This is a genomic window from Kitasatospora sp. NPDC023385, assembly GCF_055664045.1.
This window is the reverse complement of sequence record NZ_JBVOOL010000012.1, coordinates 171270-258646: the sequence shown is the minus strand read 5'-3', so window position 1 is coordinate 258646 and position 87377 is coordinate 171270. Positions and strand designations below refer to the sequence as shown.

Genomic DNA, 87377 nt, shown 5'->3' with positions numbered 1-87377 from the left:
CCGGGGCGGGGGGGCGGGCCCCCCCCCCCCCCCCCCCCCCCCCCCCCCCCCCCCCCCCCCCCCCCCCCCCCCCCCCGGCCCCCCCCCCCCCCCGGGGGGGCCCCCCCCGCCTCTTACGACGGCCGTGTCCATTCGGCAGGTGACTTCGCGGGGCAACAACTGCGAGCAGATTCCGGCAAGTGATCGGCCCCCTCATGCGCGCCGCCATCCGATTCCGCCACGACGCCGTCGGCCTCGACACCGCCGTTCACCCCGACACCCTCGACGACCCGTCGTTCCTGTGGAGCGCCCAGATCGCCATGCCCGGCACGACCCGGCTGCGCCTGACGGCCGACCACACCACCGGCCGATGGCTCCTCCACCCCGACGGCTCGTGGGCGGTGCTGGAGAGCCGGACCGACGGAACCAACCGTGCCTTCCAGGGCGGCCCGCGCGCCCTCTGGTCCGAGGTGGAGGCAGCAGCCATGGCGTGGCTGTCCAACGGCCGTCCTGCGTTGGAGCGTTACGGTCTCACGGTGCCCCCCGAGACGAACACGGTCTGGCTGGACGACCCCGGCAACCCCCTCGGTGTTCTCGGGTAGTGACCAGCGAGGTGGAAGGCAGCGAGAGTTCGTGGCGGGGATCCGAACGGGCGAGTTCCCGGCCCCGAGCTAACCCAGTACCGTGGGCTGCCCCGCGCCGCGCGGGGCAGCCCGGCTCGCCTTCACCGGGCCGGTTCCCGGCGCCGGCGCCGGCGCTGAGCCAGGGACGACAGCTGCGACGCGAGTGGAGCAGAGGCATGAACGCGGTACCGACATTCGTACGCAGCTACCACCGGACCCTGGGACGTGCCTCCTTGGCCATGCTCGGGTGCGGGCTGCTGCTGTTCGTCCTGGCCGTGGCGTACTTCATTCCGCATGACACCCACGTGGAGTCGGTGCTCAACGGTCGCGGCGTCCACGTCCAGGGCGTCGTCACGGAGTGCGTCTCGGTGGGCAGCAACAGTGACGGCTCCACTTCCCCCAACTCCCGCTGCCGGGTGCGCTTCACGGCATCCGACGGACGCACCGTCGAAGCGCAGCTGGCCTACGTGTCGGCCGACCTCGGGACGGACCGGCCCGTCACCGTCGTGTACGACCCGCAGGACACCGCGCTGGTCGCCCTTCCGTCGAGCATCGGCTTCTGGAACACCCTCGGTCGGAACGTGCTGGACTGGTTCGCCCTGGCGGCCTCGGTGGTCATGATGCTCGCCGGGATCGCGGCTCTCACCTGGTACCTGCGGATACGAGGCCAGATGGCGGCGAGTCCACAATCGGCATGATCGGGCAGCTCCGCCCGATCACGCAGATCAGCCCGGCCTGGTTCGCCGACCGGCTCCGGCCTGCACGTGAACGCCCGGATTTCTTGATCGAAACATTATTTCGACCCCCCGCGGCGGCCCCCTCGCCGCCCCGCTCAGAGGCCCCTTCCCGGCTCGGGGGCGGGGTGGCGCCGCGCCCACGGACGGGCCCGGGACACCCGCTTCCACCAGCGCTATCAGATCCCCAACGCCCCACCCTGCAAGGGCTTTTGCCCTCCTCGCACCGGCTCACCGGACCGCCTACGCTCGGCTTCATGAACCGTACGATCCGCACCACCGAAGACGTCCTCGTCCTGCTCGACGGGCTCTTCCCGTCGGCCGAAGCCTTCTGGGACCGGTTCTACGCGGACCGGCCCACCGACCGGCCGTTCTTCGCGCCCAAGCCGGACGAGAACCTGGTCTCCTACCTCGACCGGGGCCTGCTCTCCCCCGCCCCGGCCGGTGTCCCCGGCCGCGCCCTGGACCTCGGCTGCGGCCCCGGCCGGAACGCGATCCACCTGGCGTCGCTCGGCTTCGACGTCGACGCCGTCGACGTCTCCTCCGCCGCCATCGACTGGGCCGGGGAGCGCGCCCGCGAGGCCGGCGCGGGCACCAACCTGCGCTTCCACCGGGCGAGCATCTTCGACGCCGAACTCCCGTACGCGCAGTACGACCTGGTCTACGACTCCGGCTGCCTGCACCACCTCCCGCCGCACCGCCGTGTCAGCTACCTGGACCTCCTGGACCGGACTCTCGCGCCGGGCGGGCACTTCGCCGTCACCGCGTTCGCCGCCGGGACGGTGGGGTCGGAGCGGCCCGACGAGGAGTTGTACCGGCTCGGCACCCTGGAAGGCGGACTGGCCTACTCGCCGGACGAACTCCGCTCCCTCTTCCGGGACTTCGAGCCGCTGGAGATCCGCCCGATGGCCGCCCAGTCGCCCGATTCCGCGCTCTTCGGCGTCCCCTTCCTCCTCACCGCCCTCTTCCAGCGGACGGCCGGCCTCTAGGGCGTGTATCGAAAGCACGGACAGGCCGGACGGGGTGATGTCCCGGTCCGGCCCGTCCGCTCTCTGCTAAAGGTCGAGCTGATACTGGTGTGTCGTGTGCGTGGGTGTGTAGCCGAGACCGTCGTGGACCCGTCGCATGTGCGCGTTGCTGTCGGCGGTGTCGGTCAGGAGGTCACCGAGGTCCGGATAGTCCCTGTGGGCCTGTCGGATCGACTCGGCCTTCATCCATCGGCCGGGGCCGTGACCTCGGTGCTCGGGCAGCACCCCCGTGCCGTAGTGCTGGCCGTCACCTGTGCCGTTGCCGGGGATGACGAGTTCGGTGAAGGCGGCGATCGAGCCGCAGAGTTGAGCTCGGCCGCCTCTTGACTGACCCCTGACCTGACGGCGAAACGCCGCGGCTTGCCGGGGCGTTTCCTCAGTTCAGCGCAAGCCGTCTGTGTCGTCGTGCTCTTCGCCGACTGGGAGTGGCCGACGGTCCTCCACCGGGTCATCGCTGTAGATGACCGCGGAGACCGCGCTGTCGTAGGCATCGTCGAGGCCGTTACCGCTTGCGCCGAGTATGTTCTCCCAGTCAATTCCCATACCTACGAGCCTACCCGTAGTGTTCGAGGAACCGAGCGATGTGGGCGTTGAGCTCGTCCGCCTGGGCAAAGATCGCAGCTTCCTCTCCTGGAAGGTGGGCGGCGCGGCCAGCCTCGTCATCGGGCTAGGTGTTCTGCCTCGGGAGGTTGTGGACGGCTGGGGGGCAGTTGAGTCCTATGGGTCGGTACAGTCGCGTGCATGCTAAAGCCAGTGCTGCGTGTAGTTGAAGCGGGCGGTCGTACCGTGGACGATCCAACCGAGGAGGTTCTGCACGACCTGCTGTTACCAGGTCGAGTACCGCGAAGGCAGTGCAGACAAGCACTACCAGGCCCACGTTCCAAGGCTCCATGAAGTGTTCGGCCCAGAAGAGTCGACCGCCAAGGTGATGATGGACTGGGCTCACGATCGACAGGGCTGGCGGGAGGCGTTGCCGTGGACCCCGATGCCTTTTCAGTGGAGGATTACAGCCACTCGTTGATCGCCGCGACCAGGACTGTCGCTTCGTAGCGGACAGCGAGCTTGTCGTACCGCGTGGCGACAGCGCGGTTCCTCTTGAGGCGGTTGATCCCACACTCGACCGCGTGGCGCTCGCGGTAGTCGGCCGGGTCGAAGCGCGGCGGCCGGCCGCCGCGGGAACCGAGCCTTCGGCGGTTGCGGGCCTGGTCGGCCTTGTCCGGGATGGTGCAGCGAATCCCGCGGCGGCGCAGGTAGCCGCGGTTCCTGCGGGAGGCGTACGCCTTGTCGGCCCGCACGCGGTTGGGGCGGACGCGTGGCCGTCCCGGACCGATGCGGGGCACGCGGACCTTGTCCAACACGGGTTCGAACTGCGGCGAGTCGCCGCGCTGCCCGGCCGTGATCACGATCGACATGGGTTTCTGACCCTGCTCGACGGCCAGGTGCAACTTGGTGGTGAACCCGCCGCGTGAGCGACCCAGTCCGTGATCCTCGGGTTCAGTGAACACACCGCCTGGCGGTTCCTTCTGCAGGTCACCCTGCCTGCGGGCCCCCGCCGCATGCTGATGAGCACGACAGACCGTGGAGTCGACGCTCAGGTCCCACGTGATCCTCCCCTTCGCGTCGGCCAAGGACTGCAGCCGGGTGAAGACCTGATGCCAGGTGCCGTTCCGCTGCCACCGGCGGAACAAGTCGTAGACCCGGCCCCACGGCCCGTACTCGACGGGCACGTCCCGCCACGGAACCCCTACGGACACGGAACCGTATGCCGTCGATCAGCTGCCGCCGAGGCCAGACAGGTGGCCGGCCCGCCTTCGCGCCCTTCGGCAACAACAGCTCCAGCACCGCCCACTGCTCGCCCGTGAGATCTCCCCGACCCATGAACCGTGCTCATCCACAGCACCAGATCCACTTTCGACACACAGCCTAGAGCGCGCCCTTGGGCCAGCTCATCGCGCCGCGGAGGTGGGGGCCGGCGAGGTGGCTGACGGGGTTCTTCTCGTGACGCGTGGCGATGCCCCGCCAGGCCTTCACCTTGGTGATCAGCCGCTCGACCGTGGGGCGGCGGTGCCGTCGGATGCGGGTGGGATCGCGTCTTTGTATCCGTCGGGTATCAGGGAGCGCGCGGCCGGACGTCGATGCGGGCGAGGACGTCGATGCGTCCGGTATCTGCCGTATCGTTCGCTTGTCCGCCGCTGTCCGCCGCTGTCCGTCGTTGACCTTCGCCGCTGTCCGCCGCCGTTCGAGCAGGAGTCGTCCGCCCGTGCCCTCGCCCGCGCCGTCCCCGCACCCCGTCCGTGTGCTGCTGGTCGAGGACGACGAGCTGATGCGCCGCTCCTTCACCATCGCGTTGGAACGCTACGGCTACCGGATGAGCACCGCGGCGGACGGCCTCACGGCACTGGAACTGTTCCGGGACGAGCAGTTCGACCTGCTGATCCTGGACGTGATGCTGCCCGGCCTGGACGGGATCGGCCTGTGCCGCAAGGTCCGGGAGACCAGCCTGGTGCCCGTCCTGATGATGTCCGCGCGCGGCGACGGCCTCGACGTCGTCGCCGGCCTGGAAGCCGGGGCGGACGACTACGTGGTCAAGCCCGTGGACACCTACGTGCTGGTGGCACGCATCCGCTCGCTGCTGCGGCGGGCGACGTACGCGCCACCCGTCCCGGCGCCCTCCCCCGGAGCCGCCGGCGGGGACGTCCTGGTGTTCGGGGACCTGACCGTCGACACCGCCGGCATGGAGGTGTCCGTCGGCGGGGCGCCGGTGGCGCTGACCCCGACCGAACTGAAGCTGGTGCTGGAGTTCGCCGCCCACCCCGGTGTCGTGCTGGAGCGGCACACCTTGCTGCGCAACGTCTGGGAGTACGGCTGGGACGGCGACAGCCGGGTCGTGGACCTGTGCGTGCAGCGGGTGCGCCGCAAGCTCGGCCGGGAGCGGATCGAGACGGTCCGCGGCTTCGGCTACAAGCTCAGGCGCTGAGCGCGGTGCGCACGCCTCCCCGGGCCGCCCGCGCCCCCCTGCGCTGGAAGATCGCCGCGCTGGCCGCCGCCACCGCCTGCCTCGTCGCGGTGGCGGTCGGCGTGCTGGTGCACCTGTGGACCGCGCACGACATCCGCAGCCGGGCCGAGGCGCAGGCCTTCAACACCGTCTACTCGGCCATGGACGTCTACCGGCGCACCGGATCGCTGGCCGACGGCGCCGAACTCGACCCCGCCGACCTGCCCACCGCCCTGCGCCACCCGGCCGACGGCGAACGACACACGGCCTACGACGGGCACGCCGAAGGGAATTCGGGCCCGAGCTACTGGGCCGCCCAGCGCACCGGCGGGCCCGGCAGCCCGGTCCTCGCCATGCGGGTCAACCTGGCGCCGCAGCTCTCCGACCTGACCCGGCTGGACGCGGCGATGGCGGTGGCCTCGGCGGTCGCGCTCGCGGCGGCCACACCGGTCGCGGTCTACGGCGCCGGGTTGCTCGCCCGCCGGCTGCGGCGGGTCGCGGAGACGGCGGGCCGGATCTCCGCCGGGGACCTCGACGCCCGGACCGGGCCCACCAGGGGCGGCGACGAGGTGGCCGACATCGCGGCGACGGTGGACCTGATGGCCGACAGCCTCGGCCGACGACTGCGCACCGAACGGCAGTTCACCGCGGACGTGGCACACGAGCTGCGCACTCCGGTCGGTGGCCTGCTGGCCGCCGTCGACCTGCTGCCGGCGGGCGGGACGGAGGACCTGATCCGGACACGCGTGCGGGACCTGCGCGGGTTGGTCGAGGACCTCCTGGAGATCTCCCGCCTGGACGCCGGGGCGGAACAGCCTGCGCGGGCCCGGGTGCCGCTCGTCGCGGTCGTCCGGGAGGCCGTGGTGCGCACCGGATTCGAGGCCGAGGTCGTCGCGGGGGACGGGCAGACCGCGGAGGACGGGCAGATCGTGGAGACCGATCCGCGGCGGCTCGAGCGGATCGTCGGCAACCTCGTCGTCAACGCGCACCGGCACGGGGCCGCCCCGGTCCTGGTCACCGTCCACGGCCGTACGGTCGTCGTGCGCGACCACGGCCCCGGCTTCCCGCCGGACCTGCTGCGCCACGGCCCGCGCCGCTTCCACACCGGTGCCGCCGAGCGCGGCACGGGCCACGGACTGGGGCTGACCATCGCGCTGGGGCAGGCCCGGCTGCTCGGTGCGGAGCTGCGCTTCGACAACGCGGCGGACGGCGGCGCGAGGGCCACGCTGCGGCTGCCGGACTGACTGGACCGACCGGTCCGCCTGCCGGGCTGACCGCTGGTCCGCCCGGACATACGGCTGCTACAGAACCGCTGCGAAGCGGAGCGGGCGCTGATACACGGCGGCGCAGCGGCCTGATACGTGCCCCGGACACCCTTCGAAGTGCACCGACTCGCACCTCGACAGGAGCCCGCTCATGATCGCCAACCCCCTTGCCCTGCACGCGCCGCCCGGGGTCGCGGCCGCCGTCGCCGACCTGACGAAGACCTACGGCAGCGGCGACACCCGGGTCACGGCCCTGGACCGGGTGAGCGTGGCCTTCCGGGCGGGCGAGTTCACCGCGATCATGGGCCCGTCCGGCTGCGGCAAGTCCACCCTGATGCACTGCGCGGCCGGCCTGGACACGCCCACGTCGGGCTCCGTGCGGATCGGCACGACGGAACTGGGCGGTCTGGGCGACCGGCAGCTCACCCGGCTGCGGCGGGACCGGATCGGCTTCATCTTCCAGGCGTTCAACCTGCTGCCCACCCTGACCGCGCTGGAGAACATCACGCTCCCGCTGTCGCTGGCCGGGCGGACGCCGGACCGGCAGTGGCTGGACCGCGTGGTGTCGATGGTCGGGCTCGCCCAGCGCCTCGGCCACCGGCCGTCCGAGCTGTCCGGCGGGCAGCAGCAGCGCGTCGCAGTCGCCCGGGCGCTGGTCGCGCGGCCCTCGATCGTGTTCGGCGACGAGCCGACCGGCAACCTCGACTCCCGGGCCGGGGCCGAGGTGCTCGGCTTCCTGCGCGACTCCGTCAGGGAGTTGGGGCAGACGGTGGTGCTGGTGACCCACGACCCGGTGGCCGCCGGGTACGCGGACCGGGTGGTGTTCCTGGCCGACGGGCGGCTGGTCGACGAGATGGCGCATCCGACCCCGGATCGGGTGCTGGACGTCATGAAGTCCTTCGCAGGCTGACCCGCACCCCGACTCTCGAAAGCTGATCATGCTGACCACAGCCCTGCGCAACGTCCTGGCGCACAAGGCCCGGCTGCTCATGACCGTCCTCGCGGTCTGCCTCGGTGTCGCCTTCGTCTCCGGCACCCTCGTCTTCGCGGACTCGACCGCCGCCGCCTACCGGGCGGCCGCGTCCCGCACCTTCGCCGACATCGCGGTCAGTGTCACCGCGAAGGAGTCCCCTGCCGCCACCGACCAGCCGAGTGCGCCGACCGTGCTGACGGACGAGCTGGCGCGCCGGCTCGCGGACGTGCCCGGTGTCGCGGCGGTACGGCCGTCGGTCGACGGGAGCGCCACGCTGAACGCGGCCGACGGCAGCCCGCTGCGGGTCAAGCGGGGGACGAACCTCGCGGCCGCCTACGTCCCGGGGAGCGACGGCAAGGACGCCCGCTACCCCGTGGTCGAGGGCGGGGCCCCGGCCGGCGCCGACGAGATCGCGGTCGACCGGGGCACCGCGGCGGCGGGCCGGTACCGGCTGGGCGACACGATCACGTTCGCCTCGGACGGCCCGGCCCTCACCGCGCGCCTGGTCGGCATCGTCACCACCGGGGACACCCGGGTCACGGCTGGCGGCACGCTCACCCTGTTCGACCGGGCCGGCGCGCAGCGGCTGTTCGCAACACCCGGGCACTACACCAGCCTTGAGGTCTCCGCCGTGCCGGGAGCCAACCAGTACGAGCTGGCGGATCGGATCGCCGCCGTCCTGCCGCCCGGCACGGCCGAGGTCACCACCGGACAGGCGCTGGCTGACCAACAGGCCCGCTACGTCGGCACGTTGACCCGGGGCTACCAGAAGCTGCCGATGGTCTTCGCCGGGGTGTCGCTGTTCATCGGCTCGTTCCTCGTGGTCAACACCTTCACCATGCTCGCCGCCCGGCGCACCCGGGAGATCGCCCTGCTGCGGGCGGTGGGCGCGACGCAGCGCCAGGTGGTGCGCGCGCTGCTGGCCGAAGCGGTGCTGGTCGGGGTCGCCGCGTCGGTGGTGGGGTTCGCCCTCGGGCTCGGCATCGCGGCCGTGCTGCCCGGCCTGCTGAGCGGCGACGGGAACCAGCTGCCGACGGGCCCGCTGGTCATCGGGCCCCGGCCGGTGGCGGCGGCCCTGTTCGTCGGGGTCGGCGTGACGGTGACGGCCGCCTGGCTGCCGTCCCGCAGGGCGGCGCGGATCGCGCCGATCGAGGCGCTGCGGGCGGCGGCCGCGCAGCCGGGCGGGCGCTCGCGGCTGCGGACGGCCGCCGGGGTGGGGCTGCTCGTCCTCGGCGTCGGCTGGCTGGTCACGCTCGCGGGTGCGGCGAAGGACGCCTCGGAGCAGAACCTGCGCAGTGCGATGGCGGGTTGCGGGCTCCTGGTCGTCGCCCTGGTCGTGCTGGCGCCGACGCTCGCCGCCCCGGTGATCCGGCTGACCGGGCGCCTCACCCGGCGGTTCGGCGTCATCGGCCTGCTGGCCCGGCAGAACGCGCTGCGCGACCCCCGGCGCACGGCGGCGACCGCTGCCACGCTGCTGATCAGCACGGCACTGGTCAGCGGGCTCGCCACCATCGGCACCTCCACCGGGCAGGCCCTCGACCGGCAGACGGCGGACGGGCTCGCGGCCGACTACGTGATCAGCACCGGCGACACCATGACGGGCATCGACCCGGCGGCCGTACAGCGGGTGGCCGGTGTCGCGGGGGTGCGCGGCGCGAGCGCGGTCGCCGACTCCACGGTGGTCATCGGCGGCAAGGTCCGCGAGATCTCCGGCATCGACCCGGCCGGCGTCGGCCAGGTACTGAAGCTCGACTTCGTGAGCGGCTCCGCGCAGGACCTCGGGCCCGGCCGGGTCGCCGTCTCCAGCAGCGTCGCCCGGGAGGCCGGGGTCAGCGCGGGAGGCCAGGTCACCGCGCGCATGGGCCGGAGCGAGGAGTCCACGAGGTACACCGTGGTGGGCGTCTACCAGGACAACCCCACCGCCCACGACGCGGTCGGCGCCCGCGACGACGTGCAGAAGCACAGCTTCAAGCCAGGCTCCGTCCAGCGGATCCTCGTCCGCGGCGACGGCGCGTCCGGGCGCGACCTGCGGACCGCCGTCGGCAACAACCCACTGCTGAAGGTGCAGGACCGGGCGGAACTGGTTCGCGAGGCGGCGGGCACGACGGGCGGCCTCCTGACGCTGACCTACGGGCTCCTCGGCATCGGCGTCGTGATCGCCGCGCTCGGCATCGTGAACACCCTGGCCATGTCCGTCACCGAGCGGACGCGCGAGATCGGCGCCCTGCGGGCCATCGGCATGGACCGCGGGGACATCCGCCGGATGATCCGCCTGGAGGCCGTGACGGTCGCCGCATTCGGCACCCTCCTCGGCCTGGCGGGCGGCCTCCTCGGCGCCTGGTCCGTCGGCGCGCTGGCGGGCGGAGCGATGAAGCAGTACACGCTGGTCGTGCCCTGGGGCACGCTCGCCCTCGTCTGCCTGGCGCCCCTCGCAATCGGCGCCCTCGCAGCCGCCGCCCCCGCCCGCCGGGCAGCCGCCCTCAGCCCCCTGGACGCCGTCGCGGAGGCATGACCGTCCGCTCGTCCTCGTGCCCCCGCCCGGCGAAAGCACCGGGCGGGGACCGTCAGCGCCCTGGCCCGTCTGGCTGCGCCGTCCTGATCATCTGGCGGCTCCCCGTCCCATGGCTTCCCCCTTGCGCGGGGCCGCTCACCCCGGCGCCCGGCAGGCCATCCGTGAGCGCTGAGCTGGATCAAAGGCCTCAACGGGACCGCCCGTTGGTCGCGGCCGAGTACGCACTCTAATCGGCTTCTCATCCTGCACCCCTAGCCTCCGGCCGTATGAACGTCTCCCTGCTCGACGGCTGGTTCCCGTGGGCGGTCCAGGCCGCGGCCCTCGCGCTGTTCCTGGGCATGCTGGCCCGGCGGGACCGGGCGTGGCGGACGAAGTGGGGGCCGATCGCGCTGGGGACGGCGCTGGTGGTCACCGCGGGCGCCGCCGTGGCCGTCCTCGCCCTGGCCGGGATCACCGACCCGATCCCGTTCGGGGTGTGGCTGTGGGGCGGGGTGGCGGTCGCGGCGGTCTGCGTGCTGGGGTTCGGCTGGCGCGGCGCCCGCTGGTGGCGGCGGCTGCTCGCCGTGCCGACCGCCGTGCTGGCCCTGTTCTGCGCGGCGAACAGCGTGAACATCGCCACCGGCTACTACCCGACCCTGGACGACGCGGTCGGCGAGCTCAGCGGACAGCCGCTGCCGGACCAGATCACGCTCGCCGAACTCGCCTCCATCCACGGCAAGACCAGGACCGGCCGCATCGTCCAGGTCGACATCCCGGACACCGCCAGCGGCTTCGCCCACCGCCAGGAGCTGGTCTACCTGCCGCCCGCGTGGTTCCGCAGCCAGACCCGGCCGAAGCTGCCGGTGCTGGAGATGATCGGCGGCGAGTTCGCGGCGCCCGACAACTGGATCCGCTCCGGCAACGCCGTGAAGACCGCCGACGAGTTCGCCGCCAAGCACAACGGCTTCGCCCCGATCCTGGTCTTCGTGGACGCCACCGGCGGCTTCCGGGTGGACACCGAGTGCGTGGACGGCCCGCACGGCCACGCCGAGTCCCACCTCGTCAAGGACGTCCCCCCGTTCGTCCGGAAGGCCTTCAACGCCGCCACCGACCCGCACAAGTGGGGCGTGGCCGGCTGGTCGATGGGCGGCACCTGCGCCGTCGACCTCACCGTCGAACACCCCGACGTCTTCGCGCACTTCGGCGACTTCTCCGGCGACAAGGGCCCGTACATCGGCGACAAGGACCACACCGTCCAGGAGCTGTACGGCGGCGACGCGGCGGCCTGGGCGGCCCACGACCCGCTGACCGTGCTCGCCCACCACCCCAAGTACCAAGGCGTGTCGGGCTACTTCGGGCAGGGCGACGAGGAACATGGCCAGATCGAGTCCGCCAAGGCCCTGGACGCGGCCGCCAGGAAGGACGGCATCCGCACCGTCACCGCCGTCGGTTCGGGCCGGCACACCTGGCAGACCGGCGCGGCGACCTTCGCCCAGGCGCTGCCCTGGCTCGCCCAACAGCTCGGCGTCCCGGGCACCCACGCGTAGCGGGACAGCCACGCGCAGCGGGACGCCCAGCGCAGCGGAACACCCGGCCGCAGCCGCCCCGGATCGGCCATGGGGAAAGCCTTGGGGTCGGCAGCCGCCCGCGCCTCCTCCGCCCGCACCACCGGGGTGCCGTACGGGCCCGTAGCACCAGCCCGGCAGCGGAGATCCACCGCTTCGGTCGGCGCACCGCCGCGCCCGTGCGCTCCAGGGATCCCCCGCACGCTGCCCATAGCTCCCGACGCGCCCGCACACACGTTCCCCATGAGTGCCCCGCAGCCGCTCCTGTCACTTGACCACCCGTCGGAATCCCGCTTTGCTCCCGGCCGCCCGGTGGCATAGGTTTCGACCGCCGTCGACGCAGCACCGGCGCTGACCGCCCCTCAGAGCAGAGGAGCGCGGCGCGCCCAGGAGCCGGACGGCCGTACGACAACGGGGGAGGAACAGCCATGCCGAGTGCCCGCGACCACGGGTCGACCGGGCGGCGCGGACGGACGGACGGTGCCGCGCAGCCGCGGCCCGCCGCCGGAGTGCTCCCGAACCCGTTCCACGCCACCGGACACCCGAGGAATCGTCAGTTGCGCAGCATCCGACTGGTCACCGCCACCGCCGCAGCCCTCGTCTGCCTGGGCACGCTGAGCGCCTGCGGGCCGGACGACAACGGGGGCAACGGAGGCCAGGACGCCGGCAAGACCGCCGCCCCCGCCCCGGCCAACGCCACCCCGCCCAGCGCCGCCCCGGCTGGCACCGCCAACGGCACCGCCAACGGCATCCCGGCGAAGGCCTGGATGGACACCAAGAGCATCCCGATGGACGAGACCTACCACTACGCGCCGCTGGCGGCCAACGCCAAGCCGCTCGCCGGCGCGGTCCTGTTCAAGGGCATGGAGCTGTGCCACGCCCCGATCGCCAAGGACGACGAGTACATGTTCACCGGCGCCGCCTCCGCGAGGGCGTCGGTCGGCTTCGGCGGCGACCGCTGGACGGCCCAGCAGACGCTGCTCTTCGAGGGCGACCCGACCCACAGCAGCGGCACCAAGCAGATGACCAACCTGACGGACGGCCACCTGACGGACGCGCTCAAGGGCTGCGCCAAGACCGTGCCCGGCGCCACCGTGAAGATCACCAGCGCCGAGGGGGCGCCGTTCTTCGCTGCCGTGCTGACCGTCCCGCAGGCCGACGGCACCACCGTCACCCTGCACGAGTACGTGGTCACCGACGGCGGGGCGGTGAACGAGCTGTCCGTCTGGGCGACCGCCAAGGGCGGCGCCCAGCCCAAGGACACCTGGAAGGCCCCCGAGGACAAGTACGTCGGCTCCGGCATGTCGGCGCCGATGTGCGAGGCCCTTCCGGGCTGCAGCGGGCGCTGAGCCGTACCGGCACCCCGCACAGGCACCCGCACTCCCCCGGGCACCCGCACCACAGGTGCCCACACCCCCACAGACGGCCGTCCGGCCCGTCCGGCACAGGGGACCGGACGGACCGGGCGGCTCCTTCACGCCCGCTCCCGGGGAGCCGGCGTCACAGCCTCAGGGCGCTGAGCGGCGCCGTCACAGCCCCAGGGAGCTGAGTGCCGTGGTCCAGTCGGCAGCGATCGCGCTGCGGGCGTCGTCGAGGCTCACCCGGCCGCCGCACACCGCGTTCTTGAGCTTGGTCTCGACGGAGTCCTTGCTCTGCGCCGGCTGGCTGCCGTAGCGCGGTTCGGGCCACAGGTTGGCCGGGTCGCGCGGGGCGCCGCCGAGCTCCAGCGGGACGAGGTGGTCCTCCTCGTAGTCGGCCGTGCTGGTGTCCTGGTAGCCGTACTGCGCGATCTGCTTCACCTTCAGCGGGTTGGTGTAGCTGGTCGGGGGGCGGACGGTGGCCGTCCAGCCGGAGACGCAGATGGTCCGCCCGATGGTGGCCTGGGTGACGTCCGGGTTGTACGCGCCGGGCGTGCAGGACGGGTCGGGCAGCGGCAGGTACGCCAGCGAACAACTCGCGGCGAGCGTGCGGGACTTCGTGGGGGCGGCGGGCGCCTTGGCGGCGGCCTGCGCGGTGCCGGCGGCGAGCCCGGCGACGGTGAGGGCGGCCGCCGTGGCAACGACGGTGAGGCGCTGACGGAGCATCATGGGGAAGTCTCCTGGGCCGGCCCGGCCTCTCGCCGGGCAACTGTGCTCATGACAGCACCGCGGGAGCGACGACCGTCAGACCCAGGACGTGAACGCCTGGTGACCCCGCCTTCACAACCGCCGCCGCCCACCCCACGCCTGCCCCCTGCCTGCCCCGCCCAATCAGCCCCGGGGCAGCGCCAGTTCGATCTCCCGGCCCGTCCGGTCGCCGGGCATGGGCACCGCCACGCCGGAGCGCTCGAAGCCGACCTTGACGTACATCGCCTCGGCCCGGGCGTTGTCCTCGTGGACGAACAGCCGCATCCGCTGGATCCGGGGCTCCTCGAGCGACCACGACCAGTCCTGGGCGGCCCGGAAGAGGCTCTGTGCCAGCCCGGTGCCCCGTGCTTCGGGCCGGACGTAGACCGCGACGACGTGCGTCTGGTCGACCTCGATGACGTCGCCCTCCAGGGCCGGCGCCGCGCCCGACCGCTCGACCAGCACGCTGACCGTGCCGAGCCAGCGCCCGTCCGCGGCCTCCGCGACGAACTGCGCCACGGCGGAGCCCGTCGCGGCGCCCGTCGTCCGGCCCTGCCAGAACTCGTCGGGCCTGGCCGCGGCCTGCTCGTAGGTGTCCAGGAAGGCGATGGGCGCGGCCGAGTCGCGCAGCGCCTCCAGTCGGATGTCCCGGGCCCGCTCCCAGTCCTCATCGCGTACACGTCTGATAACGGTGCTGGTGCTCATTGCATGATCATTTCATCGGTGCCGGTAGCCTCGGCAACCCAAAATCCTGGCCCGCGAACACCCCGCCCGACACCCGGCACCCGGCACCCGCCGATCAGGCCGGATCAGGCCAGATCAGGCCAGATCAGGCCGAATCATTACCCCCGCCCCGTCCGGCGATCGCGCCAGCAACCGCGCCAGCAGCGCCGCCGGCCCCTCCGGCAGGCTCCCGTGGACGAGTTCGGTGCGGTGCACCAGCCGGGGCGCGGTGATCGGCGCGGCCGCGACGCCGGGCACGGCGGCGAGCACCGGCTCGGGCAGCAGCGTGAGGCCGTGCCCGGCCGCGACCAGCGCCAGCAACCCGCGCACATCGGTGCCCTGGTAGCGGGTGGCGGGCCGGAAGCCGTCGACGCCCGCGGCCGCGCGCAGCCGGGCGACCGGCGGGGTGAGGTCGGGGGCGTCCAGCCAGCGGGCGGCGGAGAGGTCGGCGAGCGCGAGCCCGCTCCGGCCCGCCAGCGGGTGGCCGGTCGGCAGCGCGACGGCGACGGGCTGCTCGTCCACGGCGACGGTGCGCATCGGGCCGGCGTCGGGCAGCGGCAGCGGATCGCTGGGCGCGGCCAGGCCGTCGATCAGGGCGAGGTCGACCTCCCCGGTGGCGACCTGCGCGGGCAGGACGCCTTGGGCGAGCACCCGGACCACCGGCTCCGTCTTCGGGTAGGCCCGGCGCACTTCGCCGAGTGCGCGCCCCAGTGCCGCCCCGACCGCCAGCGGGGTGGCTCCGAGCACCAGCCGGGCGCTCGCAGCACCGGCCAGGCGTGCGACGTCGGCGCGCGCCGCCTCCAGCCGGACCAGCAGTGGCGCGGCGTGCTCCAGCAGCCGTCGCCCGGCCTCGGTCGGGCCGACCGGTCGGCGGACCAGCAGGGCGGCTCCGAGGTCCGCCTCCAGCGCGGCGATCTGCTGCGAGACGGCGGACTGGGTGTAGCCGAGTTCCCGCGCCGCCTCGGAGAACGAGGCGAGGCGGGCGACGGTGACGAAGGTGCGCAACTGCTGGGGATCCACGGCGGCCATCAACCGATCTGATCGATACTGCCACCTGACCCGACCTCACATCGGCAGCGACCGCAGCCGCACCGGCCCCTCCGGCCACCCGGCCCCCGCCGACAGCGGCGTCCACATGGTGCGCAGCGGCATCACCGCGAGCCGCCCCTCCGGCTGCTCCACCGTCACCTCCGCCACCACCTCCCGGAAGCCGAGCCCCCGGTAGAACGCCGCCAGCGGCGGGCGGCAGAACAGCAGCGCGTGCCGGTGGCCGAGCGTACGGGCGTGGTCGAGGGCGGCCCCGACCACGCGCTGCGCGAGGCCGCCGCCGCGCCGGTCGGGGGCGACGCAGACCCCGCCGACGCCCATCACCGTCAGGTCGGCGCCGCCCGCGGTGAGCGGCAGCGGCAGCAGCCCGGCGTGGGCGACGAGCCGGCCGTCGGCGGACCGGATGCCGAAGTGGATCTCCTTGGGCAGGAAGGTCAGCCCGGTGTACGCGACCCCGTACGGGTCGTTCCCGGGGCCGAGGATCTCCTCCTGCTCGGCGCGGGCGTACCGCGCCAGCCGCTCGACGGCCGGCTGTAGGACGGCCGGCGGCCCGGCGGTGTGCGACTCGGCGGGAAAACGATCATTCATCCCGCCATGCTCTCCCCGCCGGAGGCCGTCCGAAAGCCCTTTCCCGGCCACCCCGATCCGGAGGCCCCCCACGCGGCAGCCCGCCCCTCAGCCGGCCGCCGCGCGCTCCGCCAGCTCCGCCCAGACCTCGTCCACCCGAGCCGCGAGCGCGGCCAGTTCCCCACCGTTGTCGATCACCAGGTCGGCGATCGCCAACCGGTCCGCCCGCGAGGCCTGCGCGGCCATCCGGGCCCGGGCCTCCTCCTCGGCCATCCCGCGCAGCCGCACGAGCCGGTCCAGCCGCACCTCGTCCGCCGCGTCCACCACCACGACCAGGTCGAACAGCGGCGCCAGCCCGTTCTCGGCCAGCAGCGGCACGTCGTGCACCACGACCGCGTCCGGCGCGGCCGCGGCCTCCAGTTCGGCGGAGCGGGCCCGCACCAGCGGGTGGACGATGGCGTTCAGTGCCTTCAGCCGCTCCGGGTCGGCGAACACGACCGCCCCGAGGGACGGACGGTCGAGGGTGCCGTCCTCCCGCAGCACCTGCGGGCCGAACTCGGCGACCACGGCGGCCAGTCCGTCCGTCCCGGGGGCGACCACCTCGCGGGCGATCACGTCGGAGTCCACGATCACCGCGCCGTGCGCGGCGAACAGCCGGGACACCTCGCTCTTGCCGGCGCCGATGCCGCCCGTCAGTCCGATCTTCAGCATGGCGTCAGGCTACCGGCGCGGCACCGGGGGCGTCAGCCCAGCTCCAGGCTCTCGCCGTCCCCGAGGACGGCCAGCTCCGCTCCCGTGCCCGGCCCGTCCGGCCCGACCATCCGGCTGTGCACGGCGAATCCGGCCGGGCTGAGCACCGCCTCGTGGACGGGTACCGCCCGGCTCGGCCCGGCTTCCCGCACGTAGTCGACCACCTCGGACACCTTGCTCCACGGCGCCGCGAGCGGCAGCAGCAGGGTGTCGACGGTGTGCGGCGGCACGGTGAACGCGTCGCCGGGGTGGAAGAGGCGGCCGTCGAAGAGGAAGCCGATGTTGCGGACCCGCGGGATGTCCGGGTGGATCACGGCGTGCCACTCGCCGTGCACCGAGACGCCGAGCCCGCCGATCTCGAAGGCGTCGCCCTCGCCGACCGTGGTGACGCGCTGTGCCACGCCGTCGAGTTGGGCGGCGACGTCCCCGTTGGTCCACACCCGCAGCGCCGGGTCGGCCTCCAGCGCGGCGCGCAGCCGGGACTCCTCGAAGTGGTCCATGTGCTCGTGGGTGATCAGGACGGCGTCCGCCCCGGCCAGTGCGGCGGGGTCGGTGAACACCCCGGGGTCGATGACGACGGTGGTGTCGTTGTGCTCGACGCGTACGCAGGCGTGTCCGAACTTGGTGATTCGCATGGGCCAAACCATACAGCAATGCTGTACAGCAAAGCTGCACAATCTCCGGATAGACTTCTCCCATGCCCAGCGAAGCCCCGCACCCGCACACCCTGGAACTCGCCGCCGACCTGCGCGCCGCCCTCGGCAGCCTGGTCCGCTCCCTGCGCGACAGCGACGAGCTGCCGCAGAACCAGGCCGCCGTCCTCGGCCTGCTGGTGCGCGACGAGCGCTCCTGCACCGTCGCCGAACTCGCCGACCTCCAGCGCGTCCGCCACCAGTCGATGGCCCGTACCGTCGCCCTGATGACCGCGGCCGGCCTGGTCGCCCAGCAGCCCCACCCCACCGACGGCCGCAAGCAGCTGATCACCGCCACCGGGGCGGGCCGCACCGCCCTGCTGGAACAGCGCACCCGCCGCGAACGCCACCTCGCCGACGCCATCGAGGCCATCCTCACCCCCGCCGAGCAGGACCGGCTCCGGGCCGCGGTCAGCCTCCTGAGCCGGCTGTCGTCACACCGGGACGACAGCGGGGCAGGTCGGGAGCCGTGATCGGCCACCGCGCCGCCGCGCCGCCCCGCGCATCCACCGACGCGTCCTAGGCCTTCACCAGGCCCGTGCCCACCGACTCCCCTGCCGCCGACTCCTCGACCGCCACTCGGGGCGCCGGGATCCCCGCCGGCCCAGTCCCCGCCGGCCCACTCTCCGGCAACGCGACATCCGGCAACGCAGCCTCCGACAACTCGATCTGCGGCAGCTCGACGTGCTCGCTCAGCCCGAAGCGCCGGTGCAGCCGCTTGAGCGGCGCGGGCGCCCACCAGTTGAACTCGCCGAACAGGCTCATCGCGGCGGGCACCAGCAGGCACCGCACCAGCGTGGCGTCCACCGCGACGGCGACGGCCAGCGCGATGCCCATCTGCTTGACCATGAGCATGTCCCCGAGCGCGAACCCGGCGAAGACGATCACCATCAGCAGCGCCGCCGAGGTGATGATCCGACCGCTGCGCTGGACGCCCAGCTCCACCGCCCGGGTACAGCTGTGCCCGCGTTGGTGCAGTTCCTTGATCCGGGCGAGCAGGAACACCTCGTAGTCCATCGACAGCCCGAACGCGAAGGCGAAGACCAGCACCGGGATGAAGGTCTCCAGGCCGCCGGTCGGCGTGAAGCCGAGCAGTCCGCTGAAATAGCCGTCCTGGAACACCAGGGTGAGCGCGCCGAGCGAGGCGCCCAGTGAGAGCAGGTTCATCAGCAGCGCCTTGACCGGCATGACCACCGAGCCGGTCATCAGGAACAGCAGCACCAGCGTCCCGGCCGCGACCAGTCCGAGCGCCCACGGGCCGCGCGACAGCAGCTCGTCCTTGAAGTCCACGACCGAGGCCGCGCCGCCGGTGACGTAGGTCTTCAGCCCGCCCCGGTCGGCCCGCAGCTCGTCGACGACGTGCTTGGCCTGCCCGCCCTGCGGGTCGCCGTGCACCAGTACGTCGATCGTCGCCACCGCGTCGCCCACCGGCGTCACCGCCCGCACCCCGCTCACGCCGGGCAGCTTGGCCACCACCTCGTCGGCGTACGCCTGCGCCACCGGGGCCCCGCCCTCGACCACCACCGTGATCGGCGCGGCCGCGGCCTGCGGGAAGCGCTGGTCGACGGTCTCGGCGACCTGCCGTCCGGCCGAGGAGACGGGCAGCACGGCGGCGCCGGAGCTGCGCATCTCGGCGTGGAGGAAGGGCGCCCCGGCCGCCATCAGCAGCGCCACGCAGGCGAGGGCGACCAGTACCGCCCGTTTGCGGACGCGGCGGACGGTCCGGCTGAAGAAGCCCTCGTCCGGTACGGGCGCGGCGGGCGCCTTGATCCGCGGGCCGGCGAAGCCGAGCAGGGCGGGGATCAGGGTCAGGGCGGCGGCGACGGCGATCACCACCACGCTGACCCCGGCGGCGGCCACCGCCCCCAGCACCGGGCTGGTGAAGACGAACAGGCCCGACAGTGCGACGGCCACGGTCAGTCCGGAGAAGGCCACGGTGCGCCCGGCGGTCGCCGCGGTCCGCTCGACGGCGGCGGCGATGCCCGCGCCGTGGCCGCGTTCCTCGCGGAAACGGTTCACCATGAGCAGCGCGTAGTCGATCGAGAGTCCGAGCCCCAGGACGGTGGCGATCGGCAGCACGCTGGTGTCGATGTCCATGATCCGACTGAATCCGAACATGGCCAGCAGTGCCCCGCCCACCGAGGCGACGGCTCCGATCACCGGCAGCGAGGCCGCCGCGAGGCCGCCGAACACCAGCACCATGACGACCAGCGTGAGCGGCAGGGTCACCATCTCGCCGAAGCGGGTGTCCTGCTCGGTCTGCTTCTTGACCTCCTGCTGCAGCACCAGGTCCCCGCCGACGGTGACGTGGGCGCCGCCCGAGCCGTTCAGCGAAGCGAGCCGCTGGGTGACGGCGTCGGTCTGGGCGGAGGTGGCGGTGTCAGCCATCCGTACGGTGACCAGGCTCGCGGTGCCGTCGGCGGAGCGCAGGGCGGCCGGGGCGGGGCCGGGGCCGTACGCGTCGAGGGCGGAGGAGACCCCGGGCAGGCCGGCGATGTCGGCGGTGGCCTTCTCGACGACGGCCTTGACGGCCGGGTCGTCCACACGTTTGCCGTCCACGACGGCGGTGACGGTGCCCTTGGCGGGCTCGGCGGCGGCGACCACCGCGCTGCCGCGGTCGGCTTCGCCGGTGGCGGAGGAGGCGCCGGCCACGGAGCCCTCGAAGACCCGGCCGCCGATCAGGACGCCGACGACGAGGACGGCGGCCCAGAAGCCGAGCACCCACCGGCGGTGGTGGAAGCAGAACCGGCCGAGGGCGGCGAGCCGGCCGCCGACCACGGTGGTGGCGGCGGAGGAGGGGTTGCGCATGAGGAGCCTTTCGGGCAGCTCCACTCAATGTAGGGGCAACCCGAACTTCGGCCTATAGAAGGACAATGAGCCCCATGTCACACTTTCCTTCACATAAAAAACACATAAGTCGGCGGTGCATAAGGGCAGTGCATAAGGAATGCCGGACAACAAAACCGGAACGAAGCCGGACAACACGATGGGCCCCACCCGGAAATCCGGGTGGGGCCCATCGGCTAGCTATCGGCTAGCGGGAAGCGAGAGCCTCAGCTCTGGCCACCGGCCAGCTTCTCGCGCAGGGCGGCCAGGGCCTCGTCGGAGGCCAGGGCGCCCGAGCCCTCGTCGCTGCTGGACGAGTACGAGCCACCAGCGGCGGCGGCGACGGCGTCGCCACCCTCCTCGGCAGCCTGGGCATCGGCCTCGCGGCTCTTGATGACCTGCGCCTGGTGCTGCTCGAAGCGGCTCTGCGCCTCGGCGTACTGGCGCTCCCACTCCTCGCGCTGCTTCTCGAAGCCGGGCAGCCAGTCGTTCGCCTCGGGGTCGAAGCCCTCCGGGTAGATGTAGTTGCCCTGGTCGTCGTACGAGGCGGCCATGCCGTACAGGGTCGGGTCGAACTCGACCTCGGCCGGGTTGGCACCCAGGGCCTCGTTGGCCTGCTTCAGCGACAGGCTGATGCGGCGGCGCTCGAGGTCGATGTCGATGACCTTGACGAAGATCTCGTCGCCGACCTGGACGACCTGCTCCGGGATCTCCACGTGGCGCTCGGCCAGCTCGGAGATGTGGACCAGACCCTCGATGCCCTCGTCCACGCGGACGAACGCACCGAACGGAACCAGCTTGGTGACCTTACCCGGAACGACCTGGCCGATCTGGTGGGTACGGGCGAACTGCTGCCACGGGTCCTCCTGGGTCGCCTTCAGCGACAGGGAGACGCGCTCGCGGTCCATGTCCACGTCGAGAACCTCGACGGTGACCTCCTGGCCGACCTCGACAACCTCGGACGGGTGGTCGATGTGCTTCCAGGACAGCTCGGAGACGTGCACCAGGCCGTCGACGCCACCCAGGTCCACGAAGGCACCGAAGTTGACGATCGAGGAGACGACGCCGGAGCGCACCTGGCCCTTCTGCAGGGTGGTGAGGAAGGTCTGGCGGACCTCGCTCTGGGTCTGCTCCAGCCAGGCACGGCGGGACAGGACCACGTTGTTGCGGTTCTTGTCCAGCTCGATGATCTTGGCCTCGAGCTCCTTGCCCACGTAGGGCTGGAGGTCGCGGACGCGGCGCATCTCGACGAGCGAGGCCGGCAGGAAGCCACGGAGGCCGATGTCGAGGATGAGACCACCCTTGACGACCTCGATGACGGTACCGGTGACGATGCCGTCCTCTTCCTTGATCTTCTCGATCGTGCCCCAGGCACGCTCGTACTGAGCGCGCTTCTTGGACAGGATGAGACGACCCTCCTTGTCCTCCTTCTGGAGAACCAGGGCCTCGATGTTGTCGCCGACGGCGACGACCTCGTGCGGGTCGACGTCGTGCTTGATCGAGAGCTCGCGGGACGGGATGACGCCCTCGGTCTTGTAACCGATGTCGAGGAGCACCTCGTCACGGTCGACCTTCACGATGACGCCCTCGACGATGTCGCCATCGTTGAAGTACTTGATGGTCTCGTCGATCGCGGCGAGGAACGCGTCCGCGTCGCCGATGTCGTTGACCGCGACCTGCGGGGTGGTGCTGAGGGAGGAGTCGGTGGGGCTCGTCATTAGGAAAAGGGCTCCGGTGCGGACATGAAAGTCGTAGGTAATGCCACGCGGAGGGCCCGTATCGCTCCCACCGAAAGCCGGACAGCCAAGAACACGGCTCACCGAAATTCCCGCACAAACGAGAATCGGCGTCCGTCTTGCGACCGTGGGGTCTTCGACAGATGCGAGCGCGACCTGCTCCGTCCGAGGCGCGCAGGCCCGCAGCGCAACTTGTAGCATACGGGGACGGCCAGGCACGGTCAATGCCAAGGACGGCAAGACGGTGGAGCCTGGTACGGATCAGGCCATATCCTCCGATTGCGCACCTCTCGGTGGCGCCCGCAGGGGCCATTTCCCCGGATGCCACCGCCAGGACCCGGACCCTTGCGGGACCGGTTCGCGGCAGCGGCGCTTCCGCACTCCATACCCTACGCGATGGGCATTGTCACCGTGGCCACCACCCCCCAGACCGACCCGCATGATCTTGACGCCGACGCGCTCGACCCCGACGTCGAAGGCGACGTCGAAGGCGACGACGACGCCGTCCGGCGCGCGGCCGGCACCGGGGAGAGCAGCCGGGCCAGCCGCCACTGGTGGGACCGCAACGCCGACGAGTACCAGGACGAGCACGGCGACTTCCTCGGCGACGACCGCTTCACCTGGTGCCCCGAAGGCCTGGACGAGGCCGACGCCCGGCTGCTCGGCGAGGTCGCGGACAAGGACGTGCTGGAGATCGGCGCCGGCGCCGCCCAGTGCTCCCGCTGGCTGGCCGGCCGCGGCGCCCGCCCCGTCGCCCTGGACATCTCCTACCGCCAGCTCCAGCACTCCCGCCGGATCGACCTCGGCCGCGGTGCCGTGCCCGTCCCGGTCGTCCAGGCCGACGCCGCCGTCCTGCCCTTCGCCGACCACTCCTTCGACCTCGCCTGCTCCGCCTACGGCGCCGTCCCGTTCAGCGCCGACACCACCGCGCTGATGCGCGAGGTGCACCGGGTGCTGCGACCCGGCGGACGCTGGGTGTTCTCGGTGACCCACCCGATCCGCTGGGCCTTCCCCGACGAGCCCGGCGTCGAAGGCCTCACCGCGGTGTCCTCGTACTTCGACCGCACGCCGTACGTCGAGCAGGACGAGCAGGGCCGCGCCACCTACGTCGAACACCACCGCACCCTCGGCGACCGGGTCCGCGAACTCGTCGCCGCCGGCTTCCGCCTGGTCGACCTGGTCGAGCCCGAGTGGCCGGCCGGCCTGGACCAGGAATGGGGCGGCTGGTCCCCGCTGCGCGGCCGGCTGATCCCCGGCACGGCGATCTTCGTGGCCGAGCGGGGCTGACCCGTTGCCGAACCAGGCCTGGCGCGAACTGCCCGTCCGCACCGCGCTGCCCGCACTGCACCGCGCCCTGGACGGGCCCGGCACCGCCGTCCTCGCCGCCCCGCCCGGCACCGGCAAGACCACCCTGGTGCCGCTCGCCCTGGCCGGACTCCTCGCTGCCGACCGCCCGACCCGCCGGGTACTCGTCGCCGAACCGCGCCGGCTCGCCGTCCGGGCCGCCGCCAAGCGGATGGCCTGGCTGCTCGACGAGACCGTCGGCGGGCGGGTCGGGTACACCGTCCGCGGCGAGCGTCGCGTCGGCCCGGAGACGGTGGTCGAGGTCGTCACCACCGGGGTGCTGCTGCAACGGCTCCAGCGCGACCAGGAGTTGCCCGGCGTCGACGTCGTCGTCCTCGACGAGTGCCACGAACGGCACCTGGACGCCGATACCGCGCTCGCCTTCCTCCTCGACGTCCGGGCGGCGCTGCGCCCCGAACTGCGACTGGTCTGCGCCTCGGCCACCTCCGACACCGACGCCTGGGCCGAACTCCTCGGCGGCGCACCCGTCGTGGCGGCGCACGGGGTCTCCCACCCGGTGGACGTCGTCTGGGCGCCGCCGCCGCGCGCCGTCCGGCCCGCCCACGGCACCCGGGTCGACCCGGCGCTGCTCGACCACGTCGCCGCGACGGTGCGCCGCGCACTCGCCGAACAGGTCGGCGACGTGCTCTGCTTCCTGCCCGGCGTCGGCGAGATCGCCCGCGTGGCCGGCCACCTCGGCGGGGTGGCCGCCGAGGTGCTCCAGTTGCACGGACGCGCCCCGCAGGCCGTCCAGGACGCCGCCCTCACCCCGTCCCCCAGCCGGCGGGTGGTGCTCGCCACCGCCGTCGCCGAATCCTCGCTCACCGTCCCCGGCGTACGCGTCGTGGTCGACGCCGGCCTCGCCCGCGAACCCCGCACCGACCACGCCCGTGGCCTCGCCGCGCTCGTCACCGTCCGCGCCTCCCTCGCCGCCGCCCGCCAGCGCGCCGGACGAGCAGGCCGCGAAGCCCCCGGCACCGTCTACCGCTGCTGGCACGAGGCTGAGGACGCCCGCGCCGCCCGCTACCCCACCCCCGAGATCGCCCTCGCCGACCTCACCTCCTTCACCCTCCAGGCCGCCTGCTGGGGCGACCCCGACGCCACCGGCCTCGCCCTGCCCGACCGGCCCCCGGCGGGCGCCATGGCTGCCGCCCGGCAGACCCTCCAAGCCCTCGGCGCCGTCTCCCCCGACGGGCGGGCCACGGCACGCGGCGTCCGACTCGCCCGCACCGGACTGCACCCCCGGCTCGCCCGCGCACTGGTCGACGGCGCGGCGGCGGTCGGCGCGCGGCGGGCAGCCGAGGTAGTCGCCCTGCTCTCCGAGGAACCACCGCGCGCCCTCGGCGACGACCTCGGCGCGGTCTGGCGGACGGTCCGTTCCTCCAAGGACCCGTACGCCGGGCGCTGGCGCGACGAAGTCCGCCGCCTGCTGCGCGCCACCTCCGACGAGCCCGCCACCAACCTGCCCGACGCCACCGCCGCCGGGCTCGTCGTCGCCCTCGCCTTCCCCGAACGCATCGCCCGCGCCCGCGTCGAGCGGCCCGCCCCCGGCGAACGCAGCCCGTACCTGATGGCCTCCGGGACAGCTGCCGACCTCGCCCCTGGGACTGCTCTGGGCGCCCTCCCCTGGCTCGCCGTCGCCGTCGCCGACCGCCCGGCGGGCTCGCACTCCGCCCGGGTGCTGCACGCTGCGGCGCTCGACGAGGACACCGCCCTCCTCGCCGGCGCGTCCCTCATGACCGCCCGCGAGGAAGTCCACTGGGACACCCGGCGAGGTGAAGTGGTCTCCCGCCAGGTCGAGTCACTGGGCGCGATCGAACTCGCCGAGAAGCCGCTGAGCCGTCCCGACCGGGCACTCGTCCGCGCGGCCCTCCTCGAAGGCCTCGCCCGCGAAGGTGTCAGTACCCTGCTGACCTGGCCCTCTCCGGGCCTGCGCGAACGCCTCGCCTTCCTCCACACCGCCATCGGCGACCCCTGGCCCGACGTCTCCGACGCCGCGCTGCTCGACCGCGCCGACGAATGGCTGGAGCCGGAGCTGTCACGCGCCCGCCGCCGCACCGACCTCGCGCGGATCGATACGACGGCCGCCCTCCAACGCCTGCTGCCGTGGGCCACCGGAGAAGCCGGCCGCCTGGACGAGTTGGCCCCCGAACGCATCACCGTGCCGTCCGGCTCGAAGATACGGGTCGACTACACCACCGAACGCCCAGTGCTGGCCGTCAAGTTGCAAGAGCTCTTCGGCTGGAAAGCTGCTCCCGCCCTGGCTGGCGGCCGAGTCCCCCTCACCATGCAGCTGCTCTCCCCCGCCGGCCGCCCCGCCGCCATCACCGGCGATCTGGAGGGCTTCTGGCGCAACGGCTACCACGCCGTCCGCGCCGACCTCAGGGGCCGCTACCCCCGCCACCCCTGGCCCGAAGACCCGACGACGGCCGAGCCCACCCGCCGCACCAACGCGAGGAAGTGACCGGGGTCCAGCGGGTACGGTCCCGAAGAGGCCACTCCACCGGAGGACGAAGCGCGCCATGGCACTGACCACACCGAGCGTCACCCACTCCCCCACAGCCGAACGCCCCTTCTCGGCCCTGATCCTGGACTTCGTCGGCGTACTCACCGCCAATGCCGGGCCCGCCCACCGCACGTGGTGCCTCGCCCAGGGCCTCGACGCCGACGCATGGCGAAACATGCTCGGCCACGACCCGAAGGCCGGCCGCCTGTACACGGAACTCGAAGCCGGACGACTGGGCCAGGCGGAGTGGAACCGGCAGGTAGCACCGATCCTCGGCCTCGCGGAGCACGAGAACCTGATGGGCCGGGCGTGGGCGGGCGTTCGACCGGCCGACGACATGATCGCGCTCGCCCGCTCGGCGCAGCGAGCCGGCCTGATGGTCGCCCTGCTGTCCAACTCCTTCGGCCTCGACCCGTACGACCCGTACGAGGCCATGGGCCTGTGGGAGTTGTTCGATGTGGCGGTGGTCTCCGAACGGGAGGGCGTCGCCAAGCCCGACCCGGCGATCTACCAGCTCACCCTGGATCGGCTCGGGCTGCCCGGCGAGGCGTGCGTCTTCGTGGACGACCACCCGAGGAACCTGCCCCCGGCCGAAGCGCTCGGCATCACCACCGTCCTCGCGGACGGCGCCCCTGGCACCGCCGCCCGCATCGCAGCCCTGCTCGGTGTCCCCGCAACAAGCTGAGCGGCCCGTCAATCCGGCTGATGGTCAGTCGATTCCGGTTCCGGGAGCAGGATGGCGGGAGTACCGTCCGCCTTGAGGCCGCTCACCTTCGGAGGCACCGATGACGCAATGGTCCGACTACTCCACCGGCCAGCGCATCAAAATGCTGCGGGCCGGCATGACGCAGGAAGAACTCGCCGAGGCCGCCGGGGTGTCCGTGCCGACCGTCCGCAAAGCCGAGAAGGAAGGGGGGAGCATCGGGCTGCCGTCGCTACTCAAGCTGTCCGGTGCGCTGCACGCGGACGTGTCGGTGATCCTCGGGCAGCAGGCACCCCGAAGGGCGTCGCTGATCGGCGACAGGGCGATGTTGCGGGCGCTCTCCCGCGCCGTGCACGACACCGCCGCGGGAGTCGGTGCCGACGTCGAACCGCCGGACGCCGCGCTATTGCGAGCCGATCTGGACCAGGCATGGGCGGACTACCGGGCCGGGGACTACACCCATGCCGGCAGCCTCGTCGTCCCTGCCATCACGGAGGCCGCCGCCCTCCTGAACTCCGCCCCGGACGACGAGCGGTGCGCAGCCCACGGCATCCTTGCCGACGCCTACCGGCTCGCCTCCTACACCGCCCAGTTCCACGGCGCCCGAGACCTCGCGTATGCGGCGATCGGCCACGCCCGCCACCACGTCCAGAAGGCCGCAGACCCGCTACGGGCCGCGATGGTGGAGTGCGGCCGGTCCTGGATCTACATGCGCGATGCCCGCCTCGACCAAGCCACGACCACGGCCGAGGACGCGTTCACGTCGATCGAGCCCCGTTACGCGGAACGGAATCCGGAGACGCTGGCCACCTACGGGTGGCACGTCACCTTCGCCGCTGTGGTCGCCTCCCGCCACGGTGATGCCGACCGGGCCCGCGACCTCCTCTCCCAGGGACACGCGGTCGCCGCTCGCATGGGCCGCGACGTGATGATCAACGGCACCAGCTACGGGCCGACTACGGTAACCGCGCAGGCCATCGGCATCCACACCGTCATGGGTGACCCCGGCAAGGCCCTGGCGCTCGCCCGCAACCTCGGCGACCTGTCCCCGCTGCCTCAGGCCGCCCGCAACCGGCTCGCCCTGGATGTCGCCCTCGCCCAGGCCGACACCCGCCAGTACGACGCCGCTCTGGACACGCTGCTCCAGGTGTGCAGCGCACAACCCGACTGGGCCCGCCACCAGGCTCTTCCGGGGGCGATCATGCAGCGCGCTGGCCACGCCAGCACCACCCGTGTGCGCAAGCTCGGCGGCATCCTCGGTATCAGCCTGTTCACTCACTGAGACGACACCGATACGCGACGTATCACGCGAGGCTGGTACGACTTTCGGAAGTGGCATGCACCGCACGTTCACGATGGCCTGACTCGGCGAAATTCTTGGCGTCATGACGCCACCTCAGCCCGACCGACCGTCCGTCCGTCGCGTCCACCTCGCCACGGTCCTCAGCGACCGGGGCGACTTCCTCGCCACCGCCATCCCAGAGCACGGCGACGGGCCCCCGCCGCGCCGCACCTCGGGAGACCTCGTGCGCCGCCCCCGCCCGTTCGCCGCGCGACTGGACTCGCGGACCGAATCCACGCCCCTGGCCCGCTACCTGTTGCGCGCCTACCTTTCCGGCCTGCCCTCCGGCGACCGCTACCGCGACGTCGCCGAGCTGCTCCTCGGGGAGTTGTTCGCCAATGCCGTCCAGCACTGCGACGCTCCCGACGACCGGCTCATCGAGATCCGCTTCGCACTGGTCAACTCCCGCCTGCGGCTGGAGGTGCACGACGCCAGTTGCGGCCGCCCGTCCCTCCGCACGGCCGCGTCGGACGACGAGCACGGGCGCGGGCTGTTCCTCGTCAACGAGCTGGCCGAGCGCTGGGGTTGCTGCCCCCGCCCCGGCGGCATCGGCAAGTTCGTCTGGGCTCTTGTCGCCCCCGCCTCCACCCCCGCCCTCGTCACCGCCTGAAAGACCGACTCCCATGCACCTCACCGCCCTCGCCAAGCACGCCCTCTCCCGAGGCCGCACCCCCGCCCAGGCCTACGCCTGCCTCGCCCGCCGCACCGGCGACCCCCTGCGCTCCGCCCGCGCCGTCTGCACGGCCCTCGGCATCCCCGCCGCCGAGACCACCCGCCGCCTCGACGACTGCCACGACGCCCTCCTCACCAACCCCCGACCCGACACCGCGCACGACACCGAGAACGACACCGGCGAACTCCTCGAAGCCCTCGGCGTCTTCGACGTCCCCGTCCCCCTCACCGCCCGCGACCACGCCGTCATCGCCCACTTCCTCACCGCGATCGACGCCATGGGCGGCATCCGCCCCGGCCACCAGCACGGCCTCACCCGCTGGTTCACCACCGGCAACCTCACCACCGCCTACCTCTCCCTCACCTCCGCCCACCCCATGCCCCGCACCGGCAACCCCACCCGCTACTGGACCGCCCTCGTCTCCGCCGGCGAACTCCTCGCCACCACCCCGAACCGCGACACCCGCATCACCTACGCCCTCGCCACCTGCCGCACCAACGCCGCCCAAGCCACCCGCCTGTAAGCACCGGAAGTCGGCCCCACCGACTTCCGGTGCACTCCCCACCGCCCCACCGCGCGATAGCCAACGAACTGCCCCCTCCCCACTCGCCACTCAACTACTGCTACGGCGCCCCTGCTCCGGCCACATGAGTTCCCCGAGCCCGGACGGGACTGCCGCCCCAGAGCTCCCGCCCCCAGCTGGGGCGGGTGTGTCAACGACTCCGCTCAACAACCGGGTTGTTGAACTGATCCCGACCATCGCTACCAGGAGGACTCATGCCGAAGACGCCCAAACCGTGGGGCACCGGCAGGATGGGGCCCTACCCGGCCACTGCCACGCTCCCGGCGTTCACGCCGGTGATCGACCCCGAGACGCAGATCGCCGTGATCGTGGACGAGCACGGCCGAACGGTCGAGCTGGGGAGCCACGGCACCAGCACCAGTGGTGTCCACGCCCACCCACACGAGCCCCGGTGACGGGGCCGCGCCGGGCGGGGCCACGGACAGCGACGTGACCGAGTCCTACGACCAGGACCAGAGCCCCGGCTGACGACCGACCGAAGCAGGTCGGTGCTGGTACTGACCAACTCCTCCGACGTGACAGCGGATGCGGCGCTGCGGGTACTCGCCGGGCGCCGGGTTCCGGTGGTTCGTCTCGATCCCGGCACCGACCTGCACGCGGGTGCCTCGCTGACCGCTGCGTACCGCACGGGCAGACAGCGGGGCACCCTTCGCACGACGAGCCGTGAACTGGACCTCACGGCCGTTCGGTCCGTCTGGGTACGCAGGCCCTCCCCCTACCCGGGACCGCCCGACCTCGACGGCCAGGACCGCCGGTTCGCCGCCTCGCAGTCCTTCTGGGGAGCCGGCGGCATCCTGGCCTCACTTCCCGGGGCGCACTACGTGAACCACCCTTGGGACAACCGGGCGGCCGAGTACAAGCCGGCGCAGCTCGCCGCCGCACAGCGCTGCGGATTCCACGTGCCCGACACGCTGGTCACCAACGACGCACAGGAAGCACGGGAGTTCACCGCCCACCATGCCGATGGCGCGGTATACAAGCCGGTGTGGAACACCCCGTACTCGGTCGACGGGCGGGCCCAGGCCGTGTGGGTTCGCGAAGTACGCACCGGGGAGATCACCGACGCCGTGACGGCGTGCCCGCACCTGTTCCAGGCCAGGGTTCCCAAGGTGTTCGACACCCGGGTGACCGCAGTCGGAGCACGCCTCTTCGGCACCCGCATCGACAGCCCGGACCTCGACTGGCGGCACCGGCAGGACCGGATGCGCTGCCGTCCGATCGAGGTCCCCGCACCGGTGGCCGCCGCCGTCTCCCGCTACCTCACCGCCTTCCGACTGGTCTTCGGCGCCTTCGACTTCGCCGTCACCCCGGACGGCACATGGCACTTCCTGGAGTTTACCGACCTGCTTTCCGACTGTTCGTGATGTTCGTGGTGCCCGTGTCCTGATACGTGGCGTACTCGTTGACCGTCCATGTACGTGATGTTCGGTATGTGGTCCAGGGAGCGTATGTGAGCGGGCAGTTGGTGATCGGGGACCTGCGGGTGCAGGTGCTGGAGCGGGGCGACGGTACGCGGGCGTACACGATCGTCTGGCCGGAGGGGGCGGTGCATGCGGAGGCGGATCGGTTTCTGCGGATGCGGGAGCCGGGGACGGACCGGACGTACGCCTACCTGCTGGTGGATCATCTGCGGTGGCTGGAGCGGGAGTGCCTGCCGCTGGCGTCGGTGACACTGGCGGATCTGCAGCGGTACATGGGTGCGGTGGGTGCGAAGGTGGATGGCCCGTTCGGGCTGCCGTGGCGGGAGGGCAAGAAGCCGTACGGGCAGGCGACGCTGTCGCTGGCGGCGGCCTGTCTGAAGGGCTTCTATCTGCACCAGGCCGCGCTCGGGGTGAACGAGGAGCTCGGCAGGCAGCTGGACCGGACTCGGCTGCCGAGCCGTGCGGACCGCAACCGGGCCCTGCTGGGACATGTGAAGACGGCGATGCCGAGCAACCCGCTGGCGCCGAAGCAGGTGCGGCGACGGCACCCGAAGATGGCCCCAGAGGGGGCGAAGGAGATGCTCCTGGCGACGGTGAACTCGGCCCGGGACCGGTTGGTGGTGACCTGGCTGGCCGATGGCGGCTTCCGGATCGGTGAGCTGTGCGGACTGCATCTGGTGGACCTGCATCTGCGGGAGGACGCCGGGTGCGGGCAGTGCCGCGCGCCGCACGTGCACGTGTGCCACCGGCCGGCGAACCCGAACCGGGCGGCGGCCAAGACGAAGCCGGAGTGGGACGTCGAGGACGGCACGGTGGTGGGCGGGCTGATCAAGCGGGCCAGTCCGGCGATGGTGCACACCTACTTCGAGTACATGACGACCGAGTACCCGCAGCAGGCCGGGCACGGCATGCTGTTGGTCCAGCTGCACGGCGAGCGCGCCGGGCAGCCGTGGACGACGGACGCGGCCCGGCGGATGCTGCGGCGGGCCGGGGACCGGGCCGAGCTGGGCCGGGTCAAGCCCCACGGATTTCGGCACTCCTTCGCCACCGCGGTTCTGGACGCCTCCGGCGGTGACCTGGTGGTCACCCGTGAGGCGGGCGGCTGGGCGTCGGCGAGCACGGTCGATGAGATCTACGCACACGCCGATGTCCATGACCCTGACTTCGCCCGGGCCCTGCGCAAGGCGTGGGGGGAGAGCGAATGAGTGTGATCTCGCTGGCCGCCCGCACTCCCGATCCGGACCGGCGTGAGGCCCGGGACCGGTTGGAGGTGCTGACCGCACTGATCGACGGCCCCGGCTTCGATGCGGTCTTCCGCGACGACGTGATCCGTATCCCGGCCCGGCATCCGGTCTATCCCTGGTGCTGTGTCGTGCCCGACTGCGAACGGCCGAGGTGGGAGAAGAAGGACCTGTGCGCCGCCCATGACCAGCAGTGGCGGGACGCGCGGGCCACCGGAGTACGCAAAAGCGACTTCGTGCACACTGCCGAGCCGCTGAAGGCGAGCCGGATGACGGAGGAGCGACGCTGCCGCATCTGCCCTGAACGGCCCGCTTTCAACAACGAGTTGGCGCTGTGTTTCCGGCACCGCAACCGCTGGAAGGCACACAAGCAGCGCCACGGCCGGGATGCCGACTTCGAGCAGTGGGCGGCGGAGGAGGAGACCTACCCGGGCTACGGCTCCTGCCAGCTGCGGGCCTGCCGTGATCTGGCCGCCTCTCCGCTGGGGCTGTGCACGGTCCACCTCGGCCGCTACCAGGCGGCTGACCAGCCGGGCGGCGCGACGCTGCCGAAGAACTACCACCGCTGGGAGCAGGAAGGGACCCCGGTCCCTGTTCACTACGGCGACGAGGCGGCCTTCCGGCAGTGGTGCCGGGATGAGCCGCCGGTCATGCGCGTCGGCGAGCTCAACCTGAGCGGCCTGCGACCGCTGGTAAGAGCCGAGCTGAAGTGGGGCCTGCACGCGCACGGACAAGGGGACGAGCGCCGCCCGTGGGAACTGCCGTGGATCCAGAACCTGGTGGACCTCTGCCACCGCCAGCACTGCGACTCACTGCTGGATGCGGACCTGGACCAGTGCACCAACAGATACGACCGGATGATCGCGAAGAAGATCCTGGCCGAGCTGGAACTGGTCTACCTCACTCCGGCGGACACCCGCGAGGCCGGATACATCCAGACGCAGCACTTCGGCGTCCGCTTCCCCAAGCGGTCCGGCCACTACCCGCTGACCGCCGTTCCCCAGCGATGGCTGCGTGACCTGCTCTGGGACTACCTCACCGGCGTGCTCCGCTCCCCGCAGTGCCCCCGCACCTCGTCCTTCATGGACAGTGCCCGCAAGGGATGCGTGGAACTCGGTGCCTTCCTCCAGGCCCACGCCCCCGGCGGCGGACACGATCCCACCCTGCTGCATGCCGAGCACATCGAGCGGTACGTCGCCGAGGTCCGCCGCCGGGAACGGCTGAAACTGCCGACGCTGACGCTGCCTTCCCGAGGCGACGTCGCAAAGGCGACCATCACCCCGGCCTTGCGGCAGACCCTGTTCAACGGCACCCGTGTGGTCCTGCGCGCCGCCCTGGAGAACGGGTCCAGCGACCGCATCGGCCTGGCACGGGAGTGCATCGTGGCGATGCCGTCGGGCGGGCGGACTGTCACCCGCGCCCGCAGCCCCTTCACCGACGACGTCGCCCGGGCCCTGGCCGACGAGGCGAACCTGCAACGGCTCGCCGAGCGCCATGACCCTGAGGACCAGGGGCTGCGCGACATGTGGGAGGCGATCGTCTACACAGGCCGCCGGGCCGGGGAGATCTTGAACCTCAAGCTCGAATGCCTGGGCCGCTACAACGGCCTGCCCATGCTCTGGCACGACCAGACCAAGGTCGGCAACTACGACCAGGCCATCCGCATCCCCGAACCGCTTTATGACCGTCTGGCCGGACGCCAGCGCAAGACCCTCGCCCACTTCGCCGACCGGCACGGCGGCCGACAGGCCACCGCCCGCGAACGGGCCGAGCTGGTCCTGTTCCCCTCCCTCCGCCGCAGCCGCGACGGCCGCCGAGCCCTGTCCTACAACTGGTTCCAGGGCCACTTCCGTGCTTGGATCGACGAGTTGGACCTGGGCAGGGTCGTCCCGCATCAGGCCCGGCACACCCTCGCCACCAGATTGCTGCGGCACGGCGCCTCCCTGACCCACATCCGCCGCTACCTCGGCCATGTCTCCGACCGCATGGCCGAGCACTACGCACAGGTCGCGGTCTCCGAGATCGAAGACGTCCTCCAGCACGTCTGGGTCGCCGGCCCCGGCGCCGCCAACCCCGGCGAACTCCTCTCCAGCCCGCTCACCCCGCTCGACCAACGCCAGGCCGAGGCCCTGGCGATCGACCTGTCCCGCCGCAGCACACCGACCGAAGGCGGCTTCTGCACCTTCCAGCCCGTCGTGGACGGCGGCGCCTGCCCCTTCAACCTCGACTGCGAGAACTGCGACAAGTTCGTCATGTCCGGCGCCGACCTGCTCTACTGGCGCCGCAAACGCGAGCAGTGGTACTCCATCGCCGAACGCGCTCCCGACGATGCCACCGCCGACTACCTCCACGAGGTCTTCGCCCCTACCGCCCGCGCCATCGACGGCCTGGAGAAGGCCCTGGCCGGACTCAACCTGCTCGACGACGCCCTCGCGCTGGACCTACGACGCCCCCAGGACTACTTCCACCGCCTCTGGAGCATCGGCTTCCGCGCCAACGAGCTCGCCCGCGCTGCCGACAACGACGACTTCGATGAGGGAGAGGAGATCCCGGCATGAGCGAGCAGGTTCCACCGCCCCGGACGGCTGCCGCGATCGAAGCCCGGCGTGAGCGCACCCGGGCCAAAGTAAGCCAAGTTCGTAACAGCATCGCCGAGTTGAAACGGCAAAAGGTGCCCGTCACCGTCGCCGCAGTCGTTCGTCGGGCGGGCGTGTCCCGCACCTTTCTCTACGAGAACCCCGACGCCCGCGCCCTCGTCGCCGACGCTGTCGCCCAAGGCTCCCCTGCACAGGACCAAACCGGCCCCCGTCTCGACACGTCGAACGACACCGCCTGGCGGGAACGGGCGCTGAATGCCGAGGACGCCCTCAAGGCCGCCCACGGAGAGATCCGCACCCAACGCAACCGGATCGCCCAGCTCATGGGCCAGATCCGCGACCTGGAAACGCAGTGGACCGACGAGTCCGTCGAGCGCATCACCACCGAGAACGCCAACCTCAAACAGCGAGTCCGCCAACTCTCCCAGGACAAACGCACCCTCGAAGAACGCCTCCAGGCTGCCCGCTCCAACAGCCGCTTCCAAGACCGCCGCATCTCCCAGCTCGAAGCCCAGCTGCTCGACCATGGTCAACTGTCATGACCAGCCAAGGGACGGTGGGAGGTTCATCAGCGGCGGGCCGCTGCAATGAGGCGTCGCAGGGCGGTATGGGCGGGTGGGCCCCATGTGGGTTTGCCGCCGGGGCGGCCGTGAATGCCAGCCTCTCCGATGAGGATGCCGCTGAGGGCGCGCAGCACCGCCCAGCCGCGGGCCCGGCGCAGGGTCGCGGCGTCCGCAGTCGGCTGGTAGGCGTCGTGGAAGCGGTCGGCGGCGCCGTCCGGCAGCAGTATCCAAGGGGCGGCGAGGTCGCAGGCTGGATCGCCCACGCAGAGGTCACCGAAGTCGATCACGCCGCAGAAGGTGCCGTCCGCGGTGAGGACGTTGGCTGGGTGCAGGTCGCCGTGGAGCCACAGGGCCGGCCCCGCCCAGCAGGGTGCGGCGGCGGCGTCCTCCCACACCGCGCGGACGGCTTCCGGGTCGGGAATCAGCCCCATCTCAGTGGCCGAGGCGAGCTGCGTGGCGAACTGCTCGGCGAGGTTGGCCAGTGGCCCACCTCGGCCATAGCCGCCGACGGGTGCCTTGTCGGGGGCAGGCTTGTGAAAGGCCGTCAGGAAGGCTGACAGGGTGTCGGCTGCTTCCGCAGCACGAGTGGCGGGGGCGCGGTCGGCAGGCTCGCCCGGTATCCAGGTGGTCACGATCCAGGGGCGCGGAAACCGCTCAGAAGGCTGGCCTAGGCGCTGCGGGACAGGGACCGGCAGGGGGAGGTGCGGGGCGAGGGTGGGTAGCCAGGCGTGCTCCTTGCGCAGCAGTGCGTCCGCAGACTGCGTAGCCCAGGGCAGCCGGACGGCGAGGTCGTCGCCAAGTCGCCACAGCTGGTTGTCCCAGCCGCGTGCGCCGAGCGTTAACGGATGATCGGCCAGGTCGGGGTGCTGGTCGCGCAGCAGGTCCCGGATCAGCTCTGCGGTGATCTCGATGTCGGTGTGGGTCATGCGGAGCAACCGTAGTCGGGCGGCCACTCTTGTGATCCAGCACATCCAGGCACCGCAGCGCTTCAACGCCCCAGGACGAAGAACACCTACTCAGCGCGGACGGACCAGCCGCCCACCCAGCCCTCGTCACGTCACCACCACATGACGAACATGCACGCCACGTGAAAACCGGGTCAACGCCACAAAACCGGCTAGGGAGGTCGGAAAACTGGAGTGCAACCCCAACGGGCAATGGGCATGGCAGCCCGCCGAGACCACCCATCAGATCGCGCACGCGATCGCCGACCGACTGGAAAGAGGCCACGACCAGTGACCACCTCCGACACCCTGCGCGCCGCCCTGGTCGAGCAGCTCACCGGGAACGGCGCCCTCACCGACGCCGCGTGGACCGAGGCCGCCACCGCTGTACCGCGCGAACTGTTCGTCGGCAGCTACTTCGTTCCGATCGAGGGCAGCACCCCGACCGGCTACCGGGCCCTGCGCCGTGGTGACCCCGGCTGGCTGGAGGGCGTCTACGCCGACCAGACCCTCATCACCCAACTCGACGGCCGCACACACCCGGAAGACACCGGGGAGCAGCCGGTGACCGGAGCACCCTCGTCGTCCTCCACCCTGCCCTCGCTCGTGCTGGGCATGTGGCAGCAGCTCGGCTCCGACTCCGGTCACCAGGTCCTCGAAATCGGCACCGGAACCGGATACTCGACCGCCCTCGGCGCACACCGCCTCGGTGACCGGAACATCACCAGCATCGAGTACGACCCGCAGGTGGCCGGACGCGCCGCGGCCGCACTTCGGGGCGCCGGCTACGACCCGCGCCTCATCACTGGCGACGGTCTCGGCGGAGACCCGAACGGCGGCGCCTTCGACCGGCTGATCGCGACCTGCTCGGTCCGGTACCTGCCGATGGTCTGGCTCCGCCAGGTGAAGCCGGGCGGCCACATCCTGGTCACCCTGTCCGGGTGGGGCTACTCCAACGCGCTGGCGCTTCTCGACGTGACCGGCCCCGGCGAGGCCACCGGCCGGTTCCTGCCCGGCTACACCAGCTTCATGATCGCCCGACCGCACGACCGGCCGCCCCGCCCGGTCCTGGCTCTGCTCCCCGGGGAGGAACGCGAGACCCGAATCGACCCTGCGAAGCTCGACACCTGGACCGGTGGCTGGGTCGCGCAACTCGCGGCGCCCTCGGCCGAGCGGATGGGAAGCGGGGCGCACCAGATCCTCTCGGACGTGGCCACCGGATCGCAGGCCCGGACCGGGCCCGACCCCGACGGCGGCTGGACCGTGGTCCAGCGCGGCCCGCTCCGCCTCTGGGACCAGGTCGAGACCGCCATCGAGGCTTGGCAGCGCGCGGGCGAGCCGCACCAGGACACCTTCGGCATCACCGTCTCGGCGGCGGCGCAACGGGTCTGGCTCGGCAGCGAGGACGGCCCGGGCTGGGACCTGCCGATCTGACCCGGTCGCTCTCGGACCTGACCCGGCCTCCCGGCGAACGACACCCGACCGGCGCACGACGCGGTCAGTGGGTGTGCGACGACCAGCCCGGTGTGCGGGTGGCGAGGGACTCTCCCGGGCGCGGGCAAGCTCCACAGACGGGACCAGCGTCCGGCGTGCCTGAGAACACCGGGGCCCGGGGCAGATCTCAGCCCCGGGCTCCCGGCCATGCCTGCCATGCCTGCCCGTCAGTGCTCGACGGCGGCCGAGAGGAGCATGTCCACCAACCGGTCGGCGGCATCCGGCCGACCGTAGGAGCGCGCCCGCTCAGCCATGCCCGCACGGCGGTGAGCGTCGGTCAGCAGCGGGCCGACCGCCTCGCGGAGCCGCTCCGCCGTCACATCACCGAGGAGCGCGACCGCCGCCCCGGCGTCGTGCAGGTGGCCGGCGTTGTGCGCCTGCTCGTTGCCGGCCGAACTGGCGAGGGGGACGAGGACCGCAGCTTTACCCAGCGCCGTCAGCTCGGCAATCGTGCCCGCTCCGCTGCGGGAGACCACCACATCGGCCAGCGCGAGGACGTCGGGCAACTCGGGACCGACGAACCCGGTGAGCAGGTACCGGGACGCCAGATGCGACGGAAGAGCCGCCGCACGGGCCCGCAGGGCTTCGACGTTCGCCGGGCCGCACTGGTGGATCACGTTGGCAGTGGTCAGCAGCCAGGGCAGCACGTCGGCCACCAGTCCGTTGATCTGCTCAGAGCCCTGCGCGCCGCCGGTGACGTACACAGTCGGCAGATCGTCGCGGAATCCGTGCAGCCCGAGGGCCTGGATCGCCTTGTCCGCATGACCGGTCAGCATCTCGGGCCGCACCGGGTTGCCGGTGACGGCCGCGATCTCGCGGGACGCCTCCGTCAGCAGCGGCAGCGTGGACTCGGAGGACACCGCGATGCGCGCCGCCCGTCCCGCGAGCGTCCGGTTGGCCAGGCCCAGGCGCACCGTCTGCTCGTGGACGACGAGCGGGCGACGACACAGCGAAGCGGCGATTCCCACCGGCACGGCGACGTACCCGCCCGTGGCCAGTACCACGTCAGGGCGGAACCGGGAGACCACGGCGCGGGCCTGAAGGACACCGAGCGGCACCCGCGCCATGTCGCGCACGTTCGCCGGCGAGATCATCTTCAGCGGGTTCCGGTGGCGTCGGATCTTCCCCGTGGCGACCGCCGCGAACTCGATGCCCTCACCGGCCGCGACCCGGGACTCCAAACTGTCCGCCGTGCCGACCCACAGGACGTCCAGCCCCCGACCAGCGGAGGAGAGTCTCGCCCGCGCGGTGCGGACCGCGGTGAGCGCGGGGTAGGTGTGCCCGCCGGTTCCACCGCCCGTCACGATCAGCCGGAAAGCCCGCATCGGGAGACGGCCGACGGCGTCACTGGTCACAGAAGAATTCCCCATCCATTCGCGCCTGGAAGCGGCGTCCGAGCACGGCGGACGATAGCAGGCCACGACAGACGTCAGGCGCGCCCTCACGACTCGAACCGTACGGTGCCGCAGGCAACTTCGCCCGATCGAGGGCAGCACCCCGACCGGCTACCGGACCGGCGCACGACGCGGTCAGTGGGTGTGCGGCGGCCAGCCCGGTGTGGGGGTGGCGAGGGACTCGCCCGGGCGCGGGATCGGGGTACCGACCCGGGTGGGGCTGCAGGTGAGGAAGTTGCCCGCTGCGTCGTGGATGCAGGTGTGCTGGGGGGTCGGGGTCGAGCTTGGGGGTGCACGTCGTGCAGGGGCGGCGCCGATCGTAGCGGCGGGCCCGGACGCTTCCCGCGCCCGGGCCCGCCGAGGGACCGCGCCGCGTCAGTGCGCGGCGGCCTCCCAGTTCGGGCCGACGCCGACGGAGACGTCCAGCGGGGCGCGCAGCGGGTAGGCGCCCGCCATCTGCTCGCGGACCGTCGCCTCGACCTGCTCGCGCTCGCCGGGGGCCAGCTCCAGCACGATTTCGTCGTGCACCTGGAGCAGCATCCGGGAGGTGAGGCCGGCCGCGCGCAGTGCCGTGTCCACCCGGAGCATGGCGATCTTGACGATGTCGGCGGCCGAGCCCTGGATCGGGGCGTTGAGGGCCATCCGCTCGGCCATCTCGCGGCGCTGGCGGTTGTCGCTGTTGAGGTCGGGCAGGTAGCGGCGGCGGCCGAGCAGGGTCTCGGTGTAGCCCGTCGCGCGGGCTTCGTCCACGACTCGGCGCAGGTAGTCGCGGACGCCGCCGAAGCGCTCGAAGTAGGTGTCCATGAGGCCCTGCGCCTCGGCCGGCTTGATGCCGAGCTGCTGCGAGAGCCCGTACGCGGACAGCCCGTACGCCAGGCCGTAGGACATCGCCTTGATCTTGCGCCGCATCTCGGCGTCGACCGCGTCGCCGGGGACCTCGAAGACCTGGGAGGCGACGGTGGTGTGCAGGTCCTCGCCGGTCGCGAAGGCCTCGATCAGCGCCTCGTCCTCGGAGAGGTGGGCCATGATGCGCAGTTCGATCTGGGAGTAGTCGGCGGTGAGCAGCGACTCGTAGCCCTGGCCGACGACGAAGGCGCGGCGGATGGCGCGGCCCTCCTCGGTGCGGACCGGGATGTTCTGCAGGTTCGGGTCCTGGGAGGAGAGCCGGCCGGTGGCGGCGACCATCTGGTTGAAGGTGGTGTGGATCCGCCCCTGCGGCGAGACGGTCTTGAGCAGGCCCTCGACGGTGGTGCGCAGCTTGGCCTGGTCGCGGTGGCGCAGCAGGATGACCGGCAGCTCGTTGGTGGTCTGGGTGGCCAGCCAGGTGAGCGCGTCGGCGTCGGTGGTGTAGCCGGTCTTGATCTTCTTGGTCTTGGGGAGCGCGAGTTCGCCGAAGAGGATCTCCTGGAGCTGCTTGGGCGAGCCGAGGTTGAACTCGTGCCCGGCGGCGGCGTGGGCCTCCTCGACGCAGCGCTGGATCTCGGTGGCGAACTGCGCCTCCAGTGTGGTGAGCCAGGGGCGGTCGGCGGCGATGCCATAGCGCTCCATGCGGGCGAGCAGGGCGGCGATGGGCAGTTCCATGTCGCGCAGCAGTTCGGTGGCGCCGACGTCGGCGAGCCGGGCGTCGAACAGCTCGGCGAGGTCGAGTACGGCGCGGGCCTGGAGCATCAGGGCCTGGGCGCGGGCCGCCTCGGCGTCGATGCCGTCGGTGTCCTCCGGTGCGTCGAAGGCGAGTTGGCCGGTCTCGGCGACGGGGGCCGGGGTGAGCGAGCGGGCCAGGTACTCCTCGGCGAGCACGTCGAGGGTGAAGGTGCGGCGGCCGGGCTTCTCCAGGTAGGCGGCCAGCGCGGTGTCGGCGACGACGCCGTCGACGGTCCAGCCGCGCTCGGCGAAGGCGCGCATGACCTGCTTGGCGATGTGCAGGGCCTTGGGGGCGGCGGCGTCGGCGAGCCAGCGGGCGAAGGCCTGCTCGTCCTCCTCGGCGAGCAGGGCCGGGTCGAACCAGGCGGCCGACTCTCCTGCGGCCAGCGCCACTTCGGTGACCTCGCCGGCGCCGAGTGCCCACTGGTAGACGGCGGCCAGCGCGACGGTGGTCTTGGCGTCGGAGGCGTGGTCGCGCAGCCAGGCGGTCAGCGTGCCCGGGTCGGTGAGCAGTTCGCCGTCGACCTCGACGCCGGGGGCGAGTTCGACGGCCTCCTCCTCGGCGGCGGCCGGGTCGATGCCGAAGACGCGGTCGCGGAAGTTGGCGTTGCGGAACTCCAGCGACTCCATGAGGGTGCCGACGGCGGCCCGGTCGAACGGGGAGCGGGCCAGGTCGGGGACGCCGAGGGGGAGTTCGACGTCGCGGACGAGCTCGGTGAGCACCCGGTTGCGCTTGACCGAGTCGAGGTGGTCGCGCAGCTTCTCGCCGATCTTGCCCTTCACCTCGTCGGCGCGGGAGACCAGTTCGTCGAAGGAGCCGAACTGGTTGACCCACTTGGCGGCGGTCTTCTCGCCGACGCCGGGGATGCCGGGCAGGTTGTCGGACGGGTCGCCGCGCAGCGCGGCGAGGTCGGGGTACTGGCGGGGGGTGACGCCGTACTTCTCGGCGACCTTCTCCGGGGTGAAGCGGGTGAGCTCGGAGACGCCCTTGGTCGGGTAGAGGACGGTGACGTGGTCGGTGACGAGCTGGAGCGAGTCGCGGTCGCCGGTGACGATGTCGACGTCGTAGCCGGCCGCCTCGGCGGCGGTGGCCAGGGTGGCGATGATGTCGTCGGCCTCGAAGCCCTCGACGGTCAGCCGGGGGACGTTCATGGCGTCGAGCAGTTCGCCGATCAGGCCGATCTGGCTGCGGAACTCGTCCGGCGTCTTGGCGCGGTTGGCCTTGTAGTCGGGGAACTCGACGGAGCGGAACGTCTGCCGGGAGAGGTCGAAGGCGACGGCGAGGTGGGTGGGCTGCTCGTCGCGGACGGTGTTGGCGAGCATCGAGGCGAAGCCGTAGACCGCGTTGGTGGGCTGGCCGGTGGAGGTGTTGAAGTTCTCCACGGGCAGGGCGTAGAAGGCCCGGTAGGCCATCGAGTGCCCGTCGAGCAGCATCAGCCGGGGCCGCGGGCCGGCCCCGCCGGCACCCGTCGCGCCCTTGTCCGTACTCTGCGTAGCCACGTCAACGTCCGTTCCTGCCGATTCCACTACCGGTCACCGATCCTATGGCCCGGCACCGACAAAAGGGGCACGGCGCCGGAGGTGCCGGGAGGTGCCGGGAGGTGCCGCCAGTGTCCCGGCCGCGGGGCCGCGGACCGCCGCGCCAGCCACCGGCCGCGCACTACCGCCGAGTAGGACGGTCGTACGATCACAGGCAGCAGGACCAGCAGCACCAGCACAGTCCGGCAAAACCCAGCAGGACCCCCGACAAGACCCCAGCACGACCCCCGGCACCACCCGTGACCCCCGAGCGGCAGGAGTTCCCCCATGGCCGATGCGGCCCCCGACACCGCCCCCGTCCTCAACGTCCCGCAGGACGTGCTGGACCACTTCGCCAAGCTCGGTGTGGACCCGGAGACGTTCTCCGGCGGCCACCTCGGCGAGAAGCTCGGCATCCGGATCGTCGAGGCCTCCGGCGACCGCGTGGTCGGCACCATGCCGGTGGAGGGCAACCAGCAGCCGTACGGGCTGCTGCACGGCGGCGCGTCGGCGGCGCTGGCCGAGACGCTGGGTTCGATCGGCGCGATGCTGCACGCCGGTCCCGGCCGGTACGCGGTCGGCGTGGACCTCAACGCGACGCACCACCGCTCGGCGACGTCGGGGCTGGTCACGGGCGTGGCGACGGCCGTCTTCAAGGGCCGCACCGCCGCCACGTACGAGATCGCGATCACCGACGACACCGGCAGGCGGATCACCAGCTGCCGGCTGACCTGCATGCTGCGCGATCTCTAACGGGTCGTCGGCTGCCGCGAGTTCAGTCGGTGCGGCATCAATTCCCTTTGGCGCCCCCTTGTTTGACCGTCCTCCCCCGCGGGCAGGCGTTGGTCTGGACAAGGGGGCGTTCGCATGCCCGGGCGCGGCCGACGAGCTACCGCGCCCATAACGCTGCGTAACGCGTTGGAAATCCAAGCAGCTGCCGGTCCCCGGGGCCTTCGGCCGCCCAGGGGCACTTCACCCCGCCCTTATCGTCCGCAATCCGGACAGGCGAGGTCGAAACCCGGGAATCGGACGCAGCTGTCCGATTATCGGCAATGCCAGCTGCAACCCGCATTTCTGGCCCTTACATCGCCCTACCAGCGAGTAAACACCCGGTAGCGCAGGATCGATCGAACCAAAACGACCACATGCTGAGACAACTCCTCCGTGTGCTCATAACAAGAGAATCACAGCCTGCTCGCACCACTGCCCGAGCCGCCCAACGGCATCTAGAGTCACGGCCAGTCACCGCGCCATTCGACCGGGCCCAGCCCTCCGCGCACTGCGGCTCCCGCCACTCCGGCGCGGGCGCATCCTGAACCTAAGGGGACCCCTCGTGCGTCATCGTTCAGCAGCTGTCGTCAGCATTGCCGTGATCGCCGCCCTCAGCCTCAGCGCCTGCGGCTCCCGCGGTGACAAGAAGTCCGCCGACGGCGGCGGCAGCGGCGGCGGCTCCACCGTCACCATCGGCATCGACGCCCCGCTCACCGGCGACCTCTCCGCCATCGGCATCGGCATCCGCAACTCCGTCGAACTCGCGGTCAAGAAGGCCAACGAGACGAACGAGGTCCCCGGCGTCAAGTTCCAGATCAAGGCCCTGGACGACACCGCCAAGCCCGGCCCCGGCCAGCAGAACGCCACCCAGCTCGTCGGCGACAAGAGCGTCGTCGGCGTCGTCGGCCCCCTCAACTCCAGCGTCGCCCAGTCGATGCAGCAGATCTTCGCCGACGCCAACCTCGTCGAGATCTCCCCCGCCAACACCGGCGTCGCCCTCAGCCAGGGCGAGAAGTGGGTCAGCGGCGAGAAGAAGCGCCCCTTCAAGACCTACTTCCGCACCGCCACCACCGACGCCGTCCAGGGCCCGTTCGCCGCCCAGTACCTCGCCAAGGACGCCAAGAAGTCCAAGGTCTTCCTCATCGACGACCAGAAGACCTACGGCGCCGGCCTCGCGGCCACCTTCAAGGCCGAGTTCACCAAGCAGGGCGGCACCATCGTCGGCGAGGAGCACGTCAACCCCGACGACCGCGACTTCGCCGCCATCGTCACCAAGGTCAAGACCTCCGGCGCCGAAGCCGTCTACTACGGCGGTGAGTACCCCGCCGCCGGCCCGCTCTCCCTGCAGCTCAAGGACGCCGGCGTCAACATCCCGCTGATGGGCGGTGACGGCATGCAGAGCGCCGACTTCATCAAGCTCAACCCCAAGAGCACCGGCGACCTCGCCACCGCCGTCGGCGGCCCCGTCGAACAGCTCCCCACCGCCGCCAAGTTCATCGCCGACTACAAGGCCGCCGGCTACAAGGACCCCTACGAGACCTACGGCGGCTACTCCTACGACAGCAGCTGGGCCATCGTCCAGGCCGTCAAGTCCGTCGCCGCCGCCAACAGCGGCAAGCTCCCCGCCGACCCCCGCGCCGCCGTCGTCGACGCCGTCCAGAAGGTCTCCTTCGACGGCGTGACCGGCAAGGTCTCCTTCGACGAGTTCGGTGACACCACCAACAAGCAGCTCACCGTCTACGCCGTCAAGGACGGCAAGTGGGACGTGGAGAAGACCGGCACCTTCAACGGCTGACGCCCAGGCACCAGCCCTCGACGGCTGACGCCGGGTCACCAATCTTTAGCAACTGATGCCCAGTCACCACGGGCAACTCCGGCTCCACTTCACCACCACAACGCGCGGGGGCGCCACGAGTGCCCCCGCGCGCCCCCACATCCACCACCCACGCGGACACCCCGAACGCACTACGGAGGCCCAGCGGTGCACGACCTACCGCAGCAGCTGGCCAACGGCCTGATCCTCGGCGCCCTCTACGGACTCGTCGCGATCGGCTACACGATGGTCTACGGCATCGTCCAGCTCATCAACTTCGCCCACGGCGAGATCGTCATGGTCGGCGGCTTCGGCGCCCTGACCGCCTACCTCGCCCTCCCCGGCGGCACCACCCTCTGGCTGGCCCTACCGCTGATGCTGATCGCCGGCATCCTGGTCTCCACCCTCACCGCCGTCGCCGCCGAGCGGTTCGCCTACCGCCCCCTGCGCAACGCCCCCCGCCTCGCGCCGCTGATCACCGCGATCGGGCTGTCCATCCTCCTGCAGCAGCTCGTCTTCTCCTTCTACCCCGACGCCAAGAAGGCCCGGGTCTTCCCCAAGATCCCCGGCGACCCCTTCAGCCTCGGCTCCGTCACCATCCAGCGCAGCGACCTCTTCCTGATCATCGCCGCCCCGCTCTGCATGCTCGCCCTCGGCTGGTTCGTCACCCGCACGCGCTCCGGCCGCGCCATGCAGGCCACCAGCCAGGACCCCGACACCGCCAAGCTGATGGGCATCGACACCGACCGCATCATCGTCATGGCCTTCGCCATCGGCGCCGCGTTCGCCGCCGTCGCCGCCGTCGCCTACGGCCTGCGCAGCGGCCAGGTCGACTTCCGGATGGGCTTCATCCTCGGCCTCAAGGCCTTCACCGCCGCCGTCCTCGGCGGCATCGGCAACATCTACGGCGCCATGCTCGGCGGCCTCGCCCTCGGCCTCGCCGAAGCCCTCGCCACCGGCTACATCCAGCACCTGCCCGGCATGCACCTCTTCGGCGGCGGTGCCTGGAAGGACGTCTGGGCCTTCGTACTCCTCATCCTCGTGCTCCTCGTCCGGCCCCAAGGGCTGCTCGGCGAGCGCGTCGCGGACAGGGCGTGACCACCATGACCACCACCAGCACCGAAACGACCCCGGTCATCGCCCTCCCGGCCCGCGCCGCCACCGCCCTCACCGGCCTCGGCGCCCTCACCACCGCCGCCTCCGCCGCCATGTCCTGGACCTGGACCTCCGACTACCCCGGCGACCTCACCTACTACGGCTCCCCGGCCGGCCTCCAGTGGCTCGCCCTCGCCGCCGGCATCCTCACCCTCGTCCTCCTCCTCGCCACCCAGGGCCTCCCCGGCCTGCGCTGGGCCGCCCCCACCGGCAGCAACAACGCCGTCCTCCTCGCCGCCACCGGCGCCCTCGCCGTCAGCGTCTACTCGGTCGCCTCCATCGCCACCGAGCTCGGCGGCCTCGCCAACCTCGAACCCGGCGGCTGGGTCCTCGCCGCCGGCGGCCTGATCACCATCCTCGGCGCCCTCGGCCTCCCCCTCGACCGCCGCACCGCCGTCCCCCTGCGCATCGTCGACAAGCGCCTGTTCCTGCTCGTCCCGGCCGCCCCCCTGGTCTGGTTCGGCACCCACGCCATCCCCGACGACCAGCCCGTCGCCCCCGTCCTGACCGCCCTCGCCGCCGGCCTCGCCATCGCCACCGGCGCCGTCCTCCTCCTCCAGCTCGGCCACCTCGCCAACACCTGGCTGCGCCTGGGCCGGATCGACCGCCCGGTGCCCGCGCCCCGGCACCTCCCCTCCTGGGTCGAGGTCCTGACCATCGTCGTCGCCTTCGGGCTCGGCCTCTTCGCGATCACCTTCGGCATCGACACCGAGTACGGCGAACTCTTCACCGGCTGCCTGCTGTTCACCGCCCTGGCCGTCGCCGCCCTCACCAGGTCCGGCCTGATCGCCCGGCTGCGCGCACTGACCGTCAAGCACCGCCCCGTCACCACCGGCGCCGCCTTCGCCGCCGCCGCCAGCTTCCCCTTCACCCAGAACAGCGACCAGTACACCTCCGTCGCCACCAACATCCTGATCTTCGCCACCGTCGCCCTCGGCCTCAACATCGTCGTCGGCCTGGCCGGCCTGCTCGACCTCGGGTACGTCGCCTTCCTCGGCGTCGGCGCCTACGCCGCCGCCCTGGTCTCCGGCTCCCCCGCCTCGCCCATCCACGTCCAGTTCCCGTTCTGGGCCGCGATGCTCACCGGCGCCGCCGTCTCCATGGTCTTCGGCGTCCTGATCGGCGCCCCCACCCTGCGGCTGCGCGGCGACTACCTCGCCATCGTCACCCTCGGCTTCGGCGAGATCTTCCGCATCACCATGCTCAACCTCAACGGCACCACCGGCCCCAAGGTCACCAACGGCTCCAACGGCATCCCCCGGATCCCCGACCTGCAGATCCTCGGCTTCGACCTCGGCAAGCCCCACACCGTCGCCGGCATCGAACTGGGCCGCTTCTCCAACTACTACCTGCTGATGCTCCTGGTCACCGCCCTCGTCGTGCTGGTCTTCGCCCGCGTCGGCAACTCCCGCATCGGCCGCGCCTGGGTCGCCATCCGCGAGGACGAGACCGCCGCCGAAGCCATGGGCATCAACGGCTTCCGCCTCAAGCTCCTCGCCTTCGCCCTCGGCGCCTGCCTCGCCGGCCTCGCCGGCACCGTCCAGGCCCACGTCAGCTACACCGTCACCCCCGACCAGTACACCTTCGCCGAAGCCCTCCCGCCCAACTCCGCCTTCCTGCTCGCCGCCGTCATCCTCGGCGGCATGGGCACCATCAGCGGCCCGCTGGCCGGCGCCACCCTGCTCTTCCTCATCCCGAAGAAGCTCGAGTTCCTCGCCGACTACCAGCTCCTCGCCTTCGGCGCCGCCCTCATCATCCTCATGCGTGTCCGCCCCGAAGGCCTGATCCCCAACCGGCGCCGCCAGTTGGAGTTCCACGAGGCCGCCATCCCGGCCCAGCCCACCGGCGAGCCGACCGCACTCACCAAGGCAGGGGCGTGACCGACCCGATGACCACCACCGCCAAGCCCCTGCTCGAAGTCACCGGCGTCACCATGCGCTTCGGCGGCCTCACCGCCGTCAACGACGTCTCCCTCACCGTCCGCGAGGGCGAGATCATCGGCCTCATCGGCCCCAACGGCGCCGGCAAGACCACCTTCTTCAACTGCCTCACCGGCCTCTACGTCCCCACCGAAGGCGCCGTCCGCTTCCGCGACGTCCTGCTGCCGCCCAAACCCCACCTCGTCACCCAGGCCGGCATCGCCCGCACCTTCCAGAACATCCGGCTCTTCGCCAACATGACCGTCCTCGAAAACGTCCTCGTCGGCCGGCACACCCGCACCAAGGAAGGCATCTTCGCCGCCATCCTCCGCGGCCCCCGCTACCACCGCGCCGAAGCCGAGAGCCGCGAGAAGGCCATGGAACTCCTCGAGTTCACCGGCCTCGCCGACAAGGCCGACCACCTCGCCCGCAACCTCCCGTACGGCGAACAACGCAAACTGGAGATCGCCCGCGCCCTCGCCTCCGACCCCGGCCTCCTGCTCCTCGACGAACCCACCGCCGGCATGAACCCCCAGGAGACCCGCGCCGCCGAGGAACTCGTCTTCGCCATCCGCGACAAGGGCGTCTCCATCCTCGTCATCGAGCACGACATGCGCTTCATCTTCAACCTCTGCGACCGCACCGCCGTACTCGTCCAGGGCCAGAAGATCGTCGAAGGCGACCGCGCAACCGTCCAGAACGACGAACGCGTCATCACGGCGTACCTCGGCGCCCCGCTCGAAGACACCACCCCGGCCGCCCCGGAGAACGTTACGGAGACCGACCAGTGACCGCACTCCTCGAGGTCGAGGACCTCCGCGTCGCCTACGGCAAGATCGAAGCCGTCAAGGGCATCAGCTTCACCGTCGAACAGGGCGAGGTCACCACCCTCATCGGCACCAACGGCGCCGGCAAGACCACCACCCTGCGCACCCTGTCCGGCCTCCTCAAGCCCACCGCCGGACGCATCACCTTCGACGGCCGGGACCTCTCCACCGTCCCCGCCCACAAGATCGTCGCCCTCGGCCTCGCCCACTCCCCCGAAGGCCGGCACATCTTCCCCCGCATGACCATCGAGGAGAACCTCCTCCTCGGCGCCTTCCTGCGCACCGACACCGCCGGCATCGCCGCCGACGTCGAACGCGCCTACGGCCTGTTCCCCATCCTCGGCGAACGGCGCAAGCAGGCCGCGGGAACGCTGTCCGGCGGCGAACAGCAGATGCTCGCCATGGGCCGGGCCCTGATGTCCCAGCCCAAACTCCTCATGCTGGACGAGCCCTCCATGGGCCTCTCGCCCCTCATGATGCAGAAGATCATGGCCACCATCATCGAACTGAAGGCCTCCGGCACCACCATCCTCCTGGTCGAACAGAACGCCCAGGCGGCGCTGTCCCTGTCCGACCAGGGCTACGTCATGGAAACCGGCCGCATCGCCCTCTCCGGCACCGGCGCCGACCTCCTCCACGACGAGTCCGTCCGCAAGGCCTACCTCGGCGAGGACTGAGCTCGCACACGCGAAGGGGCCCGGCAGACGTCGATCTGCCGGGCCCTTCCCGTCTCCGCTCACTCGGACTACGCCGGCTACTCCGACTTCTCCGACGAGCCCTCGTCCGCCTTCTTGCGGTCCTGGGCCTCGCCCTCCTCGATGACCGCCTCGGCCACCGCGGCCATCGTCATCCGCCGGTCCATCGACGTCTTCTGGATCCACCGGAACGCGGCAGGCTCGTTCAGCCCGAACTTCGTCTGCAGCACACCCTTCGCCCGGTCCACCAGCTTCCGGGTCTCCAGCCGCTGGGTGAGATCCCCGATCTCCTTCTCCAACGCCCGCATCTCGGTGTGCCGCGACACCGCCATCTCGATCGCCGGCACCAGGTCCGCCTTCGAGAACGGCTTGACGATGTACGCCATCGCCCCCGCGTCCCGCGCCCGGTCCACCAGCTCCCGCTGCGAGAACGCCGTCAGCATCAGGACCGGCGCCAGGTGCTTCTCGTGGATCTGCTCAGCGGCGGACAGCCCGTCCAGCACCGGCATCTTCACGTCGAAGATCGCCAGGTCCGGCTTCAGCTCCTCCACGAGCTTCACCGCCGTCGCCCCGTCCCCCGCTTCGCCGACGACGGTGTACCCCTCCTCTTCGAGCATCTCCTTGAGGTCGAGGCGGATCAGCGCCTCGTCCTCGGCGATCACGATCCGGGTGATCTGGGGCGTATCGGTCTCAAGCGGCTGTGCCTGCTCGTCGGCGGTGCTCACTGGGCTCCTAGTTCCGGCGGGGTACTGCATGCACGAGGGTACCTAGACACGGTATGTTTGAGGTACGACGCGAAGGCAGGCGCCTTCGATTCGTAGGCCCCGATAGCCCAATTGGCATGAGGCAATGGTCTCAAACACCATAAAGTGTGGGTTCGAATCCCACTCGGGGCACTTTTCCTTCGAATCGAAGGATCCAAACAGCAAGACAGCGGTTGGCAATCTTCACTCGATCGACTGACGATCGCCTGGTTTGCATGCGGACGACAATCCGATCGTGCAATCTCCCCCACATGTACGACATGGCCATTCGCCGACGGGCCCTGGAACTCCACGCCTCCGGGCTGACCATCAGCCAAGTCAGCCGCGCAACCGGAATATCCCGATTTGCGATCCGCGACTGGGCTTTGGGTGCCGTACCAAGCCCACGCATGACCGCTGAATGCCCGATCCGGAACGGCCGGCTCGACCCCTCATGCCCGCGCGCCGCCTACGCCTACCTGCTCGGTCTCTATCTCGGCGACGGCTGCATCAGTGAGGGCCGCCGCAGGGTCTACGCCCTCCGCATCGCCTGCTGTGACGCCTGGCCCGGTCTCATCGACGAGTGCGAGCGCGCCGTTTCTGCCGTCATGCCACACAACAAGGTCCACCGTGTCCGAGCGCCCGGTTGCACCGGTGTCGTCAGCACCAGCAAGCACTGGCCCTGCGTCTTCCCCCGGCACGGCCCCGGCCCGAAGCACCTCCGGCCGATTTCCTTGGAACCCTGGCAGCAGGAGATCGTCGACGCCCACCCCTGGGAGTTCCTGCGCGGCCTGATCCACTCCGACGGCTGCCGCATCACCAATTGGACGACCCGGGCGGTAGCGGGCATCCGGAAGCGCTACGAGTACCCGCGGTACTTCTTCACCAACACCTCGACCGACATCATCGGCCTCTTCACCGACACCCTCGACGCCGTCGGTGTCCAGTGGAAGCACGGCTCCCGGTCCAACGGCGGCTTCAACATCTCCGTCGCCCGCAAGGACTCCGTGGCCCTGATGGACGCCCACATCGGCCCCAAGTACTGACTGCGGCGCGGCCTTCGGCGAGGCCGCGCCACCGAGGAGCGTCAGGCGTCCAGCGTCCCCACGTGGTGGACGCGGACGAGGTTGGTGGAGCCGGCGAGGCCGGGGGGTGATCCGGCGGTGATGATGACGATGTCGCCCTTCTGGCAGCGGCCGAGGGACAGCAGTGCGGCGTCGACCTGTTCGACCATCTGGTCGGTCGTCGGGGCGAACGGGCCGAGGAAGGTCTCCACGCCCCAGGTGAGGGCGAGTTGGCTGCGTACCGGCGGCTCGTAGGTGAAGGCGAGCACCGGGATGGGTGAGCGGTAGCGGGTCAACCGGCGGGCGGTGTCGCCGGATTGGGTGAAGGCGATGAGGTACTTGGCGTGCAGGAAGTCGCCGATCTCGGCGGCTGCGCGGGCGACGGCGCCGCCTTGGGTGCGCGGCTTGCTGCCGGTGGTCAGCGGGGGCAGGCCGGCCGCCAGGATGTCGTTCTCGGCGGCTTCGATGATGCGGGCCATGGTCTTGACCGTCTCGACCGGGTACTTGCCGACCGAGGTCTCGCCGGAGAGCATCACGGCGTCGGTCCCGTCAAGGACGGCGTTGGCGACGTCGGAGGCTTCGGCGCGGGTCGGCCGGGAGGCGTTGATCATCGAGTCGAGCATCTGGGTGGCGACGATGACCGGCTTGGCGTTGCGCCGGGCGAGTTTGATGGCGCGCTTCTGGACGAGCGGGACCTGTTCGAGGGGCATCTCCACGCCCAGGTCGCCGCGGGCCACCATGATGCCGTCGAAGGCGTCGACGACGGATTCGAGGTTGTCGACCGCCTGCGGCTTCTCGATCTTGGCGATGACCGGGACGTACCGGCCTTCCTCGGCCATGATCCGGTGGACGTCCTCGATGTCGCGTCCGCTGCGGACGAAGGAGAGGGCGATCAGGTCGGCTCCGGTGCGCAGTGCCCATCGCAGGTCGGCGACGTCCTTGTCGCTGAGTGCGGGGACGGAGACGGCGATGCCGGGGAGGTTGAGGCCCTTGTGGTCGGAGACGAGGCCGCCTTCGATGACGAGGCACCGTACGTGCGGCCCGTCGACCTCGGTGACTTCCAGGGTGACCCGGCCGTCGTCGACGAGGATGCGTTCGCCGCGGCTGACGTCGCCGGCGAGTCCGGGGTAGGTGGTTCCGCAGGTGTCCTTGTCTCCGACGACGCCGCTGTCGGTGGAGATGGTGAACTCGTCGCCGCGTTCGAGAAGTACCGGCCCGTGGGCGAAGGTGTCGAGGCGGATCTTCGGGCCTTGAAGGTCGGCGAGGATGCCGACGCTGCGGCCGGTCTCGTCGGCGGCTTTGCGGACGCGGCGGTAGCGTTCTTCGTGCTCGGCGTGGGTGCCGTGGCTGAGGTTGAATCGGGCGATGTCCATCCCGGCGTCGACCAGGGATTTGATCTGGTCGTACGAGTCGGTGGCGGGCCCGAGGGTACAGACGATTTTTGCTCGGCGCATAGTGCTGAGACTAGGCATTACCGGCGCGTAACCTCGACGCGGGTCCGGACTGCGGGATGACCTTTGGCGTAAGGCGAGTTGAACAATCTGACGTGCCCTCGGATCGGTGTGCGAGCGCCGTTCCGCGCCCCGCTCCGCGCCCCTCGCCACTCTCCCGTCCGCCGGCTCCCTGCCGACGGCCTCCCGGCCGCCCGTCGATGCGATTCCGTGAAGGGCTGTTCACCTCTGGTTCACCGGGGCTTCCGGTGCCGCTCCCCGCCCGGCGGGACGCTCGTCACCCCGGGGTGACGGCCCGGCCGTTCCGGGCAACCACCCGGACGACGTAGACGACGTGGGCGAGGCGGGTGAAGTCGCCTACGAAGGGGAGGCGTTCGGCATGAGACGCGCTCTGGGGGTGGTGGCGGCCCTGGCTCTGCTGGGTGGGGTGGCCTTTGCGCTGATCCCTGACGACAAGGGGCCCGAGGTGGTCACGGTCACCGGCCTGATCGGGTCGGAGAAGCGCGACTTCTTCGAGAATCCGGACGTGAAGGCCGAGTTGAGGAAGCGGGGCCTGGCGGTCCGGGCGGACTCGACCGGTTCCTGGACGATGAGCGAGCAGGCGAAGAACACCAAGGGGCTGGACTTCGCCTTCCCGGCGAGTGCCGCGCCGGCCCGGGAGATCCAGCGTAACTGGGAGCTGCAGGACTCGCCGCTGGTGCCGTTCTACTCCCCGCTGGTGATCGTGACGCACGAGTCGACGGCGCTGGTCCTGAAGCAGAACCAGTTGGCGGACGTGGACGCCAAGGGCGTCTGGACGTTCCGGATGGACAGGTACGTGGACGCGCTGAGGAGCGGCCTGAAGTGGAAGGACCTCCAGGGCGCCGCCGCGCAACCGGAGTTGGCGGGCGCGCTGTACGTTTCCACGACGGATCCGGAGAGTTCGTCGTCGGGTGCGATGTACGTGGCGCTGCTGGCGTACCTCGCGAACGGCAACCAGGTGGTGTCGGACGACGCGGGGGTCAACGCCGTCCGGGACGTCCTGGCCGCCTCGAACCGGCTGCAGGGCATGCAGAAGATCAGCAGCGACGAGCCGTTCCGGGACTTCTTCGCGGGCGTCGGCAACATGGTCTTCGCGTACGAGTCGCAGGCCGCCGCGCTGCCGCTGCAGGGCCGGGCGACCGGGGACATGGTGGTGATGTACCCGGACACCACGGTCCAGTCGGACCACACCCTGGTGGCCCGGACGGAGGGCGGCCGCAAGCTGGCCGATCTGCTGGAGAACGACGCGGTGCTGCGCACGCTGGAGGCCCGGTTCGGCCTGCGCCCGCAGGCCGACCAGGAGGCCTTCTGGAGCCTGGTGAAGGACAGGAAGCCGGCGTTCGCGCACGACCTGCGGAACGCCGGGTTCAAGCAGGCCACGCTGCCCTCGCTGGACAACCTGCTCAAGCTGACCAACGCGGCGAAGGGGAACCCGAAGTGAGCCTCCGGACCAAGCGCCGAAGCCGGCTGGTCGCCGCCCTGGCGGCCGTGCTCGTGGTGGTGACCGCCTGCAGCTCCGGTGGCGACCGCTCCGGGCCGAAGCCCACCGACCCGCCCGCCGAGACCGCCCGGCCGGGGGTGCTGCGCGTCCTGGCCGGCAGTGAACTGCAGGACCTGGCGCCGGTCCTGGAGGACGCCCGGAAGGCCACCGGGGTGACCGTGCAGTTCGCTTGGACGGGCACGCTGGACGGTGCGGACGCGGTGTCGTCGGGCCGGGCGGACGGCAAGTACGACGCCGTGTGGTTCCCGTCCAACCAGTATCTGCGGCTGGATCCGGTGGGGAAGTCGAAGGTGTTGTCGGAGACCCCGGTGATGGTCTCGCCGGTGGCGGTCGGGGTGCGCTCCTCGGTCCTCGGGGACCTGGGCTGGGGCGACGGTTCGAAGGTCACCTGGGCGCAGGTCGGCGATGCCGCCGCGGCCGGCAGGCTGTCGTACGGGATGGCCGATCCGTCGCGTTCCAACTCCGGGTTCTCCACCCTGGTGGCGGTCGCGTCGGCGTTCTCCAAGGCGGACGCGGCGCTGTCGGAGGCGGACGTGCAGAAGGCGACGCCGCAGCTGAAGCAGTTCTTCACCGGGCAGAAGCTGACGTCCGGCTCCTCGGGCTGGCTGGCGCAGTCGTACGCCCGGGCCGAGTCGGGCCTGGTGGGCGCGCTGGTGAACTACGAGTCGGTGCTGCTGTCGCTGAACCGGACGCTGCCGCCGCAGCAGCAGCTGACGGTGGTGCGGCCGCTGGACGGCGTGGTGTCGGCGGACTACCCGCTGTCCCTGCTGTCCTCCGCAGCGCCGGAGCAGCGTGACGCCTTCCAGCGGCTGACCTCGTACCTGCTCAAGGACGAGGTGCAGAAGCGCATCTCCGAGGTGACGCTGCGCCGCCCGGCGACCGCGGGCGTGGCGCCGGCCGCGGGGCTGCCCTCGGACCGCCGGCCGGAGCTGCCGTTCCCGGGCACCCGGGCGGTCGCGGACGGCCTGTTGGCCTCGTACCAGAACGAGCTGCGCCGCCCGTCCCGGACGGTGTACGTGCTGGACACCTCGGGTTCGATGGAGGGTGCGCGGCTCGCGGCGCTGAAGAACGCGCTGGGCCGGCTGACCGGGGCGGACGACACCCGGGCGGTGCGCCGCTTCCGGGACCGTGAGGAGGTCACCCTGGTCTCGTTCGCGTCCTCGGTGAAGTGGGCCCGGACGCACGCGGTGCCGCCGTCAGGCAGTCAGCCGGGCCCGCAGGCGGAGTTGGCGGCGATCGACGCGGACGTGCAGTCGCTGTCGGCGACGGGCGGGACGGCGCTGTACGACTCGCTGGAGGAGGCGTACCGGGTGATCGAGCGCCGGCAGGCGGCGGCGAAGGACGACCGGTTCACGTCGATCGTGCTGATGACCGACGGGGAGAGCAACGCGGGTGCGTCGGACGCCGACTTCAAGCGGTTCCACGACGCGCTGCCGGCCTGGGAGAAGGCCGTGCCGGTGTTCCCGATCAAGTTCGGTGAGGCGGCGGTGAACCAGTTGCAGGGGGTCGCGGACCTCAGCGGCGGCAAGCTGTTCGACGGTTCGGGTTCGCTGGACGGGGCGTTCGAGGAGATCCGTGGCTACCAGTGACGGGCCGGGGCGACGGGCGTTGCGGTACCTGGAGTCGGCCCGGAACCTGGTCGGCTGCGCGGGCGGCGCGATCGGCCTGGGGCTGCACTTCGCGGGGTTGGGCGGGGCCTGGTGGCCCGGTGTGGTGGCGGGGCTGTACGGGGTGGGCGCGCTGTTGACGCCCGGCCCGGCGGCCGGGCCGCCTCGGCGGTCGGGCCAGCTGCTGGGCACCGAGCCGCCGTCACCGGAGCCCGAACCCGAACCCGAACCCGAGTCAACTCCGGCTCCGGCGCCTGAATCGCTGCCCGACCCCGATCCGGAGCTGGCGGCGCTGGCCGCCTACCTGGACACCGTGCCCCTGCCGCCCGATGCCGGCGTGGACGGCCTGCTGGCGGCGCTGCGCGCGGCCGGCCCCGGCCCGGTGGCGGAGCTGATCGTCCGGCACCGGCTGCCGGTGGCGGTGGCCGGCTACCTGCGGGCGCGGACGTGGCAGCCGTGGGCGGGCCCGGACGCGCCGGATCCGGCGGCCGAGCTGGGCCGCGAGGTGGGCAGGCTCGGCGCCGAGCTGGCCTGAACCCGCGCGCCACCCGGTAGCCCCCCGCCACCCGACAGCCCCACCACCCGTCCCCGCCCGACGTCGTCACGAACGAGTCGCCAAGATCTCACCTCTTGGACAGGTCCGGGGGCTATTCAGCGACCCCGCCCGCACGGCACACTTCTACGCGCGTCCTTCTACGCGCGTCGACGCAGAGGCGCACCCTCACACTCCGAGAACAGCCAGTTGACGGCCCATCTGCCGTCGTTCCCACCCGGGAGAGTCGTCCATGCCCCTGAACCGCCGTGACTTCGTCACCCGGTCCGCCGCCACCGCCGCCGGTGCCGCCCTGGTGAGCGGTGCCGCCGTCGCCGCCGCCCCCTCCGCCGCGGCCGCCGAGCCGGACACGGCGGCCGCTCAGGGCCGGCAGCGCAAGCCGCGCAAGCAGGCCTTCACCGTCATGGGCACCACGGACCTGCACGGCCGGGTGCTCGACTGGGACTACTTCACCGACGCCCAGTACGTCGACAAGGCCCACAACGCGGTCGGCCTCGCCAAGATCTCCACCCTGGCCAACCAGGTGCGCGAGGAGAAGGGCTGGGACCGCTGCCTGCTGATCGACTCCGGCGACATCATCCAGGGCACCCAGCTGACCTACTACTACGCCCGGATCGAGCCGATCGCCACCGACGGCGACACCGTGCCGGACCACCCGATGGCCGTCGCCATGAACCTCATGGAGTACGACGCGGCCGCGCTCGGCAACCACGAGTTCAACTACGGCATCCCGACCGTCAAGGCCTTCGAGGACCAGCTGGAGTTCCCGCTGCTGGGCGCCAACGCGCTGCACGCGAAGAACGAGAAGCCGGCCTTCCCGCCGTACGTGATCAAGGAGCTGCACCTGGGCGAGGGCAAGCCGCTCAAGGTCGGCATCCTCGGCCTCACCAACCCGGGCATCGCGATCTGGGACAAGGCCAACGTCAGCGGCCAGATGGTCTTCCCGGGCATCGTGGAGACCGCCGCCAAGTACGTGCCGCGGATGAAGGCGGCCGGCGCGGACGTCATCGTGGTCTCGGCGCACTCCGGCATCGACGAGCAGACCACCTACGGCGACCAGCTGCCCTGGCCCGAGGACGCCTCGGGCGAGATGGCGGAGACCGTCCCGGACATCGACGCGGTGCTGGTGGGCCACACCCACAAGGAGGTGCCGCAGCGCCTGATCGTCAACAAGAAGACCGGTAAGACGGTCGTGCTGTCCGAGCCGCTGTGCTGGGGCCAGCGGCTGAGCTGCTTCGACTTCGAGGTCGAGTTCGCCAACGGCGCCTGGAAGGTCACCTCGGTCTCCTCGCGGGTGCTGAACTCCAACACCGTGCCGGAGAACCCGGAGATCACCGACGCGATCACCGAGCAGCACAGGAAGGTCGTCGCGTACGTCAACCAGAACATCGGCACCAGCAAGATCGAGCTGTCGATCGCCGACGCCCGCTTCAAGGCCACCCCGATCATCGACCTGATCGGCCGGGTCCAGGCCGACGCGGTCAAGGCGGCGCTGGCGGGCGGCCAGTACGCGAACCTGCCGGTGCTGGCCCAGGCCGCCCCGTTCAACCGCACCGCCCTGATCCCGTCCGGCCAGGTCAAGCTGCGCGACGCCGCCGGCCTGTACATCTACGAGAACACCCTGGAGGCCCGCATCCTGACGGGTGCCCAGCTGAAGGACTACCTGGAGTTCTCGGCGAAGTACTACAACCAGCTCGCCCCGGGTGCGCCGGTCGACAAGGACGCCCTGACCGGCGCCGAGACCACCCCGGACTACAACTACGACTCGCTCTACGGCCTGAGCTACGACATCGACATCGCGCAGCCGAAGGGCCTGCGGATCGTCAACCTGTCCTTCCAGGGCAAGCCGATCGACCCGGCCGCCCAGTTCGTCCTGGCCGTCAACAACTACCGTGCCAACGGCGGCGGCAACTTCCCGCACGTGGCCAACGCCAAGCTGGTCTGGTCGAACTCCGACGAGATCCGCAACACGATGATCGCCTGGGTGAAGGCCAAGGGCGTCATCGACCCCGCCGACTTCTTCACCGACTCCTGGCGCCTGGTCCGCGCCGGCCAGCCGGTCTTCTGACCGGCACGGCCCTTCCCCCGAGGCGCCGCCGGGCCCGTCCGCCCGGCGGCGCCTCGCCGCATCCGCGCGCGGTGAAAGATCGAGTCCGGCGGCAACGAGGTCCCCGCCGAACAGGCGGCGATCGCGGTGGAGATCGTCTCCCCGTCCAACCCGGAGAACGACCTGGTCGGCAAGGTCCGTGACCACCGGCGGTGGAACGGCAGGTTCCGGTGACCGCGTGCCGATCCCGGCCCCCTTCGACTTCGAACTCGCCACCGGCGAACTCCTCCGCTACCCGAGCCGAACCGCTCACCCATCGAGACGATCGGACATCCGGAGAAGACTGGAGGATATTCATCCGCTCACCCGCCCTCCCTATCGTTGAGGCATCACGAACGGCCCCACGGGGGGCCGGTGTTACCGGACAGGGAGTGAGTGCGATGCGCGCAGTAGTGCAGCGGGAGTTCGGCGGGCCGGAGGTCCTGGAGGTCGCCGAGGTCGAGCGCCCGGAGCTGCTGAGCGGCGAGGTGCTGGTGCGGGTGAAGGCCGCCGGGGTGAACCCGGTGGACGTGGCGGTGCGGGCGGGCTGGTTCCCCCTGCTGGGCGAGCCGCCGTTCACGCTGGGCTGGGACGTCTCCGGGGTGGTCGAGGAGGCCGCGCCCGGCGCCCGGTACCGGGTGGGCGAGGAGGTGTACGGGATGCCGTTCTTCCCCCGCGCCGCGGGCGGCTACGCCGAGTACGTGGCCTCGCCGTCCCGCCAACTGGCCCGCAAGCCCGCCTCGATCGACCACGTGGCGGCCGCCGCGCTGCCGCTGGCCGCGCTGACCGCCTGGCAGGGCCTGGTGGACGTGGCGCGGATCGGCGAGGGGCAGCGGGTGCTGATCCACCGCGCGGCGGGCGGCGTCGGCCACCTCGCCGTGCAGATCGCCAAGGCCCGTGGGGCGTACGTGATCGCGCTGGCGAGCGAGCCCAGGCACGCCTTCCTGAAGGAGCTCGGCGCGGACGAGGTCGTCGACTACCGCACCACCGACTACACCCAGGCCGTCAAGGACGTCGACGTCGTCTTCGACTCCTCCTCCGAGGGCACCCGCGCGCTGGAGGTGCTGAAGCCCGGCGGCGTGCTGGTGAGCATCATGGAGCACCGCGACCAGGAGCTCGCCGCCGCGGTCGAGGCCGCCGGGCGCCGCTTCGCGGGCATCTCCGTCGAGCCGGACTACGCCGCGCTGGAGGCGATCGCCGCGCTGGTGGACGAGGGCCTGGTCCGCCCGCACGTCGAGCGGACGTTCCCGCTGGCGGAGGCCGGCGCGGCCCACGAGGTGGTGGGCTCCGGTACCGTCCAGGGCAAGGTCGTCCTCACCGTCGACTGAACCGGGCAGCACACGGGAAGCAGGAGAGGGGCGGGGAGTTGGACATCCTGACCGAGGCACTGGGCTCGATGCGGACGGCGTACCCGTCCTCCGTCCGCACGGAGGGCCGCGCCCCGTGGGCCCTGCGCCTGCCCCCGGTGCTCGGCGCCGGCTTCCACGTGGTGCTGTACGGCACCTGCTGGCTGCTCCCGCTGGGCACGGGGGACGGGGCCGAGCGGCACGAGCCGGTGCCGCTCAGCCCCGGCGACATCGTCTTCCTGCGGGATGGCGGCGGCCACGTCCTGGCCGACCATCCGGACACCCCGCCGGTGGACTCGCACTCCTGCCGGGTGTACGACGCCTCGCCGGTCGGCACCATGGCGGTGGGCGGCGACGGTGCCCGCACCAGTCTGCTGTGCGGCAACTACCACCTGGACCAGGGCCGCCCGCACCCGGTGGTCCGCCAGCTGCCGGCCCTGATCCACCTGCCGACCCGGCACGGCCGCCACCCCGAACTCGCCGCCGCCGTGCAGTTGTTGGGCACCGAGCTGGAGAACCCGCGGATCGGCTCGACCGGTATCGTCCCGGCCCTGATCGACTCGCTGCTGCTGTACATCCTGCGGGCCTGGTTCGAGGACCAGCCCGCGGAGGCGACCGCCGGGTGGGCGGCGGCGCTCCGGGACGGCGCGGTCGCCCCGGCCCTGGCGGCGATCCACGAGGCGCCGGCCACCCCGTGGACGGTGGAGTCGCTGGCGGACCGGGCGGGCCTGTCCCGGGCCGCCTTCGCCCGCCGCTTCACCTCGATGGTGGGCGAGCCGCCGATGGCGTACCTGACCCGCTGGCGGATGACCACGGCGGCCCGGCTGCTGCGCGAGTCGGAGGCGCCGCTGACCGCGGTCGCGGCGCGGACCGGCTACGGCTCGGAGTACGCCTTCGCGAAGGCGTTCAAGCGGGAGTTCGGCCAGGCCCCCGGCGGCTACCGCCGGGAGGCCCGCGCCGCCTGACCCACCCGTCCTGGACGCATGGGCCCCGGCCCCGTAGGCGCTAGAACGGGAACGCCGCCCGCCCGTGCTGCACCGAGATCCACTTCAGCGTGGTGAAGGCGTCCACCGTGGACTCGCCGTTGAGCCGCCCGACGCCGGAGTTCTTCTCCCCGCCGAACGGCACCCCCGGCTCGTCCGCGATGGTGCCGCCGTTGACGTGGATCATGCCGGTCTCGATCCGCCGGGCGAACCGCACCCCGCGTTCGAGGTCGGCGGTGTGCACCGCGCCGCTGAGCCCGAACGGCGTGTCGTTGGCGATCCGTACGGCCTCGTCCTCGCCGTCGAAGGGCACCACCAGGGCCACCGGGCCGAACAGTTCGCTGCGCAGGATCGGCGCGTCCCGCGGGAGGCCGGTGAGCACGGTCGGCGCCATCAGGCTGCCGGTGGTGGTGCCGCGCAGCAGGGCGGTGGCGCCGGCGGCGATGGCCTGGTCGACCTGGGTGGAGAGCGTGTCGGCCTGGACGGGGTTGATCAGCGGGCCGATGTGGGTGGCCGGGTCCTTCGGGTCGCCGACGGTGAGCGAGGCGACCTTGGCGACGAACTTCTCGGTGAACTCGGCCTCGACGCCGCGGTCCACCAGGATCCGGTTGGCGGCCATGCAGACCTGGCCCTGGTGGACGAAGCGGCTGAACACCGCCGCCTCCACGGCGTAGTCGACGTCGGCGTCGTCCAGCACGATCAGCGCGCTGTTGCCGCCGAGTTCCAGGACCGTGCGCTTGAAGTGGGCGGCGGCGACGGTGGCGACGTGCCGGCCGACCTTGTCGGAGCCGGTGAAGGAGATCACCTTGGGCACCGGGTGCTCGATGAAGCTGTCGCCGATCTCGGCGATGTCGGTGATCACGACGTTCAGCAGGCCGGGGGGCAGGCCCGCGTCCTCGAAGAGCTTGGCGATCAGGCCGCCGCCGACCACCGGGGTCTCCTGGTGCGGCTTGAGCACCACGCCGTTGCCGAGGGCGAGTGCGGGGGCGACGGCCTTGAGCGCCAGGAACAGCGGGAAGTTGAACGGGCTGATCACGCCGACCACGCCGACCGGCAGCCGGTAGAGCCGGTTCTCCTTGCCGGGGACCGGCGAGGGCAGCAGCCGGCCCTCGGCGGCCACCGACAGGTGCAGGCACTCCCGCAGCACGTCCTTGACGAGCGAGAGTTCGAAGCCGGCCTTGAGCGCGGTGCCGCCGAGCTCGGTCATGACCGCCTGGACGATCTCCGGCTCGCGCTCCTCCAGCAGGCGCAGCGCGCGTTCGAAGACCAGCCGCCGCCGGTAGGGGTCGGTGGCGATCCATCCCTTCTGGGCGTGCTCGGCGGCGCGGTAGGCGCGGTCGACCTCGGCGGTGGTGGCGACGGTGATGGTGGCGAGTTTGTCACCGGTGTAGGGGTCGACGTCGACGATGTCCCAGGAGCCGCTGCCGCTGCACCACTGGCCGTCGATGTACTGCAGCGCCAACTCGGAGAAGTACGACATCTGTTCCCTCTCATGCACCACGGTTTCATGCACCACGATCTGATGGAACATCATCGTACTGACGTGTCACAGCTCCTGGCGTAGGGCGTGCAGCAGGTCCCTGGTGCGGGCCGGGTCCAGGCTGTCGGCGAGCAGGTCGGCCATGGCCTGCCCGTACTCGGCGACCTCGGCGGGCTTGTCGAGGTAGAGCGCGGTGGTGAACTGCTCCAGGTAGACGACGTCGGAGAGTTCGGGTTCGGCGAAGCCCAGGACGGTGAAGGCGCCGCTCTCGGCGCTCAGTCCGGCGTTGCCGAGCGGCAGCACCTGCAGCCGGACGTTGGGCAGTTCGCCGAGGTCGAGGAGCCGGTCCAGTTGGCCGCGCATCAGCTCGGGGCCGCCCCAGGGGCGGCGCAGCGCGGCCTCGTCCAGGACGGCGACCAGTCGGGGGGCGTGTTCTGCGGTGAGGACCGCCTGACGTCGGAGTCGGACGTCGACCCGGCGTTCGATCTCGTCGGCGCCGTGGTCGTGGCAGCCGGCGGTGATGACGGCCCGGGCGTAGTCGGCGGTCTGCAGCAGGCCGTGGACGAACTGGACCTCGTAGCTGTGGATCTCGGCGGCGGCCTCTTCCAGGCCGAGGTAGTTCTGGAACCAGCCGGGCAGCACGTCGCCGTACTCGTGCCACCAGGAGTTGGCGTTGGCGTCGCGGACCAGTCCGAGGACGGTGGCCCGTTCCTGCTCGGCGTCGATGCCGTAGAGGGTCAGCAGGTCGGCGACGTCGCGCTCCTTGAAGCCGACGCGGCCGAGCTCCATCCGGCTGATCTTGGATTCCGAGGCGCGGATCGAGTAGCCGGCTTCCTCCCGGCTGACGCCTCGGGCCTCGCGGAGCTTGCGCAGTTGGTTGCCGAGCAGCAGGCGCCGTACTGTCGCGCTCCCGCCTGCCTGAGTCGTGCCCATCGAAGTAACCTCCGCACTCGCGCAGCCCCCCGGCCGTCCGCGGCAGTCTGCCACCTGGCACCGACGAACAACAGTCCGTCCGGGTCGCATTCCGGCCGCTGTGAGAAGCCTGTGCGTCGGCTGTGAGCCGGCTCGGCGCGCGGGCGGCGTACCGGGAGCCGCGCCCTCTGCCCCCGACGAGACCTCCCCGGCGAACCTTCCCGCCCGAAGACCTCCCCGTACCCCGGGAAACGCGACGGCGCCCGCCCTCCAACTGGTCGGGGAAGAGGGCAGGCGCCAGGAGACCGCGTTGGCCCGGCGACTCTGGCGGGGGCAGCGGGTTGAGCTCCCGGCGATGCGGCGCCGGGGGTTCGGGGGGCCGGTCGGACCGTCAGACCACCAGGGGGCGGTCCGTGGGTCGGATCGGGGCGGGAAGCGGGGACTTGCCGCCCAGGTACGTGTCCACCGCGGCGGCGGCCGAACGGCCTTCCGCGATGGCCCAGACGATCAGCGACTGGCCCCGGCCGGCGTCTCCGCAGACGTACACGCCATCGACATTGGTGGCGAACCGGCCGTCGCGGGCAATGTTACCCCGGGCGTCGAGGTCGGCTCCCAGCTGCTCGACCAGCCCGTTCTTCACGTCGGTGCCGGTGAAGCCCATGGCCAGGGTGACCAGCTGCGCCGGGATGGCCCGCTCGGTGCCGGGGACGGTCTCGAACCGGCCGTCCTTGAACTCCACCTCGACGAGGTGCAGTTCCTGGACGTTGCCGTCCTCGTCGCCGGTGAAGTGGGTGGTGTTGACGGAGTAGATCCGCTCGCCGCCCTCCTCGTGCGCGGAGGTGACCTTGTACGTCATCGGCATGGTGGGCCACGGCTGGTGTGCGGGCCGCTCCTCGCCCGGGCGCGGCATGATCTCCAGCTGGGTCACGGACCGGGCGCCCTGCCGGTGGGCGGTGCCGACGCAGTCCGCGCCGGTGTCGCCGCCGCCGATGACCACGACGTGCTTGCCCTTGGCGCTGATCGGCGCCTCGACGAAGTCGCCCTCCTGCACCTTGTTGGCCAGCGGCAGGTACTCCATGGCCTGGTGGACGCCCTTGAGTTCGCGCCCGGGCACCGGCAGGTCGCGGGCGGTGGTGGCGCCGGCGGCGACGACGACCGCGTCGAAGCGCTCGCGCAGCTGCTGCCCGGTGATGTCCTCGCCGACGTGCACGCCGGTGCGGAACCGGGTGCCCTCGGCGCGCATCTGCTCGATGCGGCGGTTGATGTGGCGCTTCTCCATCTTGAACTCGGGGATGCCGTACCGCAGCAGGCCGCCGATGCGGTCGGCCCGCTCGTACACGACGACGGTGTGCCCGGCCCGGGTGAGCTGCTGGGCGGCGGCCAGGCCGGCCGGGCCGGAGCCGACGACGGCGACGGTCTTGCCGGACAGCCGCTCCGGCACCTGCGGGGTGACGCCGCCGCGGTCCCAGGCCTTGTCGATGATGGTGACCTCGACGTTCTTGATGGTCACCGCGTCCTGGTTGATGCCGAGGACGCACGCGGACTCGCAGGGCGCCGGGCAGAGGCGGCCGGTGAACTCCGGGAAGTTGTTGGTGGCGTGCAGCCGCTCGATCGCGCCGACGAAGTCGTCCCGGTAGGCGAGGTCGTTCCACTCGGGGATGAGGTTCCCGAGCGGGCAGCCGTTGTGGCAGAACGGGATGCCGCAGTCCATGCAGCGGCCGGCCTGCTTGCTGATGATCGGCAGGAGGCTGCGTTCGACGTAGACCTCGTTCCAGTCCCGCAGGCGGACGTCCACGGGTCGGCGCTCGGCCGGCTGCTTGGGCGTGGTCAGGAAGCCCTTGGGGTCAGCCATGTGCTGCCTCCATCATCTTGCGGGTGGTCTCGGCCTCGGAGAGGCCATCGCGCTCCGCGGCGTCCTTGGCGGCGAGCACGGCCTTGTAGTCGGTCGGCATGATCTTGGAGAAGCGGGAGACCCCGCTGCCCCAGTCGGCCAGGAGTTCGGCGGCGACGGTGGAGCCGGTCTCCTCGTAGTGCTGTTGGACGGTGTCGCGCAGCCAGTCGCGGTCGGCGGCGGTCGGGGCCTCGATGCCCACCATGCCGTCGTTGACGTTGGCGGGGCGCAGGTCCAGGACGTACGCGACGCCGCCGGACATGCCCGCCGCGAGGTTGCGCCCGGTCTCGCCGAGGATGACGACCCGGCCGCCGGTCATGTACTCCAGGCCGTGGTCGCCCACGCCCTCGACGACGAGGGTGGCGCCGGAGTTGCGGACGGCGAAGCGCTCGCCGGCCTTGCCGCGGAGATGGATCCGGCCGGAGGTGGCGCCGTAGCCGATGGTGTTGCCGGCGATGACGTGGTTCTGCGCGTCGTTGCCGATGGCGGCGGCCTCGCGGGCCGGGCGGACGATGACGACGCCGCCGGACAGGCCCTTGCCGACGTAGTCGTTGGCGTCGCCCTCCAGCCGCAGCGTCACGCCGCGGGGCAGGAACGCGCCGAACGACTGTCCGGCGGAGCCGGTGAAGGTGACGTCGATGGTGCCTTCGGGCAGGCCTTCGCCGCGGTACCGCTTGGTGACCTCGTGGCCGAGCATGGTGCCGACGGTGCGGTTGACGTTGCGGATCGGCAGTTGGATGCGGACGGTGTCGCCGCGCTCCAGGGCGTCCTCGGCGAGCGTGATCAGCTGGTTGTCCAGGGCCTTGTCGAGTGCGTGGTCCTGGGTGGTGGTGCAGTGCCGGGGGGCGCCGTCCGGCAGCGCCGGCACGTGGAACAGCGGGGCGAGGTCGAGCCCGGCGGCCTTCCAGTGGTCGATCGCGGCGCGGGCGTCGATGTGTTCGGCGTGGCCGACGGCTTCCTCGATCGTGCGGAAGCCCAGCGAGGCGAGGATCTCCCGGACTTCCTCGGCGATGAACTCGAAGAAGTTGACGACGAATTCGGGCTTGCCGGAGAACCGTTCGCGCAGCACCGGGTTCTGGGTGGCGACGCCGACCGGGCAGGTGTCCAGGTGGCAGACGCGCATCATGATGCAGCCGGAGACGACCAGCGGGGCGGTCGCGAAGCCGAATTCCTCGGCGCCGAGCAGCGCGGCGATGACGACGTCGCGGCCGGTCTTCAGCTGGCCGTCGGTCTGGACGACGATGCGGTCGCGCAGCCCGTTGAGCAGCAGGGTCTGCTGGGTCTCGGCGAGGCCGAGTTCCCAGGGGCCGCCCGCGTGCTTGAGGGAGGTGAGCGGCGAGGCGCCCGTCCCGCCGTCGTGTCCGGACACCAGCACGACGTCGGCGTGCGCCTTGGAGACGCCGGCCGCGACCGTGCCGACGCCGACCTCGGAGACCAGCTTCACGTGGATGCGGGCCGCCGGGTTGGCGTTCTTGAGGTCGTGGATCAGCTGGGCGAGGTCCTCGATGGAGTAGATGTCGTGGTGCGGCGGCGGCGAGATCAGGCCGACGCCGGGGGTGGAGTGCCGGGTCTTGGCGACCCACGGGTAGACCTTGTGGCCGGGCAGTTGGCCGCCCTCGCCGGGCTTGGCGCCCTGGGCCATCTTGATCTGGATGTCGTCGGCGTTGACGAGGTACTCGGAGGTGACGCCGAAGCGGCCGGAGGCGACCTGCTTGATCGCCGAGCGGCGCTCCGGGTCGTAGAGGCGGTCGGGGTCCTCGCCGCCCTCGCCGGTGTTGGACTTGCCGCCGAGGCGGTTCATCGCGATGGCCAGGGTCTCGTGCGCCTCGCGGGAGATCGAGCCGTAGGACATGGCGCCGGTGGAGAAGCGCTTGACGATCTCGGTGACCGGCTCGACCTCGTCGACGGGGATCGGCTCGCGGCCGAGGCCGTTCAGTTCGAAGAGGCCGCGCAGCGTCATCAGGCGGGCGGACTGCTCGTTCACCCGGTCGGTGTACTGCTTGAAGATGTCGTACCGGCGGTTGCGGGTGGAGTGCTGCAGCCGGAAGACGGTGTCCGGGTCGAACAGGTGCGGTTCGCCCTCGCGGCGCCACTGGTACTCGCCGCCGATCTCCAGCGCGCGGTGCGCGGCGGGGATGCCGGAGGCCGGGTAGGCCTTGGCGTGCCGGGCGGCGGTCTCCCTGGCGATCTCGTCGAGGCCGATGCCGCCGAGCTTGGTGGTGGTGCCGGCGAAGTAGCCGTCGACCAGGTCCGGGGAGAGGCCGATGGCTTCGAAGACCTGGGCGCCGCGGTAGGAGGCGACGGTGGAGATGCCCATCTTGGACATCACCTTGAGCACGCCCTTGCCGAGCGCCTTGATCAGGTTCCTGATGGCCTGCTCGGGCTCGACGCCCTCGATGAACACGCCCTGGGCGACGAGGTCCTCGACGGACTCCATGGCCAGGTACGGGTTGACGGCGCCGGCGCCGTAGCCGATCAGCAGCGCGACGTGGTGCACCTCGCGGACGTCGCCGGCCTCGACCAGCAGCGACACCTGGGTGCGCTGCTTGGTGCGGATGAGGTGGTGGTGGACGGCGGAGGTGAGCAGCAGCGAGGGGATCGGGGCGTGTTCGGCGTCCGAGTGCCGGTCGGAGAGCACGATGATCCGGGCGCCGTCGGCGATCGCGGCGTCGGCTTCGGCGGCGATCGCGGCCAGGCGGGTGGCCAGGCCTTCGCCGCCGGTGGCGACCTTGTAGAGGCCGGAGAGGGTGACGGCCTTGAGGCCGGGCTGGTCGCCGTCGGCGTTGATGTGGACGAGCTTGGCCAGTTCGTCGTTGTCGATCACCGGGAAGGTGATGCCGACCGAGCGGCAGGCGGCGGCGTCGGCGGCCAGCAGGTTGCCCTCGGGGCCGAGGTTGGAGAGCAGTGAGGTGACGAGTTCCTCGCGGATGGCGTCCAGCGGCGGGTTGGTGACCTGCGCGAAGAGCTGCACGAAGTAGTCGAACAGCAGGCGCGGCTTCTCGCTGAGCGCGGCGATCGGCGAGTCGGTGCCCATCGAGCCGAGCGCCTCGCCGCCGGTGCGGGCCATCGGCGCGAGGATGACGCGCAGTTCTTCCTCGGTGTAGCCGAAGGTCTGCTGGCGGCGGGTGACGGAGGCGTGGGTGTGGGCGATGTGCTCGCGCTCGGGCAGCTTGGCGAGCTGGATCTGCCCGCCGGTGACCCACTCCTCGTAGGGGTGCTCGGCGGCGAGGGCGGCCTTGATCTCCTCGTCGGGGACGATGCGGTTCTCGTCGAGGCAGACGAGGAACATCTTGCCGGGCTGCAGGCGGCCCTTCTGGACGACCTTCTGCTGGTCGAGGTCGAGGACGCCGACTTCGGAGGAGAGCACGACGAGGCCGTCCTCGGTGACCCAGTAGCGGGCCGGGCGGAGGCCGTTGCGGTCGAGGACGGCGCCGATCCGGGTGCCGTCGGTGAAGGTGACGCAGGCCGGGCCGTCCCAGGGCTCCATCAGGTTGGAGTGGTACTGGTAGAAGGCACGGCGGGCCGGGTCCATGGTGGCGTGGTTCTCCCACGCCTCCGGGATCATCATCAGCACCGAGTGCGGCAGCGAGCGGCCGCCGAGGTGGAGCAGCTCCAGGACCTCGTCGAAGGAGGCGGAGTCGGAGTGGTCGGGGGTGCAGACCGGGAAGATCCGCTCCAGGCCGCGGCCGTTCCGGTCGGCGGGGATGAGGTCGGTGGCGAGCTGGGACTCGCGGGCGCTCATCCAGTTGCGGTTGCCCTTGACCGTGTTGATCTCGCCGTTGTGCGCGACGAAGCGGTACGGGTGGGCGAGCGGCCAGCTCGGGAAGGTGTTGGTGGAGAACCGGGAGTGCACCAGGCCGAGCGCGGAGGCGTAGGCGCGGTCCGACAGGTCGGGGAAGAAGGGTTCCAGCTGGCCGGTGGTCAGCATGCCCTTGTAGACGATGGTGCGGGCGGACAGCGACGGGAAGTAGACCCCGGCCTCGCGCTCGGCCCGCTTGCGGACCACGAAGGCGGTCCGGTCCAGTTCGATGCCGGCCTTCTCGCCGTGGGCCAGGAAGAGCTGGCGGAAGCGCGGCATCACGCTGCGCGCGGTGGCGCCGAGCAGGTCGGGGGTGACCGGGACGTCGCGCCAGCCGAGGACGGTCAGGTCCTCCTCGGCCGCGATGGCCTCGATCTGTGCGACGGCGGCGGCGGCCGTGGCGTCCTCGTCCGGGAGGAAGGCGATGCCGACGGCGTAGGAGCCGGCCGCCGGGAGCTCGAAGTCGACCTTGCCGCGCAGGAAGGCGTCCGGGACCTGGGTGAGGATGCCGGCGCCGTCGCCGGAGTCCGGCTCGGCGCCGGTGGCGCCGCGGTGCTCCAGGTTGCGCAGGACGTTCAGCGCCTGCTCGACGATGGTGTGGTCGGCGATGCCGGTCAGCGTGGCGACGAAACCGACGCCACAGGCGTCGTGCTCGTTTCGCGGGTCGTACAGGCCCTGAGCAGCAGGTCGCGCATCCGGCACGAGCGCGTACGGCGGGCGGGCGGCGCCGGCCTGGGGCTCGTTGGCGGAGTGCATGGATGCAGGCAGCATCGGCTCTCCCGTCGTCGTCTTTCGGCAAGGTGGTGCAGTAGGGACGACGTTGGCCCTGATGCGGTGGTGCGGTGTCGTGCAAGTTACATGATGCCCACGATCCCGAAAAGCGGAATATCCCGTCCACATGGCGGGACGACGCGCAGGTCAGCGGGTGTGTGGGGAAGGACGCGCCACAGTGCGCGTCCCGACGATTGTGCCCAACCGCCCCCCGCCCGAAACAGGGGCGAAACCGGATCGCCACAGAAGCCGATCATGGCCGCCTGCGAATCCATTCCGGCAGCCCGTCGGGGGATGCGAATCCGCGGCCCCGCGGCCCGGATGGTGAGACTAGGCCAGGCGCCGCAGGGCGCCCATGTGTGAAACGTCACGCGCTGCGCAGCATAGTCATGCACGCTTTCGGCCCCCCGGACTCGCGGGGATCACCCCACGTGGCCGCCGATGAGGAGGCCGAGCAGGTAGGTCACCCCGGCCGCGGCCCCGCCGAGCACCAGCTGCCGCAGCCCGCTGAACCACCAGCTGCGCGCCGTCACCCGCGCCACCACCGCGCCGCACAGGAACAGCCCGCCCGCCGCCAGCGCCAGGGCGGGCAGCAGCGTGGTCGCGCCCAGCAGGTACGGCAGCAGCGGCAGCAGCGCGCCGAGCGCGAAGCAGAGGAACGACGACCCGGCCGCGACCAGCGGCGAGGGCAGGTCGGTGGGGTCGACGCCCAGTTCCTCGCGGGCGTGGACCTCCAGGGCCAGCTCCGGGTCGGCGGACAGCTGCCGCGCCACCTCGTGGGCGAGGTCCGGGTCCACCCCGCGCGAGACGTACAGCTGGGCCAGTTCGGCCAGCTCGCCGTGCGGGTTGCGGCTCAGCTCCAGCCGCTCGGCCTCGATCTCGGCCTGCACCAGCTCCCGCTGCGAGGCCACCGAGGTGTACTCCCCCGCCGCCATCGAGCAGGCGCCGGCCGCCAGGCCCGCCAGGCCGGTCAGGACCACGGTGCCGTGGGACACCGCGCCGCCGACCACACCGGTCATCAGCGCGAAGTTGGACACCAGCCCGTCCACGGCACCGAACACGGCCGGGCGCAGCCAGCCGCCGTTGACGTCCCGGTGGTGGCCGGCCGCGGGTATCCGGGGCTGGTGTCCGGCCTCGGGCTCCAGGGTGGTCGTACTCATGGTCTTCCCCTCCGTCGTTGTTCGTCCGTCCTGAACGTAGCCCTCCTGACCTGGGCATTTCCAGCAAAGTAAGGCTGTCCGAACACCACTGAGGCCACCCTTCGCAAGCCTCGCGAAGGGTGGCCTCAGCCGGGGGAGTTCCCAGGTCAGATCGGGTTCTTGGCGTCCTCGACGGCCTTGTCGGCGACCACGACGGCCGACTCCTCGGCCACGGACCGGGCAGACTTCTTCCCGTCCGCGTCCTTCTCGGCCGTGCCGTCCGCCTTCTCCTCGGCCTCAGTCCCGGCCCCGGCGTCCGCCGTCCCGCCGTCGCCGGCCTCGCCCGGGTGCACGGCGGGGTCGATGCTCGCCGGGTCCTCCCGGCCGGGCCGCTTCCTGCCGACGATCACCAGGTACGCCACGGCGGCCAGGAACACCGCGATGGACACCCAGTCGTTCAGGCGCAGGCCGAAGTAGACGTGCGCCTCGTCGATCCGCAGCCACTCGGTCCAGAACCGGCCCACCGTGTACGCGGCCACGTACAGCGCGAACGCCCGCCCGTGGCCGAGCTTGAAGCGGCGGTCCGCCCAGATCACCAGCAGGGCGACGCCGACGCACCAGAGCGACTCGTACAGGAAGGTCGGGTGGTAGACGCCCTTCACGACCTCGCCGCTGGGCAGCGTCTTGTCGATCTCCAGGCCCCACGGCAGCGTGGTCTCGCGGCCGTACAGCTCCTGGTTGAAGTAGTTGCCCCAGCGGCCCATCGCCTGCGCGAGCGCGATGCCCGGTGCGATGGCGTCGGCGTAGGCGGGCAGCGGCACGCCGCGGCGGCGGGCGCCGATCCAGGCGCCGACGGCGCCCAGCGCGATCGCGCCCCAGATGCCGAGGCCGCCCTCCCAGATCTTGAGGGCGTTCCAGGGGTTCTGCCCCTCGCCGAAGTACAGCCGGCCACCGTCGGTGATCACGTGGTACAGCCGGCCACCGACCAGGCCGAACGGCACGGCCCACACGGCGATGTCACCGACCGTGTGCTGGGCACCGCCCCGGGCGACCCAGCGCTTGCTGCCGAGCCAGACGGCGACGACGACACCGAGGATGATGCAGAAGGCGTAGGCGCGCAGCGGGATCGGTCCGAGGTACAGGACGCCCCGCGACGGGCTGGGAATGTAGGCGATATCCATGGCGGTTCCGACGCTACAGGGTCGGTGGCCCCGGTCGGACACCCCCGGGGTCACAGATTCCGAACAGCGACGGGCGCGGAGCGGCCGCCGCCCCCTCCGGACGGGGAGGGGGCGGCGGCCGGTCCACGCCCGGGGGCGGGGTTCAGCCGGCGGCCGGCGAGGGGTTGTTGGCTTCCGAGGCGGCGCTGGTCGGCGCCGGGGTCTGCCCGTGCGAGCCGGCCGTGCCCAGCTGCTTGCCCTGGTTGGCGGCGTCCACCCACTTGGCCAGGTTCGCCGGGGTGATCTCGTCGTTGCCGTTCTTCGGGTAGATCGGCTGGCCGTTGAGGAGCACGGTCGGGGTGGACTTGTAGCTGGACTTGTCGAAGTCCTGCTGCACCGAGGACACCCAGCCGCCGAACTTGTCGTCGTTGACGCAGGCTTGAAACTCCGGCGTGTCCAGGCCGTCGACCTGCTTGGCCAGGTTGAGGAGGACGGCCTTGTTGCCGAAGGCGTCGCTGGTCTCGTCCGGCTGGTTGCGGTAGAGCACGTCGTGGAAGTCCCGGAAGTGCCCGGCCTCCTGGGCGCAGGCCAGCGCGTTGGCGCCGGTCTTGGAGCCCTTGCCCGGCACGGCCCGGTCGATGAACGACACGATGTGGTAGTTGGTGTAGACCTTGCCGGCGTCCTCCAACTGGTCGACGCTCGCCGAGAACTCGCGCTCGAAGCTGCCGCAGGCGGGGCAGCGCGGGTCCTCGTAGACGGTGAGCACGGAGGGCGCGTTGCCGGCGCCGACCGGGATGACCAGGTTCTTGTCGCCGATGGTCCCGGCGGGGGCCGCCGTCGGGGTCTCCGGCTTGGAGCGCTGGTTCTGCACCACGACGCCGACGACCACGGCGGCGGCGATCACCGCGAGCACGGCGCCGCCGACGATCAGCTTCTTCCTGCGCCGGGAGGAGGCCTCCTCGGCCTCCCGCTGCTCCAGCATCCGCTCGCGGGCGGTGCGCTTGCCTTCTCGGTTCTTCTCGCTCATTGCCTTGACATCCACGGTCGGGGGCCTTCGTCGGGTGCGGGGGTGGGGGTGTGCGGCGGGGCCGGAGGGTCAGCTCGCCAGCCAGCCGTCCGCCGAGAGCCGGGTACGGGGCCGCCACAGCAGCCACCCGGCCGGCAACAGGAACCCGGTGTCGCGCAGGATCTCCTGCAGGTACGCGGTCTGGGACTCGTCGACGTGCCCTCCGCCGCCGAAGCAGCCGCAGTCGATCGAGATGCCGCGCGCCCAGGCGGAGGCGATCCCGGCGATGAAGACGAGCAGCAGCAACGCGGAGACCCCGGCGACCAGCCGGACGCCGAGGCCGATCAGCAGCAGCAGGGCGAGCGCCAGTTCCAGGAAGGGCAGGCCGTAGCCGATCGGTTTGACCAGGCTCTCGGGCAGGATCTCGTAGGCGCGGACGGCCTGGGCGGCCTCCGCCGGGTCGGCGATCTTGGCCAGTCCGGCCCAGCCCCAGACCACCGCGAGGCCGAGCCGTGCGGCCGTGCCGAGCCAGTCGCTCCAGGCCGGCACCGGCCGCCGCGCCCGCGGCGTGGGCGCCGGCTCACCGGGCTGCGCTGCCGGGCCGGCCATCAGGGAACCCCCCTCGGGAAACTCGTTCACTTCCTGATGAACCGTAAGGGAGGAAGGGGGGTTCCTCCGTATTCAGGAATTAAGCCGGACGGGTGATGCTAGGTGACGGTCTGTCCGAATCGGACGAACACCCGTACGTCAGCGACAGCCCGGCATCCGCCCCGGGTCGAACAGCTCCGAGTACCCGCGCTCCGCCCGCTCGGCGGCATCCCACCGGGCCGCCTCGGCGCAGGCGACCGCCTCCCGCTCCGCCCGCTCGGCACCCCGCTTGGCCAGCGCCTGCCCCACCTCGGTGTGCGCCCCGACGGCGGCGCCCAGAGCCAGCGCGGCGGCCGCCGCCCGCAGCAGAACGGCCCGATGGAAACCTCGCACCGGCTCACCCCTTCGCTCGCTCCGCTACCTCCGCGCACCTCGTTCGTGCACTCGTCCCTCCACTCAACGCCGGTCAACCGCGGCTGGTGCGTGTGCCCGCGACGGTTCACTCGTTCGGGGCGCCCCGAAGTCGACGCGCCCAGAAGCCGACGCCCCGAAGCCGACGCGCCCCGCCCGAAGCCGACGGCCCGCCACTCCCCGGGGAGTGGCGGGCCGTCGACCGACCGTTCTCGACCGCGTCAGCGCCTGCGCACGCCCGCCGCCAGCTCACCGGCCAGCGCGCGCACGGCGTCCAGCGCCGCCGCCTCGTCGTCGCCGGCGTCCAGGATCCGCTTCACGAACGCGGAGCCCACGATCACGCCGTCCGCGAACCGCGCGACCTGCGCCGCCTGCTCGGCGTCGGAGACGCCCAGCCCGACGCAGACCGGCAGGTCCGTGGTGGCCCGGGTGCGGGCGACCAGGTCCTCGGCCAGCGAGCCGACCGCGGACCGGGTGCCGGTCACGCCCATCACCGCGGCCGCGTAGACGAATCCGCTTCCCGCCGCCGTCACCTCGGCCAGCCGGGTGTCCTTGCTGCTGGGGGCGACCACGAACACGGTGTCCAGCCCGTGCGCGTCCGCCGCCTTGCGCCACTCCTGCGACTCCTCCACCGGCAGGTCCGGCAGGATGCAGCCGGCTCCGCCCGCGGCCGCCAGGTCGGCGGCGAAGCGCGCCGGGCCGTAGCGGTCGACCGGGTTCCAGTACGTCATCACCAGCACCGCCGCTTCGGGGTGCGCCGAGGCGGCCTCCTGGACGGTGCGCAGCACGTCCTTGATCCGCACGCCGCCGCGCAGTGCGATGTCGTCGGCGGTCTGGATGACGGCGCCGTCGAGCACCGGGTCGGAGTGCGGCAGGCCGACCTCGACCACGTCGCAGCCGCCCTCGAGCAGCGCGTCAATGGCGCGGATGCCGCCGTCGACGGTCGGGAAGCCGGCCGGCAGGTAGCCGATCAGCGCGGCCCGGTCCTCCGCCTTGGCGGCGGCCAGGATGCCGCTGAGCTTCGAAGCACCCATGGTCAGTTACCCCCCTTGGCGGAGCCGGCGCCCGGCTCGTCGTACAGGCCGAAGTACTCGGCGGCGGTGTGCATGTCCTTGTCGCCGCGCCCGGAGAGGGAGACCAGGATGGTGGCCTCCGGGCCGAGCTCGCGGCCGAGTTCCAGGGCCCCGGCGAGCGCGTGGGCGCTCTCGATGGCCGGGATGATGCCCTCGGTGCGGGACAGCAGCCGCAGGGCCTGCATCGCGGCGTCGTCGGTGACCGGGCGGTACTCGGCCCGGCCGGTGTCCTTCAGCCAGGCGTGCTCCGGGCCGACGCCCGGGTAGTCGAGGCCGGCCGAGATCGAGTGCGACTCGATGGTCTGGCCGTCCTCGTCCTGCAGGACGTAGGTGCGGGAGCCGTGCAGCACGCCCGGGTCGCCCTTGGTGAGGGTGGCGGCGTGCTTGGGGGTGTCGGCGCCCTCGCCGGCGGCCTCGCAGCCGATCAGGCGGACGCCGGCGTCCGGGATGAACTCGTGGAAGATGCCCATCGCGTTGGAGCCGCCGCCCACGCAGGCGACCACGGCGTCGGGCAGCCGCCCGGTCCGGTCGAGGACCTGTTGCCGCGCCTCGACGCCGATGACCCGGTGGAAGTCGCGGACCATCATCGGGAACGGGTGCGGCCCGGCGACGGTGCCGAACAGGTAGTGGGTGGAGTCCACGTTGGCGACCCAGTCGCGGAACGCCTCGTTGATGGCGTCCTTCAGCGTGCGGCTGCCGGACGTGACGGCCACCACCTCGGCGCCGAGCATCCGCATCCGGGCGACGTTCAGCGCCTGGCGCCGGGTGTCGACCTCGCCCATGTAGATGGTGCAGTCGAAGCCGAACAGGGCGCAGGCGGTGGCGGTGGCCACGCCGTGCTGTCCGGCGCCGGTCTCGGCGATGATCCGGGTCTTGCCCATCCGCCTGGTGAGCAGGGCCTGGCCCAGCACGTTGTTGATCTTGTGCGAGCCGGTGTGGTTCAGGTCCTCGCGCTTGAGCAGGACGCGGGCGCCGCCCGCCTCGGCGGAGAAGCGGTGCACGTCGGTCAGCGGGCTGGGACGCCCGGTGTAGTCCTTGAGCAGGGCGTCGAGTTCGGCGGTGAAGGCCGGGTCGGTCTTGGCCTTCTCGTACTCCTCGGCGACCTGCTCGACCGCGGCGACCAGCGCCTCGGGGATGAAGCGGCCGCCGTACGCGCCGAAGTAGCCGCGCGCGTCCGGTACCTGGGCACCGGGCAGGTAGTCCTTCTCGGACATGTGGTTTCCCTTGGGGAGGTTCGGATGACGGTGACGTCTGGTCGGCCGGTCTCAGCCGCGCGTCACGCGCCATCGCCGCCCCGGTACCTGCCCGGGCTCGCAGCCGATCACGTACCGCACCCGACGCCCCAGCACCCGGCGCGCGGGCGCGCGGCAGCCGCGTGGGCGGCAGCCGGGGGCGAGTCGGGAGGCGATCTTCATCGGGCCGGGTCAGTCCTTGTGCCGGACGGCGGGGTGGGCCCCGGCGGCGACCAGGTCGGCGACCGCGGCGCGCGGGTCCTTGCCGGTCACCAGGGATTCGCCGACGAGCACCGCGTCAGCGCCCAGGTTGGCGTAGTTGATCACGTCCAGCGGGCCGCGGACCCCGGACTCGGCGATCTTGACGATGCCGCTCGGAATGGCGTGGGCCACGTTCTCGAAGGTGTTGCGGTCGACCTCGAGGGTCCGCAGGTTGCGGGCGTTGACGCCGATGATCCGCGCCCCGGCGTCGGCCGCGCGCCTGACCTCCTCCTCGTCGTGCACCTCGACCAGCGGGGTCAGGCCGATCGACTCGGCGCGCTCGATCAGCGACACCAGGGCCGGCTGGTCGAGGGCAGCGACGATCAGCAGCGCGAGGTCGGCGCCGTGCGCGCGCGCCTCCCACAGCTGGTAGGCGGTGACGATGAAGTCCTTGCGCAGCAGCGGGGTGTCCACCGCGGCGCGGACGGTGTCCAGGTCGGCCAGCGACCCGCCGAAGCGGCGCTGCTCGGTCAGCACGCTGATCGCGGCGGCCCCGCCGGCCGCGTAGTCGCGGGCCAGGGCGGCCGGGTCGGCGATCGAGGCCAGGGCGCCCTTGGAGGGGCTGGAGCGCTTCACCTCGCAGATCACCCGGACGCCGTCGCCCTTGAGGGCGGCCACGCCGTCCTTGGCCTCCGGGGCCTTCGCGGCGAGCGCCTTCAGCTCGTCCAGGGAGACCCTGGCCTGCCGCTCGGCGAGGTCCTCGCGGACCCCTTCGATGATCGAGTCGAGCACACTCACTCAGGAGCCCCCATCTTTTCTGCCAGTTGGCCGGCGAGAGCCGGGCGGGCAGCAGCCCGCCGGCCCTTCGATGGTATCGGCACCCGGGGGTGCGGGGCGCACCGCCCGGACCGCGTCTCGCGGAGCGGACGTCCGCTCCGGCGGCCCTCAACTGCGGATTCACCGGTTCTCCACCCGCACCCGAGCGGTGCCGGCGCGGCGCGGGGAGGGTCGGGGCGAGCCGGATCGGTGGCCGGGGAGCGGCGGTGCGGCGGCCGGATCAGACCAGCAGCGGTGCCAGACCCGCCCCGACCGGCGAATTGCGCACCACGGTGAACACCAGCACCAGCAGCATGACCAGCATCCACCGCCGGCCCCCGACGGTGACCCTGGGCGGCGGCCCGCCGGTCAGCGCGGCCCAGGCCCAGCGCAGCCAGAGCACCGCCAGCACGCCGAACAGCAGGACGGCGGCGGCGTTGTCGTGCAGGGCGCTGGTCAGGTCCCGGTGGGTCAGCGCGTGGACGCAGCGCAACCCCCCGCACCCGGGGCACCACCAGCCGGTGGCGGTGAGGAACGGGCAGTCCGGGTAGTGCCCGGGGGTGTTCGGGTCCACCACGGCGAGGTACGCGGTGGGGGCGGCCACCGCCGCCAGCGCGGCCAGCGGCGGGCCCAGTCGGCGCAGCACGGGCGGCGGGGCGGAGGCGGTGGTGGGGGCTGCGTTCACGCCCCGATTCTGCCCGCGGCCGGGCCCGGAGACGACGAAACGGCGGGCGCGGCGCGCCCGCCGTTCGGTTGTGCGAAAGGCGTGTCGTACGGAACCGCGCCGTACGGAAGTCCTCTCGTACGGGCGTTCTCCCGCGCGGACGTCCTCTCGTACGGCGGGCGCCTCCTGAACCGGAGGCGCCTCGTGCGGGAACCGGTCGTCAGGCGGCGGCGACGGCGGCGCGGGCCTCGCGGGCCTGGACCTGCTCGTCGGCCGACGTGTAGACGTTGGTGCTCGGCTGCCGGCCCATGCCCGCCATCGACATGGCCTTGCCGACGATGCCGCCGACCAGCACGACCGCCAGGCCGGCGCAGACGAGCAGCACCGACGGCAGGATCATCGCGACACCCGCGATGCCGAAACCGACGAAGGAGATGACGACGCCGGTCCAGGCGGCGGGGGTGTGGCCGTGTGCTGCTGCTGCCATCTGAATGCTGCTCCTTGGCTCTCGGGGCCCGGCCGGGCCTGCGGGGCCGCCGGCGGGTTGACGGGTTCCATTGTGCCGGGCCACACACGGACCGCCCAAAGCGGGTGGCGGGTCTATCGCGTCACATGGGCGCGGCGGGTGGCCGCGGGGCCTCAGCCGGCCGTGGGGTCCTCGCCGCGGTCCAGCGCCTTCCACAGGTCGCCCGGGGTGTCGGCCTTGGCCGGGGCCTTGCGGGTCGGCGCCTCGTAGCGGCTGCCCATGGCCGGCCAGCGGCGGCCGTGGCGCAGGGTGACCAGCCCGGCGAGGGCCAGCAGCAGGCCGCCGACCACGGCGACCCACGGCCAGGCGGTGTGCGAGATCTCGGTGGCCGCCGAGCCGGTCAGGGCGAGCTTGCGGGCGGCCTCGCTGTCCAGCGCGGCGGTGTCGCCCGCCCCGGCGGCCGCGGCGGCGGCCGCGCCGATCCCGGCGAGCAGGGTCAGCGCGCCGACCGCCAGCCGGCCGGCGCCGCGCACCGCGAACACCGCGACGGCCGCGGCCAGGCCCACCAGGGCCAGCCCGCCGGGCAGTTCGGAGATCCCGCCGCCGGTGACGGAGACGTCCAGGGTGCCGGCCCGGCCCTCCGCCCAGGTCCGCCCGGCCGCGGTCAGCACCAGCACGGCGCTCAGCACGGTCAGCAGCAGCATCACGCCGAGGGTGCGGCGGCTGGGGGCGGCGGGGGCGGGGGTCTGGTCAGCACTCACCCGACCACTATCCCCCGACCGGTGCCTCAGCCCGTACCCGGGGTGGGGAACACGTCGGTCCGCAGCACCGCCGTCCGCCCGCCCAGCGGGAGGAACAGGTCATTGCCGAACGGCACCCGCTCGGCCTCCCGGTAGACCCCCTCGGGGGACGGCGCGGTGTGCACGGTGCAGACGGCCGCCGCCGGGTCGACCACCACGTACAGCGGCACGCCGCCGTCCGCGTACACCCGCCCGGCCTCCGCCAGGCCGGGCCGGGCCACCTCCAGCACCGCCTCGACCGCGGTCGCGCCGAACCGGCCCCGCTCGCTCCGCGCCGCGCCCGGGGCGAGCACCACCAGGTCCGGGGCTAGGCCGCCGGGCGCCGCCGGGAAGTCGAGCGCCACACCGGACAGCACCCGGCCGTGGCCCGCCGGCTGGTCGCCGAACTGCCCGGCCGCGCTCAGCACGACCGCCCAGCGCAGCTCGTCGTACGGCACCTCGGGCATCCGGCCGCCTCCCTCGCGCCTCAGGACAGTTCCGGCCTCCGCAGCGTATTGGCGGTGGCGACGGCCCGCAGCACGGCGGCCGCCTTGTTGCGGCACTCGGTGTCCTCGCCGTGCGGGTCCGAGTCGGCGACCACGCCCGCGCCGGCCTGCACGTACGCGGTGCCGTCGCGCAGCACCGCCGTCCGGATCGCGATCGCGGTGTCGGAGTCCCCGGCGAAGTCCAGGTAGCCGACGCAGCCGCCGTACAGGCCGCGGCGGGTGGGCTCCAGCTCCTCGATGATCCGCATCGCCCGCGGCTTGGGCGCGCCGGAGAGGGTGCCGGCCGGGAAGCAGGCGGTCAGCACGTCGAAGGCGGTGCGCCCCGGCGCGACCTTGCCGGTGACGGTGGAGACGATGTGCATCACGTGGCTGTAGCGCTCGACCTGCATGAAGTCGACGACCTCGACGCTGCCCGGCTCGCAGACCCGCCCGAGGTCGTTGCGGCCGAGGTCCACCAGCATCAGGTGCTCGGCCCGCTCCTTGGGGTCGGCGAGCAGTTCGGCGGCCAGCCCCGCGTCCTCCTGCGGGGTGGCGCCGCGGTGCCGGGTGCCGGCGATCGGGTGCAGCATCGCCTCGCCGTCGGTGACCTTGACCAGCGCCTCCGGGCTGGAGCCGACCACGTCGAAGCCGCCCTCGGCGGTGCCGTCCGGCCCGGGGAAGCGGAACAGGTACATGTACGGGCTGGGGTTGGTGGTGCGCAGCACCCGGTAGACGTCCAGCGCCGAGGCCGGACAGGGCGCCTCGAAGCGCTGCGAGGGCACCACCTGGAACGCCTCGCCGGCCCGGATCCGCTCCTTGATCACCTCGACGGCCGCCCGGTACGGCTCGCCGCCGAAGGGCGAGCGGACCTCGCCGGGGCCGGCCGGGGTGAAGGTGGCCAGGCCCGGGTCGACCGGCTTGAGCAGGTCGGCCTCCATCGCGTCCAGGCGGGCCACCGCGTCCGCGTGGGCCTCGTCCACGCCGCTGGCCCGGTCGTTGTGGTTGACGGCGTTGGCGATCAGCAGCACGGTGCCGTCGACGTGGTCGAGCACCGCGAGGTCGGTGGCCAGCAGCATGGTCAGCTCGGGGAGCTTCAGGTCGTCCGGGTTGAGGTCGGGCAGCTTCTCCAGCCGGCGGACGATGTCGTAGCCGAGGTAGCCGACCAGGCCGCCGGTGAGCGGGGGCAGGCCGTCGTCCTCGTGGCGCGGAGTGTGCAGCGCCTCCAGCGCGGCACGCAGCACCTCCAGCGGGTCGCCTCCGGTGGGGATGCCGACCGGCGGGGTGCCGAGCCAGCGGGCGTCGCCGTCCGGGCCGGCGGTGAGCGCGGCGGCGCTGCGCACCCCGACGAAGGAGTAGCGCGACCAGCTGCGACCCTGCTCGGCGGACTCCAGCAGGAAGGTGCCGGGCCGCTCCTGCGCGAGGCTGCGGTAAAGGCCGATCGGGGTGAGGCCGTCCGCCAGAAGCCTGCGGGTGACCGGGATGACCCGGGTGTCGACGGCGAGCTTGCGGAAGGCTTCGAGGTCCATGCGGGGCGGCACCTTCTCGAGTTCTGTCGGGATCTTCTGGATCTTCGGGATCTTCGGGATCTGGGGGGGTGGGTCAGGAGAGCGGGAGCACGTCGGCGTCGAAGCAGGTCCGGTCGCCGGTGTGGCAGGCCGCGCCGCTCTGGTCGACCCTGACCAGCAGGGTGTCGCCGTCGCAGTCCAGTGCGACCGACTTGACCGCCTGGACGTGGCCGGACGTGTCGCCCTTGACCCAGTACTCGCGACGGCTGCGGCTCCAGTAGGTGCAGCGGCCGGTGGTGAGGGTGCGGTGCAGCGCCTCGTCGTCCATCCACCCGAGCATCAGCACCTCGCCGGTGTCGTACTGCTGCGCGATGGCCGGGACCAGGCCGTCCTCGGTGTGCTTGAGGCGGGCGGCGATCTCGGGGGCCAGGGCGGTGCTGCCGGGAGTGGCGGGTGTGGTGGACATGGGGCCATTGTGTCAGCCCGCCCGGCCGTCCCGGCGGGGCCCGCCCGATCTCCGGCCCCGACCGTCCGCCCGTACGGGGCGAGTTCGGCCAACCGCCTGCCGGGCGGGCCCTGCGTGGGCCATCCTCGTGGCCATGACCTCCGAGCAGCCGCCCGCAGCCGCCGCCCGCCCTTCCCGCGGCCTGGTCCTCACCGTCGTCGCCGTGCTGGTCGCCCTGCTCGCGGTGGTCGCCACCGCGGTGCTCTGGCCGGACGACCGGAAGCCGGCCGCCGCACCGCCCCCGCCCACCCCCACGGCCACCCCGACACCGACCCCCACGCCGACGCCCACCCCCACCGCGCCGCAGCCGCCGTACGCCTTCTTCGCGGTCGGCACCTGCTTCGACCACCCCCAACTGAGCCCGGTGATCACCAAGGCCGAGGAACGCCCCTGCGCCGGCGACCACGACGGCGAGGTGATCGCCGACCTCAAACTGGCCGACGACCTCGCCGGCGAGATCCCGATCGCCCTCGCCATGCGGGAGGGCTGCAAGGAGGCCGAGGCCGCCGCCAAGGCCCGGCAGACCGACGGTAAGGCTTACTACGGGCGGCAGTTCGGCCCCGCCATGGCCAACTACCAACAGGGCTGGCGGGACTACACCTGCACCCTCACCGCGAGCAACAAGCAGGGCGGCCCCAAACTCACCGGCCACCTCCACCCCTAGGGCCGGGCCCTAGGCTTGCGTCCATGTCGAACCACGCCCTCGCCGAACGCCACCGCCTCACCGAGCTCCTGGCCGCCGCCGGCCCCGACGCCCCCACCCTCTGCGCCGGTTGGACCACCCGGGACCTCGCCGCCCACCTGGTGATCCGCGAGCACCGCCCCGACGCGGCGCCCGGCATCCGGATCGGCGCCCTGGCCGGCTGGACGAAGCGGGTCCAGGACGGCTACGCCGCCCGGCCGTACGAGGAACTGGTGCGACTGTTCCGCTCCGGCCCGCCGGTCTACTCCCCGTTCGCCCTGCCCGGCGCGGACGAGGCGGCGAACACCGTCGAGTACTTCGTCCACGCCGAGGACGTCCTGCGGGCAGCCGACGACTGGACGCCCCAGCCGGTGCCGCCCGGCCGCGCCGAGGCCCTGTGGCGGCGGCTGCCGATGATCGCCCGTCTGGAGGCCGGCCGCCGCTCCCCCGTCCGGCTGGTCCTGCAGCGCCCCGACGGCCAGTCCGTCACCGTCGGCCCGGCCGGCTCCCCCACCGTCCGCCTCACCGGCGACCCGGGCGAACTCGTCCTCTTCGCCTTCGGCCGCGGCGCCCGCACCACCCTCGACGTGGACGGCGCCCCCGACGCCGTGGAGGCCCTGCAGCACGTCCTGCCGCTGCCCTGAGGCAACGGAGAAGGCCGGGCCTGCGCCGCCGCGCAGGCCCGGCCTCCCCTCACCGGTGTCCCCCGGTGTCCCACCACCACCGGTGTCCCCCCACTGGCGGGTCCGTCGTGCCGGACCCTGCTAGCGGAGCGGTCTCGTCCGACCCTCGGTCACCAGCCGCCGGAGCCGATCTCGGTGCGGGCGGCCAGGCCCTTGCCGGTGCCCTTGTAGAGGTAGAGCTTCCCGGTCTCGCCGGGGGCGGACTCCACCGCCGCCAGGTCGCCGATGCCGTCACCGTCGAAGTCCGCACCGGCGTAGTCGGAGATGCCGTTCCAGCCGCCGCTGCCGATCTCCACCCGGTCGCCCACACCCTTGCCCGTGCCGGGGTACAGCCACAGCTTGCCGGTCGACTTCTCGGTCGCCACCAGGTCGGCCCGGCCGTCCTTGTTCATGTCGCCGGGGCTGACGACCTTGCTCATCCCGTTCCAGCCACCGGATCCGATCTCCACCCGGCTGCCCAGGGCCCCGCCGAGGCCGGGGTAGAGGAAGAGCTTGCCGGTCGAGTTCTCGGTCGCCACGACGTCGGCCACGCCGTCGCCGTTGAAGTCGCCGACGGCCGTGTTGCTCATGCCGTTCCAGCCGCCGCTGCCGAGCTCGATCCGGCCCTCGACGCCGTGGCCGTTGCCCGGGTACAGCCACAGCTTGCCGGTCGACTTCTCGGTCGCGACGATGTCGTCGCCGCCGTCACCGTTCAGGTCGCCGACGGCCAGGTTGCTCATCCCGTTCCAGCCACCGGAACCAATCATCACCCGGCTCCCCAGGGCCCCGGTCCCGGTCCCGGGGTACGACCACAGTTTGCCGGTCGACACCTCCACCGCGACGAGGTCCTTCTTGCCGTCACCGTTGAAGTCACCCGCCGTCAGATTGGTCATCCCGGGGTCGGACGGCCCGGCCGGGTACGGGTCCGCGTGGTCGGTCGAGAGCCCGGTGCCGGGGCTGCACCCCCACGCGCCGGCCCCCTGGTCGGCGAGGATCTTCTCGGCGATCAGGATCTGTTCCTCCTTGGTCGCCTGGTGCGGATAGGCCGCGTACTGGGTACCGCCGTAGTGCTGCCAGTTGTCCTCGGAGATCTGCAGGCCACCGAAGTAGCCGTTCCCGGTGTTGATGGACCAGTTGCCGCTGCTCTCGCAGGCGGCCACCTTGTCCCAGGTGCTGACCGAGGCGGCGCCGGCCGTGCCGGCGAGGCCGAGCGGGGCGAGGCTCAGTGCGAAGACGGCAACGCTCTTGCGGATACGGGTCTGTGCGGACATGGGTGTTCTCCCCCTGAAGTCGGTGCGGACGGACGTGGATTCGGGACTGCGTCGTTGCGCTGCGCGGCTCACCAGCCGCCGGAGCCGATCTCGGTGCGGGAGGTCAGGCCGCTGCCGGTGCCCTTGTAGAGGTAGAGCTTGCCGGTCTCGCCGGGGGCGGACTCGACCGCCGCCAGGTCGCCGATGCCGTCACCGTCGAAGTCGGCACCCGCGTAGTCGGAGATCCCGTTCCAGCCACCGGAGCCGATCTCCACCCGGTCGCCCAGACCACTGCCAGTGCCCGGGTACAGCCACAGCTTGCCGGTCGACACCTCGGTCGCCACCAGGTCGTCCCGGCCGTCCTTGTTCATGTCGCCGGGACTGACGATCTTGCTCATCCCGTTCCAGCCGCCGGACCCGATCTCCACCCGGTCACCCAGACCACTGCCCGTCCCCGGGTACAGCCACAGCTTGCCCGTCGACGTCTCCGTCGCCACCACATCGGCCTTGCCGTCACCGTTGAAGTCACCGACGGCCGTGTTGTTCATGCCGTTCCAGCCACCGGAACCGATCTCCACCCGGTCACCCAGACCACTGCCCGTCCCCGGGTACAGCCACAGCTTGCCGGTCGACTTCTCGGTCGCCACGATGTCGTCCCGACCGTCATGGTTCAGGTCGCCGACGGCCAGGTTGCTCATCCCGTTCCAGCCACCGGAACCGATCATCACCCGGCTCCCCAAAGTCCCCGTCCCGGTCCCCGGGTACGACCACAGCTTGCCGGTCGACACCTCCACCGCGACCAGGTCCTTCTTCCCGTCACCGTTGAAGTCACCCGCCGTCAGGTTCGTCATCCCGGGGTCGTCCGTCGAGGCCTTGGCAGCGACGTCGACGTAGTTCCGGTCGATGTTGAGGGTGGTTCCGCCGTACGACTCGGTGACGTCGCCGGCGTACTGGTGGACGCGCTGGTGGTTGGACCAGTACCCGGCCGGGATGTAGCTGTCGTCGGTGTCCGCGGCGTTGTTCCAGTTCGCGGCCCATGCCACGTCGGGGCGGTCGAAGCCGGACGAGCTGTACGCGGCGACCATGTCCTTGATCCCGCTGGACGAGGAACTGTAGACGCCGGAGCGGAAGTCGAGCTCGTGCAGCCGACTCGTCCAGCCCGACAGGTAGTTGAGCACGTTGGTGCGGTAGCCGGCGGAGTAGGCCTCCATGTCGACGTAGAGCACCGTGGAGGTGGTGAAGCCCAGGCTCCTGGCCAGCGAGACGGCGGCGTCCGCCGCGGCCCGGCCCTGGCCCTCGGCGTCCGAGGAAGAGATCCCCGCGGCCTGCGTGCCCGCGTAGATGGGCAGCAGGTGCCAGCCGGCGCCGCTCTGCTGCGCCACCCACGACGCGCTGAGGTTGTTCTGCGCGCAGACCCGGGTCGGGCCGCCGATGTAGATGCCCACGCCCCGGTACGGCGAGGAGGACCAGTCCGCCATCGCGCCGGAGGAGGGGGCGGCGCAGGCGTCGAACGCCTTGCCGGTGTAGCCGGTGCTCGGCGTCGCCGACGCGGCCGCCGTCGCCTCGGCGGGTGCGGCGGCCGCGGCGAGCGCGCCGGGCACGGCCTTCGACGGCTGCGGCGCCGGGGCCGCGGTGGCGCCGCCGCCGATCGAGGCGGAGGCGAGGACGCGCTGCACGGCAGCTGTGGACGACGCGATGTGACTGGCCGTCACATAGACGCCGGCGCCCTCGAAGGCCACCCGCGCCTCCAGGCCGGCGCTGTCCGGCAGGGCCGGGACGCCGTGGCCGGCGGGGACCGCGACGGTGGGGAGGTCGGCCCGCTCGGCGGCGCCGGCGAAGGTCTCGACGACCAGCGCGTCCGCCTTCTGCCCGATCAGGTGGGTCGGGCAGTTCTGGTCGGTGCCGGGGTGGCCGAGGTAGACGGTGTTCCGGTCGAGCCGGACGCAGGTGCCGGGCGCCTGGGCCAGGTCGACCACCGGCCAGCTCGACGGCACCTGGAACGAAAGCCCCTGGTACGTCACGGTCTTGACGCTCTGTGCGGCGACGGCCGGATCGGCGGCGCCGCGCTCGGCCGCCTGGGCGGCCGGGCCCATCGGCAGGGCGGCGGTGAGGGCACCGGCCGCCACGGCGAGCGCGGCGACACCCCTCAGACGGTGGTGGTTCACGGATCTCTCCAAGGAGACGGGCAGGGCGGAGCCGCCCGGGTCGGGATCCGGGCAGGGCTGCGCGCGGCGGGGCGGGGAAGGTGAGCGGAGAAGGCGAGCGGGGAGGGCGGGGGCGGGCCCGTACGGTGGTGGCGGACCCGCCCCCGGTTCCGGCAGCCGACCGGGAGCGGCCGGCGGAGCCGGTGTGCGGTCTACCAGCCGCCGGAGCCGATCTCGGTGCGGGAGGTCAGGCCGTTGCCGGTGCCCTTGTAGAGGTAGAGCTTGCCGGTCTCGCCGGGGGCGGACTCGACCGCCGCCAGGTCGCCGATGCCGTCACCGTCGAAGTCGGCACCCGCGTAGTCGGAGATGCCGTTCCAGCCACCGGAGCCGATCTCCACCCGGCTGCCGATGCCGTTGCCAGTGCCCGGGTACAGCCACAGCTTGCCGGTCGACACCTCGGTCGCCACCAGGTCGTCCCGGCCGTCCTTGTTCATGTCGCCGGGACTGACGATCTTGCTCATGCCGTTCCAGCCACCGGACCCGATCTCCACCCGGTCACCCAGACCACTGCCCGTCCCCGGGTACAGCCACAGCTTGCCCGTCGACGTCTCCGTCGCCACCACATCGGCCTTGCCGTCACCGTTGAAGTCACCGACGGCCGTGTTGCTCATGCCGTTCCAGCCACCGGAGCCGATCTCCACCCGGTCACCCAGACCACTGCCCGTCCCCGGGTACAGCCACAGCTTGCCCGTCGACTTCTCGGTCGCCACGATGTCGTCCCGACCGTCATGGTTCAGGTCGCCGACGGCCAGGTTGCTCATCCCGTTCCAGCCACCGGAACCGATCATCACCCGGCTCCCCAGGGCCCCGGTCCCGGTCCCCGGGTACGACCACAGCTTGCCGGTCGACACCTCCACCGCGACCAGGTCCTTCTTCCCGTCACCGTTGAAGTCACCCGCCGTCAGGTTCGTCATCCCGGGGTCCGACGGGCCGTCCTCGCGGATGGACTTGTTGCGGACCGGCACGTAGGTGCCGTAGCCGGAGAAGTACGGGTAGGGGATCTCGCGGTAGTGCACGCCGCTGCCGGTGAACTCGTAGCCCATGTAGTGGTCGGAGTCGGTCCACTTCTCGAAGAGCACCACGTGGCCGCTGGCCCCG

General features: G+C 71.9%; 74 protein-coding genes, 1 tRNA gene and 2 pseudogenes (1 of these 77 only partly in view). 39 read left to right on the top strand and 38 right to left on the bottom strand.

Going from position 1 to position 87377, the window contains the following annotated elements; translation table 11 throughout:
• The first annotated feature begins 179 nt into the window (after nucleotides 1–179).
• From AC0B61_RS20830 to AC0B61_RS20820, 3 genes are all read left to right on the top strand, one after another.
• Complete coding sequence (locus AC0B61_RS20830) at nucleotides 180–581, top strand: hypothetical protein (protein ID WP_471742182.1); 402 nt, start codon at nucleotides 180–182, stop codon at nucleotides 579–581.
• A 197-nt stretch (nucleotides 582–778) separates the two neighbouring features.
• A complete protein-coding gene (locus AC0B61_RS20825; RefSeq protein ID WP_471742181.1) occupies nucleotides 779–1300 on the top strand; it encodes a DUF3592 domain-containing protein in 522 nt (173 codons plus the stop codon).
• 293 nt (nucleotides 1301–1593) lie between these two features.
• On the top strand, nucleotides 1594–2325 hold the full coding sequence (locus AC0B61_RS20820) for a class I SAM-dependent methyltransferase (RefSeq protein ID WP_471742180.1): 732 nt from the start codon (nucleotides 1594–1596) through the stop codon (nucleotides 2323–2325).
• Between the two features lie 66 nt (nucleotides 2326–2391).
• Here the strand turns inward: AC0B61_RS20820 and AC0B61_RS20815 are convergent.
• The 3 genes and pseudogenes from AC0B61_RS20815 to AC0B61_RS20805 form a co-directional block, all read right to left on the bottom strand.
• Nucleotides 2392–2664: pseudogene (locus tag AC0B61_RS20815) on the bottom strand (GNAT family N-acetyltransferase); the annotation flags it as partial.
• Nucleotides 2665–2745: 81 nt separating this feature from the next.
• Entirely contained in the window at nucleotides 2746–2907 is a 162-nt protein-coding gene (locus AC0B61_RS20810) for a hypothetical protein (RefSeq protein WP_167346444.1), read from the bottom strand.
• Between the two features lie 461 nt (nucleotides 2908–3368).
• A protein-coding gene (locus tag AC0B61_RS20805) for an IS5 family transposase (RefSeq protein WP_471742179.1) occupies nucleotides 3369–4242 on the bottom strand; the annotation gives its coding sequence in 2 pieces (ribosomal slippage) (nucleotides 3369–4110 and nucleotides 4109–4242; 876 coding nt in all).
• 382 nt (nucleotides 4243–4624) lie between these two features.
• On the opposite strand from AC0B61_RS20805, the gene cseB reads away from it, so the two are divergent.
• From cseB to AC0B61_RS20775, 6 genes are all read left to right on the top strand, one after another.
• A complete protein-coding gene (gene cseB / locus AC0B61_RS20800; RefSeq protein WP_471742178.1) occupies nucleotides 4625–5341 on the top strand; it encodes a two-component system response regulator CseB in 717 nt (238 codons plus the stop codon).
• Nucleotides 5342–5346: 5 nt separating this feature from the next.
• Nucleotides 5347–6603 (top strand): sensor histidine kinase, encoded by a 1257-nt coding sequence (locus tag AC0B61_RS20795; protein WP_471742177.1) that lies wholly within the window; start codon nucleotides 5347–5349, stop codon nucleotides 6601–6603.
• A gap of 172 nt (nucleotides 6604–6775) precedes the next feature.
• Nucleotides 6776–7534: an ABC transporter ATP-binding protein gene (locus AC0B61_RS20790; protein ID WP_471742176.1), complete on the top strand. Its 759-nt coding sequence runs from the start codon at nucleotides 6776–6778 to the stop codon at nucleotides 7532–7534.
• A 28-nt stretch (nucleotides 7535–7562) separates the two neighbouring features.
• Nucleotides 7563–10109, top strand: a complete 2547-nt coding sequence (locus tag AC0B61_RS20785) for an ABC transporter permease (protein ID WP_471742175.1) — start codon at nucleotides 7563–7565, stop codon at nucleotides 10107–10109.
• A gap of 266 nt (nucleotides 10110–10375) precedes the next feature.
• Nucleotides 10376–11635 (top strand): alpha/beta hydrolase, encoded by a 1260-nt coding sequence (locus AC0B61_RS20780; protein ID WP_471742174.1) that lies wholly within the window; start codon nucleotides 10376–10378, stop codon nucleotides 11633–11635.
• A gap of 575 nt (nucleotides 11636–12210) precedes the next feature.
• Nucleotides 12211–13002 carry a hypothetical protein gene (locus AC0B61_RS20775; protein ID WP_471742173.1) on the top strand — a complete coding sequence of 264 codons (792 nt, stop codon included), beginning with the start codon at nucleotides 12211–12213 and terminating at the stop codon, nucleotides 13000–13002.
• A gap of 180 nt (nucleotides 13003–13182) precedes the next feature.
• On the opposite strand, the gene AC0B61_RS20770 is transcribed toward AC0B61_RS20775, so the two are convergent.
• The 6 genes from AC0B61_RS20770 to AC0B61_RS20745 form a co-directional block, all read right to left on the bottom strand.
• Nucleotides 13183–13740: a hypothetical protein gene (locus AC0B61_RS20770; protein ID WP_471742172.1), complete on the bottom strand. Its 558-nt coding sequence runs from the start codon at nucleotides 13738–13740 to the stop codon at nucleotides 13183–13185.
• 162 nt (nucleotides 13741–13902) lie between these two features.
• Entirely contained in the window at nucleotides 13903–14463 is a 561-nt protein-coding gene (locus AC0B61_RS20765) for a GNAT family N-acetyltransferase (protein WP_471742171.1), read from the bottom strand.
• A gap of 114 nt (nucleotides 14464–14577) precedes the next feature.
• Nucleotides 14578–15501: a LysR family transcriptional regulator gene (locus AC0B61_RS20760; protein WP_471742195.1), complete on the bottom strand. Its 924-nt coding sequence runs from the start codon at nucleotides 15499–15501 to the stop codon at nucleotides 14578–14580.
• Nucleotides 15502–15546: 45 nt separating this feature from the next.
• Nucleotides 15547–16116 (bottom strand): GNAT family N-acetyltransferase, encoded by a 570-nt coding sequence (locus tag AC0B61_RS20755; protein ID WP_471742170.1) that lies wholly within the window; start codon nucleotides 16114–16116, stop codon nucleotides 15547–15549.
• An 87-nt stretch (nucleotides 16117–16203) separates the two neighbouring features.
• Entirely contained in the window at nucleotides 16204–16806 is a 603-nt protein-coding gene (gene coaE, locus AC0B61_RS20750; protein WP_471742169.1) for a dephospho-CoA kinase, read from the bottom strand.
• A gap of 32 nt (nucleotides 16807–16838) precedes the next feature.
• A complete protein-coding gene (locus AC0B61_RS20745) occupies nucleotides 16839–17480 on the bottom strand; it encodes an MBL fold metallo-hydrolase (protein ID WP_471742168.1) in 642 nt (213 codons plus the stop codon).
• A gap of 62 nt (nucleotides 17481–17542) precedes the next feature.
• On the opposite strand from AC0B61_RS20745, the gene AC0B61_RS20740 reads away from it, so the two are divergent.
• Entirely contained in the window at nucleotides 17543–18010 is a 468-nt protein-coding gene (locus AC0B61_RS20740; RefSeq protein ID WP_471742167.1) for a MarR family winged helix-turn-helix transcriptional regulator, read from the top strand.
• 46 nt (nucleotides 18011–18056) lie between these two features.
• Here the strand turns inward: AC0B61_RS20740 and AC0B61_RS20735 are convergent, their stop codons facing one another.
• Both AC0B61_RS20735 and rpsA read right to left on the bottom strand, forming a co-directional pair.
• Nucleotides 18057–20345: an MMPL family transporter gene (locus tag AC0B61_RS20735; RefSeq protein WP_471742166.1), complete on the bottom strand. Its 2289-nt coding sequence runs from the start codon at nucleotides 20343–20345 to the stop codon at nucleotides 18057–18059.
• A gap of 245 nt (nucleotides 20346–20590) precedes the next feature.
• A complete protein-coding gene (rpsA, locus tag AC0B61_RS20730) occupies nucleotides 20591–22081 on the bottom strand; it encodes a 30S ribosomal protein S1 (protein ID WP_471742165.1) in 1491 nt (496 codons plus the stop codon).
• A gap of 414 nt (nucleotides 22082–22495) precedes the next feature.
• On the opposite strand from rpsA, the gene AC0B61_RS20725 reads away from it, so the two are divergent.
• The 11 genes from AC0B61_RS20725 to AC0B61_RS20675 all read left to right on the top strand — a co-directional run bounded on the left by AC0B61_RS20725 (nucleotide 22496) and on the right by AC0B61_RS20675 (nucleotide 35051).
• The gene (locus AC0B61_RS20725) at nucleotides 22496–23386 is read left to right on the top strand and encodes a class I SAM-dependent methyltransferase (protein ID WP_471742164.1); all 891 of its coding nucleotides are present in this window, start codon (nucleotides 22496–22498) and stop codon (nucleotides 23384–23386) included.
• A gap of 4 nt (nucleotides 23387–23390) precedes the next feature.
• A complete protein-coding gene (gene hrpB, locus AC0B61_RS20720) occupies nucleotides 23391–25907 on the top strand; it encodes an ATP-dependent helicase HrpB (protein ID WP_471742163.1) in 2517 nt (838 codons plus the stop codon).
• Nucleotides 25908–25965: 58 nt separating this feature from the next.
• Nucleotides 25966–26634 carry an HAD-IA family hydrolase gene (locus AC0B61_RS20715; RefSeq protein WP_471742162.1) on the top strand — a complete coding sequence of 223 codons (669 nt, stop codon included), beginning with the start codon at nucleotides 25966–25968 and terminating at the stop codon, nucleotides 26632–26634.
• Nucleotides 26635–26734: 100 nt separating this feature from the next.
• The gene (locus AC0B61_RS20710) at nucleotides 26735–27934 is read left to right on the top strand and encodes a helix-turn-helix domain-containing protein (protein WP_471742161.1); all 1200 of its coding nucleotides are present in this window, start codon (nucleotides 26735–26737) and stop codon (nucleotides 27932–27934) included.
• A 103-nt stretch (nucleotides 27935–28037) separates the two neighbouring features.
• The gene (locus AC0B61_RS20705; protein WP_471742160.1) at nucleotides 28038–28604 is read left to right on the top strand and encodes an ATP-binding protein; all 567 of its coding nucleotides are present in this window, start codon (nucleotides 28038–28040) and stop codon (nucleotides 28602–28604) included.
• Nucleotides 28605–28617: 13 nt separating this feature from the next.
• The gene (locus AC0B61_RS20700) at nucleotides 28618–29190 is read left to right on the top strand and encodes a hypothetical protein (protein ID WP_471742159.1); all 573 of its coding nucleotides are present in this window, start codon (nucleotides 28618–28620) and stop codon (nucleotides 29188–29190) included.
• 254 nt (nucleotides 29191–29444) lie between these two features.
• A complete protein-coding gene (tgmA, locus tag AC0B61_RS20695) occupies nucleotides 29445–29645 on the top strand; it encodes a putative ATP-grasp-modified RiPP (RefSeq protein ID WP_471742158.1) in 201 nt (66 codons plus the stop codon).
• 93 nt (nucleotides 29646–29738) lie between these two features.
• Entirely contained in the window at nucleotides 29739–30614 is an 876-nt protein-coding gene (tgmB, locus tag AC0B61_RS20690; protein ID WP_471742157.1) for an ATP-grasp ribosomal peptide maturase, read from the top strand.
• Between the two features lie 26 nt (nucleotides 30615–30640).
• Nucleotides 30641–31876, top strand: coding sequence for a tyrosine-type recombinase/integrase (locus AC0B61_RS20685; protein WP_471742156.1), 1236 nt, complete (start codon nucleotides 30641–30643; stop codon nucleotides 31874–31876).
• Nucleotides 31873–34470, top strand: coding sequence for a tyrosine-type recombinase/integrase (locus AC0B61_RS20680; protein ID WP_471742155.1), 2598 nt, complete (start codon nucleotides 31873–31875; stop codon nucleotides 34468–34470). Before AC0B61_RS20685 ends, AC0B61_RS20680 begins: the two co-directional genes overlap by 4 nt.
• A complete protein-coding gene (locus tag AC0B61_RS20675; protein ID WP_471742154.1) occupies nucleotides 34467–35051 on the top strand; it encodes a DUF6262 family protein in 585 nt (194 codons plus the stop codon). Before AC0B61_RS20680 ends, AC0B61_RS20675 begins: the two co-directional genes overlap by 4 nt.
• A gap of 26 nt (nucleotides 35052–35077) precedes the next feature.
• Here AC0B61_RS20675 and AC0B61_RS20670 read toward each other — a convergent pair whose 3' ends face one another.
• A complete protein-coding gene (locus AC0B61_RS20670; protein WP_471742153.1) occupies nucleotides 35078–35998 on the bottom strand; it encodes an aminoglycoside phosphotransferase family protein in 921 nt (306 codons plus the stop codon).
• 208 nt (nucleotides 35999–36206) lie between these two features.
• On the opposite strand from AC0B61_RS20670, the pseudogene AC0B61_RS20665 reads away from it, so the two are divergent.
• Nucleotides 36207–36311: pseudogene (locus AC0B61_RS20665) on the top strand (ATP-grasp ribosomal peptide maturase); the annotation flags it as partial.
• Nucleotides 36308–37450, top strand: a complete 1143-nt coding sequence (tgmC, locus tag AC0B61_RS20660) for an ATP-grasp peptide maturase system methyltransferase (RefSeq protein ID WP_471742152.1) — start codon at nucleotides 36308–36310, stop codon at nucleotides 37448–37450. The pseudogene AC0B61_RS20665 and the gene tgmC, both read left to right, overlap by 4 nt.
• A gap of 227 nt (nucleotides 37451–37677) precedes the next feature.
• Here the strand turns inward: tgmC and AC0B61_RS20655 are convergent, their stop codons facing one another.
• Nucleotides 37678–38835: a UDP-N-acetylglucosamine--N-acetylmuramyl-(pentapeptide) pyrophosphoryl-undecaprenol N-acetylglucosamine transferase gene (locus tag AC0B61_RS20655; protein WP_471742194.1), complete on the bottom strand. Its 1158-nt coding sequence runs from the start codon at nucleotides 38833–38835 to the stop codon at nucleotides 37678–37680.
• A 444-nt stretch (nucleotides 38836–39279) separates the two neighbouring features.
• The gene (gene polA, locus AC0B61_RS20650; protein ID WP_471742193.1) at nucleotides 39280–41979 is read right to left on the bottom strand and encodes a DNA polymerase I; all 2700 of its coding nucleotides are present in this window, start codon (nucleotides 41977–41979) and stop codon (nucleotides 39280–39282) included.
• A gap of 372 nt (nucleotides 41980–42351) precedes the next feature.
• Between polA and AC0B61_RS20645 the strand changes: the two genes are divergently transcribed.
• The 6 genes from AC0B61_RS20645 to AC0B61_RS20620 all read left to right on the top strand — a co-directional run bounded on the left by AC0B61_RS20645 (nucleotide 42352) and on the right by AC0B61_RS20620 (nucleotide 49225).
• The gene (locus AC0B61_RS20645) at nucleotides 42352–42816 is read left to right on the top strand and encodes a PaaI family thioesterase (protein WP_471742151.1); all 465 of its coding nucleotides are present in this window, start codon (nucleotides 42352–42354) and stop codon (nucleotides 42814–42816) included.
• 580 nt (nucleotides 42817–43396) lie between these two features.
• On the top strand, nucleotides 43397–44629 hold the full coding sequence (locus tag AC0B61_RS20640) for a branched-chain amino acid ABC transporter substrate-binding protein (RefSeq protein WP_471742150.1): 1233 nt from the start codon (nucleotides 43397–43399) through the stop codon (nucleotides 44627–44629).
• A gap of 186 nt (nucleotides 44630–44815) precedes the next feature.
• Nucleotides 44816–45745 carry a branched-chain amino acid ABC transporter permease gene (locus tag AC0B61_RS20635; protein ID WP_471742149.1) on the top strand — a complete coding sequence of 310 codons (930 nt, stop codon included), beginning with the start codon at nucleotides 44816–44818 and terminating at the stop codon, nucleotides 45743–45745.
• Between the two features lie 5 nt (nucleotides 45746–45750).
• Nucleotides 45751–47682, top strand: coding sequence for a branched-chain amino acid ABC transporter permease (locus tag AC0B61_RS20630; RefSeq protein WP_471742148.1), 1932 nt, complete (start codon nucleotides 45751–45753; stop codon nucleotides 47680–47682).
• An 8-nt stretch (nucleotides 47683–47690) separates the two neighbouring features.
• Entirely contained in the window at nucleotides 47691–48512 is an 822-nt protein-coding gene (locus AC0B61_RS20625) for an ABC transporter ATP-binding protein (protein ID WP_471742192.1), read from the top strand.
• On the top strand, nucleotides 48509–49225 hold the full coding sequence (locus AC0B61_RS20620; RefSeq protein WP_471742147.1) for an ABC transporter ATP-binding protein: 717 nt from the start codon (nucleotides 48509–48511) through the stop codon (nucleotides 49223–49225). Before AC0B61_RS20625 ends, AC0B61_RS20620 begins: the two co-directional genes overlap by 4 nt.
• A gap of 77 nt (nucleotides 49226–49302) precedes the next feature.
• On the opposite strand, the gene AC0B61_RS20615 is transcribed toward AC0B61_RS20620, so the two are convergent.
• Nucleotides 49303–49998 (bottom strand): ANTAR domain-containing response regulator, encoded by a 696-nt coding sequence (locus tag AC0B61_RS20615; RefSeq protein ID WP_471742146.1) that lies wholly within the window; start codon nucleotides 49996–49998, stop codon nucleotides 49303–49305.
• 66 nt (nucleotides 49999–50064) lie between these two features.
• On the opposite strand from AC0B61_RS20615, the gene AC0B61_RS20610 reads away from it, so the two are divergent.
• Together AC0B61_RS20610 and AC0B61_RS20605 are read left to right on the top strand one after the other, a co-directional pair.
• Nucleotides 50065–50139: transfer RNA gene (locus AC0B61_RS20610), tRNA-Leu, on the top strand.
• A 119-nt stretch (nucleotides 50140–50258) separates the two neighbouring features.
• The gene (locus AC0B61_RS20605) at nucleotides 50259–51032 is read left to right on the top strand and encodes a transcriptional regulator (RefSeq protein WP_471742145.1); all 774 of its coding nucleotides are present in this window, start codon (nucleotides 50259–50261) and stop codon (nucleotides 51030–51032) included.
• A gap of 41 nt (nucleotides 51033–51073) precedes the next feature.
• Here the strand turns inward: AC0B61_RS20605 and pyk are convergent, their stop codons facing one another.
• Complete coding sequence (pyk, locus tag AC0B61_RS20600) at nucleotides 51074–52504, bottom strand: pyruvate kinase (protein WP_471742144.1); 1431 nt, start codon at nucleotides 52502–52504, stop codon at nucleotides 51074–51076.
• A gap of 376 nt (nucleotides 52505–52880) precedes the next feature.
• On the opposite strand from pyk, the gene AC0B61_RS20595 reads away from it, so the two are divergent.
• From AC0B61_RS20595 to AC0B61_RS20570, 6 genes are all read left to right on the top strand, one after another.
• On the top strand, nucleotides 52881–53963 hold the full coding sequence (locus tag AC0B61_RS20595; RefSeq protein WP_471742143.1) for a hypothetical protein: 1083 nt from the start codon (nucleotides 52881–52883) through the stop codon (nucleotides 53961–53963).
• The gene (locus AC0B61_RS20590; protein WP_471742142.1) at nucleotides 53960–55612 is read left to right on the top strand and encodes a VWA domain-containing protein; all 1653 of its coding nucleotides are present in this window, start codon (nucleotides 53960–53962) and stop codon (nucleotides 55610–55612) included. Before AC0B61_RS20595 ends, AC0B61_RS20590 begins: the two co-directional genes overlap by 4 nt.
• Nucleotides 55599–56165 carry a hypothetical protein gene (locus tag AC0B61_RS20585; protein ID WP_471742141.1) on the top strand — a complete coding sequence of 189 codons (567 nt, stop codon included), beginning with the start codon at nucleotides 55599–55601 and terminating at the stop codon, nucleotides 56163–56165. Before AC0B61_RS20590 ends, AC0B61_RS20585 begins: the two co-directional genes overlap by 14 nt.
• Before the next feature lie 250 nt (nucleotides 56166–56415).
• Complete coding sequence (locus tag AC0B61_RS20580) at nucleotides 56416–58251, top strand: bifunctional metallophosphatase/5'-nucleotidase (RefSeq protein ID WP_471742140.1); 1836 nt, start codon at nucleotides 56416–56418, stop codon at nucleotides 58249–58251.
• 419 nt (nucleotides 58252–58670) lie between these two features.
• On the top strand, nucleotides 58671–59597 hold the full coding sequence (locus AC0B61_RS20575; RefSeq protein ID WP_471742139.1) for an NADP-dependent oxidoreductase: 927 nt from the start codon (nucleotides 58671–58673) through the stop codon (nucleotides 59595–59597).
• A gap of 38 nt (nucleotides 59598–59635) precedes the next feature.
• A complete protein-coding gene (locus tag AC0B61_RS20570; RefSeq protein WP_471742138.1) occupies nucleotides 59636–60580 on the top strand; it encodes an AraC family transcriptional regulator in 945 nt (314 codons plus the stop codon).
• A gap of 40 nt (nucleotides 60581–60620) precedes the next feature.
• On the opposite strand, the gene AC0B61_RS20565 is transcribed toward AC0B61_RS20570, so the two are convergent.
• From AC0B61_RS20565 to hisI, 19 genes are all read right to left on the bottom strand, one after another.
• Nucleotides 60621–62078 carry an aldehyde dehydrogenase family protein gene (locus AC0B61_RS20565; RefSeq protein WP_471742137.1) on the bottom strand — a complete coding sequence of 486 codons (1458 nt, stop codon included), beginning with the start codon at nucleotides 62076–62078 and terminating at the stop codon, nucleotides 60621–60623.
• A gap of 66 nt (nucleotides 62079–62144) precedes the next feature.
• Nucleotides 62145–63011: a helix-turn-helix domain-containing protein gene (locus AC0B61_RS20560; RefSeq protein WP_471742136.1), complete on the bottom strand. Its 867-nt coding sequence runs from the start codon at nucleotides 63009–63011 to the stop codon at nucleotides 62145–62147.
• Between the two features lie 370 nt (nucleotides 63012–63381).
• Complete coding sequence (locus AC0B61_RS20555; RefSeq protein ID WP_471742135.1) at nucleotides 63382–64842, bottom strand: glutamate synthase subunit beta; 1461 nt, start codon at nucleotides 64840–64842, stop codon at nucleotides 63382–63384.
• Nucleotides 64835–69436, bottom strand: coding sequence for a glutamate synthase large subunit (gltB, locus tag AC0B61_RS20550; protein ID WP_471742191.1), 4602 nt, complete (start codon nucleotides 69434–69436; stop codon nucleotides 64835–64837). The genes AC0B61_RS20555 and gltB overlap by 8 nt, the downstream gene beginning before the upstream one ends.
• 437 nt (nucleotides 69437–69873) lie before the next feature.
• On the bottom strand, nucleotides 69874–70611 hold the full coding sequence (locus AC0B61_RS20545; protein WP_471742134.1) for a VIT1/CCC1 transporter family protein: 738 nt from the start codon (nucleotides 70609–70611) through the stop codon (nucleotides 69874–69876).
• A 146-nt stretch (nucleotides 70612–70757) separates the two neighbouring features.
• A complete protein-coding gene (gene lgt, locus AC0B61_RS20540) occupies nucleotides 70758–71771 on the bottom strand; it encodes a prolipoprotein diacylglyceryl transferase (protein ID WP_471742133.1) in 1014 nt (337 codons plus the stop codon).
• A gap of 142 nt (nucleotides 71772–71913) precedes the next feature.
• The gene (locus AC0B61_RS20535) at nucleotides 71914–72777 is read right to left on the bottom strand and encodes a DsbA family protein (RefSeq protein WP_471742132.1); all 864 of its coding nucleotides are present in this window, start codon (nucleotides 72775–72777) and stop codon (nucleotides 71914–71916) included.
• Between the two features lie 69 nt (nucleotides 72778–72846).
• Nucleotides 72847–73395, bottom strand: a complete 549-nt coding sequence (locus AC0B61_RS20530; RefSeq protein WP_471742131.1) for a MauE/DoxX family redox-associated membrane protein — start codon at nucleotides 73393–73395, stop codon at nucleotides 72847–72849.
• A gap of 108 nt (nucleotides 73396–73503) precedes the next feature.
• Nucleotides 73504–73737, bottom strand: a complete 234-nt coding sequence (locus tag AC0B61_RS20525; protein WP_471742130.1) for a hypothetical protein — start codon at nucleotides 73735–73737, stop codon at nucleotides 73504–73506.
• Between the two features lie 239 nt (nucleotides 73738–73976).
• A complete protein-coding gene (trpA, locus tag AC0B61_RS20520) occupies nucleotides 73977–74789 on the bottom strand; it encodes a tryptophan synthase subunit alpha (RefSeq protein ID WP_471742129.1) in 813 nt (270 codons plus the stop codon).
• A 2-nt stretch (nucleotides 74790–74791) separates the two neighbouring features.
• On the bottom strand, nucleotides 74792–76042 hold the full coding sequence (trpB, locus tag AC0B61_RS20515) for a tryptophan synthase subunit beta (protein ID WP_471742128.1): 1251 nt from the start codon (nucleotides 76040–76042) through the stop codon (nucleotides 74792–74794).
• A 51-nt stretch (nucleotides 76043–76093) separates the two neighbouring features.
• On the bottom strand, nucleotides 76094–76243 hold the full coding sequence (gene trpM / locus AC0B61_RS20510) for a tryptophan biosynthesis modulator TrpM (protein ID WP_400923159.1): 150 nt from the start codon (nucleotides 76241–76243) through the stop codon (nucleotides 76094–76096).
• 9 nt (nucleotides 76244–76252) lie between these two features.
• Nucleotides 76253–77059, bottom strand: coding sequence for an indole-3-glycerol phosphate synthase TrpC (gene trpC / locus AC0B61_RS20505; protein WP_471742127.1), 807 nt, complete (start codon nucleotides 77057–77059; stop codon nucleotides 76253–76255).
• Between the two features lie 259 nt (nucleotides 77060–77318).
• The gene (locus AC0B61_RS20500) at nucleotides 77319–77762 is read right to left on the bottom strand and encodes a DUF2752 domain-containing protein (RefSeq protein WP_471742126.1); all 444 of its coding nucleotides are present in this window, start codon (nucleotides 77760–77762) and stop codon (nucleotides 77319–77321) included.
• Between the two features lie 199 nt (nucleotides 77763–77961).
• On the bottom strand, nucleotides 77962–78228 hold the full coding sequence (locus AC0B61_RS20495; protein WP_471742125.1) for an HGxxPAAW family protein: 267 nt from the start codon (nucleotides 78226–78228) through the stop codon (nucleotides 77962–77964).
• 152 nt (nucleotides 78229–78380) lie between these two features.
• The gene (locus AC0B61_RS20490; protein ID WP_471742124.1) at nucleotides 78381–78968 is read right to left on the bottom strand and encodes a TIGR02234 family membrane protein; all 588 of its coding nucleotides are present in this window, start codon (nucleotides 78966–78968) and stop codon (nucleotides 78381–78383) included.
• A gap of 26 nt (nucleotides 78969–78994) precedes the next feature.
• Nucleotides 78995–79453, bottom strand: a complete 459-nt coding sequence (locus tag AC0B61_RS20485) for a Uma2 family endonuclease (RefSeq protein ID WP_471742123.1) — start codon at nucleotides 79451–79453, stop codon at nucleotides 78995–78997.
• Between the two features lie 20 nt (nucleotides 79454–79473).
• Nucleotides 79474–80997 carry an anthranilate synthase component I gene (locus tag AC0B61_RS20480; RefSeq protein ID WP_471742122.1) on the bottom strand — a complete coding sequence of 508 codons (1524 nt, stop codon included), beginning with the start codon at nucleotides 80995–80997 and terminating at the stop codon, nucleotides 79474–79476.
• A gap of 73 nt (nucleotides 80998–81070) precedes the next feature.
• Nucleotides 81071–81442 carry a phosphoribosyl-AMP cyclohydrolase gene (gene hisI / locus AC0B61_RS20475; protein ID WP_471742121.1) on the bottom strand — a complete coding sequence of 124 codons (372 nt, stop codon included), beginning with the start codon at nucleotides 81440–81442 and terminating at the stop codon, nucleotides 81071–81073.
• Between the two features lie 133 nt (nucleotides 81443–81575).
• Between hisI and AC0B61_RS20470 the strand changes: the two genes are divergently transcribed.
• Entirely contained in the window at nucleotides 81576–82145 is a 570-nt protein-coding gene (locus AC0B61_RS20470) for a hypothetical protein (protein WP_471742120.1), read from the top strand.
• 23 nt (nucleotides 82146–82168) lie between these two features.
• The gene (locus AC0B61_RS20465) at nucleotides 82169–82807 is read left to right on the top strand and encodes a TIGR03085 family metal-binding protein (RefSeq protein ID WP_471742119.1); all 639 of its coding nucleotides are present in this window, start codon (nucleotides 82169–82171) and stop codon (nucleotides 82805–82807) included.
• A gap of 149 nt (nucleotides 82808–82956) precedes the next feature.
• On the opposite strand, the gene AC0B61_RS20460 is transcribed toward AC0B61_RS20465, so the two are convergent.
• The 3 genes from AC0B61_RS20460 to AC0B61_RS20450 all read right to left on the bottom strand — a co-directional run.
• Nucleotides 82957–84096 (bottom strand): FG-GAP-like repeat-containing protein, encoded by a 1140-nt coding sequence (locus AC0B61_RS20460; protein ID WP_471742118.1) that lies wholly within the window; start codon nucleotides 84094–84096, stop codon nucleotides 82957–82959.
• A gap of 68 nt (nucleotides 84097–84164) precedes the next feature.
• Nucleotides 84165–86240, bottom strand: a complete 2076-nt coding sequence (locus AC0B61_RS20455) for a glycoside hydrolase domain-containing protein (RefSeq protein WP_471742117.1) — start codon at nucleotides 86238–86240, stop codon at nucleotides 84165–84167.
• A gap of 191 nt (nucleotides 86241–86431) precedes the next feature.
• Nucleotides 86432–87377 carry the 3' portion of a C40 family peptidase gene (locus tag AC0B61_RS20450; RefSeq protein WP_471742116.1) on the bottom strand. Its footprint extends 479 nt past the window's final position, so only the last 946 of its 1425 coding nucleotides appear in the window; the start codon falls outside the window, past its right edge; the stop codon is at nucleotides 86432–86434.

Excerpts from the sequence above, each read along its gene's own strand:
- AC0B61_RS20580 (WP_471742140.1), top strand. The coding sequence starts at position 56,416 with ATGCCCCTGAACCGCCGTGACTTCGTCACCCGGTCCGCCGCCACCGCC.
- trpB (WP_471742128.1), bottom strand. The coding sequence starts at position 76,042 with ATGTCCGAGAAGGACTACCTGCCCGGTGCCCAGGTACCGGACGCGCGC.
- AC0B61_RS20460 (WP_471742118.1), bottom strand. The coding sequence starts at position 84,096 with ATGTCCGCACAGACCCGTATCCGCAAGAGCGTTGCCGTCTTCGCACTG.
- AC0B61_RS20680 (WP_471742155.1), top strand. The coding sequence starts at position 31,873 with ATGAGTGTGATCTCGCTGGCCGCCCGCACTCCCGATCCGGACCGGCGT.
- AC0B61_RS20575 (WP_471742139.1), top strand. The coding sequence starts at position 58,671 with ATGCGCGCAGTAGTGCAGCGGGAGTTCGGCGGGCCGGAGGTCCTGGAG.
- gltB (WP_471742191.1), bottom strand. The coding sequence starts at position 69,436 with ATGCACTCCGCCAACGAGCCCCAGGCCGGCGCCGCCCGCCCGCCGTAC.
- AC0B61_RS20470 (WP_471742120.1), top strand. The coding sequence starts at position 81,576 with ATGACCTCCGAGCAGCCGCCCGCAGCCGCCGCCCGCCCTTCCCGCGGC.
- hisI (WP_471742121.1), bottom strand. The coding sequence starts at position 81,442 with ATGTCCACCACACCCGCCACTCCCGGCAGCACCGCCCTGGCCCCCGAG.
- AC0B61_RS20615 (WP_471742146.1), bottom strand. The coding sequence starts at position 49,998 with ATGCAGTACCCCGCCGGAACTAGGAGCCCAGTGAGCACCGCCGACGAG.
- AC0B61_RS20755 (WP_471742170.1), bottom strand. The coding sequence starts at position 16,116 with ATGAATGATCGTTTTCCCGCCGAGTCGCACACCGCCGGGCCGCCGGCC.
- AC0B61_RS20655 (WP_471742194.1), bottom strand. The coding sequence starts at position 38,835 with ATGCGGGCTTTCCGGCTGATCGTGACGGGCGGTGGAACCGGCGGGCAC.
- lgt (WP_471742133.1), bottom strand. The coding sequence starts at position 71,771 with ATGGATATCGCCTACATTCCCAGCCCGTCGCGGGGCGTCCTGTACCTC.
- trpA (WP_471742129.1), bottom strand. The coding sequence starts at position 74,789 with ATGGGTGCTTCGAAGCTCAGCGGCATCCTGGCCGCCGCCAAGGCGGAG.
- AC0B61_RS20780 (WP_471742174.1), top strand. The coding sequence starts at position 10,376 with ATGAACGTCTCCCTGCTCGACGGCTGGTTCCCGTGGGCGGTCCAGGCC.
- AC0B61_RS20595 (WP_471742143.1), top strand. The coding sequence starts at position 52,881 with ATGAGACGCGCTCTGGGGGTGGTGGCGGCCCTGGCTCTGCTGGGTGGG.
- AC0B61_RS20485 (WP_471742123.1), bottom strand. The coding sequence starts at position 79,453 with ATGCCCGAGGTGCCGTACGACGAGCTGCGCTGGGCGGTCGTGCTGAGC.
- AC0B61_RS20565 (WP_471742137.1), bottom strand. The coding sequence starts at position 62,078 with ATGTCGTACTTCTCCGAGTTGGCGCTGCAGTACATCGACGGCCAGTGG.
- AC0B61_RS20700 (WP_471742159.1), top strand. The coding sequence starts at position 28,618 with ATGCACCTCACCGCCCTCGCCAAGCACGCCCTCTCCCGAGGCCGCACC.
- AC0B61_RS20645 (WP_471742151.1), top strand. The coding sequence starts at position 42,352 with ATGGCCGATGCGGCCCCCGACACCGCCCCCGTCCTCAACGTCCCGCAG.
- AC0B61_RS20725 (WP_471742164.1), top strand. The coding sequence starts at position 22,496 with ATGGGCATTGTCACCGTGGCCACCACCCCCCAGACCGACCCGCATGAT.
- AC0B61_RS20820 (WP_471742180.1), top strand. The coding sequence starts at position 1,594 with ATGAACCGTACGATCCGCACCACCGAAGACGTCCTCGTCCTGCTCGAC.
- rpsA (WP_471742165.1), bottom strand. The coding sequence starts at position 22,081 with ATGACGAGCCCCACCGACTCCTCCCTCAGCACCACCCCGCAGGTCGCG.
- tgmA (WP_471742158.1), top strand. The coding sequence starts at position 29,445 with ATGCCGAAGACGCCCAAACCGTGGGGCACCGGCAGGATGGGGCCCTAC.
- AC0B61_RS20740 (WP_471742167.1), top strand. The coding sequence starts at position 17,543 with ATGCCCAGCGAAGCCCCGCACCCGCACACCCTGGAACTCGCCGCCGAC.
- AC0B61_RS20745 (WP_471742168.1), bottom strand. The coding sequence starts at position 17,480 with ATGCGAATCACCAAGTTCGGACACGCCTGCGTACGCGTCGAGCACAAC.
- AC0B61_RS20770 (WP_471742172.1), bottom strand. The coding sequence starts at position 13,740 with ATGATGCTCCGTCAGCGCCTCACCGTCGTTGCCACGGCGGCCGCCCTC.
- AC0B61_RS20705 (WP_471742160.1), top strand. The coding sequence starts at position 28,038 with ATGACGCCACCTCAGCCCGACCGACCGTCCGTCCGTCGCGTCCACCTC.
- AC0B61_RS20480 (WP_471742122.1), bottom strand. The coding sequence starts at position 80,997 with ATGGACCTCGAAGCCTTCCGCAAGCTCGCCGTCGACACCCGGGTCATC.
- AC0B61_RS20710 (WP_471742161.1), top strand. The coding sequence starts at position 26,735 with ATGACGCAATGGTCCGACTACTCCACCGGCCAGCGCATCAAAATGCTG.
- AC0B61_RS20630 (WP_471742148.1), top strand. The coding sequence starts at position 45,751 with ATGACCACCACCAGCACCGAAACGACCCCGGTCATCGCCCTCCCGGCC.
- coaE (WP_471742169.1), bottom strand. The coding sequence starts at position 16,806 with ATGCTGAAGATCGGACTGACGGGCGGCATCGGCGCCGGCAAGAGCGAG.
- AC0B61_RS20825 (WP_471742181.1), top strand. The coding sequence starts at position 779 with ATGAACGCGGTACCGACATTCGTACGCAGCTACCACCGGACCCTGGGA.
- polA (WP_471742193.1), bottom strand. The coding sequence starts at position 41,979 with ATGCTGCTCGACGGGCACTCGATGGCCTACCGGGCCTTCTACGCCCTG.
- AC0B61_RS20535 (WP_471742132.1), bottom strand. The coding sequence starts at position 72,777 with ATGAGCGAGAAGAACCGAGAAGGCAAGCGCACCGCCCGCGAGCGGATG.
- AC0B61_RS20495 (WP_471742125.1), bottom strand. The coding sequence starts at position 78,228 with ATGGCAGCAGCAGCACACGGCCACACCCCCGCCGCCTGGACCGGCGTC.
- AC0B61_RS20560 (WP_471742136.1), bottom strand. The coding sequence starts at position 63,011 with ATGGGCACGACTCAGGCAGGCGGGAGCGCGACAGTACGGCGCCTGCTG.
- AC0B61_RS20465 (WP_471742119.1), top strand. The coding sequence starts at position 82,169 with ATGTCGAACCACGCCCTCGCCGAACGCCACCGCCTCACCGAGCTCCTG.
- AC0B61_RS20605 (WP_471742145.1), top strand. The coding sequence starts at position 50,259 with ATGTACGACATGGCCATTCGCCGACGGGCCCTGGAACTCCACGCCTCC.
- AC0B61_RS20555 (WP_471742135.1), bottom strand. The coding sequence starts at position 64,842 with ATGGCTGACCCCAAGGGCTTCCTGACCACGCCCAAGCAGCCGGCCGAG.
- AC0B61_RS20810 (WP_167346444.1), bottom strand. The coding sequence starts at position 2,907 with ATGGGAATTGACTGGGAGAACATACTCGGCGCAAGCGGTAACGGCCTC.
- AC0B61_RS20785 (WP_471742175.1), top strand. The coding sequence starts at position 7,563 with ATGCTGACCACAGCCCTGCGCAACGTCCTGGCGCACAAGGCCCGGCTG.
- trpM (WP_400923159.1), bottom strand. The coding sequence starts at position 76,243 with ATGAAGATCGCCTCCCGACTCGCCCCCGGCTGCCGCCCACGCGGCTGC.
- AC0B61_RS20715 (WP_471742162.1), top strand. The coding sequence starts at position 25,966 with ATGGCACTGACCACACCGAGCGTCACCCACTCCCCCACAGCCGAACGC.
- pyk (WP_471742144.1), bottom strand. The coding sequence starts at position 52,504 with ATGCGCCGAGCAAAAATCGTCTGTACCCTCGGGCCCGCCACCGACTCG.
- AC0B61_RS20735 (WP_471742166.1), bottom strand. The coding sequence starts at position 20,345 with ATGCGCAACCCCTCCTCCGCCGCCACCACCGTGGTCGGCGGCCGGCTC.
- AC0B61_RS20675 (WP_471742154.1), top strand. The coding sequence starts at position 34,467 with ATGAGCGAGCAGGTTCCACCGCCCCGGACGGCTGCCGCGATCGAAGCC.
- AC0B61_RS20545 (WP_471742134.1), bottom strand. The coding sequence starts at position 70,611 with ATGAGTACGACCACCCTGGAGCCCGAGGCCGGACACCAGCCCCGGATA.
- AC0B61_RS20625 (WP_471742192.1), top strand. The coding sequence starts at position 47,691 with ATGACCACCACCGCCAAGCCCCTGCTCGAAGTCACCGGCGTCACCATG.
- AC0B61_RS20765 (WP_471742171.1), bottom strand. The coding sequence starts at position 14,463 with ATGAGCACCAGCACCGTTATCAGACGTGTACGCGATGAGGACTGGGAG.
- AC0B61_RS20670 (WP_471742153.1), bottom strand. The coding sequence starts at position 35,998 with ATGACCCACACCGACATCGAGATCACCGCAGAGCTGATCCGGGACCTG.
- AC0B61_RS20790 (WP_471742176.1), top strand. The coding sequence starts at position 6,776 with ATGATCGCCAACCCCCTTGCCCTGCACGCGCCGCCCGGGGTCGCGGCC.